Raw genomic sequence first — 115,343 nt, 5'->3', positions numbered from 1 at the left:
CTGCAACGGCGCGAGGAACTGCCGGGCGTAGCTCGACAGGCTCTCGACGTACCGCCTTTGGCCTTCGGCGTACAGCGTGTCGATCGCCAGCGAGCTCTTGCCCGAGCCGCTCGGGCCGGTGCAGACGGTCATCTTGTGGCGCGGGACGTCGACGTCGATCCCCTTCAAATTGTGCTGCCGCGCGCCCCGCACGGCGATCGCGTCGAGCCCTTCTTCCGACGACTTCGACTTCTTCGATTTCGACTTCTTCGTCTTCGTCTCGATCTGGCCGACGCGCCGCGAGGGGTCGGGGTGAAGCACGCGCTGGAGGGCGGCGCCGGTGTGGCTTCCGGCGACGGCGGCAACGGTTTCGGGCGTCCCCTCGGCGACGATCCGGCCCCCTCCGGCGCCCCCTTCGGGGCCGAGGTCGATGAGCCAGTCGGCGGTCTTGACGACGTCGAGGTTGTGCTCGACGACGACGACCGTGTTGCCCTGCCGCTTGAAGCCGTGGAGCACGTCGAGCAGCTTGCGGACGTCGTCGAAGTGCAGGCCGGTCGTCGGTTCGTCGAGGATGTAAAGGGTCTTGCCGGTCCCCCTGCGGACGAGTTCGCGGGCGAGCTTGATACGCTGGGCCTCGCCGCCGGAGAGGGTCGGCGACGCCTGGCCGAGCTTGAGGTAGTCGAGCCCGACGTCGTGCAAGGTCTGGAGCATCAGGGCGATCTTGGGGACGTTGGCGAAGTGCTCGAGCGCCTCTTGCACGTCCATGTCGAGGACGTCGCTGATGCTCTTTCCTTTATAGCGCACGTGCAGCGTTTCGCGGCTGAACCGCTTGCCGTCGCAGACCGGGCAGACGACCCAGACGTCGGCGAGGAAGTCCATCTCCAGCTTGTTCGAGCCGTTCCCCTCGCAGGCCTCGCACCGGCCGCCGGGGACGTTGAAGCTGAACCGCCCCGGCTGGTAGCCGCGCGCCCGCGAGTCCGGCAGCTTGGCGTAAAGGTCGCGGACCAGATCCCATAATTTGATGTACGTCGCTGGATTCGACCTCGGAGTTCGACCGATCGGCGACTGATCGATGTCGATGACCTTGTCGAGCTGGTCGACGCCGTCGATCCGATCGTGCGCGCCGGGGACGCTCTGCGCTCCGTTCAGATCGCGGGCGAGGGCGTCGCGGAGGATGTCGCTGACGAGCGAGCTTTTGCCCGAGCCCGACACGCCGGTGACGACCGTCAAGAGCCCCAGCGGGATCGAGACGTCGATACCTTTCAAATTGTGATGCCAGGCGCCCCGGACGACCACGGCGCGGCCGTCGGGGGCTTTGCGGTCGACGGGGACCTCGATCCGGGCCGCGCCCGAGAGGTAGGCGCCGGTGAGGCTGGCCTTCGATTTCGAGACGGTTTCGAGGTCGCCCTGCGCGACAACCTCGCCCCCTTTGACCCCGGGTCCGGGGCCGAAGTCGACGAGCCAGTCAGCGGCGCGCATGGTGTCTTCGTCGTGCTCGACGACGATGACCGTGTTGCCGACGTCGCGGAGCCGCTGCAAGGTGGCGATCAGCCGGTCGTTGTCGCGCGGGTGGAGGCCGATCGAGGGCTCGTCGAGGATGTAGAGCACCCCCACGAGCCCCGCGCCGACCTGGCTGGCCAGCCGGATGCGCTGGGCCTCGCCGCCGGAGAGGGTCGGCGCCGAGCGGTCGAGCGCGAGGTAGTGCAGGCCGACGTCGTTGAGGAACCCGAGCCGACCGCGAATCTCCTTGAGCAGCTCGTCGGCGATCGTCCGCGAAACGGCGTCGAGGGGCGAGAAGCCCTCGGGCGCTCCGGCCGCGGCGGGCGAGCCCGCGAGGGCGTCGAAGAAGCCCTTGACCTGGCCGATCGGCTGGCCGCCGAGGTCGACGAGCGTCTTGCCGCCGACCCGGACGGCCCGGGCGCGCGGGTTCAGCCGGGTCCCCTTGCAGTCGGGGCAGGGCATGCTGCGCATGTACGGCTCAAGCTGGGCCTTGGCGATTCCGCCGGTCGCCTTCTTGTAGCGGTCGAGCATGTCGACGCCCACGCCGGCCCATTTCTCGACGTGCGACGACACCTTCCCGCGACTCCTCCAACGGCAGACGATCGGCCGGTCTCCCGCGCCGTGGAGCCAGACGTCGCGCCACCGGGGGTCGAGCTTGGCCCACGGCCCCTTGAGCATCGCGCCCTTGGGCGGGCCGTCGGCGTCGGCCTCGAAGTTCGCGGCGACGCCTTCAAATATGTGCCGACGCCACTTACCGATCCCCTTGACCGCGCCCAGCGGGACGATCGCGCCGTCCCAGACCGACAACGACGGGTCGGGGACGAGCAGGTCGGGGTCGAAATCGTGCCGCACGCCCAGGCCGTCGCACGACGGGCACATCCCCTGCGGGCTGTTGAAGCTGAACAACTGCGGGCTCGGCGGGTCGAAGCCGATCCCGCAATGCGCGCAGGCGTGGTGGGCCGAAAGCATCAGGTCGGGCCGCCCCTCGATCGCCACGACGAGCGTGCCGTCGCCGAGCTTCAAGGCCTGCTCGACGGCCTCGGCCAGCCGCGCCCGGGCCGTCTCGACGGCCGTCGCCTTGAGACGGTCGATCACGACCTCGATGTCGTGCTTGATCTGGCGGTCGAGCGCCAGGTTGGACGAAAGCTCGTGAACCACGCCGTCGACCCGCGCCCGCACGTAGCCGGCCTTGGCGAGGTCGACGAACAGGTCCTTATATTCGCCCTTCTGACCGCGCACGACCGGGGCGAGGACGCTGAAGGCCGTGCCCGCCGGGAGGTCGAGGATCCGCGCGATGATCTGCTCGCGGGTCTGCGCGGCGACGGGGCGGTCGCAGTTCGGGCAGTGCCCCTGGCCGACCCGGGCGAACAGAACGCGGAGATAGTCGTTGATCTCGGTGATGGTGCCGACCGTCGAGCGGGGGTTCCGGCCGCCGGTCTTCTGCTGGATCGAGATCGACGGCGACAGCCCCTCGATCCGGTCGACCTGCGGCTTGGGCATCTGCCCCAGGAACTGCCGCGCGTAGCTCGAAAGGCTCTCGACGTACCGCCGCTGCCCCTCGGCATACAGCGTGTCGAAGGCCAAGGAACTCTTCCCCGAGCCCGACACCCCCGTCAGGCAGATCAACCTTCCGCGCGGCAGCGTGAGCGACACGTCCCGCAAATTATGCTCGCGCGCGCCCCGGATCACCACGTCCGATGCAGCCATCCCTGGAAAGCCCCCCCGACCGCCCTCATCGATAAAGACCACCCCGAGGTAGTATACACGCGTCCGCCATCGGTTGTCCATCGGTAGCGAGAACTCGGTGCGCGCGGCTGCCGTCGCCGTCGTCGACGCGTTCGGCGGCGGCCGAAATTCGGCCGAATCTCCCCGGATCGCGAGCTAGACTCCGATCAGACGAGATGCCTCTGAGATTGCTTGTGCGAGGGCGAAGTCGTCGGCATAATCGTTCCTTCTATTGTCGGCCGGACGAGCCCGACTCTCCGTCAACCGGGCGTCGCCGCCGGAATTCCCTCACTCGGACGTCTGAAAAACACCATGGCGAACACACGACGTTGGATCACCGGGGCGGCCCTGTCGGCCGCCGGCGGGCTGGCGCTCGCGCTACCCACTTCGGCCGTCGCGAACGAGGCGGACTTGGTTCTGCCCGACCTGAGCAGTCGCGTCTACCTCGGCGGCTCCGTCGACGGCTGGACGCTGCTGCTGGGAGGGCTGGTGGTCTGCGCGCTGGGCCTGGCCTTCGGCCTGATCTTCTATCGGCAGTTGGAGAGGCTCCCCGTCCACCGCACGATGCGCGAAGTCAGCGAGCTGATCTACGCCACCTGCAAGACATACTTGCTCGATCAGGGCAAGTTCATCCTTGTGCTCTGGGCGTTCATCGCGGCGGTGATCGTCGCCTACTTCGGCTTTCTGTCGGAGGGTCACGCCGCGGCCGCCGCCGAGGGCGTGCGCGACTTCCCGCGCATCGTGAAAGTGCCCGTGATCCTGGCGTTCAGCCTCCTGGGCATCGCCGGCAGTTATCTGGTCGCCTGGTTCGGCATCCGGATCAACACGTTCGCCAACAGCCGCACGAGCATGGCCAGCCTGAAAGGCCTGCCGTTCCCGTGCTATTCGATCCCGCTGAAGGCCGGGATGTCGATCGGCATGGTCCTGATCAGTGTCGAGCTGCTGATCATGCTCTGCATCCTGCTGTTCGTTCCGAGGGAGTTGGCCGGGCCGTGCTTCATCGGGTTCGCCATCGGCGAGTCGTTGGGCGCGGCGGCCTTGCGGGTGGCGGGCGGCATCTTCACCAAGATCGCCGACATCGGCGCCGACCTGATGAAGATCGTCTTCGGGATCAAGGAGGACGACGCGCGCAACCCCGGCGTCATCGCCGACTGCACGGGCGACAACGCCGGCGACTCGGTCGGCCCGACGGCCGACGGCTTCGAGACCTACGGCGTCACCGGCGTGGCGCTGATCACCTTCATCATGCTGGCCGTCCCCCGACCGGAGGTGCAGGTCGACCTGCTGGTCTGGATCTTCGCGATGCGGGTGCTGATGGTGGTGGTCAGCGGCCTCTCCTACTTCATCAACGAGGCGATCGCCCGGTCGCGGTTCGCCGAGGCTCGGCATTTCGACTTCGAGAAGCCGTTGACGTCGCTCGTCTGGATCACCAGCCTACTGTCGATCGCCGTCACCTACGCGGCCAGCTTCGCCCTGATCCCGAACGTCGGCGGCGACCCCAACCTCTGGTGGGAGCTGGCGACGATCATCACCTGCGGCACGTTCGCCGGGGCGATCGTTCCCGAAGTGACCAAGATCTTCACGTCGACCGGATCGACGCACGTCAAGGAGGTGGTGACGGCCAGTCGCGAAGGGGGCGCGTCGTTGAACGTGCTCTCGGGCCTGACGGCCGGCAACTTCTCGGCCTTCTGGGTCGGCGGCGTCGTGATCAACGGGTTGATGGCGATCGCTTACGCGGTCAGCCTGCTCTTCCCCGGCGATCTGATGCTGGCGCCGGCGGTCTTCGCGTTCGGCCTGGTCGCGTTCGGCTTCCTGGGCATGGGCCCGGTGACGATCGCCGTCGACAGCTACGGCCCGGTCACCGACAACGCGCAGAGCGTCTACGAGCTGTCGCTGATCGAGCAAGAGCCGGACATCGTCGACGAGATCAAGCGCGAGTACGGCTACGAGCCCGACTTCGAACACGCCAAGTTTCTGCTGGAAGAGAACGACGGCGCGGGCAACACGTTCAAGGCCACCGCCAAGCCCGTGCTGATCGGCACGGCCGTGGTGGGGGCCACCACGATGATCTTCTCGATCGTCGTCCAGCTCGCCGGCGGAGTCGACCCGGCCACGGGCCTGCTGACGCTGCTCCCCGAGCAGGTCGAGAAGCTGTCGATCCTCCACCCGCCGTTCCTGCTGGGGATGATCTTCGGAATGTCGGTGATCTACTGGTTCACCGGCGCGAGCACCCAGGCGGTGATCACCGGCGCCTACCGCGCCGTGGCGTTCATCAAGCGGCACATGAACCTCGACGGCTCGTCGAAGGCGAGCGTCGAGGACTCGAAGCGGGTGGTGGCGATCTGCACGCGGTACGCGCAGCTCGGCATGTTCAACATCTTCCTCACGATCTTCTTCACGACGCTGGCGGCGTCGTTCGTGGAGCCGTTCTTCTTCGTTGGCTACCTGATCGGCCTGGCGCTCAGCGGGCTGTTCCAGGCGATCTTCATGGCCAACGCCGGCGGCGCCTGGGACAACGCCAAGAAGATCGTCGAGACCGACCTCCGCGAGAAGGGGACCGAGCTGCACGCGGCCACGGTCGTGGGCGACACCGTCGGCGACCCGTTCAAGGACACCAGCAGCGTGGCCATGAACCCGATCATCAAGTTCGCCACGCTGTTCGGCCTACTCGCCGTGGAGCTGGCGCAGAGCATCCCCACCACCACGCGGATCGTGCTGGCGGCGCTGCTGCTCGGGGCGGCCCTGGTGTTCGTCCACCGCAGCTTCTACGGCATGCGGATCGACGCCAGCCAGTCGGGAGGCTCGTCGGACGACAACGCCGACGAACTGGTCGGCGCGGCCGCCCTGGGCGACTGATACCGTATCACGTGGATCCGTTGCTCTCTCGAAGCGCCGGCAAGTGAATCTCCCGAGGCTCGCGGATTCACTCGCTGGCGCTTCGACGTTCCAGCCGAACGCTATCGCGTGCGACTGCGACCCGCTCGTCAAACGACGGGCGTGAGCGTCACCTTGAACACCCGATTCGAGGCCGTGGTTTGTCCGGCCGGCGTGGTGGTGTTGGGAACGCTCGACACGATCCCTCCGTAGATGTAGCCGAGCGTCGTCGGGCCGCTCAACTGGTCGAGCTTGATCACGCCGTTGGAATACGTGGGGAGGCCCGGCGATTGGAAGTACGCCGCCTCGGCGCCGAGCAGGCCGGGCAATTGGCTCGGCATGATGAATTCCTGGAACGACCCGTCGGCGCTTTTGACGAGCGAGGTCACGTCGTCTACGAACGGGAGTTCGGGATCGGACGTCAACTTCCCCGTGCTGAAGTTGTAGTCGTACAGGCTGATCCCGCCCAGGAAAATGGTGGTCATCGAGCCGTCGCGGCCGTCGAACAGCGGGATGTTCGGCGCAGTGTATTGGGAGAAGAACTGGTCGTATTGCGTGTCGACCCGGGCCGTGCCGCCGGTGCCGATCGTGATCGGATTGAGGTAACCGCCCCCCGCGCGGGTGAAAACGCCGCCGTAGGAGGCGAGCCCCGGACGGCCGTTCGGGAAGACGACGGCGCCGAGGTTGCCGTCGCGACGGCGGAAGTTCACGGGATCGCGCTGGGCCTGGTAATAGGCGATCGACAGCGAACGGCCCTTGTCGACGATCCGGAAGCTGCGGACCTCGTCGGTGTAGACCTGGCTGAGCTCGGCGCCCCCTCCGTTGTAGCCCCCCTGGAAGTCATGGCCGAAGACGAGAAACGTCCGGCCGTTGATCGCGTTCATGTCGCCGCCGGTCACCGCGAGCCGGGGGTCGCTGATCTGCTTCACCTGGGCCGCGACGTCGCCGTTGTTGACCACCGCGTCGATCAGGCCGGAGACGCTGATCGCGGACAGCGTATCGTAGGTGACGAACTGGCCGGTGGAGGAATCGTACGAGTAGCCGCCGACGGTGTAAAGGCGGTCGCCGCTCTGGTAGAACTCCTGGTTCGACGAGGCCAGGGACGCGGTCGCCGACGCGGGCAGCCCGGTCGCGCTCCAGTCCTTCGACCAGACCTGTCCGGTCGCGGGATTGATCACGTAGATGGTGTTGTTCTGATAGATGGGCGGGAAGCTGACGAGTCCGCTCGGGTCGAACGAGTGCATGCCGTTGGTCCGGCCGCCGAAGATGAGCCAGAGCCCGTTCGACTCGGCGTGGACGGCCGCCTGGATCGTCGGCGCGTCCGGCATCGCGACCGCCTGGATCTGGAGCGTATACGGTAGGTTCTGCGGAGTCGCCACGACGGGCGTGGGCGACTGGATCGGCGTCGCCTGCGTCACGAACGAGGCCGGGAGCAAGTTGTCGACCCCGTCGAGCCCCTGGATCGAGGGGATGACCACCTGGCCGTCGCTCCCCTTGGCAGGCCGGATCGAGCCGGTGAGCGTGGTCGAATTCGCCGTCGCGCCGACGATGGTCAACTGGTTGACGTTCCCGTTGAGCCCACGCCAGAGCTCGACGAGCCCGCCGCCCGAGACCGCGACCGTGGCCCGGTTGCCGTTCATGTCGTTGAACGTGAGCCGCTTGCCCGCGGCGACGAGGCCGTAGAAATCGCCGGCGGCCGTGTCGTCGGCGTCGCCGTCGATCGTCGTTCCGCTCGCGTCGGTCAGGCCCGTCGTGGGGTTGCCGTCGACCCAGACGCGGTAGCACTGCCCCGTGGCCAGCGGATGAGCGAGGTTGAGCGTGACCTGTTGCGTGGCGGCGTCGTAGCGAACCGAACGGATCGGGTCGACCGCGCCCGGCTTCGTCACGACCTCGATGTTGCCCGGGGCCAGCGCGTTGACCCGGTAATAGGACGGGTCCACGGCTTGCGTCGGATTCAAGGGCCCGTCGAAGCTGATGACGATCGACGACCGCCCGCGATCGATCGGCTCGACCAGGCCCGTCACCACGGCGCCGTTTCCGTCCGCGAAGGAGAGCAAGATCCGGCTCTCCATCCGTTCCGCCAATGGGCGAAATCGGCTCCGACTTGTTGGCTTCTCCCGACGGCGAGCACGCGACGACTCATGAGCGAGCATACGGCTGAACCCCTTATCGCAAGATTCGACGGCTGACGATTCGTCAGACGAGGAATGGCGCCGCGAATGCGATCAGCCATCCTCCCCGCCACGGGATTCAGTTTAATTCATGCGAACCGGCGCAGTCGACTCATTTTGCCCAAACTTCCTAATTTGGCGCAGCTTGCTCTCGGGCTGCACACGGAGGGAAGGCTTGATCTGAAAATAGCCTTGCGGAGGCCTGCCTCGATACAAGCTCGAAGCGCCAGCGAGTGGATGTTCCCAATGGCCCGACGGAGATTCACTTGCTGGCGCTTCGAGCTTGTATTCGGAGGCCGCCCGCATGACTTCTCGTCAGCTCATTTTCATGAGGCCTGGTGTCCCGACGGCACCATGATGATGTGCTCTGAAAACAACCCGTGGGATGATCAGGGGGCGAAATGGAAGCTCGAAGCGCCAGCGAGTGGATGTTCCCAATGGCCCGACGGAGATTCACTCGCTGGCGCTTCGAGCTTGTATTCGGAGGGTACCCGCGGAACGACCCAGCGTCCATTTTCATGAGGTCGGGTACCCCAAACTGGGGCATGACGATTCGGCGAAGGCCTGGTCGAAGAGGCGGCCGGCGGGGGGGGAAGCACATGTTCTTCTTGATGAACTGGACGGCTTCGGCCGCGCCGAATTCGCGGTCCATGCCGGGGTCTTCCCATTCGACCGACAGGGGGCCCGTGTAGCCGGCCAGGCCGACGGCGCCAGTGGAACCGATTAGCATCTAAATTGCAACGTGTGGTTTCTTATAAGCTTGCGTCGAGCTGTGGGTTTGCGTCTAAATGGAGAATGCGTCTGGGTGGATTTGCATCTGGGTGATTCCGAGCCTATGCACGCCGATGCGGAACGGCGATTTTCACCAGTATTCAGGCCCAATGAGGAACGTACTTCGCGTGCCGCTTTGAGGTGCTGGTGAGGCCGAGTGCAATCTCGCCGGGGCTGATCGCGTCAAAGAAATCCGCGCAAACCTCGTCGGTGTTGATGCAAGAGCGGAGCGAGACGCGGTCGGGCTCGCGCGTCAGATCCCAGAACCAGGTCTCTCGAGTGGCCATCTCAAGCATTCACTCCGCCATTCGGGCGAGTTGGTCGACCTGGCCCCGGTCGGAACGGCCTTCAGCCGGTGGCGAGCGGCTTCCGCTTGGGAGACCTCTTGGGCGGCGGAGCCGATCCGAAGACGTCGGCCGCGTTGCCGCCGAGTGCGAAGAGGCTGCGGAACATCAGGTCCAGCGACACTTCGGCGGCCGCCGACTCGATCTTGGAGACCTTGGGCTGACTCGTGTTGAGAATCTTAGCCGCTTGGGCCTGCGTCGGGTTCCGGGCCAATCGGGCGTTGCGGACCGCCCGGCTGACGGCGAGCCGGATGTCGACAAGGCGGCTTTCCTCTTCGGTAAGTTCCAGAAAGTCCTCGGCGTCTCCGAAGACGTAGCCGGCCGCTTCGAGAGCCGCCTGCTTCTTGGGGTCCATTTTCGCCCGCTCTGCTTCTTGAACGCCAGGCGCCGCGAGTTCCAAAGGCCGGAACCCGCGGTGCTCGAGTCATCGAAAGCCCTCAATTTCGCGCATCACTTCCGCGCAGCGTCATTTAGGTGGTCGCCGAGATTAGACCGCGACGCAATCGTGCTCTGGCAAGTACTGCTGGACCACCGCGCGAGCACGCTCCACGTATTCCTGCTTCTGGCCGACGGGGGCGATGTAATGAACGACGCTTTCCGCGGCGCTCCAGCCCCCGAGGCGAGCGATCACCCACGCCGCGAGATAGTGAGAGGCGAGGCAGCCTCCGGCTGTAGCGACGTTCCCTTGAGCGAAAAACGGCTGTTCCAGGACTTGGATTCCGGCTTCTTCGACCCACGGCTTTGTCTTGGAATCGGTGCACGCCGGGACATTCGCGAGAAGTCCGAGCTTCGCGAGTACGAGCGCCCCGGAGCATTGGGCGCCGATGATCTGGCGCGACGGGTCCAGCCCGAGCTCTCCCATCAGGCCGGAGTCGCGCACCAGGTCTCGCGTGTCCCTTCCACTGCCGACGATGACCGCCTCGGCCTCGCGGGCAAAGCTCAGGGGAGCTTGGGAATGGACGACAACCCCATTCATCGATGTGACCCGTTGGGCGGGACACACGATAAGGGCCTGTAGTTCTGGTCTCTTGACCCGATTGAGCATGGCCGCGGCGACAAACGAATCGAGCTCGTTAAATCCTTCGAATGTAAGCACCGCGATTCGCATACGGCCTCCAAGAGCCAACGACACCGTTCAGCTGCCAGCGGGGCATCGGTTATGTACGTGGTCCAGACACAAACGACGCCCTGATGGTTCGCTGCAAAGGATGGCTTGGCGTTCAGCCGGCGAGCGACGCCCATCCCACGGAACAGGGCGTCGCTCGCTGCAACCCTTGCGAGGCAGTGCTCAGTTCTTCGCCTGGCCTTCGGCGAAGGCCTGGTCGAAGAGGCGGCCGGCGGGGGGGAAGCTCATGTTCGTCTTGATGAACTGGACGGCTTCGGCCGCGCCGAATTCGCGATCCATGCCGGGGTCTTCCCATTCGACCGACAGGGGGCCGGTGTAGCCGATCTCGTTGAGGGCGCGGGCGATGGCCTGGAAGTCGACCTGGCCGCGGCCCGGCGAGCGGAAGTCCCAGCCGCGGCGGGGGTCGCCGAAGTTGATGTGCGAGCCGAGGATGCCCGACTTGCCGTCGAGCGTCCGGGCGGCGTCCTTGACGTGCATGTGGTAGATCCGGTCCGGGAACGCCCGGATGAACGCGACCGGGTCGACGAACTGCCAGATCAGGTGGCTGGGGTCGAAGTTGAACCCGAACTCGGGGCGGCGGCCCACGGCCTCAAGCGCCGCTTCGGCCGAGTAGATGTCGAACGCGATCTCGGTCGGGTGGACCTCCAGGCCGAACTTCAGGCCGAGCTTCTTGAAGACGTCGAGGATCGGGTTGAACCGGTCGGCGAAGTCCTTGTAGCCGGCGGCGATCATGGCGTCGGAGACCGGCGGGAACGAGTACAGCAGGTGCCAGATCGACGACCCGGTGAACCCGTTGACCACCTTCACGCCGAGCTTGGCGGCGGCGTGCGCGGTGTCGATCATCTCCTTCGCCGCGCGGTCCTTGACCCCCTTCGGGTCGCCGTCGCCCCAGACATGGTCGGGCAGGATCAGCTTGTGCCGCTCGTCGATCACGTCGCAAACCGCCTGGCCGACCAGGTGGTTCGAGATCGCCCAGACCTTCAGGCCGTACTTGGCCAGCAGGTCGTGGCGGCCCTGGCAGTACTTGTCGTCCTTGAGCGCCTGCTGGACGTTGAAATGGTCGCCCCAGCACGGCAGCTCGATGCCGTCGTAGCCCCACTTGCTGGCCTTCTCGCAGATCGACTCGATGGGCAGGTCGGCCCACTGGCCGGTGAAAAGCGTCACGGGACGCGACATATTGCAGTCTCCCAAAAGCAAAGGGCGGGGCGAGGACGGAAACAAGAACGGGGCACGAGTGTTGAGCGCGACGAGGACGCAGTTGGGTGGCCTAGGTTCGGCTTCCGAACCCAGGGGGGCAAGCCAAGGCTTTTCCGCACGGGTTCGGAGACCGAACCCGTGGCCCCCACGCGATTCGAGCCGGACAGGGCCGGATGACAACGACCAAGGCCAGATTGCACCGGCGGCCGGCCGTTGTCAACGATTTGACGGGACGGGCGGATATCATGATAATGAAGGATCTTGCTCAGCCCTCGTTTCTCCAGACAACTCGCGTGCGACCCTCCATGCCTCCATCCGCCGTCCTGATCGCTTTCGACGGCGTCCTCGCCGACACCGAGAATTACCACGTGGCCGCCTGGCAGCGGACGCTGGCGAGGCTTGGCTGGGACGTCCCCGACGATGTCGCCGCGCGGTCGGCCGAGATCGACGATTCCCTGTTCGCGGCCGAGATTTTCGCCCATCGCGGGATCGTCCAGGCTGACATCGACGGCTGGGTCCGCCGCAAGCAGGCCTTGACCCTGGAGATGATCCGCTCCGCCCCCCGGCTCTTTCCGGGCGCCGCCGACCTCGTCAAGAGCCTCGCCGGCCACGCCCGGCTGGTGGTGGTCGCCGACTCGCTTCGCGACCACGTCGAGGCGCTGCTGGAGCGATCGGGCCTGGCCGACCGGATCGAGCTGATCGTCGCGGCCGACGACGTCAAGGCGGTCCGGCCCGAGCCCGACGGCCTCCGCCTGGCGATCAAGCGGCTGAAGGTCGCCGCCGGCCACGTCCTGGCCATCGAGGGGACCCCCGCCGGCCTCCGCGCCGCCCGCGCCGCGGGGATTTCGTGCATGGCCGTCGGCCATCGCCGGCCGTTCGGCGAATGGGTCGGCGACGCCCCCTACGTCTCCGGCTTCGAACCCGTCTCCGGCATCCTCGCCCAGCTCGGCTTTTCGAGAGAACCATGAACCAGCCCAACGGACGACACGACCCTTCCGGCCCCGACAAACCCGGCCAGGGCAAGCCCGCCAAGCCGCGACGAGGGAACGTCCGCGACAAAGGCCTCAGCGCGCGCCTGGGGCCGATCGGCCTGCGGCGGATCGACGGCAACGTCTTCGAGCTGATCCATCCGAAATGCGTCGAGGAGACCGAGCTCGACTATCAAGAGGGCCTCGAACTCTGGAAGGCCGGCGACCCCGAAGAGGCCCGCGACGCCCTCCGGTTCGCCCTCGAAGCCTGCCACGACAACCTGTGGGTGCACGTCGCGCTCGGCGACCTGGCCGTCCGCGAGTTCCGCGACCACCGCCTGGCGCGCGGCCACTACGGCTACGCCGTCGAACTCGTCCAGCGCTCCTTGCCCCCCGACTTCAACGGCCGCCTCCCCAAAAACCGCGTCGCCAACCGCCCGTTCCACGACGCCCTCGCCGGCCTGATCGCCGCCCTCCGCGCCACCGACGCCACCGCCGAAGCCGACACGCTCCAGGCCCTGGCCAACCGCATAAGCTGAACCCACATTTCTTCGCGTGCTTATTCCTTCACGCATCGAGAGAAGGATATACGAGCCCGAAGCGCCAGCGAGTGAATCGGCATCCGACCGTAGGAGCCGTTCACTCGCCGGCGCTTCGGGCTTGTTTTTTTGAGAGCGCGTGACGACGCGCACCAAACACATCGCCCCGTCGCGCGATCTTGCGCAGGCCGGAGATTTTTCCAAACCCGCAACGTCTTCCATGCCAACGCCTTGCGACGAATTCCCGTAATCATCGGACCGTTTGCTTTTTCGCAATACCGCTTTATGTAGCATTATCCCCTTAGTTAGTCGATCGATCGATGGCGGGGGATCGAAGCGATGAGCATCATGGGCGGGGCGAAGGCGAAGTCGAAGCTGAGCAAGACCAAGGCGCGGGGCAAGGTCCGCGAGGCGCTCGATCACGAATGGATGCGCAAGCACCGTCAGGGAAAGACGGTTGCGGACATTGCGACGGCCGAGGGGGTGAGCAAGCGGACCGTCCAGCTCGCCCTGGCCCGAGCCCGCGACGCGGAGCAATCGGCCGGTGCGGGATGCGACGACGACGCCAGTTTGCCGATCCGGGATGACGCTTCGGCACCCGCCCCGCGGCAGCCGTGGTGGTTGGAGCTGGTTCCGCTGTTCCCGATCGGGGCGTTCACGCCGACGTCCAAGTGCCCGCACCACGGGCCGATCCGGGCGGGTTCGTTGTTCTGCTGCATGGTCTGCTCGACCTCCGGCATCGACGACCACCCGGCCCTCCAGCTCGATCCGCTGACCGCCCCCCAGCCCGAGCCCGTTCCGACGGCTTCGAAAGCGACGACGAAGTCGCCGGCGGGCTCGCGATCTTCGTCCCCCCTCGACCCGACCGCCGACCGCGAGACGCGAAAAGAGCGTCGGCGGCGTCAATATCGTGCGGTCGCGGGCGAGCAGGGGGCGTAAGGCCGCAAGCCACTGGGAATCGTGCGTCGTATCCTCTTTGTCAATCAGGGTGTTGCAACCATGTCGCTGATCGAAATCCAACGTGCGGCGGCTTCGGCGGTCCAGGCGTTCAAGAAGGCCTCCCCGACGATCGTCCTGATCGCGACCCTGGCCGCGGCGGCCTTCGCGTGGAAAACCCGCGAGGGGGCCAAAGCGCCAGCCGTCGACCCGCTCACGACCATCGGACGAACCTACGTGGCGAGCCTGGGCGACGTCTACGCCGGCGCCTGGATCGAAGGGGCCTCGGCCCTCGAATCGGGCAAGAGCGTCGCCGACGCGCTCGGCGTCGTCGCCGGCTCGTGGCAGGCCGGCCGGGTCGCCCTCTTCGACAAGACCGCGGCGCCGGCGTTCTCCAAGATCGTCGCCGAGAACACGGCCGACGCCGACGTCACGGCCCAGAACAAAACCGCGCTCGCCGCCGCCTGGCGGAGCTTCGCCGCCGGCCTCAAATCCCCCGCAACCGGGAAGTAACCGCCGGCCCGCCCACCCCATCGATCGCATCCGCACAACACGACCCATCCCACGAGGCCCGCGATGAGCGAATCGAACCCACCGTTCTTCACGGCCGGCTGGCTCGGCGCCGACGAAGTTCAACAGACCTTCGCCGCCCAGTACCCGGCGCTCGCCGCCGCCGCCCCCGGCCTGTTCCGAGACGTCCCCGCCGACGGCTCGCCGATCCTGCTTTACAAGGCGTTCAAGGACGTCCTCGGCGATTTCCCCGCCTATCCCGCACAAGAGATCGGCGATTGCGTCGGTTTCGGACACGGGCACGGCGTCGACCTGCTTCAGTGCGTCGAGATCGCGCTCGGGGCGCCCGCGGAGTACCGTGAGACCGACACCGAGTTCATATACGCGTCGTCTCGCGAGGCGGCCGGCATCCTCGGCCGTCAGGACGGGTCGTACGGTTCGGCGGCGGTCACGGCGATGACGTCGATCGGCCTGGTGAGCCGCGACATGCTCGGCGCCGACGGCCCCTACAGCGGCCAGCGCGCCAAGCAGTGGGGCTACAGCGGCGTCCCGCCGGCGATCAAGGCGGAGGCCGCGGCGTTCAAGCTCGGCTCGGCGGCCCGGGTCGGAACCTGGGACGAGCTGACGACGGCGGTCCGCAACGGCTACCCGGTGTCGATCTGTTCCGGCCAGGGTTTCACGCTTCAGCGCGACAAGGACGGCTTCTGCCAGGCGAAGGGGAGCTGGGGCCACTGCATGGTGATCGCCGGGGTCCGGTTCGACCGCCCCGGGGCGTGCATCCTCCAGAGCTGGGGCCCCGACCAGCCGGTGGGGCCGACGGCCCTCGGCCAGCCGAGCTACAGCTTCTGGGCCGACAGGGCGGTCGTCGAGCGGATTCTCGCCCAGGGCGACTCCTGGGCGCTGGCGAAGGCTCCGCAATTCGTCGCCCGGGCCTTGCCGCCGAGCTGGAGCTACCATCAGGCCGCCTGACCGCATCTCGACCCGGTCACGGCCCGGAGCGTACGCCAGCCGCCCCGGACCCCAGCCTCCCTCCCGCCCCCGACGCCGACGCCTCGCCAGCCTCGAAGACCGCCTCACCCTCGCCCTCCTCATCGTCGTCGCCGCCGGCCTCCTCTATTCGGAACAGGTGTGGAACCTCACGCCGTTCTGACCGGCGCAGTCGTGTTGACAATCGTGTTTTCACTCCAAGGCGCATTCTCATGAGCACAGTCGCACTTGTCATTCAGTTTCTCAACGCCTCCAAGCAGTACGCGCCGGTGATTGCGGCGGTGGCTTCGGGGGTCGGGATGATCCTGTCGAAGAACTACAGCGGGGGGATCAACACGATCTTCCAGGCGCTCACGCTGGTCTTCAGCGGCGCCACCGTGGTGAGTCTTCAGAACGCGGTCGCGAAGTCGAGCCCGAAGTGACGCGGACCGGCGACGCGGTTCCGACGCGTCGCCGGCTCAGTCGGTTCGATCAAGGAATGGACACTCAACACGGGAACGGACGTTGAACGCCATGAGCTACATCCCCGACGTCTCCCGGACGCTCACGCTGACCGGAGGAATCTTGGCCGCGGGCGCGGTGGTGGTCGCCGAGACGGTCTCGACCGATCCGACGATGGGCGCCGGATCGTTCCTTCTGGGGGGCGCCGGGCTGGTCGCCGCGCTATCGGCGTTCACCAAGGATTTCTGGCTCGACCGCCAGAAGCAGCGCGATCACGAGCTGGACAAGCTGCGGCTTCAGAGCCGGAACGACAAGTCGATCCAGGCGATCGAAGCCCTGCTCGCCTGGACGAAAGCGGCCCGCGCGGCGGTTTCGACCCTGCCCCCCGTACCGGAAATCAGCCTACAGGCGGACGACGACCATGACGTTTAGACATCTGGCGACAACCTACTGCGCCTGGGTCTGGCACCAGTGGAGCCGGCTCTCGGCCTTCTTCTTTACAACCTGCGTCGTCGTGGCGCTCACCATTGGGCTGGCCCAGACGACGCGACAGTACAACCTTCTGTATTCACGCGTGCAAGCGTCGTTTCATCGACAGGAGCAAGCCGGACGACTCCAGTCGGCGCGGTCGCCCGACATCGCCGGAGACCGGGTCGAAGCCCGCAGGCAGGCCGAAGTCGTTCAGTTGCTGGAACGGATTCTGGCCCGGCTCCCCGAAGGCCAGGCGACGTCGGTCTCGACTCCCGGTCCGCTCTCCTCCTCCCATTGAACGAGGCCGCGAACATGGGCCATTCCACTCGCAAGCCGCCGACCGGCGACGCCGAGCCGGCGCCCCTCGACGACGGCCTCGGCTCCGACGCCCAGGTCGGTCTCGACGACCGGCTCCGCGCGTTCGTGATCCGGTCGAGCGACGACCCGGGTCGATCGTGGGCCGAGCGCATCCTCTCCTCGCTCGTGGCCGGGGCCGTCCGCGGCGACGTCCGGTCGCAGCACGAGGTGTTCCGACGAATCGGCGGGCCGCCGGCATCGCATCGAGCCGTCGAGACGTTTTCCATCGACGACGCGACCGCCCGCAAGGTACTGGAGGCCGTTCGTGGACCTGTCAAGGATCGCTCCGTTGCTTAATGCCGTCCGCGGCCGACGCCCCCAAGGGCGAGGCGAATTAAGCGACTGGGTTCGCGGGTTCACCGGCATCCGCATCCCGTCGCGGGCCGTCTGTCAGGGGCACTCGTCCCCATTCGACATGTTCGCCCGCCAGGTGCTCGACCGCCCCTCGCTGGCGCTCTGGCACGGACCGCGCGGCAGCGGCAAGTCGTTCCTCTCGGCCCTCGACACCCACCTGAACAGCCGGTTCAACCCCCGGCACGAGACCCACATCCTGGGGGGCTCGAAGGCTCAGTCCGAACAGATCTACCGGGCGCTCAAGGCGCTCGTGATCGAGGGCAGGGGGGTTTACGGCGGCGACGACGACACGCTCGACCGCCTGCTGAAAACCGAGGCGCTTTACACCAACGGCTCGCGGGTCTCGATTCTCGCCGCCAGCCCCACGAGCGTCCGCGGCCCGCACGTCGCCAGCTTGAAGCTCGACGAGGTCGACGAGATCGCCACCGACATCCGCGAAGCGGCGCTCGGCATGGCGATGGACCTGCGCGGCGTTAAGGCGAGCGTCCTCATGACCTCGACCTGGCACAAGCTGACCGGCCCTATGGCCGAATTGGTCGAACAAGGACGCTCCGGTGCGTTTCCCGTGCACACGTACTGCGTCTTTGAAGTCCTTGAGCGTTGCCCGACGTCGCGGAGCGGCCGGAAGCTGGAAAAATGCCCCGAATGCCCGTTGATGGCCTGGTGCCATGAAGACCGCCACCTCGACCCGAAGCTTCGGCCGAAGGCGAAACGCAGCAACGGTCACTATGGTATTGAAACCTTGATCCAGAAGGTCAAGGGGGTGTCGGCCCGGGTCTTCGCCAGCGACTACCTGTGTCGCGGCCCGCAGGCCGAGGGCGTCTGGTTCACTCAGTTCGACCTGGCCGACAACGTGTGCGAGGCGGCCGAGTTCGACCCGGCGTTGCCGGTTCATATCGCGGTCGACAGCGGCGTTTTCACGGGCGCCGTGTTCTTCCAGGTGAACCCGGGCTCGCAATGGGCGACGGTTCGCGAACCGCTGCGGGTGAACGTGTTCGCCGAGTTCCTGGCCGAGGGGCGAACGGCCGAGGCCTGCGCCCTGGCCCTGCGTGCTCTGGCCGATCAGATGTGCGGGATCGCCACGCGGTACGTCTCGACCGACTCGGCCGGCGGCGCCCGCAACCCGGTCGGCCCCACGGTCATCTCCGAATACCAGCGATGCGGCCTCGTCGGCGAGACGGGCATCCAGCAGTGGCCGAAGTATCCCGGATGCGTGACCGAGGGCCTGGTCCTGATCGAGAGCCTGGTGCGATCGGCCGACGGCACGGTCCGCCTCAAGATCCACCCACGTTGCAAGCACCTCGCCAGCGCCTTCCTCAGCTACGCCCGGGCTCGACGCGCGGGCCAGTGGATGGACTATCCCGCCGACCCGCAACACCCGCAGGAAGACCTGATCGACGCCCTCCGCGGCGGCCTCCGCGTCGCCTTGCCCGATGGCGCCAGCCCCGCCGAACCCCTCCGCCGCGCCAAGGCGGGGCGGGTGTTCTGAGCGTCCGTATCACGACATGATTCCTTCCTCATCGAGCACGAAGACTACCATGCCATTTTCGACCACGACAGGCGCGTTGGTTCCTTCGTCGCCGGCGGCGGGCATGCCGCGGATCGCGCTGCCGGACGGCCGCCGGCTCGACCATCCTCACCCCGAGTGGCTTTCGCACCAGCTTCGGTGGCGATGGCTGCTCGATTCGTGGGAGGGGGGCGAGGCGTACCGCACGGCCGTTTACGGTTACGACATGCACGGCATGCCGGTGCGGAATCTCGTGCGGCACAAGCGCGAGTATCCGTCGTCGTTCGACCCCGGTTATTCGCCCCAGACGGGACGGCCGGCGGGGTCCGACCAGGCAAACCAGGCGACCGACGACGACTACGAGCTGCGGCGGGCGCGCACGCCTGTGCCGACGTTCGTCGCCGAGGCCGCCGAGACGCACCTCGCCCGGATTTACAGCCGCGAGGTCAAGCGCGAGGGCCCGTCGAAGCTGGTCGCCTGGTGGCGCGACGTCGACGGCCGGGGCACATCGATCGACCAGTGGATGGCCAGCTCGATCGCGCCGTTGCTGCTGGTCCTCGGTCAGCTCGACCTGATCGTCGACCACCCGGCGACGCCCGACGGCGAGGAGATCCGCACGCGGGCCGACGAGATCCGGTTGGGGCTCGACGGTTGCGTCGCCTCGTACATCCTCCCCGAAAACATGGTGTGGTGGCGGCTCGACCGCCTCGGCCGCTACGTCGAGTGCCTCGTCCGTGAAGTCACCGACGACGGATCGGCCCTCTGGCGGTTCTGGGACGAGTCGTCGTGGACGCTTTACGACGGCTCGGGCGAGGTCGTCAAGGGCCCGATCGCCCACAGTTACGGCCGCGTGCCGATCGTCCGCGTCTTCGACCGCCGCCGGCCGCGTTGCCGCAATATCGGCGTGCCCAGATATGAAAGCATCGCCGAAATTCAACGCGAGTATTACAACCGGGACAGCGAGTTGATCCTGTCCGACACGACGCAGGCGCACCCGCTGCTGCAAGGTCCGGAAGACTTCGTCAAGGCCGACGGCACGGTGCCGATCGGTCCCAACTGGCTCCTGCCCAAGAAGAAGAATACACACGGCGGCGCGGCGACGTACGAGGGGTTCGACGTGGTGCCGTTCCCGAAGGACGGGGCCGAGTCGATCCGCTTGAACAAGGCCGACCTCCGCGACGCCGCCGACCGCGCCGCCTTGCTGACAAAGCCCGCCGGCGCTTCGGGAACGGGGGGATCGACGGTCGGCCAGAGCGGCGTGTCGAAGCGAATCGACCAGGCGGCGGGCAACGACCTGCTGAGCAAGATCGCCGCGGTGCTCGGCCACGCCGAGAAGCAGCTCGCCGAGCTGGTCCTGACGGTCCTCGGCGACGGCGCGGTTTCGACCGATGACCGCGAGGCCGTCCGCGTGCAGTATCCCACCGCGTTCGACCTGTCGACCGGCGAGGAGCTGGCCCGGACCGTCGGCCAGTTCCAGGCGATCCTCGCCGCGGCCGGCAACGCCCCCGAGACCGAGAGTGAGCTGCTGAGCCGGCTGATCCGGCTGATGCTCCCCGGTCTGGACGATCAGGATTACACCCGGTTCGACGCCGAGATCGACGCCTACCTCGAAGTCGAATCGAACGAGTAAGGATGAGGCCGGCTCGCGCGACGGGCATCGTCCCGAGCAAGAGCTATCGACATGTCCTTGAGTGAGGATCATCCGTGAACGACCCAATCGACGGCCATCCGAACACGAGTCCCCCGACGGCCCCGGGCCCGGCGGCGCTGACGGCCGAGGAGCAGCAGCGGCTGCGGACCTTGGAGAGTCAGTTGAAGGAATACCAGCGGTTGCAGGAGGCGACGCTGGAGCAGAAGGAGTCCGAGCGGCTGCGGGCCCTGGCGGAGAAGGGGCAGATCGAAGAGGCCCTGAGCCAGCAGCGGCAGGCGTGGGAGCAGAAGCACGCCGAGGCGCTGTCGCGGTATTCCAGCCTGGAGCGGCAGGTTTACGAGGAGCGGAAGACGGCGGCGATCGCCGAGGCGTTCCACGGCCGGTCGTTCGTCGGCGACTCGCCCGAGCAGAAGACGGCCGCCGCCGCGATGGTCCGCCGACTGCTTCAGGACGAGTTCGAGACGGTCCGCGACGCCTCGGGCGCGCTTCTGGTCCGCGACAAGGTCAGCGGTCGCCCGGCGGCCGAGGCGATCCGGGAGCGGCTCGATTCGGCGCAGTTCGCGATCTTCTTCGCTCCGTCCTCGCGAGGAGGTTCCGGCAGCGACGGCACCCGCGCGCCCGCCCTGCCGCACTCGGTCCAGCCGGGCTCGCTGGAGTCCATCGCCAGTCAGTTCAGGGATCGCCAGAACCAGTACCAGTCGTTCGGCCTGCACCCGCTGAGCTGATCGCAACACCCGAGCCCCCCCGTCGTGCGGCCCCTGTCGCGATGTGCCGCGACCGCCGCCTCCCGCATCACTTCCTCACCGACCGGAGCATGCTTCCATGCCTTCCTACGAAAACGGCCCCTTGTCGCAGTTCTCCGCCTTCAACGCCGGGGTCCTTCCGAACGACGTGTTCGGCGTGGCGATCAACTGGTTCGTGAACCGCAACCCGCTGGTCTCGCGGCTGCCGAAGCTGCCCACCGGCGCTCCGCAGTTCTTGATCACTAACGACAACTACCGGCCGCGATCGATCGCCCTGGCCAACGGCGGCCCCCTCACCGCCGCGGCGACCACGGCGATCGTCGCCGACGCATCGATCTTCGACACCGGCGACGTCGTCCAGATCGAGCAGGAGTATCTGCTGATCACGGCCGTCAGCAGCGCCACGAACACGGTGACGCTGACTCGCGGCTACGCCGGCACCACGGCCGCCGCCCACAACGACTTGCTTTCAGTCTACCTGATCAGCAACTCGCGGACGGGCTCCGAGACGAACATCGCCAGCGTCAGCCGGATTCCCCAGGCGACCACCCAGTACTGCCAGACCGTGCAGCACGCCTACCAGGTCGGCGGTGCGTTGCAGGCTGACTCGAACTACGGCAGCGCCTACGCTACGCCGCTCGACCGCGACCGGATGCTGGCCGTCCAGCATGTGATGGACGACTTCGAGAGCGCCTGTTACTACGGCAAGGGGGTCGGCTTGACCTCCGCCTCCAGCCGGCCGCTGATGAAGGGCGTGCAGAGCATTCTGGCGACCAACAACACGACCGCCCCGACGAACGCCGCGGCCTACAAGCCCAGCGACCTCATCCGCGACACGCTTCAGGCTTGCTTCAACGGCGGCGGCAACCCCAGCCTGCTGGTCGTCAGCACCGACTTCCTCAGCGCGTTCGCCGTGTGGGGCCACGCGGCCATGCGGATCAACGCCGGGTCGAATGTGTTCGGCGTGCCGATCGACCTGTTCGAGGCGCCGTTCCTTTCGGGCATTTCGATCATCCCCGCCCCGCTGCTGCGGCCGGGCACCGCGATCTGCCTGTCGGCTCACGAGGCCCGCGTCCGGCTCAAGCGGTCGATGATCGACAAGCCCCGCGGCTCGCGCGGCGACGCCTTCGAGGGCGACATCATCATGGAAGGCGCCATCGAGATCGACAACGAGGCGCACCACGCGTGGGTCTCGGGCATCACCGCCTTCTCCGCGACCTGATCGTTCCGGATTCCCGATCCCTTCCGCCTCCTCCCGCCCCGGGGTCCGTCCGCCGCGCGTCGCCGCGAGCGGGCGGACCCTCGCCCCTCGACCGATCAGGACTATCACAACCATGTATACGTTCCCCGGTCTCTGGCCGTTCATCGAGCGCGCCGCCGAGGGCCGAACGCTGTACCAGCTCGGCCGGGCTCGCGAACTGTGGCACTCGAAGCAGGTTCAAGACGCGCTCGGCCAGCTCCCCCGGCTCGACCCCGAGAGCCGCAAGGCGCTGCTCGCCCACGTCGTCCAGGTGCGCGATTCGCTGGCGGCGGTCGTCGAGGGCGTCGACCTGGCGATCGCCGAGGCCGCCAAGGCCACGGACACGCCGCTGGAACCACGCCGCAAGCGCGACCGCTGAGCCGAACGCATCCATTTCCGCTTCCGCCACCCTCCTCCACGAGTCTTCCATGAGCGAGCCAGACAGCCTCTCGACGGTTTACGCCAGCGACGAGAACGTCGCGGTGCGGAGCAGCGGCGACTTCCCGGTTCTCGCGCCCGACTGGCAGAAAGCGGCGTACGGGGTCGACGGCGCGTTTGCGCCGGGGGCCCCCTGGACGCTGACCTCGGCCACGGTGGATTTCGAGGCGGCGGGAGTTCGGAGCGGTCACGTCGTTTCGCTCCGCAAGCCGGCCTCGGCGTTCAAGGGGGCGGGCGAGCTGCTGGCCGTCGAATCGGCCTCGGGCGCCGCGCTTTCGCTCCGACGGATCGGCGCGAAGGCCGGTGCCGGGGCGCCCCCCGCCCCCGCCTCGGGCCTGACCGGGGTCGAATTCCTGATCGCCACCCTCGACCCCCAGATCGAGGAAGCGAGCTTTGATTTGAACCGGCGGTTCAACATCGATCCCAACATCGCCGGCCGGACGCCCGCCGATCTGTACGACCTCCGCGACCTTCGCCAGGCGTGCGTGCTGAGCGTGCTCGTCCGCCGATACGCCGCCGAAACTCGCGGCGACCAGGGCGACTTCGCCCTCAAGCTTCAGCAGGTCCAGAGCGAGCTTTCCGAGACCTTGGCGCGGCTCGAGCTTCGCTGGGGCGCGAGCGGCTCCGACGGGCAATCGACTTCTTTCTTCTCGACCCGCATTGTGAGGTGAATCCCATGCCTTTCCTGGTTCCCCGCGAAGGCGACGTTCAATTACTCGTCGATCTGCTGGGCGGCGGTCCGCTCGAGGACTGGTCGCTCGGTTTATACAACACCGCGATCACCCCCACCGAGACCGACACGGCGGCGACCTACACAGCCCACGAGGCGGCCTTCGCCGGCTACGGGCGGAAGACGCTCAGTCGGACGGTGTCGCCGGCCACCTGGAACACCCCGGTCTCGCAGGCCCCGTCGGGCTCGCCCGCCTGGTCGGGCCGCACCCAGGTCGGCCACGCGCAGTACGGTTCGGCCCCGCAAAGCTGGACATGTTCGGGCGCGGGCGACTCCGTGTTCGGCTACTTCATCGTCGGGGCGACCAGCGGCAAGTTGATCTGCGCCGAGCTGTTCGCAACCCCCCGGACGCTCGCCAACGGCGATTCGCTGTCGATGACCCCCGTCTTCGAGGCCGCCTGACCACGACGTCGTTCCGCATCCGGCGCGGCTTGCGGGCCGCGGCCGACGTACCCGTACCGCGACGGCCGCGGTCCGACGATCCACCAAGGCTGAGGTGAAGACATGGCGAAATATTACGTCTCGGCGAATCGCGGCAGCGACTCGACCGGCGTCGGCACGGCGGCGAATCCGTGGAAAACCATCGGCAAGGCCATCGGACCAACGCCCGCGATCACCCTCTCGGGGACGGGCGACGTCCTCTATATCGAGCCGGGAATCTACCGCGAGGTCGTCACGCTCGGCCTCGCGCCGACGTCCGCCGGCCCGCTCTCGATCATCGGCGACGGCGACGGGGCGGGGTATCTGGCGGGCGGCTACGGCACGCCAGCGACCGGGACCGTGGACTGGCGAGGTTGGACGAACGACACGACGCCGATCACCACGTCGGCTTGCCTCGTCATCTCGGGCAAATCGTTCGTTACGCTTCAAGGCGTCAAGATGCTCGGGTCGCACGGCTCCAGCGGCGGCGCGTCATGCCTCGATCTGAACGGCGCGTGGTCGGACCTCACATTGCTGGACTGCATCTTTCTTGGGTCGATCCTCAAGCCTTACATCATCTACGCCGTCGGCACACCGGGCGCCGCGATGAATTTGACCGTCAAGCGGTGTGACTTCCTGACGGGGCAAGGCTACTGCATCGACGTCAGGGCCGGCCTGTACAGCGCCGAGTACAACGTCAACGTGCTCGTCCAAAACTGTCGGTTCCTGGGCGGCACGGGAGGCGTCCGCGTCGCCAACGCGAGCGGCACGGGCTCGTACTTCGCGACCGGCGTGACGGTCCAGAGCTGCTCGTTCTTCCTGACCAACACCCCCATCAGCGTCACGGCGCCGGCCGGCGTCAATCTGGCCGCGCCGTGCGTCATCAGCGGCTGTTACATCCACCAGGCCGTCACAGGGCTGTCAGGCGGCAACACGACCCATATCGCCGAAGACTACAACATCATTTACGCGACGACGCCCCGGACGTTGGTGAACGTCGGGCCGAATTCGATCACCAACGCCGCCCCCGCGTTCGACCTCAACGACGGCCGGCTTTCGGGCGTCCCGCTCCGCCCGTTCGGCGAGCCGTCGGCCGTCGGAGCGATCGGCGGCTTCGGCAGCTCGGGGACGGTTCCCGCGATCGATCTCTGGAACCGGGCCCGGCCCGAAGGGTTCGGCGCGATCAAAGCGGCGGCCGGCGCGTTGGAGCGGCACGACACCGGCGCGAAGGACGTGACGCACCAGGACGCGGGCTCGCCCGCCTGCCTGGCGCTCGTCGGTCCGTCGTCGCAGGAGCGGCCGATCCTCGTCAACCCGCAATCGACGACGCTGTCGATCAAGGTCCGCTGGGACGGCAACCACGGCGACGCGGCGAAGCCCCAGGCGATTCTGCTGTCGAACCCGGAGATCGGCGTCGCGGCCCAGACGATCACGGCGGCGTCGACCGGCGGAGTCGGCGCGACGCCGAACGGGTATGAAACCCTGACCTTCGCCCCGATCACCCCCACGGCCGCCGGGGTCGTGATGCTGCGGATGGCGTCGCGGGCGGCGGCCGGCAACGGAGCGGCGTATTTCGATACCATCACACTTTCCTGATGGGTGCCATGGCGTCTTCCTTCGCATTCTGGTTCCGCGGAACGCCGACCTCGAACACCGCCGTCGTCTCGACCGGCCACTTCGCCAACAGCTACCGCGGGGTCGCCCGAACGCCGGTCGTCCGCGTCGGCACGGCGCAGACGGCCTCGGCCTCAGGAGGGGCGCGGGCGGGCGGGTCGGTCGCCGTTCGCAAGGCGACGACGGTCGCGACGGCCTCTGCCCTCGGGCTGGGGGGCGGATCAGCGGCCTTCGTCGCGCACGTCGTCCTGGTCGGCGGCGGCCTCTCGGCCGGCGGCTCGCGTAGCGCGGGCCTCTCGCGCGCCGCGATGCCCTCCGGCGGCGCCCGCTTCGGCGGGTCGAGCCGCTCGCTCCTGCCGACGACCACGACCGCCTCGTTTCGCTACTGGCGCCGCGGCGTATCGGTTTCAAGCACCGCGAAGACCGCGACGGGCCACTTCGATTATGCCTACCGAGGCCGGCTCGGGGTTCCGGTCGTCAACCCCTCGCTGGTCACCTCGTTTACGGCGACGGCCTCGGGCGGCTCGCGACTCGGCGGCGCGGCCGGCATCCACCGTTCGTCCTCGGCCCACGCCTCGGGCGGCCTGGGCGCGGGTGGGTCGTCCACCGTCTCGTTGCATACGACCCCGACGCACGCGGTCGGCGTCGTCGTGACGTTCGGCGGCTTCTCGAAGACCTCCGTCGCCTGGTCGCCGAGCGCGACCGGCGGCCTCTCCGCACACGGAATCGCGACGGCCAAGGCCACGTACCGGGCAGTCGCCGCGGGCGGCTTCACAGCCGGCGGTCGAGTCGTCGCTGGTCTGTCAAGGACTCTCAAGACCTCTGGGGGCTGGGGCCTCGGCGGCCGGTCCGTCGCGAGTCTGTCGGCGGGACTCGCAACCTCCGGCGGCGCGACGTTCGGCGGCCGAGTGATCATGATCGAACTCGGCTACAACATCTACGTCAACGACGGGCACGGCGGCCCCATCAACTACGCGACGCCCGCGGCGACGGTCTACGACCCTTCCTGGACCAGCCCGGCGCTCGCGGCTCCTTCGTCGTACAAGTTCGGCGTGAGGGCCTTCGGCGCCGACTCCGGCCTCGAAGAGTGCAATCTCGACGCGTCGGTGCAATTGGATCTCGACGCCGGCGGCGCCGACGTCACCTGGGTTCCGCATCCTCCCCTCGGGGTCCGCGCTCTGCCGCTCGCGGGCGGGCGGGTCCGCATTGAGTGGACCAGTCAGGCGACTGATCCTCGCCGCCGTCCGACGGGATTCCACGTGTACGCCCAGGCGGGCGTCTTGACGGATTTCACGACCCCCGCGGCCGTCGCGCCGTATGCGACCGATCTCTCCGGGACGTTCGCCGTGGAGATCGGCCCGCTGGTCGACGGCGTCACGTACGCCGTCGGCGTCCGGGCGTACAACACGTCCGGCGAAGAACACAACATCACATCAGTTCAGGTCCGCGCCGACGGACTCCCTCCGTCGCCGCTCGACTTCCTCCAAGCGACGCCCCTGTCTCGCGTGCGTTGATCCGTCGACCGCCCGCGCCCATCGCACGAGGCCGTCGACCCCACCCGGCCGGACCACTTCCGGCCGCACTCGCCGTCCCCCCCTCGGCGAGGGGGTCGACGGCCCTCGCGATTACGGAGCTACTTGAACATGTCGGTGACTTTCAACAACGCATCGCGGATCATCGTCGCGACGAACAACTCCATCTTCGCGAATCAGACCAAGGCGGCCGTCGCGTTCTCGATCCGTTTCAACGACGCGACGCCGACGAAGGCCAACTGGTTGAACTTCAGCTTCATCCAGCGCGGCGGCCAGAGCGGCTTCGCCGGCATGGTGTACGACATCGACGAGGTGAACCGCAAGTACATCCTGCGGTTCTTCTGGAAGCTGACGAACGGCACGTCGTGCTCGACGACCGCGACGATCCTGCCGAACATCACGTACTTCATCCTGGTCGGCTACGACGCCAGCAACCCGAGCAACCAGGCGGTCTACGTCAACGGCGCCCCCACCCTGCTGGCGCCGGCCGGGACCGCCCCGACGCTGGCCGTCGCGACGACGTTCGAGATCGGCAGCAGCGGCGCGACGACGACCCAGAAGAACTGGTCGCTCGGCCCCTTGTCGATCTGGAACGGCTACGTTCCGACGGCGTCCGAAACCATCAATTTAATGAATGGGACCGCCGACGCGACCAACATCGGCCTGACGGCGACGTGGCGCGGCTACTACCCTCTGAACGGCGCGATCGGCGCGACGCCGACGCTGGGCGACGCGGCCCTGGCCAACACAGTCGACGGGTCGTTGCCGCTGGTCCCGGCCGTCAACGGGGCCGTCGCCGGAAGCTCACTGTTGTACGACGCAGCGATGCCGTTCGTCTCGCAGTCGGGATTCAATACGCCCGTCGTCCGCTCCAGCGGCAAGTCGATTCAGGTCACCGCCAACATCATCGGGTCGGGCGCCTCGACCACCGTGACGGCCGGCTCCGCGACGATCATGCCGACGATCACGATCAACGGCGGCCCGCCGATCACCTTGGTGCGGCCGTTCTACACGAGTTCGCACGAGGGCATCCTTTACTTCCTGCCCCGTGGATCGAAGATCAACTCCGGCGACGTGGTCGTGTTTTCGGCGGCGGCGGGATGGTTCGCCACCGCGCTCGGCGTGGCGGCGGCGGCCGTCAACGTGACGTGCGTCAACAAGGCCGACAAGCCGACGTACGGCGATCTTCCCAAAACGTCGCGGGTCGGGTTCAACTACACCTACCCCGCGATGACGGACTGGAGCTTCGAGCGGGGGCCGCGCAACATGGCGCTGATGATCCCCGTGATCAACTACGGCGCGAACCCGCCCGCCGTGAGGGCCGACGGCACCCTCATGCGGAACTTCAGCGCCGCGCTGCTCGCGTCGCCCGCCGACAGCAAGATCGACAGGACCACGTACCCCATCGAGCGCGGCAAATACGTCGTCTCGTGGGACAACAACGACGTGACCAAGCCGACCTCCATCGTGTTGACCACGTCCAGCGAGGCGGGCGTGGCCACGGAACTCCCCGCCTACCGCAACACCGGCGACGCGAACGGCGTCGGCGTCGCCTACGTCTACGACTTCCAGATGACGACGTGGCCCTTCACGCTCGCGGCGCCCTGCGCCGCCGGCGACACAGTCCTGACCTTGACCTCGGTCTCGCACATCGCCGCCGGCAAGATGTGGGTGCTGTTCGACGGCGAGTACATGGACGTGACTGCAGTCAACGCCGGCTTGAACCAGATCACGGTGACGCGCGGATACCTCGGCTCGACCGCCGCATCGCACGCGTCCGGCACGGCGGGCACGGGGCAATGGTATCGGCACAATTTCGGAGTCACCGTCAGCATCACGGGGACCGGCGGGGTGCCGAACTACTCGAACCTCGTCATCTACGGGCCGAGCGACTGGACGCCCCCCAGTCCCGCCGCGCCCGTGGTGCTCGACCGTTCGTTCTTGAACAAGGTAGGGCCGACCAAGTTCATCCGCGACTCCCTGGTGGGCGGCCTCGGGGTCGTCCGCCACATGGACTCGTGCGGCGTCTTCTTCCCGCTGTCCGAGCCGGAGGACGCGCGGCAGGACGCCGACCTGTACTGGGGCCAGCTCAACAAGTACATCAACACGTACAAGGTCGCGTCATTCGTCCCGATGGACTATGCGACTACGCCGTGGACCTACACGCACGTCCCCACCGGCGCTCAGACCTACAGCGTCGCGCTCGCGGCCGACATCACCACCGCACCGGCGGCCGGAACGACCGAGACGATCCAAATCACGCCCGACACGAACAACCCGGTCATGGCGGGGACGCGGCTGCTGGCGGGCTCCGAATGGATGCGCGTGACGGCGGTCTCGGGCTCGAACGTCACGGTGGTCCGGGGGGCCAAGGACACGACGCCGGCGACCCATGCGGCGGGGACCATCACGGCGGGCTGGCGAATCCCCATCACGTCCACGGCGCAGTACCGCTACACGTCGGGGGTGGCCGTCGTCGCCACGACCGACAGGCCGCACAACATGCGGTCGGGGGCGTGGACCGTCGCGCCGACGTCGACCGACCTCAATCCGATGGCCCGGTTCCCCGTGACGCTCACGGCGCCGGTGGTCGCGGGGAGCCAGTCGATCACCATCTCCGCCGACCCCGCCTCGTGGACTTACATCGTCCGCGACCTGCGGTTGACGTTCGACGGCGAGGTCATGCTGGTCGTCACGGCGGACAAGACCACGGGGATCGTCACGACCAAGAGCCCGATCGCGGCCAACCACGCGAACGGGACCGTGGGCGCCGCGAGTTCGATGGGCGTCTACTGCATCTCCGAGGACGGCCTGAGCTACGCCTGGAGCCTCGGGTGGGGAGGCCCCTGCCACGTGGTCGGGCCGAACAAGCTGCTGATCTGGCTGTACGCCTACACGGACGCGGGCAAGACCCCGCTGATGGTCGGGCCGTCCCAGACGTGGGACACGACCACGTTACTCGACGGAGCCGGCAACGACACGCGGGCGAGCCTGACCCACATCCCGTACTCGGTCAATTCGATGGAGTACTCCGCGCGGGTCACGGCCCTGGCGCCGGGGGCCTACCACTGGCTCAACATCAACATCACCGCCTCGGACGATCTGGTCGACGCCTACGCCCGCAAGATTCGCGACGGGCTGCCGGCCGGGCAGCACAAGGTCGTCGTCGAACTGGCCAACGAAGTTTGGAACTACTACTTCCCGTTCACCAGCTCGATCCAGGGGGCCAGTCGGCTGCTTGGATACGCGAACTGGCTCGACTGGTGGGTGCTCCGCTCGAAGGCGGTGACGGATCGGGTCCGGGCGATCTTCGACGACCAGGGGCGGGGGGGCGAAGTCCTGCACTGCATCGCCTACCAGGCGTCCAACCTCGGCGACGCCCTGGCGCGATGCCGGGCTCTCGGCGTGGACGTGGACGTGGCGTCGACCGCCTGCTACGTCGACCCCGGTCAGACCCAGGCACACATCGACGCCTTCAACCTTTCCGACAACGAGCAATGCGGCGACGCCTGGATCTTCGACCTGGAGTTCTATCGCGGCGGCGCGGGAGGGCGGCTGCGGGCCGACGCCGCCGCGCTGGCGACCCACCGCAGCCTCACGGGTAATCGCCCTATCGAGCTGATCTGCTACGAGGGGGGCCTGACCACAGTCATGCCCGGCACGGCCAACGGGATCACCGACCCCGCCGTGTACTACTACGGACGAGAGAAGCAGCGGGACGTCGCCTACAACCCCAACTGGTGGAACGTCGACCAGGACTTCTATCCGGTGATGAAGAAGATCGGCGACGTGGACGGAGCCGCCCTCTTCAACCACTGCCAGATCCCGTACCCCGCCAACGTGGGGACGGGCGGCACGGAGGCCTTGTGGGGCGTCACGACCTGGCACGGCCAGCCGGCGGGACGGGGCGACGGCAGCGACGGCAAGGCCGACAACCGACTCTGCCTCGCCCAGCCCGGCAACACGTACTCGAAAGGCCCGCTCGTCAACCAGGACGAGACGAACGTCTCCGTCCGGCTCCAGTCGGTCATCGACCAAAACATCGGGTTTTACGCCCAACTCAACGGAAGCAACCCGGGCACAGGTCCGGGCACAGGTACCGGCAATCCCTCGAACCCCACGACCACGCAACAACCAGCCCGGAAGCTTCCGACGCGAACCAGATACGCACCTTCTTCAAACCGCGGTTAGGGGTGAACGATCATGGCGAGTCATCGCGAGCGCGACGTCCGCAATGCGATCCACGAACTGCTCGACGTCTCCGGGGCGTTCGACGGCGTCTATCTCTCGGGCCTTCCCGAAGACCGGGGCGAACGCAGCGGCGACCGCCGCGCTGCGGTGGTCGAGCCCGAAGCGACGACCGCCGCGGACCATTGGGACGACACGACCGGCGCGATGGTGATGACCGCCACCGCGGCCCTGACCTTCCTCGCTCGCGACGACGACCCCCAGCTCCGCGACGAGGCGGTCGAGCTGCTGCTGAACACCGCGGCGGCCGTCCTGAACGGTCGTTCGCTGGCGGACGTGACGCTCCCCGGCTCGACCCGCATCCGCTCGTGGACCTGGCTGAAGCCGAACGCTCCCGAGCGGCGGATCGTCGCCAAGCTCGCTTTCCAGTACCTCGTCGAAGGCTGGAGCGGCCTCGACCTCTCGGAATGACGTCGACGACGACTGCTCACGTTTTCTTTTGATCCCTTGCAAAGGAGTTGATTCATGGCTGCAACCAAGCTCCAGGCGAACTGGACGGCCGTGTCGTTCGGGTCGACGCCGATCTCACGCGTCTCCCAGGTGAGCTTCACCCAGGGGGGCTCGCTGGCGGCCTATTCCGCCGACGGCGACCACTTCCCCACCGTCGTCGTCAACCTGATGAACAAGCCCCGGGCCGCCGTCACCAGCGCCGACACCGCCGCGCTGATGGCCGTCGCGCCGGGCACCACGGCCTCGTTCAGCGCGACCCACAAGGACGCCAAGGGCGAGACCGGCGGCGACATCCTTTACGTCCTGGCCAACGCGGTGGCCGAGAACGCCGAGACCAGCGGAGCCCACGGCCAGTTCGGCTCGGCCACGCTCAGTCTGCTGGCGTTCTCGACCGACGGCACGACCAACCCATTGAGCTTCACCCGGGCCTGAGCCGCGTCCTCCTCACCCGGCGGACCGGTCGAGCCACGGAACCTCACAGGTGAATACGACGATGGATCACACGTTCGACGCCTTGATCCTGCCCGAGTCGCTCAAGAGCGGCGAAACCCAACTCGACCGGATCGACTCGATCCTCCGCTCGGCCGAGCCGCTCCTGGGCGTGGACCGGTCGCGCGGGGAGCGGGCGTACATCCGCCGCCAGCCCGGCGGACGGCTGTTCGTCACCGCCGACCCGCGCGACACCCTCTTGTTCCCCGTCGGCCACCCCCGGGAAGGCCAGACGCGCTACCAGTGGACGTCCCGCCCCGACGGATCGGAGCGGGGCCTCCTCGTCGCGGGAGCCCACGATGCCTGACGAAGCCTCGACGCGCCGGCCCGACTTTTCCGACGGCCCCAAGGTCGCCCTCGGCGACGGCCAGATCTGGACCCTTCCGCGCCCCTGGCTGCGGCTCTATCCGACGCGCGACGGCGACGGCCGCATAGGCGTCGGCGGCGGGCCCAGCTTCGGCGTCGAGTTCGAAGACCTGATCGACGAGTTGACCGACTGCGACCCCGACGACCACGCCGGCCGTCTGGCCGTCCAGTTCCGCATGACCGCAGCGCTACTCCTCCGCAACTACGATCTGACCGACCGCGACCTCCGCCGCCTGCTGGTCGTCGACGCCGAAGACCCAGACTGCCGCGACCGCTGGGCGAAGATCAACTTGGTGTTGACCGGCCGCTCCCCAAAACCTTCAGCCGATGGCTCCGCTGCACGTTGATCGCCAACGGAGTGAACCAGGACCTTCCCTGGGAGGACGCCATCGGCGTTTCCGAAATGCTCGTCGCCCTCGGCCGCGCCGTCCCCCCCTCGCGGTGGATCGACAACCTCGACCTCCGCGCCCAGGACGCAGCCCGCGAGTCGCTGTTTTGAATAAACAAAAGCCGCGGCGAGAGCCAGGAGGTAGTCAATCGTCATGAACTTGCATGAAAATCCATCCGCATCGTCCAGGCCGCTCGATCCCTTCCTGATCGCCGCTTCACCGGCCGCCGCGTTTCCGTCCGTCGCCGGCCTGGACGACTTCCTGGCCGTCCCGCCGATCCCGGCCGAACCGGCGGCTCCGGAATCCGAAGCCGCGGTACAACCCGCTCCCGCGCCGCACCAACTTCCGACGGTCGCCGCACTCACATCAACCACGCCGAACTTCGTCCCGAGCGAAGCGATCCGGGCGGCCGATCTGCCGATCCTCACGAGCTTCCCGCCGCAGACAGCCGCCCCCCCGGCCGTCGTGGACAGCCTCGGCGGCGACGACTCCTCGCTCATCGCGCCGCCCGACGTCGTGTTCCCGAACGACGCCGATCCGGGCGCGTCGCTTGCCTCGCTGGTCACGGCCGGGATCGACGAGGGCGGGGGGGGCGACGTCCTCTCGGCCCTGGCCGCGAACCCGCTCGCCGACGGCCTGCTCGCAGATCCTTCGGCCCTGCTCTCGGCCGTTCCTCTCGCCACCCCGGCCGTCGATGACGGCGGCTCGGCGGATCGGTTCGCCCCCTGGTCGGCGGATTCGTCCTGGTCGAACCGGGCGGCGGCCGTGTCGCGGTTCAGACCAGACGGACTCAACGCTGGTCCGTCGGGGTCCGGCTCGCTCGACGACTGGGCGCGGGGCGACGACCGGTCGTCAGCCGGCTCCGAGGCGCTCGAGCGGATCGAGGGCCGGCTGTCGCAGGCCGTCGCGAAGCTGGAAGAGACCGTCGCGGCGCTGTCGGCTCCGGGGCCTTCCCCGCTCGGCTCGCGTCCACGCGGGTTCCGGGGCCGCATCGACGCTTGACCGTCAAGAGGATTCACATCAATGATGACATACAACGGCGTCAATATTTTCGGATCGGCGGTGCAGTTTCAGCACGTCGTCCACCCCCGGGCGCAGCAGGTCAACGCGTTCTTCGGCGTCAGCGGCACGCAGGTGCTCGACGGCGGCGGCCGGGGCCGATCGTTCTTCATCCGGGGAATGCTCACCGCCCCGACGTTCGCCGGCCTGAACGCCGCCGAGGCCCAGTTCGCGTTCTACGCCGACGGCGTCGCCCGGACGCTGATCGACCCGCGCGGGCGAGCGTGGTCGAACGTCGTTTTCAAGGGCGAATTCGTCCCCGATTCGCGCGGTCCACAACCTTGCGGCGGCGGCTGGGCGATGCCCTACCGCGCCGTGTTCCACGGCCTGACGTGACGTGAGTTGAAATCTCCGCCCTCGACGACGACAAGGCGACGCTCATCATGCCCTTCGATCAAAGCACGATCACCGAGGTCCGGCCGCCGGTCTGGGACGGCTCGACGCTCCAGCTTGAGTGGACCTCGACCGCGCCCCTGGGGACGGTCTTCCAGGTGTACGTCGGCCGGGTGCTCGCCTGGTACGGCACGAGCCGCTGGGCCGCGATCACGATGCCGCGCTCGCGGGTTCGGATCGACGTCGGCGCCGTCGGGCCGGGCGAAGCCGCGCAAGACTTCTCGACCATGCTCCCGGCGGCCCCTAGCGACCGCGTCGAACTGGACTGGCTGGGCGGGACGTACCTCGACCCGTCGGGCCGCGACGACGTCCAGGGGTTCCGGGTCTATGGCTCGCCCTTGCCCGGCGCCGGCGTCGATTACTCCAGCCCGCTGGCCGAGATCCAGGCGTACCCCTCCGGCGTGCTCACCGACGGCTACGGCCTCGGCGGCTTCGGCCAGGGAAGCTTCGGCCGCGCCTCGTCGTCGTACCGCTGGACCAGTCCGGCCCTCTCGCGAGGCGCATGGACGTTCGCCGTCGCCTCGTTCGACGCCGCCGGCAACGAGTCCGCCCCGTTCATCGCCTCGGCCGTGATCCAGTCGCCCCCACGCCCCCCCGGCGCCGGCCCCGACGGCTCGCGGCTGTCGTGCACGTACGATCCGGCCACCCGCCGCGCGACCCTTTCGTGGACCCCCAGCCCCGCGTGACGAGCCTTCCCCGACGCTTCCACCCCGTCATCCGGAAACGAATTCACTCATGTCGACGATCTACACGAACAACGCGAAACTCGGCAAGCCGGCCGTGGCCGACCGCAACTGGAACCTGCCGCTGAACGCCAACGCCGACGCGATCGACGCTCTGGCGCCGGTCGGCGGCTTGTGCGTCACCACGGCCGAGATCCCCAGCGCCAGCCTGAACGTCCAGGCGGCGGCCGGACGGTTCCAGAAGCGCGACGGGACCGTCGGCGCGTTCGCCGGTTCGGCCTTGACGACCTTGCCGCAAAATCAGACGTGCTCGCTCTACCTGACCGACGCCGGCACGCTTACGATCTCGACGACCGGCTACCCGACGACCGCCCACGTCCGACTGGCGACGGTCGTCACCAGCGCGACGACCATCCTCGGCCTGACCGATGACCGCGTCGTCTGCGGCGTCGTCGGAACCGACGCCCTCCCGTACATGCCGCTGGCCGGCGGGACGCTCGTCGACGGCGCCAACGTCGCGTTCGGAACGACCGCCGGCACGAAGATCGGCACCGCGACCACGCAGAAGCTCGGTTTCTGGAACGCCACGCCCGTCGTCCGCCCCGGCACGTACGTCCAGGGGTACGCGACCAATACGCGGACCCTCGGCGCCTACACGTCCACCCCGGCGTCGACGGCCTATACCGGCGTCGCCAGCGGTCAGACCGGCACACCCTACGCCCAAGCCGCCGACCTCAACAGCCTTCGGGCCGCGTATGAGAATCTGCGGGTCTTCTCCGAGAACACGACCCAGCTTCTCAACGCCCTCGTCAACGATCTCAGGGCGATGGGACTGCTCGGATGATCGCCGGCGCGGCTGGCGTTCTCGGTCTTGCGAAATACGACACGCTCCAAGGGGATCGGCATGGCTGGATCTTTTGATTTCGATCCGTACGACGCGCCGCTGTCGAGTCCGGCGGCGGCCGTCTGCGTTTGCCGGTACGACGCCTCGCAGGCCGGCGACGCCCAGTACCAGACGCTGCCCAACGTGCGGTGCGACCAGATCCAGTACCGCGAAGGCCCCGAGCCCCCCGCGGCCCGGTTCTCGTACGTGCTCGACGACGCGACCGCCGACGCTCCGGCCCCGGCCGACTTCGGCGGTCTCTGGCCGATCGACGCATCCGGCCCGTATGTCGTCCGCAACGACGACCGCCTGGTCGTCCTTGTGACCAGCCCGTCAGGCGCCCAGCGAATCCTCTTCGACGGGTTTGCGCAGTCGCCGCAGGTCGACCTCACCTCGCGCTCGCAGCGCGTCAGCTTCCTCGCCCTCGGCGCGGCGGTCCGCTGCTGGGACGTCCCGATCGGCGGCCGTCGCCAGCGCAACGCCGACGATCCCCGGAACGGCAACGTCGTCGACGTCGAGCTCCCCTCGCGGTTCAACCCCGACGGCCGTCCCAACTGCACGCCCGACGGCGCCGACGTCAACCAGGGCGACGCCTCGGCAAGCTACCCGGTCTTCCTCGACCCGCACATCGACCGCGTCCCCGACCCGCGCACCTTCTGGACCCTCGGCAAGTTCGTCCGCTACGTCCTCAGCGTTTATAACGATCAGACTTATGTCAACAACCCCGATTTCGAGCGGCTCGACGCCCTGCTTCAATCGCGACCCCCGATCAATGGATCGGCGTTCGTTGATATGAATGCGGGCGACGCCAAGGGCTATTCGGCCGCCGATGTCGTCGTCCGCGACTTCGACGCGACCAACACCCCGTGGCCCGAGGCGCTGGCCGCGCAGCTCGACCACGCGGGCTTCGGCCTCCGGTTCGTCACCGGCGAGGACGGAGTCGGAGCGCCCCGCAACGAGATTGAGATCTACCGCAAGGACGCCGACGACGCCGGCCTGATCCGCGAGCTTTTGCTGCCCGACGCCGGCGACGATCTGAACCCCGCCCGCTGCAACGTCGCCGCCATGCACCTTCACCGCGACACCCGCCCGATCGTCAACGCCGTGACCGTCGAGACCAACCAGAGGCGGGTCGAGCTTTCGGTCGTGCTCGCGCCGGGCTTCATTCCCACGGCCGGCGACGAGACGGCGACCAACCGCATTCAGTTCCTCCGCGCCAACCTTGCCGCAGCCGCCGGCGACTCCCAGCGCAAGTATCGCTACTACGTCGCCGACGAGGCGGGCGACGGCCACTGGAACCCGGCCGCCGCGTCGTGGTCGAACGCCGCGCTCGACCTCTCGCCCGTCTTCCCTAACGACGACGAAGGGGGCTCGACGTACGTCAAGCGGCTGCGGCCCGGCTCGACCTCGCTGGTCACGCGCGACGCCCAGGGCCGGCGGTTGCGGGCGCAACTCGCGCTCTCGCGGAACTACAACGGCGCCGCGCCGGCGGTCTGGGACGGCACCGGCGACTGGCAGCCGATCTCCGGCGGCTGGGAGCTGCTGGAGGACCGGCTCGGCGTGTTCGTCGTCGTCGAAGACCCCGAGGCGTGGCCGATCGGCGACTTCACCGGCTTGACCGCGCAAGAGCCCAGCCGAACGCTTCGCGGCGTCACCAGCCAGGCGAATCCTTCGGCGCCCAACACCCGCTTCTTCCTACGGCTCACCACGGTCGTCGACGACGACCTGATGCTCCCCGCCGCCGTCGACGCGCGGCCCGCCTCGCCGACCAAGTTCACCCGCCGCCGCCGCGTCGACGCACGTGACCACTTCGGCATGGAGACCGTCGCCGCCCATTCGGCCTTCAACGCCGCCGCCATCCCCGTGACCCTGCGTGACGACACTCCGCGCGCCCTGGCCTGGGCCGAGCAGCTTCGGTCGGCCCACGAGCTGCCCCCGATGGCCGGCAGTGTCACCGTCCCCAGCCTGATCACGTCGTACCGCGTCGGCGACCGGGTCGCCCGGATCAACGGCCGCGACGTCGGCTTGCAGACCAACGTCGGCGCCGATCAGGGCGAGTCGCCCGTCTACCCCGTGATCTCGGCCCTCACGTGGGAGTTCACCGCCGACCGCCAGGCCACCGTCATCGAGCTGGCCGACGCCCGCGTCTGACCGCGCCGATTCGACCGACTCAACCCAGCAACGAGGAATCGCATCATCATGTTCGATGCTCGCATCCTTCGCGACCGCCAGGAGGACGCCCTCGCCGCGACCAGCCGGGCGGCGAGGTTCGCCGAGGACGGCTCGGTCGCCATGCTCGTGCAGACCAAGGTCGCCATCGTTTATCCGTCGTCGGCCAACGCATTCTTCGCGTGCTCGCCGGTGCGGCTCGACGGCCCCGAGTCCGAGGGCGCCGCCGCGGTCTACGTCACCGACCTCTCACGCACCTACTTCGTCTACAACCTGGGGACGCACGTCCCGCCAATCGGAACCAAGGTCATCGCCCAATCGTGCTCGGGACGCTGGACGTTCCGCTTCGACGGCTGACCGATCGACCGGACGAAGAAGACAAACTATGACGCATGATCCGCTCCGACCACTGCGGCTGAAATGGGACGTCACGCGCGATCCCGGTCGCGACCGCAACCGGCTCCGCTCCCCCGGGCGCGACGCCCAGAATCCCCGTGGAACCCCCCGATTCATCGGCCAGGTCGCCTCCGGCGGAGCCATGCCGAACAGCCTCGACCACGTTTTCCTCGTCCATCCCGTCCGGATCGAGGGGGGCGAATCCGAGGGCGCGGCGAGCGCCACGCTCGTCGACTCCGGCCGCACGATCCCGGTCGTGATCGTCGGTACACTCTTACCGAATATCGGCGATTTCGTCGTCGCACAGTCAATCGGCGGACGATGGGTCGCCGAGTTGAACGGCACGCCCGCGAGCCCCGTCGCTTGCTCCCCCTGCGCCGTTCCGCGACGGAACCTTACCGTCTCGTGGACCAACGTGCTGACCAGCGGCGGCTCAGCCTTGATGACATTCAACGGGTCGAATCAGTGGCAAAGCGGCTGCGCCAACCAGCTTGTCCTCACGCTGGCCTGCCAGGGAGGCTCGCTGGTGTTCTCGGCGACCTATTTCCCGACCGGCGGGTGCCCCAACGGCGCGTCGCAGAGCTGCGCGACCTCCGCCGCCGGGCCGTACGGGCTGGCTGTCGTCCAGCAGGTTTGCAATCCGTTCCTTCTGTCGTATTCGGCGTCCGCGTCGACCTGCCCGTTCCTCGCGACCCAGGGCTTCAGGCAGTTCACCATCACCCAATGACGGACCGGGCTGAAACGCAAGGGATTCCCCTTGCCGCGTCGCGGTGGAGCGTCCAAGATGAGGCGTCGCCGCGTTCATGTGAACGACGCTCCCGATTCCGACTCCGACTGACGCAGACGCCCGCCCCATGTGCGATCCGCCTCGACCGACCGACCCCCGACCGACCCTGAGCGTGGTCGCTCCGCTCTACAACGAGCATGAGAACGTTGATGAGCTGTACCGGCGGACGTCGGCCGCCCTGGCGGCGATCGGCCTCGATTACGAGATGCTCTTGGTCGACGACGGCAGCCGGGACGCGACGCCCGACCTGATCGACGACCTCCGCCGCCGCGACCCGCGCGTCGTCGTCTTGCGACTGAGCCGCAACTTCGGACACCAGGCGGCCGTCTCCGCCGGCCTCGACCACGCGCGCGGCGCGGCCGTCGTCGTCATCGACGGCGACCTTCAAGATCCGCCCGAGCTGATCGCCGCGTTCGTCGACAAATGGCGCGAGGGCTACGAAGTCGTCTACGCTGTTCGCCGGGGCCGCAAGGAAGGCTGGGTCAAGCGCCTCGGCTACCACGCCTTCTACCGGTTGTTGAGCGCGATCAGCGACCTCGACATCCCGCTCGACAGCGGCGATTTCTGCCTGATGGATCGTAAGGTCGTCGACGTGCTCCGCCACCTTCCCGAACGGATGCGGTTCGTCCGCGGCCTGCGATCGTTCGTCGGCTTCCGCCAGGTCGGCCTGGCCTACGACCGATCGGCCCGCGAGGAAGGCGACCCCAAGTACTCGATGCGCGGGCTGATGGCTTTGGCCGTCGACGGCCTGATCAGTTTCAGCGGCTACCCGCTGCGGCTGGTTACGTATCTTGGCATGATCACGATCTCGATCGCCATCGCGCTGCTCGTCTGGGTCTTCACTGACGCGATCACCAACGGGAAGGCGCCACGAGGCTGGGCCAGCATGGTCGTCACCGTGCTGTTCATGGGCTCGATCCAGCTTTTCAGCCTGGGGATCATCGGCGAGTACATCCGGCTCATCTTCCTCGAAACCAAGGGCCGGCCGTCGTACATCGTCCGCGATTATTCCGGGCCTCGATCCGAACGCCCGAAGGACGACGACGAACCAGGGGCCGAACGGCGATGATCGAGCACTGGTCGGAGGGAATCGCCGACGACAACATGGCCGAGGACATCCTCGTCGAGCTCGGCGACGTGGTCCGCCGCCATCCGTGGTGGCGCGCCCGCGCCGCGTTGACGCTCCGGCTCCTCTCCGACCTGGGAATTGAGCCGCCCGCGCACGTGCTAGACGCTGGCTGCGGCTGGGGAGTGACGCTCGACGCCCTCGAAGCTCAGGGCTACCGGGCCGTCGGCATGGACGTCTCGCGGCGCACGCTCGAACACCTCGACCGCCCCGGCCGCACACTCATCGAAGCCGACCTGACGCAGCCGCTTCGGGCCGACGCGCCACGGTATGACGCCGTACTGGCCCTGGACGTGATCGAACATCTCGACGACGATCGCGAGGCTGTTCGACGGCTCGGCGCGCTGCTCGAACCGGGAGGCGCGCTGGTTGTGAGCGTCCCCGCCTTGCCCGCGATGTTCTCCGAGTTCGACGCGGTTCAAGGCCACCGCCGCCGCTACCTTCCCGATACGCTGGCCGCCGCGTTCGACGACTCGGGCCTCCGCCTCGATCGTACGTTCTGGTGGGGCCGCTGGCTGGTCCCGTTGCTCCGTCGCCAGCGAGCCCGCACGCTGTCCCGACCGGGCGAAACGCCCGCACAGATCTACCAACGCCACCTGACTCTGCCGCCGAAGGCCGCGTCGTGGCTCCTGTCGCTCGCCTTCCGCCTCGAAGAAAAGTCCGCCCTCCGCGGCTCGCTCGGCTCCGGCACATCACTGTTCGCCGTCGCCCGTCGCTCATAGCGCGACGCCCCGCACCGTCACCTCCCTGACTCTCAGGCGGTCAATACCATGATCGGCCCAAGCCCGGCCTCGCCGCGCTGCCGGCACTGCCCGGTCGCGTCTGGATCGTCGTGCGCCGGGGTCTCGGTCGTCCGGCTCTGCGAGCTGGTCGACCCGGCTCACCCCGATTACAACCCCGCCTATCTCGATGTGCTCCGACCAGTCCCCGAGCGGCCCCCGGGGATCGCCGACGACCACGCGCCGGGACGACGACGGCGCGGGTTGGCCGAGACCCTGGCCCTACTGAGCGCCATGAAAGCCTGCCCGCATCGGATCGAGCGGACCGACTGCGGCTGTGGCGGACTGGCTTCTTGCACATCAGGGAAGGGCCGCGCCGGCGTCGTTCACTCCGGCGACTGCTTCGATTGCCTTGATGCAAACGTCCCGCGAAACCTCCCGCACCGAACTCCAGGAGAAGGGAACCCGCCATGACCACCGACAACCCGCCCGACGATGATCAGATCACCGACGAGACGGAAAACGCCGACGACGATTTCGTCCAGTACGAGGCGTTCGAGGCCCAGAACCGGCTCTGGATCAAGGCGATCGTCCCTGTCTTGCAGGTTCGAATGCACGACGCCCAGCACAACGGCCGCCTCCAGTACGCCCTCGACCGGCTTCAAATCGCGGCCTGCGAACGGCTGACGCGCATCCTCTCATCCGACCTCCCGCCCGTCGACGCCTGACCGAAGCACCCCCTCAGCCCGGAAGGGACGCCTCTCCCCTCCCGCCGCCCCACCTCGCGGACCGGTTCCACGCCGGGCCCGCATGCAGAGGCATCCCGATCGTGCAACCCTCCGAGATCGAAGAAGTTTGCGAATTTGGGACAACTTTCCCATTTTCCCGAAACTTCCTCCTCGCACTTGCGGATCATCTCTTTGAAGCGTGGACGACGGCAGCGGACACCAACGGTGCGACGCGGTCGCTCCAGCGGTATCGGCCGGTTCGTCCACACGAACCATCGACTCAAGAACGAGGAACTACCAATGCAAAGCTTCTCCGAATTCCGCTTCCGAACCTGGGGTGAGTCGCTCGAAGAGCGTCTGAGCCCGGGCGCCATGCTTTCCAGTCCGCTCATCGCATCGGATCCGACGATCCCCCGTCCTCCGGCGACCCCGCCGAGCGACCCCGTGCCGGCTCCCGAGCCCAGCCCGGGGCCGTTCCCCGGCTCCAACCCGCCGATCGTCTACCCGCCGCCGCCGCTGGGCGGCCCCGTCGGCCCCGCCTGACGCCAGGCTTCGGCCGCCCGGTCGTGGCTCGATCGGGCGGCCCATCGCTCTTGCTCACGGACATGAATTCCTCCTTCTTTGTCGCGGGACGATCAGGCATGTCGATCCATCCGATGTACCGACGCTGGAAGACGAAGCCCTTTGCATTCGTCGAGGCCGAGAGCCCCGCCCAGGCTCTCGAGCTGGCCTCACGAGGCGGAGTCGACCTGACTTACGCCGACCTGCGAGGGCTTGTCGCCCCGCGCTCTTTCCTGCCCGGAGCCGATCTGCGAGGCGTCGATCTGGCCGCCTCGGATCTGCCCGGCGCCTACCTTCGCAAGGCCGACCTCCGTTCCGCGAACCTCGTCGGCGCGAACCTCGCGAACTCATCGATTCGCGAAGCCGACTTGCGTAAGGCCGACCTCTGCGACGCCGACCTGCGGCGAGCCGATCTGCGCGACGCCCGGTTCAACGGGGCTGATCTGCGAGGCGTCCAGTTGACCGGGGCGCGGCTGGACGGCGCGGTGATCGACTGGCGATGGTCCGCGTTCGCCGTCGAGCTGCTCAGACGTGATGTCGATTGTCGCGGCGACGCCTTCCACGTCGTCGTGGAGCTGGCCTTTGAAGACGACGACCGGCCGTTCGGCTGGCTCCGGACTCTGGTCCGCAAGGCCGGCGTGATCGAATGGGCCTTCCCCTTGCTGGGCCGGGCGATCGTCCCCGGCGACAACGCCCCCGAACTGCTCCGTCGGCTGGCGGCCGACACCCTGATCGACGCCGCCACCGCCGCCGGGCCGCCGGCTTCGCAACACTTGTGGACCCGTCGAAAGAGCCTGACCTGAGCGACGTTGCACGCCTCTCCGCATCTCGTTTTGTTCTTATCTTGAATTTCATCGTCGTTTTCAACCGAAATCGAGGAGTCTTGTTCATGTCCAACGCGACCCCCAAGTTCGTGAGGCGTCCCACGGCCCCGTCCTCGGCGCGGGACATGGCGATGCTCAGGCTGGCGCCGATCGACGCCTTCGCCGTCCCTCGTTTGCACGTCGAGCCGCGTCAGGCCGACGGCGGCCTGCGAGTCCTGGATCGACCGACGGGGACGTACGTGCTGGTCTACACGCCGAGCTACACCAGCCAGTTCCGCGCCGGCCACCGCTCCGGGCGATGGTACGTGCGGTCGCTGACGCACGTCGGCAGCCAGCCGCAGAGCCTCGACTTCGCCAACGCCCGCGCGGCGGTCGACGCCGTGGGGCGAGGCGCCTGGGGACTCCAGGCCGCGCGGCCCGCCCCGACCTCGCCGACGCACAAGCTCCTCGTGATCTGGCCCGAGCCCGGCGCCCTCGCGTCGGCCGGCTGACGACCGCTCCGCTCTGCTCTGCTTCGCTCTGAACCTTCGCCGTCGCGGCGAGTCGCCGCGGCGTACATCTTGATTAAGCGAGACTGATGCGATGATCTATACATCCAATGATCTCTCACGGGTGGGTCGAAATCAGGACGGATGCGAGGCCGACGGACCGGAGGCCGAACGCGACGAATCGGCCTTCTTCGCCCAGTCCGTCCCGTTGCTGTCGGCCGAGGCCGAGTTGGACCTGGCCGCCCGGATCAAGACCGGGGACCGCGCCGCCCGCGAGGAGTTGACTCTGGCCAACATGCGGCTGGTCGTGAACATCGCCAGCCAGTTCAAGGTCCGCGGCATGGAGCTCGACGACCTGATCCAGGAAGGGAACCTCGGCCTGATGCGGGCCACGGAAGACTTCGACCCGGAGACGCACGGGACGCGGTTCTCAACCTACGCGGCGTGCTGGATCCGCAACTACATCATGCGAGCCACGTCCGGCGGCGGATCGATGATTCACTTCCCGTACTACCTGGTGATCCTCCGCAAACGGTTCGACCGCGTGAAAGCCGAGATGGTGAGCCGTCGTCGTTCAAACCCCGGCGGCGACCAGAGCGAGCCGACCATGGAGGACGTCGCCGAGCAGATGGGAATCGAGGCCCGACGCCTCCGGTTCCTGCGAAACGCGCAGGCCGATTGCTCGTCGTACTCCGCGTCGACGCTCGACGCCGAAGAAGCCGGCGCGTCGGAAGACCTGCTCTCCGAGGAACGGCCGCCCGAAAAGCCGCTGGAAACCGCCGAGGAGATGGAACGATTGTACGCCGCGTTCAACCAGCTCACTCCGTTCGAGGCCTGGCTCGTCAAGCGTCGCTTCCGGCTCGACGACCGCGCCGAAGACGTCAAGGCCGACAGACGCCCTCGCTCCCAATCCCGCTCTCGCCCCGCATCGCGCCGGGATGATGATCGCGAGGCGAAGCGGATCAAGCGGGCGAACGATCTGGCCGACGAACCTCGCCCATACCGCGAGCTTGAGCGCGAATGCGGTCTGGCCGTCTACCGCCTGAAACAGATCGAGCGCAAGGCCCTCGACAAGCTGCAAGAAACCCTCGTCGAATCACCTGCGCCGACGTTCCTGCTCCCGGCGGCTCGGTCCCCTCGGCCCGTCGCACGGCGGGCGTCGGCCTGAGGCGGAGGAGGAGCGTTCGCACGAACGGGAGGCCGTCATGAGCACAATGCAGATCCGGGAACCTACCCTTCGCCGCGCTCCCTACGAGCCGCCGATCCCGACGAATGATCCGACTGTGGCCCGTCGGTTCTTGTCGTCGCTGGCGGCGCCCTGTGTGGGTTGCGTCGAGCTTCGAGTGCTGCGAGGAGCGTTCGACCGGCGGGGCGACGTCCACCGGGCCGATCGGCTGGGGACTAGCTTCGGCGGTTCGACGCTCGCCGGCTGGTACGACGACCTCGACCGGCTCGCCGCCCAGTCCGAGCGGCTGCGGACCGTCTCGGGCTACGTCACCATTAATCCTGTCCGCCTCGACTTGCTGGCGAGGTCCGACAACCGGCTCGGCCGGACTCGACACACGACCCGCGACGAGGACGTCGTTTGCCTGCGATGGCTCTATCTCGACATCGACCCCAAGCGGCCGCCCGACGTCAGCAGCACCGACGCCGAGCTGGCCGCGGCGGTCGCGCGGCGCAACGCATTGCTCGCTGGCCAGCCCGAGCTGGCGGCCTCGGCCCTATGGGGGCGCTCGGGCAACGGCGCCTGGATTCTGGTCCGGCTGCCCGACTATCCGAACGACGCCGAACACCGAGGCCTGATCGCCGATACGGTCCGCACCCTCGCCCGTGAGTACGACGACGACGCGGTGGTGATCGATACGGCCACCGTCAACCCGTCGCGGCTCATCGGCTTGCCGGGCACGCTCAAGGCCAAGGGATCGCCTCGACCCGACCGCCCCTGGCGGCTGGCGACCTTCGACGGTGCCGGCCCCACCCTCGGCGGCTGAAGACGACGCACGGCTCATCACCCCTCCGATCGCCACGACGGATAATAAAGTGATCGTTGCATGATCAGGAACCAAGACGGCTCGCATCCCTGGCCCCCTTCCGCCGCCGATCCCGCACCGGGGGCGGCCGGGGCCGTCGACCTGGCGCGATGGCTGGCCCGAAGGCGGGGACGCGAGACGGCCTCGCGCCCCGATTCGCCGCATCCGAACTCACGGCCCGCGAGCGGCCCGACGCCGGTCGCGACCCGCGCATCGTCTTATGTGGCCAAGCTGCCGCCGGCGATCTCGGGGCAGGGGGGGCACGGTCGGGCGTTCCATGCAGCCTGCGTGCTCGTCAAGGGGTTCGGGCTCAGCATCGATCAGGCCCGGCCGCTGCTCGAAGACTGGAACCGGTCGTGCGTCCCGCCCTGGTCCGCCGCCGAGCTTGAGCACAAGCTCCAAAGCGCCGATAAGGCCCCCGACGAACGACCGCGCGGATACCTGGCGGAGCGCGGGCGCGCGCCTCGTCGCGAGGCGCGCGCGGCTCGACGGCCCGAGCCTCCGGCCCCCGCGCCAGCGCTGCATTGCGAGACCGCAAGCGAGGTTCCGGCAATTGCGATTGAGGGATCAGAGTCGAATCCGCACCGGTTGGCGGTCGTGTTCTTGCTGCAGCGGTTCGCCCATGCGGGAGGCGTAGGCTTGCGGTTCTGGCGGGAACGATTTCATAGATGGGATGACGGCGTCTACCGCGTCGTTTCCGCACCCGAGCTTCGCGCCCAGCTTTCGCAATGCCTGGCCGACGAGTTCCGGCGGCTTCATCACCTGGAGCTGGCGAGAGCCGAGCCCGACGACCGAGGCCGAGGGCGGCGGCCGGCGGGGCCGATCCCGGTTACGAGCCGGCTGGTGGGCGACGTCGTCCAGGCGCTCACGGGCCTGGTCCTCGTCCGCGGCGACGAGTGCGGGTCGCAGCCGTCGTGGATCGACGCGGTTCCCGAGACCCTCGCCCGCGATCCCAACTGGCGTCCGCCCGAGCCGGACGGCGATGAGGCGGCGACGTTCGTGGACTCGGAGTGCGACCTCTCGGAATGGCCGGCCGACGAGCTGATTCCGGCGCGGAACGCACTCGTGCATCCGCCTTCGTTCGTGACCGGGGCCCGGTGCATGATGGCGCCGACGCCCCGGTATTTCAATGCGCACGCACTTGACTACGATTTCGACCCCTGGGCGCCGACCCCGCGCGCCTGGCTCGATCTGCTGGAACAGATCTGGCCCGACGATCCGGCGAGCATCGACAGCCTGCAAGAGTGGTTCGGCTATTTGCTGACGACCGACACAAGGCTTCAGAAGATCCTCATGATGATCGGTCCGAAGCGGTCGGGCCGGGGGACGATCGGCCGGGTGCTGAAGGCGCTCGCGGGGCCGAACAACGTCGTCAATCCGACGCTCTCGACGCTGGCGCGGCCGTTCGGCCTGTCGGTGTTGATCGACAAGCCGGTGGCGATTTTCCCCGACGCGCGGCTGTCAAGCCGGCCCGACAACGCGGCGATCGTCGAATCGCTGCTGTCGATCAGCGGCGAGGACGATCAGTCGATCGACCGCAAGCACCTGCCCTCGTGGACCGGGCGGCTGCCGACGCGGTTCGTACTCATCTCGAACGAACTACCGAGGCTGAAGGATTCGAGCCGGGCGCTGTCGAGCCGGCTGGTCATCCTCCGGTTCACACGTTCGTTCTACGACCGCGAGGACGTGACGCTGTTTCAGCGGCTCAACGGAGAGCTACCGGGGATCTTGCTCTGGGCGTTCGAGGGCTGGCGACGGCTCCGGCTCCGCGGCCGGTTCCTGCAGCCCGACTCGGCCCGCGACCTGATGGAATCGATGGATGAGATGGCCAGCCCGATCGCGACGTTCCTCGACGATCGTTGCATGCTCGAACCCGGCGCGACGATCTCGTCGGGCGCGCTCTACGAGGCGTGGCGGACCTGGTGCCGCGAGCACGGTCGCGACGCCGTCGGAGAGGAGCAATCGCTCGGCCGCGACCTCCACGCCGCGATCCCCGGCCTGACCAAGAGCCGCCACCGCGACGGCGCCGTCCGCACCGTCCACTACAACGGCCTCCGGCTCCGAACAATCCTCGACATGGACGCCCCGTAGCCCGACGCGGTCGATTCGCGCCAGAACGCCGGCCTGGGGTGTCGCCTTCCCCTTAAAGAATTGGTATTCTCGAAAATCGCCGGTCTCCGTCTTCGGCTTAATTCTGAGCGGGGCTCGCGCAAACAGTGTGTCGGCTCGCAATTCGACCCAAGCATTGTGGCGTGCAGTAGCCTTTGGAAAAGCCTCGTTCTTTATTGTTGACTATCGAGATTGGCTTGGTCAAAATCAAAGCCGCCTAAGCTCGCGCTGTTCCGACCGTTCGGGGTCGGGGGTTGGCGAGGTGATGGGCCGTCGACCATGAGCGTCGACGAGGGGTTTCATGATGGCGGCCGTCGGTTGCCCACGAGCGAATCCACCGTGCCGGAAAACGGCGAGTAATTCGCGATTTGTGAACTTTCGGGACGATTTGGCATGGAGGCTGCATCGATTTCTACGTTCAAGGCGATGATCCTGCGGCAATCGACGAATTTCTTCGATGACTCGCGTGAACTTCATCGCAACTCAGGAATGTTTTCGTATAAATCGACTGATGTCATGGAATACGTGATCGTCCAGCCGGCTGATCTTGGACTGTTCGAGACATCAGGAGGAAAGCATCCATGAAACGATCCAGGGCCAAGCTCTTGGCCGTCTCCGCTTCCACGATCCTGGCCATCGCCGCGGCGACGAGCCAGGCGGGTTCGCCTCTTCCGTCCGACCTCGCCTCCAGCCAGATCGTCATCGGGGCCGATCAACCGGCCGCCGTCGTGCAGGACGATCCGACGCCCGTTCCCGAGCCGACATCACTGGCTCTCTTCGGGATTGGAATCAGCAGCTTCATTACGCTTCGCCGCTTCCGCAAATTGTTCTACTGATTAAGTTTACTTCATACGATTGCCCCCGGCGCGGGTTGCCGGACGGACCGAGTTTCGCTCCAGCCGACGGCCCTGAAAATCCCCTGACGACCCTCTCGGCCTGGACCCACGTCCAGGCCGTTTGTATTTTCGAAGCGTCCCCGGGGCCGGCGTCCTTCTGGATTCGCGTCGAGCGGTCCGCGCGCTCGGGACGCTTCCCGAAGAAGATCGCGAGCCGGGTCCATGCCGACGTCCACGTCGAAAGCCGCCAAGGAAACCGCCCTCTACGACGAACTGATCGGGAGATCGCGCGAGCTGACCGTGCTCGGCTCGTGCTCTGCGGTTCTGGGCTGGGACGAGCAGACGTACATGCCCGCCGGCGCCGCCGCCCATCGCGGCGAGCAGCTCGCCTTGCTCGCCGGCCTGCAACACGACCGAGCCACCGAGTCGCGGCTCGGCGAGCTGCTGTCGGTTCTCGAAAACTCGTCGATCGCCGCCGACCGCGACTCGATCGAGGCGGCCAACATCCGCCAGCTTCGGCGCGACTACGACCGTCGCACCAAGCTTCCTCGCGGCCTGGTCGAAGCGCTCGCCCGCACGACTTCGCTCGCTCAGCAAGAGTGGATCACCGCGCGCAAGAATTCGGATTTCGCCAGCTTCCGCCCCTGGCTCGAACAGGTGCTGGAACTCAAGCGGCAAGAATCTCAATGTCTTCATGAAACCCTGGTGAAGGAACGCCGCGCCGCCGCCAAACCGGCGCATCCGGAGGACGAGCCCAAGCCGGACGCCGGGGCCACGATCTACGACCCGCTGCTCGACCAGTACGAGCCGGGAGCGGAGACGTCACGGCTGCGAATCTTGTTCAAGGCGCTTCGCGAGGAGCTGGCGCCGTTCGTCCGGGACATCGCCGAGGCATCCCGCAAACGGGAAGCGCGGGGCGAGGGGGTTAAGACGTCGATCCTGGAGCGGTCGTATCCGGTTGAGCGGCAGAAGATGTTCGGCGAAGCGGCGGCGGCGGCTTTGGGCTTCGACTTCCAGCGCGGGCGGCTCGACGTCTCGGCGCACCCGTTTTGCACCGGGATCGGGCCGGGCGACGTGCGGGCGACCACGCGGTTCGACGCGCGGCAGTTCAGCGACGCGTTTTTCGGCGTCCTTCACGAGGTCGGCCACGGCCTCTACGAGCAGGGTCTGCCGGTCGAGCAGTACGGCGCGCCGGGGGGCGAAGCGGTCTCATTGGGGGTTCACGAGTCGCAGTCGCGGCTCTGGGAGAACGCCGTCGGCCGCAGTCGGCCGTTCTGGAACTACTGGTTCCCGATCGCCCGCCGCGTGTTCCAGGACGCGCTGCACGACGTGCCGCTCGACGCTTTCCTGGCGGCGGTCAACCATGTCGAGCCGACTCTGATCCGGGTCCAGGCCGACGAAGTGACGTACAACCTGCACATCCTGATCCGGTTCGAGCTGGAGCAGGCCCTTTTGACTGGCGATTTGCCGGTCGCCGACCTCCCTTCGGCCTGGAACGCGAAGTACGCCGAAATGCTGGGCGTGACGCCGACGAACGACGCCGAGGGCTGCCTGCAAGACATCCACTGGAGCGCGGGGCTGTTCGGGTATTTCCCGACGTACACGCTCGGCAACCTGTACGCAGCCCAGCTTTTCCACAAGGCGAACGCCGATCTGCCGGGCCTCGACGACGCCTTCACCCGGGGCGAGTTCTCCGAGCTGCTGGCCTGGCTCCGCGACAAGATCCATCGCCACGGCCGACGATACACGCCGACCGAGTTGATCGAACGCGCGGTGGGAGAGCCCATCGATCATCGTCCGCTCATGGCTTCACTTCGTCACAAGTACGGCGCGTTGTACGGAGTCTGATCCCGGGCCGCGACCAGCGCGCGAACGAAGTCAGGCCCCGCGCCGCAGCAGCCGCCGACGAAGTCAGCCCCGGCGGCGGTCAGGGCGGGGAGAAACGCGGCGAACGCCTCGGGGCCGAGCGGGTAGACCGCCCGGCCCTGTTCGGTCGTCGGCAGGCCGGCGTTGGGCTTGATCCAGACGGGCAAGCCCGACGCGGCTTTGAGGCGGCGGCAGAGGTCTGGAAACCGCTCAGGGCCGGCGCCGCAGTTGGCCCCGACGGCGTCAGCGCCGGCGTCACACATGGCGTTCGCGACCTCCTCGGGAGTCGCGCCGGCGAGGGTAAGGGGCTCGCCGGTTCGGTCGTCGAAATGGAACGAGACGATGATCGGCAGGCCGGTCGGCCGGGCGGCGGCGACGGCCAGGCGGGCCTCGTCGAGATCGCTGAACGTCTCGAAAAGCAGGGCGTCGACGCCCCCTTCGGCGAGCGCTCCGGCCTGGAGGGCGAAGGCGTCGGTCGCGAGGCGACCCGCGCCGATCGGACCGATCGAGCCGAAAACACGGACGACGCGATCGGCGGCCGATGCGGCGGCGCGGCGGGAGATCTCGGCGCCCCGGCGATTGACGGCCTCGGTCGCCTTTCCGAGCCGCCCGAGGGCGATCGGGTTGGCCTGGAAGGTGTTGGTCAGGACGACGTCGGCGCCGGCCTCGACGTACGACCGCGCAACGGCCTCGACGACGTCGAGGTGGGACTGGTTCCAGAGGTCGGCCGACTCGCCGAGTACGAGTCCGCGGCGGAGCAGTTCGGAGCCCCAGCCGCCGTCGGCGACGACGACCCGCCCGGCGGGGAAGAGGTGTTGCAGGCGGTTCATGGCGAGGTACTCCGGTCGGCGTCGTGGAATCGTGCAGCCTTGGCTGATTGCCGAGCGGCTCGCCAGGGGGTACGCTGGGCGTCGGTTCGAGCATCGACACGTCGAGACTCAGGCTGGGGGCCGGCACGACCATGAAGAACCCAACGGATCGTCGGACCTTTCTGGGCGCGGCCGCGACGGCCGGGGCCTTTTTCGCGGGCCGCGCGGCGAGGGCGGGCGAAGCCGGCAAGCCGGCCTTGTTGGGGGGCGAGCCGGTCCGCCGCGCGTCGTTTTCGAGCTGGCCCCGGACCGACGCCCGCGACGAGAACAACCTGCTCGAAGTCTTGCGGAGCGGGCGCTGGTTCCGCGGCGGCGGCGACAAGGTGAATCAGTTCGAGACGGCCTTCGCCGAGCTGACCGGCGCCAAGCATTGCGTGGCCGTCGCCAACGGCACCAGCGCGCTGACGACGACGCTGTCGGCGATCGGAGTCGGGCCGGGCGACGAGGTGATCGTCCCGCCCTATACGTTCATCGCCACGGTCAACGCCGTGATGCTTCAGTACGCCTTGCCGGTCTTCGTGGACGTCGACCCCGAGACGTTCCAGATCGACCACGCGAAGATCGAAGCCGCCGTCACCGACCGCACCACGGCCGTCGTTCCGGTCCACCTCGGGGGCTCGCCGGCGAACCTCGACGCGATCCTCGAAACCGCCTCGAAACGCAAACTTTCGGTCGTAGAAGACGCCTGTCAGGCGCATCTGGCCGAGTGGCGCGGGCGGAAGGTCGGCACGCTGGGGACGGCCGGGTGCTTCAGCTTCCAGGTCTCGAAGAACCTCAGCTCGGGCGAGGGGGGCGCGATCCTCACCAACGACGGCGACCTCGCCGAACGCTGCTACGCGTTCCAGAACAACAACCGAGGCCGAGCCGTCGACTCCTACAACTTCCGGTACGTCGGCGGCCGGGCGACCAACCTCCGGCTCACCGAGTTCCAGGGCGCGCTCTTGCTCGGGCAGCTCACCCGGCTCGAACAGCAGTCGGCGACCCGCGAGCAAAACGCGGCGCATCTCACGAGCCTGCTTCGCGAAATCCCCGGGATCGCCCCCGCGAAGATGCACGAGGGCGTCACCCGGAACGCCTATCACCTTTATATGTTCCGATACCATCCCGACGCCTTCGCGAGTCTGCCGCGCGCCCGGTTCCTCGAAGCGTTGAAGGCCGAGGGAATCCCGGCGTCGGGCGGCTATTCGCCGCTGAACCGCGAATCGTTCCTGCAAGCGGCCCTCGATTCCAAGGGCTTCCGGCGGGTCTTCTCCAAGGAAGTCCTCGACGGCTACCGCGACCGCAACCAATGCCCGGCCAACGACCGGCTCTGCGAAGAGGCCGTCTGGTTCACGCAGAACATGCTGCTGGGGACGCGCGGCGACATGGAGCAGATCGCCGCCGCCGTCCGCAAGATCCAGGCGCACGGGGCCGATCTGGCGAAGGCGTGAACCTTCGCCGCGCGGCTCCCAGAACGCTCAGACGATGCTCAGTTCGACGGCCTCGTTCAGGCTGGTCAAGGGGTCGCGGACCGGGATGAACTCGTGGGCGTAATAGCCCTGGAAGCCGACGTCGGCGACGGCCTTGGCGATGGCCTTGTAGTTCAGCTCCTGGGTCTCGTCCAGCTCGTGCCGGCCGGGGTTGCCGCCGGTGTGATAGTGGCCGAAGGCGTCGTGGTCCTTCTCGATCGTGCGGATCACGTCGCCTTCCATGATCTGCATGTGATAGATGTCGTACAGCAGCTTGAAGTTGCCGGAGCCGACGCGCTTGACCAGCTCGACGCCCCACTTGGTGTTGTCGCACATGTAGTCGTGGTGGTCGACCTTGCTGTTGAGCAGCTCCATGCTGAGGATGACGTTCGCCTTTTCTGCGACCGGGACGATCTGCTTGAGCGCCTTGACGCAGTTGTCCATGCCGACGCGTTCATCGATGCCGCGACGGTTGCCCGAGAAGCAGATGACGTTCCGCCAGCCTTCCTTGGCGGTGGCCTCGATCGCCTCGTTGATCTTCTTGAGCGCCATCTCGTGGAACTTCGGCTCGCAGAGGCCGTCGGAAAGCGGGTGCGAGCTGGTCATGGTGCAGACCAGGCCGTACTTCTTGACGGTCTCGAACTCGGGGGCGTGAGCAGGTCGATGCCGACCAGGCCCATCCGCTTGCCGGCCGAGCACAGCTCGTCGAGCGGAATCTTGCCGTAACACCATCGGCAGACCGACTGCTTCAGCCGGCCTTCCGCCGCGTTCTTCCTGACCGCCTTCGCGTCGGCCGCGAGAGCCGTTGAGCCGCCGGCCAGCACGCCGACGGCCGCGACGGTCGTCGCGCCGCGGAGGAGGTCGCGACGGGTCGACGGGAAACCGATCGGATTGGATTCATAAGATCGCGTCATGACGTGTTCCTTGGAGAATAAAAGGAGTCAGGCCGACGGTGGTTCGGGATGGACCCAGGGTTGACGGTAGGGGCGGCGGAGCCGCTGGTTGGCCTCGTCGTCGCCGACGACGCGCTGGTGCTCGGCGTCCCAGGTAAGCGACCGGCCGAGCTGCTGCGACATGTTGGCGAGGATGCAGGTGGCCGTCGAGATGTGGCCCTGCTCGATGTCGGCGACGGGCTTGCCGCGGTCGGCGATGGCCTTCAGGAAGTCGAGCATGTGGTAGCGGATCGCCGGCGCGACGTGCTTTTCGAGATCCTTCTCGGTCTTGTCGACGGGGTACTGCTCCAACTCGTAGGTCACGTCGCGGTGGACCGGAGCACCGGTGTTGGGGATGAAGTCGTAGCCCATGACGCTGAGCTTGAGCGTCCCGTTTTCGCCGTAGATCGTCGCCCCCCAGGGATAGGCCGGGTCGGGCGTCGAGCCCCAGGTGCGGTGCTCCCAGAGGACGTTCAGGTCGCCGTAGTCGAAAGCCGCGGTCTGGGTGTCGGTGATGTTCGCCTTGCCCCCCTTGGACATCAAGATCCCGCCGGTGGACGAGACCCGCTTGGGCCATCCCAGGTCGAGCATCCAGCGCACCATGTCGAGCATATGAATGCACATATCGCCGACGATACCGTTGCCGTACTCCATGAACGCCCGCCAGCCGCGCGGGTGGACGATGGAGTTGTACGGCCGCATCGGGGCCGGGCCGGTCCACATCTCGTAGTCGAGGTTCTCGGGCGGAGCCGTGTCGGGCGGATTGCTCTGATTCCGCATGTGATAATAGCAGTAAGTTTCGACGAATCCGATCTTGCCGAGCTTGCCTGGCTTGATGATCGTGTCGCGGGCCTCGATCAGGTGCGGCGTGCTCCGGCGCTGGGTGCCGACCTGGACGACCCGGCCGTGCCTGCGAGCAGCGGCGAGCATCGCCTGGCCCTCGGCGACGTCGACGCTGATCGGCTTCTGGACGTAGACGTCGGCACCGGCCTCGACGGCGGCGATCATCGGCAGCGCGTGCCAGTGGTCGGGCGTGGCGATCAGGACGACGTCGAGGTCTTTCTCCTTGAGCATCTCGCGGTAGTCGCCGTAGGTCCTCGGCCGCTTCTTCGACGCCTGCCGGACGGCGGTCGTGTCGGCGGCGTCGGCGAGCATGTTCTTGTCGACGTCGCAGAGCGAAACCACCTCGACGGGCGCGACCTGGATCAGACGGAACAGGTCGGCCTTGCCGTACCAGCCGCAGCCGATCAGCCCCACTCGCTTCGCCGGCTGGTCGGCGGCCATCGCCGCGACTTCCCGCCACGCCGGCCATGCCAGACCCAACGCACCAGCGCCGACGCCGGCCTTGAGAAAATCTCGACGATCCATGACGCGACCTCGTTCTCGACCAAGGGACAGCCGACCTCGCACGCCTCCCAGTCTATTGCGTGCGCGAGCCCTCCGCGAGAGGTTAGCCCGCCGGCTGGTGCTCGCTTCGCTAGCCCGGGCGCGGTAAGGTGTTGCGAGCGTCGGTCGGGCTTTTGAACGTCTCCGTCGAGCTGAGAATCCACGATGAGCGCCAGCGTCCCGCTTCCAGAAGAGGTCTCGCAGGCATCCGGCCCGGCGGTCGGGGTTCCGGCTCCCGTTCCGGCTCGCCTCGACTCGATCGACGCGTACCGCGGGCTGGTGATGTTCCTGATGATGGCCGAGGTCCTGCGGTTGGGCCGGATGGCCGAGCTGCACCCGGACAATCCGATCTGGAAATTCCTGGCCATGCACCAGGACCACGTCGAGTGGGTCGGCTGCGTGCTTCACGACATGATCCAGCCGTCGTTCTCGTTTCTGGTCGGCGTCGCGCTGCCGTTCTCGCTGGCGAGCCGGACGGCCAAGGGGCAGACCCGCGGGATGATGACGCTTCACGCGCTCTGGCGGGGGCTGGTGCTCGTGCTGCTCGGCGTCTTCCTCCGGTCGGTCGGCCGTTCGCAAACGAACTGGACGTTCGAGGACACGCTCTCGCAGATCGGCCTCGGGTATCCGTTGCTCTTCCTCCTCGGCTGGCAATCCACCCGCGTAAAATGGGCTGCGCTGGCGGCGATCCTCGTCGGCTACTGGGGGCTGTTCGCGGCCTATCCGCTGCCCGACGCATCATTCGATTTCCCCGCGCACGGCGTTCCGGCCGACTGGCCGCACCTGCTGAACGGGTTCGCGGCCCATTGGAACAAGAACACGAATCCCGCCTGGGCGTTCGACGTCTGGTTCCTCAACCTGCTCCCTCGCGAGAACCCGTTCCGGTACAACGGCGGCGGCTACGCGACGCTGAGCTTCATTCCGACCCTCGCCACCATGATCCTCGGCCTGATCGCCGGCGACGTGCTGCGGAGCGACCGCTCTCGATGGTCCAAGACGCGCTGGCTGACCATCGCCGGAGTCATCACCGTGGGCCTGGGCTGGGGTCTCGGCGAGCTGGGCGTCTGCCCGGTGGTCAAGCGGATCTGGACGCCGAGCTGGGTGCTTTACTCCGGCGGGATCAGCTTCCTGTTCCTCGCCGCGTTTTATCTCGTGCTCGACGTCTTCAACCTGAAAGCCTGGGCGTTCCCGCTGCGGGTGATCGGCATGAACTCGATCGCCGCCTACTGCCTCAGCCACCTGATCGAAGGCTTCATCAACTCCAGCTTCAAAACCCACCTCGGCAAAGACGTCTTCAACCTCTTCGGAGCCGGCTGGCAACCGTTCGTTCAAGGTGTAGCGGTCTTGTCGGTTCTCTGGTTGATCCTATTCTGGATGTATCGTCGCAGGCTGTTCCTGCGCGTTTGACCTCATCGGGCGTCGTTGCCCGATCCATGGCGTTTGGTCCGCGTTTTGCTTTGGCTATGGCACCAGTGCGCCCACGACCCCTAACCGTTAAAGATTTTCTATTTGTCTCTTCTTTCCCATGTTGTAGAATTCTCGGGAAGCCTCTCAGCGAGCACCGAGACGAGCAGCCTGGGGCGGGAGAGGCGCCAGACTGACAACCGGAGGAGAACAGAGATGCGGATTCGTGCGAGTTTGGCGGTGGCGGCTGGCCTGTTGATGGCGGTCGAAACGGCGTCGGCGTGTTCGACGTGCCATCGCAACCCCTGCGTGGCGGTTGCGCCTCAGCCCGCCTACCAGTGCGTGACGGAAATGGTTCCGTACACGGTCTATAAGAAGCAGTGGCGGACCGAGTACGAGACGGTCAGCAAGACGGTGATGACGCGGGTTCCGGTGACGAACTACGTCGAGCGTCAGCGCGTGGTTTGCAAGACGGTCTGCGACACGGTCGACGTCCCCCGTCAGCGCGTGGTCTGCAAGCCGATCCACGAAACCGACTACGTCACGCAGAACTTCACGGTCTGCAAGCCGGTCCAGACGACCCAGCAGGTGACGCAGTACTGCATGCAGCCGTCGACCCAGCTCGTGACGGTCCCCGTCACTCAGAAGAAGTGCCTCTTCCACCACAAGCCGGCCTGCGGCGAGTGCAAGACGGTCGTTCAGACGACCTTCACGCCGGTCCCGGTGGTGAAGGACGTGGTCGTGACCCAGATGGTCCAGGAAACCCAGACCCGCCAGGTTCCTGTGACCCGCACCCGTTACGTCCAGGAAGTGGTCAACGAGGTCCAGAAGGTCACGCAACGCCGCCAGGTTCAGGAAGTGGTCACCGAGCGCGTTCCGGTCGTGACGTGGACGTGCGAGCCCCGCACCGTGACCAAGCAGGTCCCCCACAAGGTCTGCGAGCAGGTCGCCGTCACCTGCTACAAGCCGGTCAAGCGGGTCGTCCCGGTGACCTACGCCGCCCCGGTCGAGTACGCCGCCCCGCAGGCCGTCGCCCCGTCGATCCAGGCCGCTCCGACCAGCCAGATCGCCCCCTCGAAACAGATCTGAACTGATGATCGAGTCGACTCGACTCCGACTCGATCCTGACCGCAAAAAGAAACGGGACAGGAACTCTCGGCGACGGCCCTGGGTTCCATCCCGTTTCGTTTTTTCGAAGAGCGGATTTCCGCCTTGCAGCCGGTCCCACGACGAGTCAAGGGCTCGTCGCGTCGTCGGCCTTCCGGTTGCGGTAGAGCGAGGGATCGACGGCGGCGGCCATCTTGTCGACGTCGAGCCGGCCGCCGAAGAACGCGTTGACCTGCTCGGCCTGTTCGCGAGGGTTGGCGACGAGGTCTTGATAGCGGACGAACAGCACGTTCATGTTCGGCTGCTCCTTGAGCCAGGCGAACAGCCGGTCGAGATGCGCGGTGAACGCGCGCTGGATCTCGTCGCGGGGAGCGGCGGGCCGGCCCAGGCGTTCGAGCATCTTCTCCTGGGAAGCCAGCATCTCCTCGAACTCGCGGCGCATGAAAACGATGCGGTACGTCTCGGACGGCGGCAGCTCGTACAGGAGCTGCGAGACCATCTTGAAGCCCTTGCCCCGGGTGTCGGGCAGCCAGGAGGCGTCTTCCTTGATCTTCTTGACCTGCTCGAACTCGTAATACCCGCGCGGGTTGTCGATGTCGGACGTCCGGAGGTTGTCGGTGACGACCTCGACGCCCCCCTGCGCGAGCATCTGCATCATGAGCGACGTGCCCGAGCGCGGCAGGCCCGAGACGATGGTGATTTCCGAATTCATGAACCGACAGCCTCCCTGAAAACGTCAAGTCAGGCTGGATTCTAGCGTCCTCACCCCGCCGATGCGAGCCGAGACCGGCGGGGCCCGCGATCTGCATGAGTGGATCGGCGGGTTGGCTTTTGATACGGTGTTCTCGGACTCACGTCGAGGGTGACGAGGATCGCAGAGATGACCGGATCGATTGACGTCGCGCTTGGCCGTTTCATGGTCGTCTTGATTCGCGGCTATCAGCGTCACTTGTCGCCGCGCAAGGGTTATTCCTGCGCCCACCGGGTGAAGCATGGGGGCGAATCCTGCTCGGAGTTCGCTCGGAACATCTTCGCCCACGAGGGTTGGCGGGCCGGACTGGGAAGCCTTCAAGCCCGCTTCGTCGCGTGCCACGCCGCAAGTCGGTCCCTCAATGCCGACCGACTCAACCAACGGCTCTACGATGAAGATTTTGACATCCCGCTTGGCGTCGAGTCGAAGGATCCAGCCAAAAGCGGTCCAGAGCAGGAGGAATCGGCTTGCCGCGGCGACCAAGAGACGGCGGAGTGCTGTTGCTGGTGCGGAGCCGAGTTCTGCGCCAAGATCACCGTCTGACGGCGTCTCGGGAATCGGCTCCTTGTCGACTCAGTCGCGGAGCAGCCGCTTGATCGCGTCCATCAGGACCGGCTCGACCTCGGGGGCGACGAGCGAGGCGTGAGGGCTGGTCTCATAGCCCCCTTGGGGATAGGCTTCGGCGGTGCCGATGTAGCCGGGCCCGTAGTCGCCGTAAGCGGCCGTCGCCACGAACAGGTCGGGCCGAAGCTCCTGGGCCGCGAGCTGGTACTCGACGAACAGCTCGCCGGGCAGGTGCAGGAGCCGAGCCTTCTTGCCCAGCTTCAGGCAAGAAACGTCGATCGTGGCGCCGTCGTGGCAGCGTCGCAGCCAGACCAGTTCGCTGGCGGCCGTCCCACGTTCGCGGATCGGCTTCGACTTGTCGGCGACGATCGCCAGCAGCGTTTTCTCGTCGAGGTGCGGGGCAGGGGGGAGCGCCACGCGGACGGTCTCCCACCCCAGGTCGGCGGCGGCGATCGGCGTCTTGACCGTCGCCTCCCACGCCTTCGACATGCCGTCGGCCACGCGGTCGGCGAGCACCTGACGGTTCTCGGGCGCGCCGTCGTTGTACTTGCCCGCCCCGATGTTACCCCCCGCGCCGTTGAAGTGGATGTGCGGCACGCCCGTCGCCTGCTGGCGCTGGTCGCGGGCCATGCCGGGGAAGTCGGGGTTCGCCAGCCCGGTGCGGTAATAGCTCTGCGGGTGCGTGGCGTAGTACGAGATCGCGACGATCGGCTTGTCGCCCGCCCAGAAGCTGACCATCCGGAGCGACGGATCGATCACGCCGACCGGCCGATCGCGGACCTCGGGGTCTTTGCAGGCCGTGTAGCGGACGTGCTCGACCTTGCCGTCGGGGCCGAGGATGCGGCGGTTGGACGCGACTTTCTCGATCTCCGCCCGGCCCAGACCCAGATGCGTCACCGGCTTCGCCTCGGCGACCGCCTTCTTCACCGCAGCGGCCGTCCTCGCGATCACGTCGCGGGCCAGGTCCGAATCATAGAATTCGCGATTGATCCCGTATTCGGCGAGCAGCCGGTCGGTCGAGAAGTCGCACACCGGCGCGTCGTGCTGATGCAGCGTGTGAACCTCGATCCGCTCGACGGTCGTCCCCGCCGCCTCGGCCAGCTTCGCGCGGAACTCGCGCTGGCCGTCGTTGCCGACGCCGATCCAGTCGAGCGCGCAGAGCACGATCGGCGTCCCCTCGCCGATCAGCACGACCCCCTTGCAGCTCAGCGGGTGCACGGTCCCCTTGGTCGGGTCGTAGGCCAACGGACTGCCGACCGGCGGCGAGGCGTCGACCGCGAAGACCCCCGCCCGCAACGGCGGAGCCTCGTCGCCGAAGGCCGCCCCCGAGAAGACGAACGCCGCGCACAACGCCGGAACCGCCACGATCACGGGCAACCATCGCGACATATCAGATCGTCCTTACTCTATTACATCAAGCGTTGAGGATCTCATTGACGACGCGGGCCTTGCGGCCGTCGGCGAGGTGTTGCAGGCGGCCGTTGGCCTGATACGCGAGCTTGGCGTGATCGAGGCCGAACAGGTGGAGCACCGTGGCCTGGAAGTCGTTCGGCGTGACGACGTTCTCGACCGCCTTGTGGCCCACCTCGTCGGTCGCTCCGAAGGTCATCCCGCCTTTGACGCCGCCGCCGGCCATCCAGATGCTGAACCCCTGGCCGTTGTGGTCGCGGCCCGCGTTGGCGTCGAGCGCGCCTTCGACGACCGGCAGACGGCCGATCTCGCCCCCCCAGTGGACGAGAGTCGTGTCGAGCAACCCGCGCTGCTTGAGGTCCTTCACGAGCGCCGCGGAGGGCTTGTCGGTGCGCCGGCAGATGTCGGCGAGCCCACTGCGGATCGCGGTGTGGTTGTCCCACGGCTGACCGCCGAGGAAAAGCTGGACGAACCGGACGCCGCGCTCGACCAGCCGGCGGGCGATCAGGCAGCGGGCGCCGTAGTCGCGGGTCGCGTCCTCGTCGAGTCCGTACATGCGCTGGATGTACGCGGGCTCGTTCGAGACGTCGAGCGCCTCTTTGGCGGCGGTCTGCATGCCGGCGGCCAGCTCGTAGCTCTGGATGCGCGACTCCAGATCGGCCTCGCCGGGGTGCATCGCCAGGTGCCGCCGGTTGAGGCGGTCGAGCAGCGCGAGGTTCTGCTGCTGGACGGTCCCCTTGATCTGCGGCGGCGGGTCGAGGTTGAGGATGCGCGGCTCCTGCGGGCGCAGGACGGTCCCCTGGTAGAGCGCCGGCATGAACCCGCTCGACCAGTTGATCGTGCCGTCGACGGGGTGTCCGCCGGGGTCGGAAAGGACCATGTAGGCGGGCAGTTCGCGGGCCTCGCTCCCCAGGCCGTAGACCAGCCAGCTCCCCATCGTCGGCCGCCCCGCCACCGCCGGTATGCCGCCGTGGAAGTAGCGGATCGAGACCTCGTGGCCGTTGTGCCCGGTGTGCATCGACCGGATCACGCAGAGGTCGTCGACGCACTTCGCCGTCTCGGGCAGAAGCTCGGAGATCGGGGTGCCGCTCTGGCCGTGCTTGGCGAACTTCCAGGGACTGCCGAACAGCTTCTTGCTCGCCCGGTTGACGAAGCTGAAGCCGACCTCGCCGGCGTAGTCGGTCCCGTTCATCCGCCACAGGTCGGGCTTGGGGTCGAATAGGTCGACGTGCGACGGCCCGCCGTGCATGAACAGCGAGATCATCGCCTTCGCCTTGGGCGCGAAGTGCGGCTTTCGCGCGTTCAGGTTCAGCGGTAGGTTCTCGGCGATGGTGTTGCCCGGATTGGCCAGCAACCCGTCTTCCATCAGGAGATGGGCCAGGGCCGCCGAGCCGACGCCAAACGCCGTCTGCGACAAGAACGACCGCCGGGTCGCGTAACGTTCGTCAATCCACATAGAGAAACTCGTTGGAATTGAGGAGTTGCTGACACAAGTGCGCCAGCACGGTCTGGTCGCGATCCCCCTTTGCGTTCTCGCGGTCGAGCAATCCCCGCTGCTCGGCGGCGAACCCACGCGCCCACTCCATCTCCTCGGCGCTGATCGGCCGCTCGTAGATCAGCCGCCAGGCGTAGGCGATCCGTCGCTCCTGCATCGGCTTCGAGGCGTCGTAGAAGCCCTCGGGCGTCTCGGCCTGAGCCCGCGCGGCGATCTTCGCCGAATGGTTCAGAAGAAAGTCGCTGTTCATGAGCATGAGCGACTGCGGCGCCGAGGTGCTGTCGGTCCTCCGGTCGCAGTTCACGCTCATCACCGGCGCATCGAAGGCCGACAGGAACGACACCGGCCGCGTCCGCCTCATCTGAAGATACACGCTCCGCCTCGGCGCGTCGTCGGCCGGCGACACCAGGCCGACGGCGTCCTCGGCCACCGCCACCGCCGGGCCGTGGAGCCGCGCGTCGAGACGGCCGCTGACCGCCAGGATCGCGTCACGCAGCGACTCGGCGTCGAGCCGACGCACCGGGTAGCGGCCCAGCAGCAGGTTCTCGGAATCGACCTGGTCCTTCGCCGGATCGCGGCGGGACGATTGCCGATAAACGGTCGACGTCATGATCAACCGATGCATCGTCTTGAGGCTCCAGCCCGAGTCGACCAGCTCGGCGGCCAGCCAGTCGAGCAGCTCGGGATGGCTCGGCGGGATGCTGAGCGCCCCGAAGTCGCCCGGCGTGTCGACGAGTCCCCGGCCGAAGTGGTGCGACCAAACCCGGTTGACCAGCACCCGGCCGACCAGCGGGTGCGTCCCGCTCGTCAGGTGCCGGGCGTAAGCCAGCCGCCGGCCGCTGCTGGGAGCCTTGGGGTCGGCGTCGGCGATGTCGAACCGCGACCCCTCGGGCGCCGCGATGGTCAGGTCGCCGGGAGCGACCGCCTTGGTCGGCTGGCGGTAGTCGCCGCGATGGAAGAGGTGCGTCTCGGGCCGCACGCCGGCCGCCTCGTCGAGCACGCTGACGAAGTCCTCGACCGGCTTCTCGCCCCGCTTGGCGGTGACGCGTTCTTGCTCCTTCTTCAGCTCGTCGGCCGCCTTCTGATTGTACTGGTAGAGCACCCCCGCCGAGATGTTCAGGCTGGGATTATGGGCCATGAGCGTCTTCTGCTCCTCGGTCCGCTTGGCTTCCGGCGTGTCGCGGGCCTCGCGGAGCTTGCCGCGTAGCGGCTCGGGGAACTTCTGAAGCTCGACCTCGACCGCCGCCGCGATATACGTGTTCGTCTTGGCGTCGATCTCCTTCTGAATCGCCTGCGCCTCGGCCTCGAGCGCGGCGGCCTTGGCCCGCTCGGCGTCCGACTGAAGCGAGACCAGCCGCTGCCCCGGCCGTCGCCAATGCGACGGATCGAGAGCCGGCTCGAACACGGCGCGGAGGCGGTAGTAATCGTCCTGCGGGATCGGGTCGTAGCGGTGGTCGTGGCACTGGGCGCATCCGACCGACAGGCCCAGAAACGTCGAGCCGACGACCTTCAGCGTGTCGGCCACCATCTGGTTCGACTCGAGCGCGAGGTCGCCGCCGCCGTTCGACGTGCCGTCGGCGACCATGCGGAGGTATCCCGTCGCCGCCAGCGCCTCGACCTGCTCGGGCTTCAGATCCTTCCACGGCCGGGGCGTCAGCTCGTCGCCCGCGAGCTGCTCGACGATAAACCGATCGAGCGGCTTGTCGGCGTTCAGCGATCGGATGACGTAATCGCGATATTTATACGCGTAGGGCCGCGTCGTGTCGTCGGCCCCGTCGCCGTCCGAATCGGCGTAACCCGCGACGTCCAACCAGTGCCGCCCCCAGCGCTCTCCGTAGTGCGGCGAGGCCAGCAGTCGATCGATCAATCGCTCGTAGGCGTCTTCACGCGAGTCGGCGAGAAAGCCCTCGATCTCATCATGCGAAGGAGGCAGCCCGGTCAGATCGACGCTCGCGCGGCGGATCAAGGTCCGCCGGTCGGCCTCGGGGGCGAACGCCAGCCCGCGCTCGCGGAGCTTCGCCACCACGAACCCGTCGATCGCCGTCCGCGCGCGATCGCCGTTCGCGGCGGCCGGAGGCGCGGGCTTGCGAACCGGCTGGAAAGCCCAGTACGCGCGATCCTCGGTCGTGACGCCGATCCCCGGCGAGAGCTTCTCCGGCTCGTCGTGGAGCGTCGCCGCGCCGGACGCGATCCAGCGTTCGACGATCGCGATCTGCTCGGCCGGCACCTTCTTGTCGCCCGGCGGCATCTCGCCCTCGCGCAGCCGCGTCAGCAGGTAGCTCTCGTCGAGGTTCCCCGCCACGATCGCCGGGCCGCTCTCTCCGCCCTTCTCGGCGAACCGTTTGAGCCGCAGGTCGAGCTTGCCCTTGGTCGCTTCGCCACCGTGGCAATCGAGGCAATACGCCTTGAAGATCGGTCGCACGTCCTTCTCGAACGTGAGCCGCTCCTCCCCCCGCGCCCCGTGCGTCCCGAACGCCGACGCCATCGTCAGCGCGCCGAGAACCACCGCCGAACGGACCTGAGCCATGTCCGTTGAACTCCGTAAATCCACCCGAACTCACGACCGCACTCTCCGCGCGGCCCGCGACGTCGATGTTAAATCATTGTTACACCCGCCGTCAAAAGCAAGCCCATCCCCCCCTCTAGGCGGTTGCCCTGGCCGTCGCGAGTCGCTAAGATGACTTTCGTGCATGGCGACTCGCCATCTCACCGCGGGCGTAATTCAGTGGTAGAATGCCAGCTTCCCAAGCTGGACGTCAGGAGTTCGAATCTCCTCGCCCGCTTTAATTTACGACGAATCACTTCCTTGGCTGCCCAACCACTGGTCCACCCGTCGCCGCCAGCACGGGATGGGAACCATTTTCAAGCCTCTGCTTCTTCGACGCCTCCGGCTTGGCCTGCGGCTCTTGTCGATTCACCACACCATGGGCCGGCCGACCGGCGCGACGGTCAACTTCGTCGACGCCTCGCCTTCCTGTCCCCAACCGCACGGATCGCACCGCCACGGCCGGATGGGGACTTGGTATTATACCAGTCTCCTCCAAAGCGCCCACGAGACGTGGAGGAAGGTCCGTCCTCGGGCAAGGCTCCGGTAGAATGACAAGGTACGGTTGGTCATGAGAGTGACAATGCGTGAGGTGGCGAAACGGTCTGGAGTTTCGCTCCAGAGCGTCTCGAACGTCCTGAACGGTCGGACCTCGCAGATGCGGGAAGAGACGCGTCTACGCATTTTGCAATCGATTCGCGACCTGAACTATCAGCCCAATGTGCAGGCGCGGGGCTTGCGGCTGCAATGCACCAAGACCATGGCCTTTCTCACCATCGACCCGGCGGTCCGGTTCCTCTCCGACCCGTTCCACGTCGCCATCCTGAGCGGCATGGTCGACACTCTTCGACAGCAGGATTATGGGCTCCTGGTCCAGGGGTTCCATCCCGACCAGGCCGGCGGGGGGTTCCGACGTCTGGTGCATCAGCGCCGCTTTGACGGCGCGGTCGTCCACCTCTCCGGTTCGCCGGATCGGCGGTCGGAGCACATTGAGGAACTGAAGAGCACCGGTTGCCCTTTCGTCCTGATCGAGGATCGCGCGGAGGCTTCCACCGCCGCTTGCGTTCTGGCCGACAACCGAGGGGGGGCCGCCGCCGCTGTCGCATTGCTCCAGGCCGAGGGACATCAGCAGATCGGGTTCCTCGCGACCGACCGCCTCTGGCCCGCCGTCGAGAAGCGGATCACCGGTTACGAAGAGGCGATCCGCACGAGCGGAGGCCGTTGGAGCCAGGTCTGGGGAGTCGACCGCGAGACCGTCGAGGGGGCGCGCAGCAGGGTCGAAGCCATCCTCCGCGACGACCCCGCCGTCACCGCCATCCTCTGCGCCAACGACGTACTCGCCGTCGGTGCGATCCAGGCGGCCAAGCAGCTTGGACGCAAAGTCCCAACGAGCCTGTCCATCATCGGCTTCGGCGACAACGACATCGCCCAGCACCTCGATCCCCCCCTGACGACCGTGGCCTTGCCCGGCGTCGAGATGGGAGGACGCGCCGCCGAACTCCTCCTCGCCTACATCCAAAACGGCAAGTTCGACGCCCCAGAAGTCGTCTTCCCAACCAAGTTGATCCGTCGCGGCAGTGCTTGACGCGACGACACCCCCATAACACGCTCAGCTTCTTAACCCCGTCGAGCATGAGGCTTCGAGATCGACCTCGCGACGAGAAGATCAGATAATTTTCCAACACGAAGCTTGACGGACAAGGATTTGCCTTATAGCTTCTCTTTAACGATAAAGCTCAGCAAGAAACCGGTCAGCGGCCGGACTCCCCCGCAGTGATTCACGATTAACGGCGTCCTGGCGCCCCTGCCTGCCGATCCAGGATTCTGAATACGGCTGTCATCCGACGGAGATTTTCCACTCCCCGACCGCTCGCCCCTCCGCTCATCGCATTCGGTTGGCGGGAAACGTTGGAGCTTCACCAGAATGCGTTCCGCTCTTCTTCTGATCACCGGCCTCTGTTGCGCATTCGCCCCACGCACGGCGCCGGCGGGCGAGACGATCGACTATGTCAAGCAGATCAAGCCGATCCTCTCGGCTCGGTGTTACGCCTGTCACGGAGCGCTCACGCAGAAAGGCAAGCTTCGCACCGACTCGGTGAAATCCCTGATCGCGGGGAGCGCCGGCGGGCCGGTGATCGAGCCGGGCAAGAGCGACGAAAGCCGGCTGGTGGACCTCATCTCCGAGGAAGGAGAAGGGCGGATGCCTCCGCCAGGCGACGGAGAGGCGTTGAGCGCCGATCAAATCACATTGATCAAGACCTGGATCGACCAGGGAGCCGTCGCTCCTCCCGGCGACGCTCCCGAGCCCGACCCGCGCGACCACTGGGCCTTTCGCCCTCCGGTTCGTCCGTCCGTCCCCCCGACCGACGCCGCGCGGCCCGGCAATCCGATCGACGCCTTCCTCGCCGCCGGCTGGAAGGCGAAGGGACTGACGCCGCAATCCTCGGCCCCGAAAAGCCTGCTACAGCGTCGGGTCTACCTCGACCTGGTCGGCGTCCCCCCAACGGCCGAGGAGCAGGCCGCGTTCCTGAACGACGACTCGCCCGCCGCTTACGAGGCGATGGTCGATCGTCTCCTCGCCAGCAAGCACCACGCCGAGCGCTGGGGACGACATTGGATGGACGTCTGGCGCTACAGCGATTGGTGGGGCCTGGGCGCCGAGGTTCGCAACAGCCAGAAGCACATCTGGCACTGGCGGGACTGGATCATCGAGTCGCTGAACGCCGACAAGGGCTACGACCAGATGATCCGCGAGATGATCGCCGCCGACGAAACGCATCCCGACGACCCCGATCGGCTCCGCGCCACCGGGTTCCTCGCCCGCGGCTACTTCAAGTTCAATCGCAACACCTGGCTTGAAGAGGTCGTCGAGCATACGAGCAAGGCCTTCCTGGGCTTGACGTTCAACTGCGCGAAATGCCACGACCACAAATTCGACCCGATCAGCCACAACGAGTACTACCAATTCCGCGCCTTCTTCGAGCCCTATCAGGTGCGGACGGACCAGGTTCCCGGCCAACTGGATTTCGAGAAAGAGGGCATCCCCCGCGCCTTCGACTCCAACCTCGACGCCCCGACGTACCGTTTCGAGCGTGGAAACGAGGCCCGCCCGTTGAAGAATCAGCCGCTCAAGCCAGGGGTGCCGTCGTTGCTCGCCTGGGCTGACCTCGCCATCAAGCCGGTGACGCTTCCGCTGGAGGCGTCGCGGCCGGGGTTGCGGCCGTTCGTCCTCGAAGACCATCTCAAGGCGGCGAACGCTCGGCTTGAGACGGCCCAGAAGTCCCTGGCGAAGGCGCGAGAGCATCTGGCCGCGGTCGAGGCGGACGAGACCTCAGCGCCTGCCGGCGGGGCCGCAAGCGCGGCACGTTCCAACTTCCGCGACGATTTCTCCGTGGCGCGCCCTGGCGACTGGGAGTCGACGGGGGGACGTTGGGTCTACGAGAACGGCAAGCTCTTGCAGAACGATCCCGGAGAGATCCGGTCCGTACACCGGACCAAGGCGAATCATCCGGTCGACTTCCGCGCGTCCCTCCGGTTCACCATCACCGGCGGCGAACCCTGGCGATCGGTGGGATTGAGCTTCGACTCCGCTGAAGGGCGCGAGGTCCTCGTCTATCTGAGCGCCCATGCGGGCGGCCCCAAGCTCCAGATCTCCTATCAGAAGGGGGGGGCCAGCTCCTATCCGGCGGAAGGGAGCCAGGCCCGGCCGATCAAGGTCGGCGAACCGTATGAGCTGGCCGTCAGCGTTCGAGGGACGTTGGTGAACGTCGCCGTCAACGGCGAACACGCACTCGCCTACCGCCTGCCCGTCGAACGGGGCCCCGGGGCGATCTCGCTCGTCACCTACGCGGCGAAGGCTGAGTTCACCTCGATGGAGCTGGTCTCGCTCGCTCCCGGAACGCAATTCGTCGAGGTCGGTTCGCCGACGTACAAGGGAGCGAAGCCCATCGATCGAGCCAAGGCCCAGGTGACGGTCGCCGAGAAGGCGCTCGCGACGGCCCTGGCCCAGCCGAAAGCGCTCCAGGCGCGGGTCGCCGCCGATCGAGCTCGCTTTCAACAACCCCCGGCCGAGAACGCGAAGTCGCTGGCCATCGCAGCGGCTCTTGCCGAGCGCCAGGAAGCCCTGGCCAAGGCCGAGGAAGCACTCGCCCGCCTCGAATTGCAGGTCGACGCCAAGGCGAAAGATGCGAAGGACGACCAGAAGCAGCATCAGGCCGCGACCACCGCTCTGGCCGCGGCCCGTAAGGCGGTCGAGGAGAAGAGCGAGGCTTACACTCCGCTCCGCGGCGCGCTGAAGGCGGTCGAGTCGCCCACCGACACCGACGGCCCGAACGTCTTGACCTTCCCCGCCACGAGCACGGGTCGTCGCACCGCGCTGGCGAACTGGTTGACCGACCGGAGGAACCCGCTGACGGCCCGCGTCGCGGTCAACCACATCTGGGCTCGCCACTTCGGCAAGCCGCTGGTCACGACCGTCTTCGACTTCGGCCGCAAGGGAGCCCAGCCGACTCATCCCGAGCTGCTCGACTGGCTGGCCGTCGATTTCATGGAGAACGGCTGGAGCATGAAACGGCTCCATAAGCTGATGGTCCTCTCCGATGCCTATCGCCGCAGTTCGTCAAGCGCCGGCGCGGCGGCCGCCACCCTCGCGGCCGATCCGGAAAACCGCCTCTACTGGCGCATGAACCCGGTCCGGATGGAGGCGCAGGTCGTCCGCGACAGCCTTTTCCACATGGCCGGCGAGCTGTCCGATCAGTCCGGCGGGCCGTCGGTCCCGCAGTCCGAAGCGATGTCTCCCAGGCGGAGCGTTTACTTTGTGCATTCGCACAACGACCACAACAAGTTCCTCTCCACCTTCGACGACGCCAGCGTGCTGGACTGCTACCGGCGAGACGAGAGCGTCGTCCCCGTGCAGGCGCTGGCGCTTTGGAACAGCAGCCTCTCGCAGACCATGGCGGCGAAAATCGCGGACCGTCTGAACAAACGGCTCGGCGAGACGTCCGACGCGAAGTTCGCCGTCGAGGCGTTCCAGACGATCCTCTGCGCCCCGCCGACCGCCGACGAACGCTCGGCGTGTGAACAGGCCCTTACTGACCTGAAGACGCTGTTGGAGAAGCGAGGCGCGACCGAGCCGAACCGGCGAGCCCGCGAGATCCTTGTGCAGTCGTTGCTTAACCACAACGATTTCATCACCATCCGCTGACCACGGACGAGGGAACCATGCCCACCCCGATTCACCAAGGCAGTGGCTGTTGCCCCGGCGGTCACCGACGCCGCTTTCTGGCCGATATGGGAATGGGCTTCACCGGCCTCGCTCTGGGGGCCATGCTCCATCGCGACGGCGTCGCCCGAGCCTCCGACGGGATCTGGACGCCTCCCAACGGTCGTCCCCATTTCGCGCCCAAGGCCAAGTCGGTCATCTGGCTCTTCATGAACGGCGGCGTCAGCCACATGGAGACCTTCGACCCGAAGCCCGAACTGACCAAGTACGCGGGAAAGACCATCGCCGAGACCCCTTACCAGGGGACCCAGGACCCGAAGAAGCTCGCCCTGGCCCGCGTCGTCGTCGTGAACGACGCCAACGGCCAGGCGCGCACGCAGCTTTATCCGCTTCAGATCGGTTTCAAGAAGTACGGCCAGAGCGGGATCGAGGTCAGCGACTGGCTGCCGCATATCGGCGGATGCATCGACGACGTCGCCGTTGTTCGTTCGATGTACACGACGGACAACAACCACGGCGCGCAGACGCAGTTTCACTCGGGCCGCCACATGCTCGACGGCGAGTATCCCAACATCGGGGCGTGGGCGCACTACGGCCTCGGCTCGCTCAACGACAATTTACCTCAGTACATCTCGATGGGCGTCCGGGAGTACTGGAACAAGACCGACGGCCATTACCTCGGGCCGGCGCACGACGCGATCCCGATCCGGATCGATCCGGCGAACCCACTCGATTACGGCCGCCCCGAGATGGAGCTCGGCGACGCCGAGCAGAAGCTCGGCTTCGGCCTGGTCGATCGCCTGAATCGTCTCCGCGCCGTCGAGTATCCCGACGACCCGACTCTGACGGCTCGGATCAAGGCCTATGAGCTGGCCTACCGGATGCAGGGATCGCTTCCCGAGGTGATCGACTTCCGCGACGAGACCGAGGAGTCCCAACGGCTCTACGGCCTCGACGACCCGGCGACGAAGGACTTCGGCGCGCAGATGCTGGCCTGCCGGCGGCTGGTCGAGCGAGGGGTCCGGTTCGTCCAGGTGCAGGACGGCGGCGGCGGGGCAGGGGCCTGGGACGCTCACGGCGGCCTGAGGGCCAACCATGCCGGAAACTGTCGGCGGATCGACAAACCGATCGCCGGGCTCCTGACCGACCTGAAACGCCGCGGATTGCTCGACGAGACCCTCGTGGTCTTCGGGACCGAATTCGGCAGAACCCCCGGCTCGCAGGGGAGCGACGGTCGCGACCACCACATCTACGGCTTCTCGGTCTGGATGGCCGGCGGCGGGATCAAGGGGGGCGTGGTCCACGGCGCGACCGACGAGATCGGCTTCCACGCCGAAGAGAATCGCCACTACGTCACCGACGTCCACGCGACCATCCTCCACCTTCTGGGCCTGGACAGCCGCAAGCTGGAGATCCCCGGACGCAAGCGTCTGGAGATCGACCACGGAACGCCCATTCGCGAAATCATGGCGTGATCAGGACGTCGACACGGGGGCTGGTTTGAAGCAAGACGTAAACATCAATCTGGCGATGGATGCCGCGAGCCTCGCAACGGACGAGTCGTTCCCCCTCCTCGATCGGCCCGCCTACGCCGGCGCGTCGCGGGTTCGACATACCGTCCTGGTCTGGCTCTGCATCGCCACGACCATCGCCTACATCGATCGCGGCTGTCTGAGCGTCGCCGAGAAGTTGATCCGCGCCGATCTCGGGCTGACCGAGTCGCAGATGGGCCTGGTGATGAGCGCCTTTTTCCTGGCCTATGCGCTCTTCCAGATGCCCGCCGCCTGGTTGGACCATGTTTGGGGTTCCAGGCGCGCACTCCCTTTCTTTTCCGCCTCCTGGTCAGTGGCCACCGGGATCTGCGGCGCCACGAACGGAGTCGCTCTCCTGCTCCTGGCTCGCTTCTCGATGGGCGCGGCGGAAGCGGGCATCTTCCCCGCTTCAACGGGCGTCCTGAGCCGCTGGTATCCGGTGTCGCGACGCGCCTGGGTCAGCGGGGTCCTGACCAGTTTCATGGGCGTCGGAGGGGCCGTCGGCGCGGCCTTGACGGGGACCATCCTCGTCTATGTTTCTTGGCGTTGGATGTTCATGCTTTACGCCGTTCCAGGGTTGATCTGGGCGCTGGGTTTCGCGTTCTGGTTCCGCAACACGCCCCGCCAACATGCCTCGGTCAACGCGGCGGAACTTGCGCTCATCTCCGAAGGGGCGAAACCAGTGGATCACCAGGCGCCGGGTCCGATCGCCTGGCGCGCCCTCGCGACCAATCGGGCGGTTCTCGGCCTGGCCTTGCAGCAGTTCTTCCGCGCGGCGGCGGCGATCTTCTACCTGAGTTGGTTCCCGACCTACTTGCACGAGACCAGAGGCGTCGGAGTCTGGGAAGCGGGGCTGCTCACGAGCCTGCCGCACTGGACGACCATGCTCGGCTGCCTGGCCGGAGGCTGGCTCTCGGATCGCGTCCTGGCGACGACGGGGAAGCTCCGGCTTGCTCGCCAGGGGGTCGCCGTGGCGAGCATGCTGGCGGCGACCGTCTCGATCGGCCTGGCCTACCCAATTTCCGACGCCCGATTGGCCGTATTCATCCTGAGCATCGGAGCGTTCTGCGCGGCGTTGGCCGGCCCCTGCGCCTATGCACTGACGATGGACCTGGGGGGACGCAACACCCCGCAGGTCTTCGGGATCATGAACACGGCCGGAGCCGTTGGATCGATCCTCTTCCCCATCCTCGTCCCCAAACTCGTCGCACTGACGGGGTCCTGGGACGCCGTGCTTGCTTTCTTCGCTGCAATCCATATCGTGGCTGGCGCGTGCTGGCTCCTCTTCGACGCCGACCGCGACGCCATCTGATTTCAACGGACCGATCATGCCGACTCCCCTGGAAACACCGCAAAGCCTCTGTTCGTTCGGCGTGGCCCGTGGCGACGTCACTCCGCCGGTGGGGATTTATCACCGGATGTGGGGCGCCGCCTCCCATGAGCGCTCCACCGGGGTCCATCGGCCTCTCACGGCCACCGCGGCCTTCATCGCCCCTCCGGGCCGTCCGTCGGAGGGCCTTGTGCTGTTGGCCCTCGATCACTGCCTCTTCTGGGACCTTGAAACCCAGCAGCTCCTGGACTCCGTGGCGGCGAAATCCGGCGTCGCGCGGGAGCAACTGCTCGTCGCATTCTCGCACACGCACGCGGCCGGCCTGATGGACTCTCGACGCGCCGACCGTCCCGGGGGCGATCTCATCGCCCCTTACATGGCGGATCTCGCCGAGCGGCTGGCCGGCCTCGTCGCCGAGGCCAGGGCCCATGCGGAACCGGCCACGCTCTGCTACGCGAAAGGTCGGTGCGATCTCGCGGCGCATCGCGACCTCTTCGATGAGGCCTGCGGTCGATTCGTCTGCGGGTTCAATCCCGGCGGCCCCGCCGACGATACCGCCATGATCGTCCGCGCCACCGGCGCCGACGGCCGCACGCTCGCCACGATGGTCAATTACGCGTGCCACCCGACCACCCTCGCCTGGGAGAACACGCTCATCAGCCCCGACTTCCCGGGGGCGATGCGCGAGGTCGTCGAGCAAGCCACCGGCGTTCCCTGCCTCTTTTTGCAGGGGGCTTCGGGGGAACTCGGCCCGCGTGAGGGTTTCGTCGGCGACCCGGCCGTCGCCGACCGCAACGGCCGACAACTCGGTTACGCCGCGCTCTCGGCCCTCGAAGGGATGCCGCCGCCGAAGACCCGGTTCGAGTACGCCGGCCCCGTCGAGTCGGGGGCGGTTCTCGGCCCCTGGCGTCACACCCCGCTTGACGCCGATCGGCTTCGCGACCTGGAAGCCTGGGAGTTGAAGCGATGGACCGTCGAGCTTCCCTACCGCTCCGACCTCCCCACCGCCGAAGCCACAAGGCAAGACCGCGCTCGCTGGGAGCGCGAGGAGCAAGCCGCCTTGAAGCGCGACGACCGAGCCCGCGCCGCCGAGTGCCGGGCGTTTGTTGAACGCATGGACCGACAACTCGTCCGGATCGGCGACATCCCTCCCGGGCCTGACTTTCCGTTCGACGTCTTGCTCTGGAAGACCGGCGGCGCCGCCTGGCTGGCCGTGAAGGGCGAACATTACCAGCACCTCCAGGTCGAACTCCGACGCCGCGCCCCCGACGTGCCGATCGTGGTGCTGACTCTCGTCAACGGTTGGCAACCCGGCTATTTGCCGACCGCGTCCTCCTATGGTCGCGGGATCTATCAAGCCGACGTGGCCGTTCTGGCCGCCGGCTCGTTGGAGTCGCTGACCGACGACGTCGCCGCCCGGATCGCCGAGTGGTTCCCCGCTTGAGGGGCGACCGCCTACACCTGCTTCATACTTAATCATGATTCGCCGTTCCCTCCGGCGATCACGTCCATTTCGAGAGATTCCATGGAATTCGCGCAATCCAAGGCCTTGTTCGCCCGCAACCGTCGCCTGATCCCTGGCGGCGTGGTCTCGCTCAACCGGCTGGTCGATCCCGAAATCGCCTTCGTGCGCGGGTGCGGCCCCCGGGTCTGGGACGCCGACGGCAACGCGTACCTCGACTACCACGCCGGGTTCGCCCCCTACCTCCTCGGCCACAGCCATCCCGAGGTCCAGGCGGCCGTCGTTCGGTCGGTCGAGGAGGGCTGGACCTTGATGGGTTCGGGGACCACGCCCTGGGAAGGGCGGGCGGCCGAACTACTTTGCGAATCCGTCGCGTCGCTCGACCGCGTGCAGCTCACCACGACCGGCTCCGAGGCCACATACCACGCCCTCAGGCTCTCTCGGGCGCACACCGGGCGCGATCACATCGTCGTGATGCAGGGAGGCTACAACGGCTGGCACGACGAGGTCGCCTGCAACGTCATGACCCCGCTGGAGAAGCTGGGGCCGCGTTCCGAGGGGAGAGAGAATCCGTTCGTCCCCCTCTCCGCCGGAATGCCGTCGAACGTCGCGTCACGGGTTCATGTGATCGAGTTCAACGACCTGGAAGCCGTCGAATGGTGCTTCCGGAACTACGAGGTCGCTTGCCTCGTCACCGAGCCGATCCTCCAGAACATCGGCATCGTGAAACCCCGCGCCGGCTATTTGCAAGGGTTGCGCGACCTCTGCGACCGATACGGCGTCGTCCTGGTTTTCGACGAGGTGAAGACCGGCTTCCGGCACGCCCTCGGTGGATATCAATCGCTGGTCGGCGTCCGGCCGGATCTCTCCACCTTCGGCAAGGCGATCGCCAACGGCTACCCGCTGGGAGCGATCGGCGGCAAGGCCGAGATCATGGACCTCTTCAGCCACCCCGACGCCGACCGCCGCGTGCTGATCGCCGGCACGTTCAACGGCCACCCGGCCCCGGTCGCCGCCGCCATCGCCACGATGGAGATCCTCAAACGCGACCAGGCGGCCATTTATCCCAAGCTGGAGGCGCTCGGCGCCCGGATGCAGCAAGGGCTTGAAGCCCTCTTCGACCGTCACGGCGTCACGGTCACCGTCGCTCGCCAGGGATCGGCCTTCTGCGTCTACTTCATGGACCACGCCCCCAAGAACTGGCACGACCTGGCCTCGAACAACGACATGGCGCGCGACGTCCGCTATCGCAAAGCCCTGATCGCCCGCGGCGTCTATCACTTCCCCTTGCCCACCAAGCAGGGGAGCATCTCCACCGCGCACACCGAAGCCGATATCGACGCCACCCTGGAGGCGACCGACGCCGTTCTCCGCGACGGGATCTGAGTCGACTGATCAGGGCGATACGAATCAAAGAGGCATGCCATGAAGATTACCAAGATCGAAACATTCGTCTGCAATGCGCGGATGCGGAACTGGATCTTCGTCAAGGTCCATACCGACCAGGCTGGACTCTACGGCTGGGGCGAGGCCACCCTGGAGTGGCACACCCGCGCCGTGGTGGGGGCGATCGAGGACATCTCGCAACTGCTGATCGGCGAAGACCCAACGCGGGTTGAACATCTCTGGCAGATGATGTATCGCCAGCATTTCTGGCACGGCAACGGCATCGTGCGCGGGACGGCCATCAGCGGCATCGACCTGGCCCTCTGGGACATCGTCGGCAAGATCCACGGGGTTCCCTGCCACAAGCTCTGGGGAGGGGCCGTCCGAGACCACATCCGGCTCTACTGCCACCTTGGCGGAGGCCGGATGGAGGACTTCTATCAGACCGACCCCACCGACGCCCGCCGCTTCGGCGACCTAGCCCAACGCGCGGTCGCGCAGGGCTTCACCGCATTCAAGTCGATGGCCGTCCCCGAAACCATGCCGCTCGAAGGGCTGCGCCCTCTGAAATACGCCGAAGCCTGCGTCAAGGCGATGCGCGACGCGGTCGGCGACGACATCGACATCATGGTCGACTGCCACGCCCGCCCCTCACCCCGGATGGGGCTGCGGTTCGCCAAGGTCCTTGAGCCTTACGGCCTCTACTTCTTCGAGGAACCCTGCTGGCCCGAGACGATCGAGGACATCGCCCTCATCCAGCGTTCCGTCTCGACGCCGATCGCGACCGGCGAACGCCTCGTCTCGCAGCACGCCTTCCGCGAACTCCTGGAACGTCGAGCCTGCAGCGTCCTCCAACCCGACATCACCCACTGCGGCGGCCTCTCCGAGGCCCGGCGGATCGCCGCGATGGCCGAGGCGTACCGCGTGGCCCTCGCCCCGCATAACCCTCAGGGGCCCGTCAGCACGGCCGCCTCGCTCGAATTCGGCTTCGCCACGCCTTCCTACATCATCTGCGAAGCCGTCCTCGACGACGTCCCCTGGCGCTCGGAAGTCGTCCGCGAAGGCTTCACCATCGTGCCCGAGGGGCGCATCGTCCTTCCCAACACGCTCCCTGGCCTGGGGATCGAAATCGACGAAGAAGCCATCAAGAAACACCCTTTCGAACAGGAAGTCCTGCTCCGGAGCTTCTACCGAGACGGCAGCGTCGGCGACTGGTGAAAAATACCGGCGCGGCCAATTCACGGTCGCAGCCAGCGCTCGAACCAGGCAAGCATCTCGGCCCGCATCTCCGGCGTGTAGACGTGGCCGACCTCCGGATAGAGGATGCTGCGGAAGCGATCACCCATCCCCAGCGCCTTATAGGCGCCCCCGACGGACCGCTCGAGAGCGCGGACCCCGTCGGCGGGCGAGCCGGCGTCCAGATCCCCGGTCAGCGCCAGGAACGGCCGGGGCGCGATCAGCGCGAGGACACCTTCGCTATCGAAGTGCCTGAGCAGGCCATTCGCGAAGTAGTAGACGCCGTGAGCGCGGAGTTCGCCGTGGGCGATGAGGTTCTGGTAGCGGGTGAGGCAGGCCACGGCCACCACGGCCGCGACCCGCTCGTCGACCGCCGCGAGCCACCAGGCTCGCGTGCTCCCCATGCTTATGCCGGTGGCGCCGATCCGAGACACGTCCACTTCCGGGCGGCTGCAAAGATAGTCGAGCGCGACCTGATCGTCGCGCACGAACATGCCCCAGAGGGTGCGGCCGAGCCACAGGTTGAGCTTGAACAGGTCCTCCTGCTCGGTCCGGCCCGATTCCGCCGTGCCCGACGGCCCGGTCCCGGCGCGGTCGCCGTGCCAGTAGGCGTCGGGTGAGAGCACGGCGTAGCCCGCCCGCACGAAGGTCTCGCCCAGCGACTCGGCGCCGCCGTTGGTCCCGGGGATGATCACCTGCGTCTTGTCGGGGGTCGAGGAATGGAGCCAGAGGATGGCGGGCATCGACGCTTTTCGGCCCTCCGGGACGAGCATCAGGGCCGACACCTCGCCGTCGACGCCGTTGCTGAGTGCGATTTTTTCGAGCGTGTAGCCCGGGCGGAGTTCTCGGGAGATGATCCGGGCTCGCGGGGGCGAGGGACGGGGTGGCAGGTCGCCGAGCGAATCGACGACGGTTTGAAGGATCTTCGGCCGCTGCTCCTTCCAGGCGCCGGCGTCCGCCGGGATGCGGAACTCGCCGAACTTGAGCCGACGATAGGCCTCGGGCACCAGCGCATCGCGTTGGGCTTCCGTCTTGCGGTATTCCACGGCGGCCTCGGGCCCGGACGCCGGACGGGGCAGGGGCCGATAGCGGTGAACCGTCACCTGCCGAAGCACGCAGTCAGCGACCGCCTCGGAGAGCCGATCGGAGCCGGCGGGCGTGTAATGGGTCCCATCGGGTCCGAGCATCGTCTCCGGGGCTCCCTGCTCGACCACCCAGTGCAGGTCGTGGACGGGCACGCCGAGGTCACGCATCGCCGTGATCGCCGCGGAGTTGTACCGCTTTACGTCGGCCTCGATCCGGTCGAAGTCTCCACCCCTCCGCGCGTGCCGCTCGTCAAGGATCGGAGTCGTGTCGGCGAAGACCAGCGCCGCGTCCGTCGCTTCGCGGATGCGAGCGACGATCTTGCGGAGATTGTCTATGTATCCATTGATCTCCACCTGATGACGTCCGTCCTGCTTGGCCCGCTTCAGGTCGTGCAAGCCGCAGTTCAGATGCACGACGTCGGGCTTTTGGCGAACGACCCACTCGTCGAGATGGGCGAGCACGTTCGCGCTGTCGCCGCCATTCTCCGGAGAACTGACGACGACGGCCTTGCCCGAGAGCCGCTCGGCGACGCGGGGGGCGTAGCCCAGTCGGATCGAGTCGCCGACGAGCACGACTCTGGGAAGCCGTGGCCCGGGAGAGGCGTCCGCTTGCCCCCGGGTCGGCGCGTTCGCCGTGAACAGACCCACGACAATGAGAAGCACCGCCACGATCGACCGCATTGCTCGTCTCCTGATGCGTCGCCTGGATTCATCTCACGGGAGCGGCCCACGCTTCGTCGAAGAAACCGCCCCGGACGACGGATTCAGCCTCCGGCCGGGACGGGTCGTCGGGCGTCTTGACGACGGCCCAGTCGCCCAGACGTGGAAAGAGCAGGTAGTTCAATGAGGCGAGTTCCTTCTCATGGAAGGTGTGCCCACTGTTGAAGACCACGTAGCGGCCGTCGGCCAGGGGATTCGGCTGGATGAGCATCAGCGCGTGGCCGGCGGCGGGGACCTTCGCGTCTCCGATCGCGCACTCTTCCCGCGTCCAGCGCACCGGCAGGCGGGGGAGCACCCGGGCGATCCACGAGTTGCTCCCGGGGTCGCCGAAGAGGATCAAGTTGTAGCGGCGGGCGTCTTCCGCCGTGACCGCCGTGTCGTCCTTGATCGGCAGCGCGCCGCGGAAATAGCGGCTCCACTCGTGGGAAAACCGCTTCAGGCTCGCCTCCGCCCATGTCTGCACGGCGGGGTCCCAGGCCGTTCCCGTGCCGCGCACACAGAGGAATGGAGTCGTGAACGCGTCGTCGATCGGTCCCTGCAACCCCGGCTGCTTGCCGTCCAACTTCAGGATGTCGAGATCGCCCAGGAAGGCCCACCGTCCAGCCCGCTTGCCGACGACGATGGCGGAGCGATCCCGTTCCACCGGTCGCCCCGGCAAGGAGACGACCTCATCCTCAATCCGGACGGTCCTCACCGTCGCGGCCACCGGAGAACGGATGGCGAACCGCGTGACGTTCTTCGGCTCGACCACCACGACCGCGCCTTCCATCTCAACCCGCGCCTCCAGCTCGGCGCGGGCGTAATGCTCCTCCATCCCCAGGACCTGGACCCAGTGGCAACGGCTGTACTTGAGCGTCCACGTGACGAACCGGATCCGCCCTGGAGCGTGATCCAGCCCCTTCGTGGCGAACTCGCCGATCCGCCGCATCTGCTCCTTGTGCGTGACGGGGTCGATGACGTGGCCCGTGCCTGGGGAAATGAGATTGACCATCGCGAGGCCTTCCTTCGCCATCGCCCGGCTCATGATCTCATGAGCTTGAAAGAAGACGTCCTTATCGCCAATGCAAGCGACAGTGGGGACCACGCCGGCATTCGCCGCGTAGTCGACCGAGTCGAGCATGTGAAGCATCTTTTCCTGGTCCGGCGGGAGCGGGCCGACCTTCACGAAGTTCGACAGCGGCGTCTTCGAGAACTCGTACGTGTCGACGTAGCCGCAGTACGGGCCGAGGGCCACGAAGCGGTCCGGGTGCTTGAGCCCCAGGTGCCAGGTCCCGGAGGCCCCCATCGACATCCCGCGCAGCACGATCCGGTCGCGGTCGACGTTGTAGTTCCGGCAGACGGCCTCGATCGCCTCGAAGACGTCGGTTTCGCCAGCCCAGCGATAGCCGTTTTCGACCCGCCCGAGCGGGTGAAGCTCGATGTAATCACGCTCCAGGGCGCCCGAGGCGGGACCGTCGCCTTCGTCGAAGCGAGCAATGAAATGGAGTTCGCTCATCCCCACGGGCTTGCTGCTGCCGTGGAGCACGACGTCGAGCCGCGCGGGCCTGGTCCGGTCGTACCGGGTCGGAACGACCACGGCGTAAGGCTGGACCGAGCCGTCCACCGCCGAAACGAAGCCACGGACGACCTTGCCCTTTCTCCCCGCCCATGGCGATTCACCCGCCTCGAGCGCATTCACCCGGCTCCGGAACCGATCGACGGCCGATTTCAGGATCCCGCGATCGGCCGTTGAAAAGCTCGCGTCGTACTTGAGCGCCCAGGCGACCCCCTTGGCGAAGAGCTCCGCGTCGGCGATGCGGTCGGGCTCCCCTTTCGAGTGATCGGCCGCGTCACGCTTCAGCGTCGCGAGCCGGGCCGACGCGTCGCGCAAGCCGCTCTCGATCTGCTGTCGCTCCTCGGCCCCAAGAGGCCCTTCGGCGTCGGCTGCAACCGCCGGGCCGGCCGTCAGGGCGGCGAAGATCGTGACAAGAATTCGGCAGCGGCCTGCGATGTCCACGAGCCCGTCCCCTTTCCGTTTGGCGAACCGTCGATATCAGATCGACCGGATTGTCAGGGGAAGGCCGCCCTTCCGCAAGGGGGAGCACCGTCACCGCGGCCCGTGCGACTCCGAACTCCTCCTCGGCTGTCATGAAAATAATCCCGCGAAAGCATGCCCGAATCCCCTTTTTATGCTGAGAGGCGTTGTCACTTCGGGGGCTTCTGCTTCTTGCCGGTCCGCGACGGGTCCACAACGCGTCGAGGCGTCAGGACGTCGAAGTAGGGATCGGCGGCGCTGATCGTGTGCGGGGGGTCTTTGCTCGGGGACGTCCAGACGTCTTGAAGGCCGATCTTGAGAGCGACTTCGGCATGGGAGAGGGGCGCGGCGGCGAACGACCATCTGGCGGGGCCGGCGCCGCTCTTGCGGGCTTCGACCATCATCAGAACTTCGGGGTTCGTGCCGTGAGCGAAGATGAAAAGGCCCCCGTCGACGACGCCCGATCCGGGGTCGGAGTAACGGTCGACCGGATGAGGAAGAAGCCGGAGCGCGTAATGCTGGCCGTTGCCGCCGACCCAGTACTCGCGCGCGGCGAACCGCTTGGCCAACTGGTGCATCTGTCGCAGCCGTCCCGACTCATCGGCGGCGGGAGCCGGCGCATCGGGGATCTCCTTGAACTCGACGCCGCCCGTTCGAGGCGCCCAACGGACCCCGCTCTCCTCCGCCTTGACCAACCCGGTCGACAACGAGACGAATTCGAGCGACCATTGGAAGTAAAGCTCGATCCCGACGACGGCGACCGGTCGGCCCGACACCCTCCAGACCCACAGCCCGCCGTCGCTGAATTCCCGGGTCGGATCGGTCCAGCGGAGCAACGGCTGCTCCGACATCACGGCCGGCGTCTCCGACCCGTCGCCGTCGATCGATGCGAGGCGGATCGACGCGGCGATCTGATCCATCTCTTCGAGACGCTCCGCCCGCTTCGCTTTCTCCGCCGCGCTATCGGGAGAGGCCGCCTCCTGACCGTTCGCCCGACGGCCGAGCGCGGCGGCCGTGACGATCAACGCCCCACTCACTGAAATCAACAGGATCACGCAATGGAGATATGACCGCATGGTGAAGACTCCTCGCGTTCCGGGCAAGACGCGGCCCGACATGCGAGGGCGAAACCGAATCGGCGAGGCGCCGAATCAATCCGCCCCCATTTCGGCTACAAGCGTAGTCGGCATCAGTAGCGGCGTCAAGTGGGTCGGTTCGATCGCCGACGCCTCGCACATCGGCCTAGTGTCCGCCTCGACCGCGACGACGCCTGTAGACGGAAGACGACAAAACTAAAAACGAAAATCGGTGCTTCCTTTCGTCTGGGAGGGCGAGTATAAGCGAAGCAGTCCGACGGATGTCGGTTTTCGGCCTCGATTCAGGAGGAGAGCTCGCCATGCGTCGAAACGTCGTGTTATTGCTGGTTGGCTTATGCGCTTCGGCCTCGGCTCAAACGGGGGAGTCGCCCTCGGCGACGACGGAATCGGATCGTGCGATCGAGGCGTCGAAAATCGCCGCCGCCGCGGTCGCCGAGTACCGCTTCAGCCGTGAAGGCGAACAGCCCGCGCTGCTGGTCCTCGAACCGAAGTCGTTGCTTCAGTGGTCGAATCCCGTCGCCGGCTCGATCCACGGTTCGGTCTTCATCTGGACCGAAAAAGGACGGCCCGAGATGGTCGCGACGCCCTACAAGCTATTCGGACCGAGGTTCTTCCACCTCGGCCTCGAATTCCATTCGCTTTCGACTTCGCCGATTCGCGCTGAACGAGGCGAAGCGGTCGTCTGGACCCCAACGAAACCCGGCCTCTCGTTCGCCCCGGTCCCGGGTGCGCCGGCGCCCGCCGAGTCTCCTTCCGCCCGCCTGCGGCAGATGCGCGATCTTGCACAGCAGTTCAGCGCCCGCGGGGTGAAGGAGAGCGGAATTCCGCTCCACTTTCGGCTGCTGACACAACCGATCCACCGATACGCAAGCACCGATCCCTCGGTCCGGGACGGCGGCCTGTTCGCCTTCGTCGAGGGGACCGACCCCGAGGTCCTCCTGCTCATCGAGGCCCGGCGCCGCGAAGGCGGGGCCTTCGGCTGGGACTACGCGATCGCGCGGCTGAACAGCATGGCCCTGCACGTCGAACATCGCGGCCGAGAAGTCTGGTCGACGCCGAGCATGCCCTGGGAAATCGTGTTCGGCCACGCCGAGCCCTATACCTTGTTCCTGTTCGAGAACCACGACGCAAATTCCCCGGGGTTCTCCGCCTTGGCTGAGAAACCCTGAATCACGCGCCTCGAAGCCGCGGCGAGCGACCGAGGAAAGAAAGCATCAAGGACTCCGAGAATAACCGTTGACACGACCGCCGCACCGACTATATTTGTAGCCAGTCGACTGAATTCGTAATCCGCCTGCTTGGCGGCCTGGGTCGATCGGCGAAAGGTGCGAGTCGGGACGGGGGGCACGCTGCAATGAGCCGCTGGAAACCGTCGCTGCTGTACTTCGTGGTGGTTCTGTCGCTCGCCGGCGCCGCTTCGGTGTTCTCGGCCGAGTCCCCGAAGCGCCCGGGAACGAAGCGAGCCCTGGTCATCTGTGGAATTCCCGGCGACGACGAGCATCGGGCGCTCTTCGCGGGAGCCGTCGAGAAGATCGTGAGCGCGTTGACGACCCGTTGCGGGTTCGAGGCGGCCGACGTCTTCGTGCGCTTCGGCGATCCGGTCACGGCCGGCGACGGCCCCGCGTTGCAGAAGGCCCGGGGGCTCTCGGACCGCGCCGGGATCGAGGCCGACGCGGCCGAACTACGGAACCGCGCCCAGCCCCACGACTCCGTTTTCGTGATCGCGATCGGACACGGGCACTTCGATGATCGCCACGCGCACCTCAACCTGCCCGGCCCCGATCTCGACGAGCAAGAGTTCGGCAAGCTGTTCGAGGGGCTCAAAACCCGTGATCAAGTGTTCATGATCGGCACTCCCGCGAGCGGATTCTTCATGAAGCCGCTCGCCGCGCCCGGACGAATCGTCATCACCGCGACGGAGGCCGATCACGAGGTGAACGAGACGCTCTTCCCGCTCGCCCTGGTCGACGTCCTGACGACGCCGCCGGAAGGAATCGATCGCGACAAGGACGGCTCGATCTCAGTGTTCGAGCTTTACCTCGCCGTCGTCGCCAACGTCATGAAGCGGTACGCCGACGACATGTTCCTGCCGACCGAGCACGCTCGGCTCGACGACAACGGCGACGGCCGGGGCAGCGAGTTGCAACAGGCCTATCTTCCCGCCGAACTGGGAGGCTCCGCGAAGCCTCGCCCTCCCCGCGCGTTCGGCCCGAAAGACGACGGCTCGCTCGCCTCGCGTACTCCGTTCGCCGCCGCGCCAGGCCCGAAGCCCGAAGCGGCGAAGACCAAGTAACCGCGGATCGGTCGAAACACGCTCCGCAAGGTTGAGCCCAGAACTCCGATCCGATCCAATCCAGACATGAAGGGACCGTTGACTGATGGACGACTCGAAAACCGTCGACAGCCGCCGGCCGGACGGGCTGTCGAATGAAGACGCTGCGATCGTCGGTCGGCTTCGCGACGCGAGGATCCGCGTGCGCGAGGAAATGGCGAAGGTCGTCGTCGGCCAGGAGTCGATCATCGACAACCTGCTCGTCGCCTTGCTTTGCCGCGGCCACGTCTTGCTGCTGGGCGTCCCCGGGGTCGGCAAGACGCTCATGTCGCGCACCCTGGCGCGAACCCTCGACATGGAGTTCCGCCGGATTCAATTCACCCCCGACCTGATGCCGTCGGACATCACCGGCGTCGACATCATCGAGGAAGACGCGCAGACCGGCCGTCGCAAACTGGAGTTCCTCCCCGGCCCGGTCTTCACCAACTTCCTGCTCGCCGACGAGATCAACCGCACCCCGCCGAAAACCCAGGCCGGAATCCTCCAGGCCATGCAGGAGCGCGAGGTCTCGATCGGTCGCAAGACCTACCCGCTCAATCCTCCGTTCTTCGTCGTCGCGACCCAGAACCCGATCGAGATGGAGGGAACGTATCCACTTCCCGAAGCGCAACTCGATCGTTTCATGTTCAACCTGATCGTGAAATATCCGACGCCCGCGGACGAGTTGCAGATCGTGAAGGGGACCACCGGCACCAAGACCGGCGAGGCTCGACCGGTCTTGAAGGCGGACGAGGTCATCCGGCTTCAGGACCTCGTCCGCGGCGTTCCCGTCGCCGACGCCGTCGCGATGTACGCCGTCCGGCTGGCCGCCTCCACGCGCCCCGGCGAGTCGAAGGAGATCGACGGCGTCCATAAGTATCTTCTGTACGGAGCCAGCCCGAGGGCCTCGCAGTACCTCGTCCTGGGCGCGAAGGCGCGAGCGATCCTGGCCGGCAAGTACCACGTCGACTTCGACGACGTGAAAGCGATCGCGGGCGCCGTGCTCCGGCACCGGCTCGTGCTCAACTTTCACGCCCGCGCCGACGGCGTCGACGCCGACGCGGTGATCCGCCGTCTGATCGAGTCGGTGAAGTTCGAAGCCTGAGTGCAGCCGGCCGGCCTCCTTTCGTCCTTTTGCGAGACGCGATCCGATGCCCTTCGACCCCCGCGCCCTGATCGACCCGGCGTTCTTCTCGCGACTCGAATCGATGGAGCTGCGCGCCCGGGCGATCGTCGAGGGATCGATGCACGGGATGCATCGCAGCCCGTTCCTGGGAATGAGCGTCGAATTCGCGACCCACCGCGAGTACGCCCCCGGCGACGACCTCCGGCATTTGAACTGGTTGCTCTACGCCCGACACGACCGGCTCTACGTCAAGGAGTACGACGCCGAGACGAACCTCAACCTTCACCTGCTGGTCGATACGAGCGCCTCGATGTCCTGCGCGAATTCGGGCCGGAGCAAGCTGCACTACGCGGCCTCGCTCGCCGCCGCGATCGCGTATCTGGCGCTGAAGCAGGGGGACGCGGTCGGCCTGACCCTGTTCGCCGACCGGGTCGTCTCGCACATCGCCCCGCGTGCGAAGCCGAACCAGCTTGACGCGGTGCTCGCGGCCATCGCCCGAGCCGAGACGAGGCCGGCGACCGACAACGATCGCGCGCTGCACGAGGCCGCCGCGTTGACCGGGCGCCGGGGAATGGTCGTTCTCCTCGGCGACCTGTTCGGCGATCTCACGGCGATCGTCGGCGGACTCGACCACCTTCGGTTCCTGAACCACGAGGTGGTCGTGCTTCAAATTCTCGATCCCTATGAACGCGATCTCTCCGTCGACGGACATATCCGGTTCCGAGACCTCGAAACCGGCGACGACCTGACGACCCAGGCCGAAGGGGTTCGCGAAGCGTACCTGGAGGCGGTCGCCGACTGGCGTCGGAAACTGGAGACCGAATGCCGCAAACGGGCCGTCGACCGAGTCGAGTTGATCACGACGGAGCCGCCCGACCGCGCGCTCCTTCAATATCTCGTCAAGCGCTCGAAGACCTTCTGAACTCGGGGAGATCGAACCATGACGGCGCTGTTCGCACTGACGCTGATATCGGGATTCCTCGATGAGCCTGGGCCCCTGAACCCGACCGATCCAGCCTCTCGACTGGAATTCATGAAACGAATCGTGGCGGAGCACCCTCTGCGCCGGGCCGACACTCCCGACGTCGCCTATCGGCTGGCGCCCGAGCCCTTGCTGAGGTTCAACAACAAGGTCGGGACGGTCGAGGACGGCACGCTGTTCAGTTGGTTCGACGCCGACGACCGGCCGGTGGCCGTCGTGCAGGTCTATCGTACGACCGACACCGGCTGGCGGCAGGCGTTTACGTCGCTGTCGACCGCGCCTTTGACGAACGGAAACGTCTGGAATCCCGACAAGCCGGGGATCGAGTTCCAGCCCGTCCCCAAAGCGCCCAGGCCGGCCGAAACGCGCGAGGCGCGACTGCGGCAGATGCACGACCTGCTCAAGGGTTTCGAAGCGGAGATGGACCTCGAAGGCACCCGGCATCGTCTCCGCCCGCTCGCCAGGCCGCTAATCCGCTACGGCAAAGCCGGTACCGAAGCCGTCGACGGCGCGCTCTTCGGCTTCGTGCTGACGACCGATCCTGAAGTTCTCTTGCTGCTCGAAGCGCGGCAAGGAAAGAACGGACTCGAATGGCAGTACGCCTTCGCTCCCGAGGCGAGCGCCCCGCTGATCGGCTCGTTCAAGGGCAAGATGGTCTGGGTGTTTTCGCGGACGATTCACGGGTTCAGCCACGAACCCTACTTCGACTGGGGTTATCACGCAACGCCCTGACCGCCCTCGCCCAGGTCCCTGTAACCGAGAATCCCCGAGAGACTCGAAGACGATGATCGCATCCTTCACTCTGAACATGATCCTCTGCCTGATCGCCCAGGGCCCCGCGAAGGACACTCCGGACGGCCGGCTCGATTTCATGAGAGGCTCGCTCGAAGTCGAATCCCTGCGAGCGACCGACGATCCGAAAGCGACCTTCACGCTCCGCGCGGAACCGGTGATGAGGTTCACCAATCCGGTCGGGACCGTGCAGGACGGCGCGATCTTCGTCTGGCTCGGAGAATCGGGGCGGCCGGCGGCGGCCGTGCAGGTGTTCCATCACAACAAGAACGGCAACTGGTATCAGGAATTCTGCTCGCTCTCCGACGTTCCGCTTTCGGCCGGTCGGCTCTGGGGGCCCACCCCCGCGGGGGTCGAGTTCCGGCCGTTCCCAGGCGCGCCGAAACCGGCGGACACTCCGGAGCTGCGGCTTCGACAGATCAACGACCTCGCTCGCGAATGCGCGGCGGAGAACGCGCCCGAAGGCGCGGGCAAGGAGGCGGGCAAGACGCCCGAGAGCTTCCACAAGCTGCGACGACTGACGAAGCCGTACGCCCGCTACGGCAAGGCCGAGACCGGCGTGCTCGACGGCGCCCTCCTCGCCTTCGTCGACGGGACCGATCCCGAGGTCTACCTGCTCGTGGAGGCGAGGCGGACAAAGGACGGCTACGCCTGGCACTACGCCTTCGCCCCCGCGGCCATCGCCCCCATCAAGGGCTACGTGCGCGGGAAAGAGGTCTGGAGCCTCCCCTACCGCGAAGCCTGGCTGGATCGCAACGCGCCCTTCTACGTCGGATGGTTCGCCCGCTCGTAGCCGCGAGAGCCCGAAGACGAAGGCATTAACCCTGGGCCGTACCCGATCGAAGGGAGAGTTGCGTTATGAGAGACGCCCGTTCCGTTGTGACCGCCGCTCTTGGCATCGTGTGGAATATGGGGATCGTGGTGATCGTCCTGGCGGTGCTTGTGGCGATGTCTTCCAAGAACTGGAACGACTCGTTCGTCGACGCGCCTGAGAATACTCCTCAGTCGATCGTCTCGGTTTCGGGAGCCGACAGGGCCCGGATCGCGCTCGAAGTGGGCGAGGGGAAAGCCTACTCGCATTACATCCTGGAGGACAAGGAGGGGAAAGAGCTGCTCCTCGTGACGTACAGCCGGTCGGGCAGTCTCATCGTCACCCTGGGCGAAGCCTTCCCGATTCGGCCAGGCTATTCGGCCACGATCGACGGGTTTTACAATTTCGTGGTGGCGAACGGTGGATTGGATTATCGACTCAAGCTTCGACCCGGCGGCTCCTCCGGTTTCACGGTCTCGAACCGCTCCGAGGGTCTCCGCGACGGCCTCGGCGTCAACGTGGCGGGAAAGCTCGTTCACGACCCCTCGGTCATCGATTGAACACGAAAAGTAAAAAGGTTGAATTCCAGATAGCGGAGCCGCACCGAATGTCCAACCGGGCACGCTGCAACTTGAATCCTCAGGGCCGGTCGACCGTGAGGCGAACGTCCCGCCTGCCGCTCTCGCTCTCGCGATCCGTCGCGGCGCTCGCGGTTCTCGTCGCCTGCGCCGCCGCCGCCGAGGCGCGGTCGCCCCAGGCGAAGACCCCGACCGACGCCGAGGCGCGGCTGGCGTACATGAACAAGATGATCGCGGCCTACGAGGTCCGACCGGCCGACGGCTCGAACGCTCTCTATACGGTGAAGCCCGAGCCGGCCCTGCGGTTCGTGAACACGGTGGGCGCGTCTCGCGACGGCGCGGTGTTTCTTTGGGTCGACGCCAGAGGTCGGCCCGAGGCCGCGGCCCAGGTCATGGTCCTTCGCGGCGGGACCTGGGTCCACGAGCTGACGTCGCTGTCGACGGGGACGCTGGTTGCGAAGTCCGCAGGGCTTCCCGACTGGAAACCGACGGAAGGCGGCGTCCAATTCCGACCGGTCCCCGGCGCTCCGAAACCGGCGGGGACCGCCGAACAGAGGCTCGTTCAAATGCGGGCGCTCACGCGGCTTTTCGTCGTCGAGGATGAGTTTCGCGGCCAGGGATGGCAACGGCTGCGGATGTTGGCGAAGCCGTTCGCCCGGTACGGCGAGAGCAACGGCGCCGTCGTCGACGGCGCGCTGTTCTGCTTCGTGCTGACGACCGACCCGGAGGCTTATCTCCTGATCGAGGCCCGCAAAGGCTCGAACGGCCTCGAATGGCAGTACGCCCTGACGCGGATGACCATCTACCCGCTTCGCGCCTCGCTCCAGGGGAAAACCGTCTGGAACGAGGGCTTCCGGTTCGGCGACAGCCCGACCGCGACGTTCGTCAATCGGGTGCTGACGCCAGACCCCGAAGCCCCTCGCGAGCCGCAAGCCGATCGATGAGGGTTTTGCACAACGGAATGGTTCGTCTTACCTTAGAGACGACGAACGGGGAGCGATCGAGCGATGCAATTCGTCCAGTTCGGAATGCTTGGAGCCCTGGCCGCGCTGGCGATTCCGATCGTCATCCATCTTCTCTTCCGCAACCGCCCGAGAACGATCGAACTCGGAACGCTCCAGTTCCTTCACGTCGTGCTCCGCGAGAACGCCCGGAAGCGGAAGGTCAAGCGCTGGCTCCTTCTCGCCCTGCGGCTCGCGTGCGTCGCGCTGGCCGCGTTGATGTTCGCTCGGCCCTTCTTGCCGGCGCTCGAACCGAAAATCGGCGATCGACTTGTGATCGTGCTGATCGACCGATCCGCGAGCATGGGCCTGACGCCAGGCCCGTCTCCCCTCGGGAAAGCCGTGGAGCTGGCGCGGCGGATCGTCGATCGGCTCGGTCCGAACACGAAGCTCGAAGCCGCCGTCTTCGATCGCGAAGTCGTCCCGATGAAAGATCCCGCCAGTGAACTTCGAGCCGGGCTTGAGCCGGCTTCGGGAACGGGCACGGATTACGCGGCGGCCCTGGCCTGGGCTCGCGACCTCTGCGTTCGCTCGCGAGAAACGCGGAAGGAGATTCATCTCTTCACCGACCTGCAACGCTCGGGGCTCGATCGAGGCGAACGGGTCGAGTTGCCGGCCGACGTGGACGTTCAGATCATCGACGTCGGCCGGCCGTTTCCGAAGAACGTCGCGGTGACGGCCGTGGCCGCATCCCCCTCGGCCCCGAGACCGGGGGGTTCGACCACGGTGACGGCGGCGGTTCGGAACGCGTCGCCGTTGCCTCTGGCCGGCGTACCGGTTCGCCTCCACCTTGAATTCGACGGCGACGAACGCGACCAGGAAAAGACGATCGACCTGGACGGCGGAGCGGAGTCGGCGGTCGTCTTCGATCTCAAGAAGCTTCCCGCCGGAGTCTGGCGCGGCGCCGTGAGAGTCGAGGTCGAAGGCGACCAACTGGCGATCGACGATCGCCGCTACCTCGCCGTCTCCGTCGCTCCTCCGGCGGCGATCCGGATACTGGACGGCGATCCGGGGCGAAACGGAATCGGCGGCGAGACTTACTATCTGCGGGCCGCGCTTCAACTCGCACCGAACGGAAAGACGTACGCGAAGTCGCCGTTCGAGTTGACGACGACCGATGCGTCGGGCGAGGGGGGAACCGCCGTTCCGCCGCTGGAAGGCGTCTCAGTAGTCGTGCTCGCGAACATCGGCTTGCTGGAAGTCGCCGACGCGACTCGACTCGCCGCGTTCGTCGAGGCGGGAGGCGGGTTGATCGTCTTCACCGGCGATCGGTTCGGGCCCAAGGCGGCGAAAGCGCTCGCCGACGTCGGCCTCGGCGTCGGCGCGGTCGGCGACGCATCGCGATCGACCGACCTGCCGTGGCGGCTCGATCGCTGGGAGACGTCGCACACCGTCTTTCAACCGTTCGCGAACCCTGAACACGGCGATCTCCACCGCCCGGCCTTCACGACGATCACGCCGATCCAACCGTCGCCCTCGGCCCGCGTTCTGGCTTCGTTCCGCGGAGGAACCCCCGCGCTGCTGGAGACGAGCCACGGCAAGGGGAAGGTCCTCTGGTTCGCATCGGCCTGCGACCGCGATTGGGGCGACTGGCCTCGCGGCCGGCTCTACGTCCCGCTCGTCCACCAGATGGCCTCTTACGTCTCGGGCCATGCCGACGGCGGCCCCGTCCGCCGCCTCCTGGCCGCCGACGGCCAGGCGCCCGGCGTCAGTGAACAGGATGGGATCGTCCGCATCGTCAACGCCGACCCGTTCGAGTCCGACTCGGCCCGGACGACTCCTCGCGAGTTCGCCGGGCGATTCGGGTTTCGAATCCCCGACGCGCCCGCGATGAGTTCAACCGACGAGGCCGACGCCGCCGTCGCGTCCGCCAAACCCGACGAGCGGCTGCGACGAGACGAGGTCTGGCCTCAACTCGCCGCGGCCTTGCTCGGGTTCTTGCTCCTCGAACAATTTCTCGCCAACCGAACGGCTGCCTGATCCGTCGAAAGGAACGACCGTGAGCCTCACCATCAACGACCCCACGGCAGCACCGTTTCTCGAACGCTTCGAGGACCTTCGCGCCTCGCTCCGGCGATCGCAAATCGGCCTCGGCCTCGGCCTTTCGGCGCTCGTCGCCGGAACCTGTCTGATCGCACTGACGGCGGCCGACTTCTGGTTCGAGTGGACCGGCGCGGCCCGGACGGCCGGATTGGCCTGCGCGGTTCTGATCACGCTGGCCACGGTGGTCCGGCGCGTGATCGCGCCGGCTCGGTGGTGGAGCCGACCGAGAACCGCGGCCGAGATCGAACGCCGGTTTCCGCAGCTCGGCCAGCGCATCCGCACGGTCATCCAGTACGGCAGACTCGACGACGACGCGATCGCCGACGCCGGCGTCGCGCCGGGGCTCGTCGAAGCCCTCGGCGAAGAGATCGAGGGGCATATTCAGCCGTTGTCGCTCAACCGCGTCGTCCCTCGCGAGAAGGTCTGGCTTGTCGCCGCGGCGTCGGTGGTTCCCGTCGCCGTCCTGCTCGTCGCGGCGGCCGCCGCCCCGGAATGGCGAACGGCCCTCAAGCGAGCCCTACTGGGTAATGCGGTCTACACAAGCCTGGCGATCCTGCCGGGCGATACGCGGATCGAGCAGGGGGAATCGGTCGATTTCACGGTCGAACTGAAAGGTAGACCGCGTCGTCATGTCACCCTGCGGACGCGTCCCGCCAACCGGCCGACCGATCCCTGGACCACGACGCCGATGCATCCGTCTGACCGCTCGAGTGCGAAAGGGGGCGCGGTCCCTCGCGTTGCGACGGTCGACGCGATCCAGGAGCCGCTGGTCTACTGGGTCGACGCCGGCCCGGAATCGAGTTCGACCTACGAGATCGACGTTCGATACCCTCTGGCCGTCCAGACCCTGGAAATCGGGCTGAACGCTCCAGCGTACACGCGCCTCGCCCCGTCGATCGCGAAAGGGGGAGACCTCCAGGCGATCGCGGGGACGATCGCGACGTTTCGGCTCTCGTTCGACGCCGCGCCAGCCGAAGCGTCACTGGTATTCACTGATCCTTCGATCCGACCGAAGAAAGGCGACCCCGAACCGAAGCCCCTGGTTCTGCCGTTGCGCGCCGAGAGCGGAACGTACGTCGCCAGCACAACACTGGCGAAGAGCGGGCATTATCGAATCGAGGCGCGAACGGCCGACGGCCGAGCCGTCGCCAAGAACCGCTATCGGATCGACGTTCATGAAGACCGCGCCCCACGCGTCAGTTTTGATGAACCCAATGAGGCGCTCGAGGTCCATCCCGTGGCCGAGGTCCGTAATCGGATCCGGCTCAGCGACGATTTCGGCCTCTCCCGCGCCGGGATCGTGGTTCGGATGAACGACGGCGAGGAACGAACCTTGCTGCTGAAGGAGTTCGCGACCGGCTCCGCCGACGCGTTGACCGCGACGGCGACGTTGGAAGAAATGCTCATGCTCGAGACATTCAAGGCGACGTCGACCGACAGCATCGTCTATTACGCCTTCGCCGAGGATAATCATCCCGACGGGGCGCGCCGGACCGAGACCGACCTGAGATTCCTCGACATCCGCCCGTTCAAACGCGAGTACCAGTTCAGCGAGGGCGGCGGCGGAGGCGGAGGCGACGGTGAATCGACGTCGCTCGACGAATTGATCGCCCGCCAGCGGTTCAACCTCAGCCGCGCCTCGCGACATGCTCGGCGACGTCCCAACGACCGGACTCCGGCCGAGGACCCGATCCGGATCGCAACGTTCGAGGAAACGCTCGTGGGCCTCGTCCGCGAATTCACGGAGGGCCTCGAAGGCGTGGTCGGCGAACGGATCGAACCGCTGCACCAGGCCGAGGAAGCGATGCTGGCTTCGGTCGAGACCCTCGACAGGGGCCGCACCGAGGAAGCTTCGACCCGCATGACCGAGGCCCTTCACCACCTCATCGAAGTACGGCGGACGTTCCGGCTCGTGATCGGCGGCGGCGGCGGCCGGGCAGGCGCCGCAAGGGCCTTCGATCGGCGGATGAACCAGAAGCTCCGCCCCCCGAGAAGCAAGAGCGCCGAGGCCGACAGCATCGCCCTCGAACTCGAACAGCTCGCCCTGGCCGAAGACTCCGTCCACGCGACCTTGAAGAACCTGAACCCTGAGAACGAGGCGAAGGAGGACGAGACCAAAGCCCGCGCCGACGCGCTGGGCCGTCAGGAGACGATCGCCGACGAGGCGAGAGCCCTCGAAGAGCGGCTCAAGCGTCTCGAACAAGCCTCCGACCTGGCCAAGGAACGCATGACGAGCGCCGCCGAGGTCACCGAAAAAGCCGCCGCCGCCCTGACGCGGGGGAACACCAAGGAAGGAACCGCGGCCGCTCGCGCCGGAGCCCTCCTCCTGCACGAGGTCGCCCGTCAGGTCAAAGGGGACGTCAGCACCGAGATCGCCGACGAGCTGGCTCAGGCCCGCGACCTCGCCGACGAACTCGCGCGCCAGGAGGCCGAATTCGCCGAGTACCTCGCTCGTCGTTCATCAACCTCCTCCCCCACAGGCGACGACCGCGACCAGAACGGCGAACCCGGGAACGAGAAAGCTCCCGAGACGGATGCGGAGCCCGGCTCGAACGCGGGCTCGACCACTCGATCCGAATGGAAGGCGATGACCGACGCCGAGAAGCTCGAACAGATGAAGGAGGCGGCCAGAACCCTGGAGGAGTGGCTCAAGGGCGCCGCTCAGAACGCCGAAGGCGACGCCGCCTCGCAGGTTCGCGAGTTGCTGGAGCAAGGCGAGACCGCCGCAATCGTCGAGAAGGCCGACCGCGTGGGCGCCTTGTATCTCGACGACCGAAAAAAGGAAGCCGCGGACGAAGCCCGAGACCTGGCGCGCACGCTCGAAGGGCTCGCCCGCCGCATCGATGGAATTCACCGGGGGATGATCGCCCCGGAACTCGCCAGGCTCACCGAGCTTGACCAACGCGTCGCCCGGCTGGCGTCCCGCCTGGACAAGCTGGAGACCGAAGCTCAGCGCGACGAGTGGCTTGGGCAATCCGAGGCCCTCCTTCGCGATCTCGAAAAAGCGGGACTGACCGCCGCCGCCGAGGCCCTTGAACGCGTCCTCAAGGAAGACCGGTCGGGGGTCAAGCCCTGGAACGCGGGGCCTGACGGATACCTCGTCCCTCCGGCCGATTACGCGGGGGCCTTCTCGAAGGTCTCGGCGAAGCTCCGCGAGCGGGTCCAGGAGTTGATTCTCCGGGATCTCGCCGCCTCCCGAGACGAGTCGACGCCTCCTGAATATCGCGAATTGGTCGAGCGCTATTACGAAGTCCTTTCGACCGACGGGGCGAAGGCGACTCCTTGATCGTCGGGTCGGCCGTCGCCGCCCTGGTCCTTCCCCGATTCGAGCCTTTCATCCGAGCCGAGGTCCGATGAGCGTTGAATCGACCCTGCAATGGGCGCCTCCTTTTTCGATCGCCCTCGTCACGGCGGCGGTTGTGGGAATCGCGGCGACGGCCCTGCTGCTGCGCAAGACCGCCGGCCGCCCCATCGCGCCGGCGAGACGGCGGTCGCTCCTGGTCCTTCGGCTGCTCACCTTGGCGGTCCTCGGCTTGATCCTCCTCAATCCCATTCGGGTCGACGAGACGGCCGGGCCGATCGAGCGGCCGAAGGTGGTTTATCTGCTGGATTCGTCCCAGAGCATGGCCCTGGGCAAAGCGGGGACGCGATTTGATCAGGTCGTCGGAGTCATCCGAGACCGAGGCTTGTCGAACGACCCGAAGGCGGGCGCGCAGGTGAGCGTCTTTCGCTTCGGCGACCGCCTCGCCGCCGTCGATCCGGCGTCGCTGAATCCCCATCCCACAACCGACGACTCGACGCCTCGATCGGCCCCCGGAGAAGCGCTCGCCGCCGCGCCGGGGGCTTCACAGGAACCGCCCGAGCCGACCGACTCCGACACGCGGCTCGCCGCCTCGCTTGAAGGACTCGCGGGGCGGTTCGACTCGACTCCTCCGCAAGCCGTCGTGGTTTTCTCGGACGGCCGCGCGCGCGATCCGGAACGGGCCGACGCGATCGCTCGCGCCTATCGCAAGCTGAACGTTCCCGTCCATGTCTTCCCCGTCGGCGAGGAAGACGTCGGAGGCGACGTGGCGATCGTCAGCATGGTCGCGCCGACTCAGGCGCGCAAGTTTTCCGAGATCGCCAGCCAGGTGTTCGTCCGGAGCTTCGGCTACGCGGGACGTGGAGCGGAGTTGAAGATCGTCGCTCTCGATCCGTCCGGTCAACCCAGCGCCGTGCTGGCCCGGACTCCGATCTCGCTCCAGGACGGCCTTGCCACGTATACGCTTAGCTTCTCATCGGGCGACGAGGACCGGAAAATCGCCGCCGTGATCGATCCCCAGCCGGGCGAGGTTTCAGCCGAGAACAACCAATTCACGACCGAGTTGTCGATCGATCATACGAAGATCCGCGTCCTCTACCTGGAAGGGGCGACCGAGAGCTTCGTCGCCAATCGGGCGACGGGCGGGCGCGGCGCCAATTCGTCGACCGCGGGCGAAGTGAAGGGGGCTTATTCGCCGCTGCTGGAAGCGCTGACCGAAGACCCGGACATTGAATGCGCGGCCGTGACGCTGTTGACCGGGGCCTCCGGAAACGTGTCGTTCTTCACCCGAGCCGACGCACGGCTGCGAGGATTGCCGTCGACGGCTTCGGAGTTTTTCGCCTTCGACGCGCTCATCCTCAGCAACGTTCCTCGCGAAGCGCTCGGCGACGAGCAACTCGCCTGGCTCGAAGACTGGATCGGCCATCGCGGGGGAGGGCTCTGCATGGCGGGGGGGCCGAACTCGTTCGCCTCGGGCCGGTGGAACGAATCCTCGGTGGCGAAGATGCTTCCCGTCGAGTTGTCTGCCGTCGGCCGCGACTGGCTCGACGACCCGGTGACTCTGCGACCGTCCAACGCCGGACGCCTGCATCCGATCTGGCACATTTCCACCGACGAAGTGAAGAACCGCGACCTGCTCAAAACGCTGCCGGCGTTCCAGGGCCACAACCGGCTCGGCCGGCTGAAGCCGGGGGCCGAGGCCGTGGCGACCGACGGCGACGCCTCGCCGTCCCCCTTGATCGCCGCTCAGCCGTTCGGCCGAGGACGCACGATGGCGATGCTGACGGGCGTCACCCGGCGGTACGCCAACGACTTCAGCCTTCGCTGGGGCGAGGGCGACGCGCGCTATTACAACAAATTCTGGCGCAACGTGGTTTACTGGCTGACCGAGAATTCGTCGATCGCTCGGCGACGGCTGCTCGCCGAAACCGATAAACGACTCTATCGACCCGGCGAGCCGATCATGGTGCGGGCGCACGCGTTCGACGAGAACGCCGCGGCGACGCTCGGCTATCGAGTCGCCGTGTCGATCGAGCCCAGAAGCGCCTCCGACGCCGCCTCCGATCTCTCTCCCTTGCGACGCCCCTCGGGCCTGCCCAGCGAATCGGCCGAGGCGACCGCCGCCGGGGGGCCGCTCCTCCCCTGGGGCGACGAGTTCGAGCTGACGCGGTCGGCCGCCGATACCGCGTACAACGCCAAGCTCGATATCGCGACCGCGAAGTCTCTGCCGCCCGGCGTGACCTTGACTCAGGGCCTGCGCATCGAGCTGACCGCCTACGAGGACAACACGCAGGTCGACAGCACGGCGATCGAAGTGCAGGTGCTCGACGACCCGACCGAACAACAAAATCCGTTGCCCGATCACGCCCTGCTGCGACGGATCGCCGAGCAGTCGGGCGGGACCGTGCTCAAAACCGCCGACGACCTCTCCTCGATGCTCGCCGGGCTGCCGCGAATCGTCGGTCCTTCCGAGATCAAGACGGTTCCCGCCTGGAGCACGTGGCCGCTGCTGCTCGCGCTCCTGGCCCTGCTGACGATCGAGTGGGTCTGGCGGCGGCGGCTCGGGCTCGCCTGATCCGCAACGGCCGCGCCGCGATCTCGCCCTACCCCTACGACTTCGCGGCGGCGGCTTCGTCGGGATTCAGGAGTCCGTCGCGATCGACGTCGAGCCGGTCGAAGTCGGCGCGCGGGCCGAGGAATTCACGACGGGAGACGTCGCCGTCGTGGTTGCGATCCATCCTGCGGAACCACTCCGGGCCGGAGGCGGCCGGCTTCGCGACAGGAGCGGGGACGTGGTGGCCGATCGCCAGGTTCGCGTGGAAGGGATTGAACCGACCTCGGCCGATCGTCATCTGGAAGTGATGAGGGATCTCATCGGCGCTCACCTGACCGTCACCGTTGCGGTCCCAGGACGACACCCGGTCGACGGCGCTGCGAACCTCGCGCTCGCCTAGCTTGCGGTCGCGGTTCAGATCCACGATCGCGAAGATCGCGCGGCCCTGGTCGGCCGCCGAGAGAACCAACTGGCTGCGCGCGACGCGCGACTGGCGTTCGGAGAAGGCGTCGACCTCCTTGAGATCCACCTTGCCGTCGCCGTCGCGATCCAGGAGATCGAACAAAGAGGACAGAGGCGCCTGGTCCTTCACCTCCGACTTTTCCAGATACATGTTCTTGTCGACGTCGGCGGCGCGGAACAGGTTCTGATAGTAGGACTTCGCGGCCTCGTCGCCGCGGGCGCCGGCGTCGGCGTGGAATTCGAGATTCACCTCGCCGACGGCCACCTCGATGTCGGAGCTGGAGATCCGCTGAACCCGCACCCCCGGCGGGACCGCTTTGGAGCCCGAGCTGCCGACCTCGATCGAGGCGGGCGTCTTGCCGTCGTCGGGCAGCTTGACGGTCAGTTCGACGTCCGGGGCGGCCTTGGCCAGATAGCGACGTAGTTCCTCGGAGTCGAGAGCCGAGTCGGCGTCGGCGTCGGCGGCCTCGAAGTCACGGGGATCGATGCCGAACTCGCCGTGCGAAAGCCGGTTGTCGCCCCCGACCGCGCCTTCGCCGGCGCCCGTGTCGTACCGCCGCAAGAGCATCCGGACGGGGCGGACCGAAGGGGCCTCGGCGGACAGCTCGATCACGGGAGGGACGGCCGTGAACCGGCCGCGCCGGGTGTCGTCGACCTCGAACTGCGCGGCCGTCGGGTTGCGGAACGGATCGAGTTCGTCGGGGCTGATCTGTTCGTCGTCGTCGAGGTCGAATCGACGAAGCGAAGCGACCGCCGACCGCAGCTCGGCTTGCGAGAGGCGGCCGTTCTTGTCACGGTCGAGTTGATTGAACAAGGCGTCGGTCTTCTCGACCGCGAGGCGGTCGACCTGAACCCGAAACGGTCCCAGCGCGGGACGAAGCACGGCGGCCAGCTCGTCCAGCGAGACCTTGCCGTCGCGCGGATCGGCGTCGAGGTCGGCGGTCGGCAGAGCGGCGTTGTTGCCGGTCGCGGCGCGAACCATCGTGGGCAGGCCGCCGCGGTCGGCCTCCTGGCGGGTCAGCGTGCCGTCGCCGTCGCGGTCGAGATAGCCGTGCAACTCTTTCACGGCGTCGAGCCACGCCGAGCGGAACCCTCGGCCGCCGGTGTCGAACTTCAACCGAATGAACACCGGGCGGCCGTCGGCGAGAAACATGAGGTCCTGGGGCCCCTCGCGATCACTCGCAGGCGCGGGGTCGGGACGGTCGTCGGCCTCCGAGCGGGAGGGAGCCGAGCCCAGGATCGCGGCCAGAAACGCCGGAGCCGTCGCCGAGAGCAGGCGGAACGCGCCAGAGCGAATCATGCGAGCACCTCTTGAATCGGCTTCGCTTTCGGGTCGACGAGTCGAATCGGCCGCCCGGCCTCGGCCAGGTTCTGGGCCATCGGGTCGACGCCGAGCGCCTTGCAGATCGTGGCCAGAAAGTCGGGCACGGCCACGGGCCTGTCCGTGACCTTCATGCCGTCCACGCCCGTATCGCCGACGAACTGGCCTCCCTTGATTCCGCCGCCGCCGAGAACCGCGGTCCAGGCGTCGGGGAAGTGGTCCCGGCCGGCGTTGGAGTTGATCTTGGGGGTTCGGCCGAACTCGCCCATCCAGACGATCAAGGTCGAGTCGAGCAATCCTCGGGTGCGAAGGTCGTCGATCAAGGTCGACCAGGCCGGGTCGAGGACTCCGCTCAACTGCTTCACGGCGTCGAAGTTCCCGGCGTGGGTGTCCCATCCGAGCCCTCCCGACGATTGGGCCGACGACAAGGTCACCTCCACGAACGGCACTCCGCGCTCGACGAGCCGGCGGGCGAGCAAGCACCCCTGACCGAACGGCGTCCGCCCGTAGGCGTCGCGGAGCGTCGCCGGTTCCTCGTCAAGCTCGAACGCTTTCCCCGCCGACGACCTCATCAGCCGTACGGCGCGCTGATAGGCGTCGTCGTGGCTCTCCGGAGAGACCCCCGGATGACGTCCGCCGAAGTCGCGGCGCATCGCATCGAGCAGGGCCAGGCGAGAGTCGGATCGATGCGGATCGATGCCGGCGGGAAGGTTCAAATCCTCCACCGCGAACGACAAGTTCCGCGCGTCGCGGCCGCCTCCCGGCGTCGTCACGGCGCGCTCGCCGACAACCAGCGGCGCGAACTGCGGCCCGAGAAAGCCCGAGCTGAAGGCCGCCGGATTCAACGCCCGCACCGGCGCGACGCTGACGAAGTTGGGCAGCTCCGCAGCGTCATCGCCGAGTTCCTTCGAGAGCAGCGAGCCGAGCGTCGGGTAGCGGATGGGACCGGCGGGAAGGTAGCCTGTCCGCATCGTGAACGTGGCCCGGCCGTGGTCCCCTTCTTTCGTGCTCATCGAGCGGATGAGGGCCAGGTCGTTCATCCGCTTCGCCAGCCCCGGCAGGTGCTCGCTGATCTTGACGCCCGCCACGGCGGTGTCGATCGCCTTGAATTCGCCGCCGTTGGCGTGCCCCGGTTTGGGATCAAAGGTGTCGGTCTGGGTCGGGCCTCCCGACATCCAAAGCAGAATGCACGCCTTCCGGCGCTTCGGGTCGGCGGCGGCGTTCGCCGCCAGGGCCTCGATCCAGCCCGAGACCGAACAACCGACCGCGCCCGCGGCGGCGAGCCTCATCAGGGCGCGACGGGAGAGCCCCCCGGCGTTACGCGTCGATCGAAAGGAGGTCATGGCGTCTCGTCTCCTCGTCTCCGGCGCGACGCCGGCTCACAATCTGTCAGCGCGATACTCGGCCTCCCCACGAAGCCGGACGAACGCACGGAGCAGCCAGGCTCCAACTCAGTGATTGAACCGAAACTCAGGACTGTTCAGCAGCGCCCAAAAGACGTCGCCGAGAGCTTTCGCGCGATCGCTCTCGCTCTTTCCCTGCTGCACGAAGGCGGTCATCGCGGCCGACTCGTCGGCTCGGGGGCGACGACTGAGGGCCGAGAGGTAGAGCGATTCGATTTTTCCCGCCGTGTCGAGGAACGGCGAGTCGACGACGGCGGCCAGCGTATTCCCGGTCTCGGGACTCGTCGCCGAAGTGATCAACGGGCCGTTCATCAACGAAAGCGCCTGAAGGATGGAGACTTGCCCCTCCGTCGATTTTTCATCGCGGTTGGCGAACAGCTCGCTGAACCGAGACCGGGCGTCGCCGCCGATCATGTCCTGGCCCGTCGTTCCAAGCCCCGTGGCCTGGGAGAGCGAGTCGAAAAGCTGGTCGGGAGAGAGGCTCCGCAATGGCATCGCTGCGAACAACTGGGGGGGGGCCAGCTCGGAACGGCCGACCGCGCTGGTCAACCCGTACGGCTTGCTGGCGGTGATCGCGCGGATCAGGTACTTGAGATCGTAGCCGTGCTCGCGAAACTCACGAGCCAGGCGGTCGTGAAGCTCGGGATGGGCCGAGGGGTTCTCGTCGCGCAAGTCGTCGACCGGCTCGACGAGTCCGACGCCGAAGAATCGGGCCCAGACGCGATTGACGGCCGCTCGGGCGAAATACGGATTGTCGGGAGCCGTGATCCAGTCGGCCAGAACCTCGCGGCCCGACGCGCCCCGACGCCACTTCGTTTCCGCCTCGCCGGGCAAGGCCGCGCGGGCGACCCTCGTCGTGCCGGGGATCACCATCTCGCGCGGCGACTCGTTCTCGCGGATCTGGCCGAAGGCCTGATTCCCTCCCTGTCGAGTCACCCCGCCGAAGAAAACCGCGAGGCCCCAGAACTCCTCCCGCTTCCAGTGCGAGAACGGGTGGTTGTGGCACTGGGCGCACTCCATGCGCACGCCGAGAAACAGCCGCGAGGCGCTGGCGGCCAGGTTCTCGGGCTTGGCGTCCTTGGCGATGTAGAAGGCCAACGGAGACGGCGAAGCTCTCGGGTCGAGCGCATTCCCCGCGCGCCGGCCCCGACCTCCGAGGCTGACCGTGAGAACCTCGCGGACGATCTTGTCGTAACCGGCGTTGTCGACGACCTTCTTCCGCAGCCAGGCCTCGAAGGTCGGCAGGACGTTGCGAACCTGGGCGTCGGTCTCGGCTTCGGGAAGCAGCATCGCGCGGTACGTTTCCGTCGCTCGGGAGAGATACGCCGGACTTTCGAGGAGCATCTCCACAAGCTTCGCCCGCTTCTCGGCAGTCGGCGCCGGATCGTCGAGAAAGGCGAGAGTCTCATAGACTCGGGGAATCTTGCCGACGAGATCGAGGTAGACGCGGCGGACGAACTCAGCGTCGTCGGCCGACGGGGCAGGGCGGACGTTCGCCTTGGCCCAGGCGTCCTCGAACGTTTTATCGATCACCGCGGTCAGTTCGCTTGACGCCGTGGCTTTGGTCTTGGCGGCCGCCGGCTTCGGATCGGCCCCCGGAACTTCGCGAAGCGACGCGAAGCAGGCCACGGCGAAGGTCGACCACACTGCGATCGTCACAAGTCTCGGGCCGTGCCGCATGGTGCCTCCCGGAGTGGCTTGATCCAAGCCCCTCGACTCCATCAATTCCTCGGTTTAGGAACATCCCAGAACTTCACGGAACGGTCGGCGCCGGCGGTCGCGAGGGTTGAGCCGTCGGGCGAGAACGCCAGGTCGCGAACCGTCGCGGAGTGGCCGACCAGGCGAGCGATCTCGGCGCCGGTCGAAGTCTCGTGAACGGCGACGAGGCCGTCGTTCCGTCCCGACCACCCGAAGGATCGGCCGTCGGGAGCGAACGCCAGTGAAAGGACGCGCCCGGGAAGTCCCGACAAGGTCAGCCGCGAACGGCCGTCGCCGACCTTCCAGAGACGCAGGGTTTCATCAAGGCCGCCCGTGGCGAGCGTCGCTCCGTCCGGCGAGAACTCGACCGCGACGACCGGGCGGGTGTGGCCGGTGAAGCCGTCGAGGGCCTTCCCGTCAGCGATCGTCCAGACCTTGACCTCTCCCCGGGCGTTCGGGCCTGCGTCGCCGACGCCCCCGCCCGCCGCGACGAGGCGGCCGTCGGGAGAGAAACCGACCGACTGCACCCGCCCCCGAAAGCCGTCGAGTCGGACCGATTCCTCGCCCGATTCGGTGGCCCAGAGCGTGACCCAGCCCGACTCGCCGGCGGTGGCCAGCAGCGACCCGTCGGGCGAGAACGCAAGCTCGGTCACGACGCCGTCCAGGCCGTCGATCACATAACGAATCGCCCCCGTTCGGGCGTCCCAGAGCCGGACGGTCTGATCGAACGAGCCCGAGGCGACGGTGGCGCCGTCGGGAGAAAGCGCCACGGCGACGACGCCTCGCGCGTGGCCTTCGAGAGTCAACCGGGGGCGACGCGCGTCAACGTCCCAGAGCGTCACGACGCCGGGGACGTCGGCGCGTCCCTCGGCCACCGCCAGCGTGGAGCCGTCGGCCGAATAGACGACGGCCCACGGGCACGCGGGCTCGGGCTTGAGCGATTCCCGCGCCGTGAGTCGTCGTGCGTTGAGGTTCCAGATCTTCACCGCGCCGTCGACCCCGGCCGATGCGATCGAGCGGCCGTCGGGGGCGTAGGCCAACTCGGCGACCGCCCCCTGATGACCGCGGAGGACGCCGATTTCTCGGCCGGAGCGAACGTCCCGCAAGGCGATCTCACCGTTGTTCAGGGCCGATGCGAGCGTCCGGCCGTCGGGAGAGAACGCCAGGGTTTCGCAGACGCCGTTCTTGTAAGATCGACGGCCGTCGATCGGGAAATCGATCAGGCGCAGTTCGCCGTCGGTTCCGGCGATGGCGAGCGTCTTGCCGTCGGGCGCGAAAGCGAGCGCCGAGGCGCGCGTCGTCGCGACGTCGGGCGGGAGAGTCATGCGGCCCTCGGCCCCCCAGACGATCACGCCGCGATCGGTGCCGGCGGCGAGTCGGACGCCGTCGGGCGAGAAGTCGAGCGACGAGACCACCCCCTCGACCCGGTCGAGTTCGCGTAGCCCGCGCCCGGCCTTGCAATCCCAGAGCAGCACCCGGCCGTCGCTTCCCACCGAGGCGAGCCCGCGCTCGTCGCCGGCGAAGGAAACCGCCACGACCGCGCCCTTGTGCCCCTTGAGTTCGGTCGTCGACCGGCCGGAATCGATCTCGACGAGCCGGATCGTGCCGTCGAGCGCGCCGAAAGCGCCGAGTCGACCGCTGAGTGAGACGGCGAACGGACCGTTCGGGTGATCGAGCACCGCCTTGGAGACGGTCGACGAAGCTCGCGCCAGGCCGGTGACGACGTCCCAATGTTCGATCCCGCCGGAACCCAGGGTGGACAGCGCGCGGCCGTCGGCGGAGAAGCCGAGACCGCGAGTCGGACCGGCGACGTTCCAGCAGGCGGCCGGCGAGAAAGCCGGCGGCGACGGCTCCCAGAGCCGAACGACGCCGTCGAATCCGGCGGTTGCCAACTGCCGGGCTCCGGGGGCGAACGCCAGAGCCGAAACGCCGTCGTGGTGGCCCCGCAGCGTGGCCCGCTCGCGGCCGTCGGTCGGATTCCAGAGTTTGACGGTCGCGTCGAGCCCCCCGGTCGCCAGCATCGAGCCGCCGGGCGAGAACGCGAGGCAGACGACCATGTCGGGATGACCCGCCAGCGTCGCGATCGGTCCCACTCGCCCCGCCTCGGCCTCCCAGAAGCGAACCTCGCCGTCCTCACCGGCCGAGGCGAGCCTCAAGCCCGACCCGGAACCGCCCGGCGCGAAGGCGAGGGCGCGAATCGTCCCGCGATGACCTTCCAGGCGACCGCGAGGGGTCTCCTCGGCCACGTCCCAGAGCGTCACGATTCGGTCGGCGCCCCCCGAGGCGATCGTCCGGCCGTCGGCGGAAAAGGCGAGGGCGCGAACCGATCCGGTGGAACCCAGAAGCACCGCGCGTTCGCGGCCGTCAGGCACGCTCCAGAGCCGAATCGACTTGTCATGCCCCGCCGAGGCGACCGTCTCCCCGTCGGGCGCGAACGCCAGGCCGAAGATCCAGTTGGCGTGCCCCTTCAGAACGGCGAGCGAGCGACCGCCGGCGACGTCCCAGAGGCGGACGGTCGCATCGTAACCGCCCGAGGCGAGCGTCTTGCCGTCGGCTGAAAACGCGAGGCACGAGACCGCGTCGGCGTGACCGCTGAGCCGGCTGACGACCTGGCCCGAGCGGACGTCGCGAAGCACGATCAGAGATCCTTCGCCCGCCGTGGCCAGCAAGGAGCCGTCGGCCGAGTACGCCATCGCCAGCACCGACGACCTCGCGGCGGCCGGAGCAGCCTCGCGGTGCCAGATCTCGCCGGGGCGGTACGCCGCGGGCTCGGGCTCGATCGTCGCGCCCGGCCGGTTCGACGCCAGGTCGAGCCGATCTCTCGGCCGCGCCGAGGCTTCCGGAGTTCGCCCGAAGGCGACGACCACCGCGGCGGCCGCGAACAGAGCGATCGAAGACCGGATCGACAGCCGCGCATGGACCTCGCGATCCGGATCGAGAATCCGCACCAGCCGGCGACGGATCACCATCCGCGACTCGAACAGCCCGAGCACCGACGCGGATGCCGGCTCGGACTCGACCGATCGGCCGGCGACCGTCAGAAACCCTTCGCCGCAGTCGCGGCGCGGCGCCTGGCTCGCCGCCAGGGCCTCGTCGTCGCACGCGTACTCGCGAAGCTGGTCGATCACCCAGTTGGCCACGTGAACGGCCGGATGAAAGAAGAAAACCGATTGCACGAGGCGCTGGGCCATCACCACCCAAAGGTCGCCGCGTCGAACATGCGCGAGTTCGTGGAGCAAGACCCAACGTAACTGTTGCTGGGTCAGGCCGTCCTCAAGATCCGGCGGGAGCACGACCGTCGGCCGGAACAAACCGCCGACGGCCGGCGTGCGGAGACGGGGACTGACCGCCCACTGCACCGGCCTGCGAACGCCCACCGCCGCTTCGAGCGCCCCGACGTCCACCGGCATCCACTCAGGATCGACCGGCAGCGCATCCCGAATCAGAGCCCGGGTCGCCAGCGCCGACCTGCCGAAACGACCGAGCAGCACCAGCGAAATCGCTCCCCAGGCGATCATCAGCCAGGCGCGCGGCGAGAGGGTCGACGACGACGCTCGGACCGGCGGCGAAGCGTCTCGAACCGCCCCCGCCACGGCGGTCGGCGGCGCTTCGGTGGGGCTCGCGACCAGGTCGCCCGTCGTCGGCAACTCGAAGTCCGTCGGCTCGACCGGCGGCGGGATCAGCGCCGTGGCCACGGGCGGCTCGACGACCTTGTCGCCCGGCTGCCACGCCCAGGCCGCGGTCCGTTCGACCACGCGACGGACCGAAGGCGCCGGCAGCCAGGACGGCCAGGGCAACGCTTGCGGCACCGCCAGACGGAGCAGAACCAGGCAGAACATCCCATGAGCGAGCTGCGCCGAGATCCGCCGACGCAAGGGGAGCCAGACCACCAGCACGACCACCAGCAGCCCCGAGGAATCGAGGAGCGCCCGGCCCATCGCCCCGGTCCAGGCCTCGCCCCAGGCGTTCAGGATCTCGATCGAAATCATGGCGCCTCCTCGGGACCGGTCTCCGATGTCGCCGCCGATTCCACCTTCGACGCGGCGTCGCCCCCGGCGGGATGCTGTTCGAGCAACGACCGAAGCTGCGCCAGGTCGTCGGACGTCAAACGACTCCGCTGCACCATGTAGGCCAGCAGCTTGCCGTCGAGCCCTTCGAGGGTCTTGTCCAGCAGGCTGTCGGCCGCCCCGGCGAGCGACTTCCAGGCCGGCCGAGACGGGCGGTACAGATAGCTCGTGCCGACCGCCGTCGCCGTCAAATGCCCCTTGTCGATCAACCGACGCAACAGCGTCTTCGTCGTGCTCGGCGCCCAGCCGTGCTCTACCCCGGCCTCTTCGTATACGTCCCTCGCGGCGCAGCTCTTTCGCCGCCAGACGATCTTCATTACCTTCCACTCGGCCGCCGTCAGCGGCTCGGGGGCTTCATGAGACATTGCCGGATTTCCCCCGGAGAGTTACGATTCCCGTCGTCCGACTACAAATATCGCCGACAGGGCTCCGGTGTCAACTCGAATTCGACCGCTTCGATAAAATCATCGACGCATCGATTTCAGGCCTTGGGCCGACCGGAGTCGTCGACGACGCCGGGATCTTCAAAGTGTGGACCGAAGCTCGAACTGGCGGCGCGGCCGTCTTGAGCGGCGTGTCAATGACGGAAAGGAACTCTCCCATGAACCATCACGACTCCCTCCGGACCACGACGCCCCCCCGATGGGTCGTCGCCCTGCTGTTCGCCGCCCTGTCGTGCACGGTCGCCGACCGGAACCTCTTCGCCCAGGACGATCGTTCCGCCGCGGACAAAGAGCGGAACGACCGGTCCAACGAGATGAAACAGATCGCCGAATCCTTGTCGGCCTATCGCGGCGTGGGCGCCGAAAAACAGCCGATCAAGCTGCGAGGGGAACCCTTGCTCCGGTTCAGCGACCCGGCCCGCCGAGCCAGCGACGCCTCGCTGTGGGCTTTCGGCGAGACCGGGAGGCCGCTCGCGGTCGTCGCGCTCGAACTCTATCCCGTAACGGAGAGCGGCGCGCCCGTCTCGTCGTGGGCGTTCGAGTTCATCTCGCTCACGACGGACCCTCTGGAGTTCGAGGCGGGCGTCGGGGCCGATCCCGACAACGCCGCCAAGTTCGCGAAGCTCCTGAACGGCGATCTTCACTGGGCCCCCAGAAAGGCCGCCGCCACGTTCCAGGAACTGCCCGGCGGGCCGACGCCCGACAAGAAGCCGCTCGGTCGCCTCCGCCAGCTCAGGTCCATCGCGGATCGGTTCGCTTGCACGGAGCAACACGACAGCAATGAAACCGTCGTCCTCCGGCTCATGCCGCATCCGATCGCCCGCTACGCCGACGAGAAGAACGATCTGGTGGACGGGGCGATCTTCGTGTTCGCCACCGGCACGAACCCGGAGGCCATGCTCCTGATCGAGGCGAGAGGGCCGTCGCCCGAAAAGGCGACGTGGCACTACGCGACCGCCCGGATCACAGCGGCCCCCTACGACGTGACCCTCGACAAGAAGAAGGTCTGGTCGGAGAGCTATGCGAGCGGCCAACGCGACCCGAGCGAGGGCTATTACACGGGGCGGCGGGCGCGAACGAACCGCGATAAGTGAAGCTCGCCAAGACGCCCACGGCCTTGAAAACGAATCGCCCCGCGCGACGCGCCGCAGAACGGCGCGGACACGCGGGGCGATCTTCGACGCTTCACCCCGAACCGGTCGGGTTGCTCGTGGATTCGAAGCCGGCCGGGCGGATAAGATGAGCGGGCGCAACCTTCCGCACCTTGTTTCCCGAGGCGGCCTGCCATGCCGAAGAAATTCGTCCTGACCCTGACCGGCCCCGACCGGATCGGGATCGTTGAGAATGTGACCGGGCTGCTGCTCGATCGAGGCGGGAACGTCGAGACCAGCCGCATGGCGCGGCTCGGCGGCGAGTTCGCCGTCTTGATGCTCGTCTCGATGCCGGAGGAGCGATTCGCCGACCTGGAAGGGGCCTTCGACGAGCTGAAGACCCAGGGTTACAAGGTGGGGACCACCCCCGCCGACCGAACCCACGCCGAGTCGCACGTCGGCTGGCTGCCCTACGTCATCGAGGTCCACGGCGCCGACCACGAGGGGATCATCCACGAGGTCGCCCGCCATCTCGCCCAGCACGGCATCAGCATCGAGGAGATGGACTCGGAATCGGCCCCCGCGTCCACCAGCGGCGTCCCCGTGTTCGCCATGTCGGCCCGGGTGCTCGTCCCTCCGGACGAGTCCGTCCGGGGCTGGGAGACGGGACTCGAAGAGATCGGCTGGCGGTTGAACCTGGAGATCGACGTCATCGCAATGGAAACCTGACTCCGGCGGGAGGACCCGAAATGAAGCGGTCGATTCGGACGTGCGTCGTGACGCTCGGCCTCGCCGGCTCGGCGATGCTGATGGTCGGACTCGAACCGGCCGCGGGGTCGAGCGGCGAGTCGAAGGCCGATCGGCCGCCGCGGAAGGTGGTCGTCGCCACCGTCGTCCTCAGCCGGCACGGCGCGTACCCCGGCCTCGACGCGCGGCTGAAGGCGCTGGGCGGGGTGATCGACGAGATGGCCCGCCAGGCGTCCGAGAAACACCCCGGTCGCGGGCTCGACCTGGCGATCCTGCCCGAGACGATCGTGACATCCCCCCATGGGTCCGCCGCCGAGCGGGCGATTCCGCTCGACGGACCGGTCCGGGAGACCTTCTCCACCCTGGCCCGGAAGCACGCGACCTACATCGTCGCCCCGATGGACCTCGCCGAGAGCGGGCCGAAGGGGACGATCTACTCCAACGCCGCCGTGCTCTTCGATCGCCGGGGCGAGGTGGCGGGGATCTATCGCAAGGTCCGTCCGGTGGCCGTGCTCGGCACCGATGCGCTCGAGGCCGGCGTCACGCCGGGCAAGACGTACCCGGTCTTCGACTGCGATTTCGGCAAGTTGGGAATCCAGATCTGCTGGGATGTTCAATTCGAGGACGGCTGGGCGGCCCTGGCCGAGAAGGGCGCCGAGATCGTCGCCTGGCCCACCGCCTCGCCGTCGACGGCCCAGCCGGCGTCGCGAGCCGCCCGACACCGCTATTTCGTCGTGTCGAGCACTCCTCGCGAAGACGCCACGGTCTTCGAGCCGACCGGCCTCGTCGCCGCCCAGGTCGAGAAACCAGGCGAGATCCTGATCCACCAGCTCGACCTCAGCTACGCCGTGCTCGGGTGGTCGGAGCCGCTCGAAAACGGCAAGGCGCTGACCGACAAGTTCGGCGAGCGGGCGGGGGGCCATTACGAGCCCCGGGAAGACCTCGGCATGTTCTGGTCGAACGACCCCAAGACGACCATCGGCGAGATGATCCGGTCGCTCGGACTTGAGGAACTCGACGCCCAGGTCCGCCGCAACCGGCGGCTGCAAGACGCCGCCCGAGGCGAGCCCGCGAGGTGAACCGGACGACGAAGCTCGGCGCTCCTCGGCCCACCAGAAAAGGAAAAGATAATTCCCTGGATTACCCCTATCATTGCTCTTCAAGTCTTGCTATACTTCGATTCGGTGGGTCAGACGATCGTTAGGCACCGTCGGGTTTTTCGACCCGACTGTTTCCTCTCCTTCGTCTCTCTTACTCGACGGGCTCGCCCTGAGTCCACCTTTCTTCTCGACCCGGAAAGCACCAAGCGGGTCGCTCTTTCGCCGCGGAGTTCGATCTTGGCCAAGAAGCTGTACGTCGGTAACCTCACCTACAATGTCAACGAATCCGACCTGGAGGCGTTGTTCACGCCGTTCGGGACGGTGCAGAGCGCCCAGATCATTGTTGATCGGGACACCAATCGCTCGAAGGGTTTCGCCTTCGTGGAAATGAGCTCGGACGCCGAAGCGCAGGCGGCCATCCAAGGGCTTGACGGTCGTGACCACGACGGCCGGAACCTCACTGTCAACGAAGCCAAGCCCCGCGAGCCCCGTTCGGGTGGCGGCGGTGGTGGTGGCGGCCGTAGCGGTGGTTACGGCGGCGGCGGCGGCCGGTATTGATCATCCGCCCATCGATGGGATCCGGAGGGCTCGCCTCGGCAGGCCCTCCGTCCTACTCATAAGCTACCGTCCCGGGAGGCTGCGTCGGCGTTACCGCCGACATGGCCCTTCGCCTGCGGGAACTCCCAACCGGCGGGTCGGTCGACTTTGCCCGGACCGGAACCTGCTCAACATGGTGAGCCCCCCTGGATGAATACCTATCCCGCTGACGAACAAAGGATCTCCGAGGTCGAACGTGGCCGGAGTTGCGAGGCAGTCGTCCCGCTGGCTCCCGGTGGTTCGCTCTCCGTCGGAGACACCGTCCTCTTCGCGCTCTCCCGCTCTCGCGCGGGTCAGGAGCCGAGTTACGTCAAGGGGGGCGATTCGGTCCTCGTGACGCTGACTGATGTCTCCGATCTCGACAAGATCGATCCTGCCACCGGCCATGCGCTCCTTCACCTTCGTTGGGAGCCGCTCGGTCAGGACAAGTCAACCGGATCCAAGGCCAAGCGCTAACAAAGCCAGCCCTTGCCGGTTGCCGAGCGCATCACGAGTCGTCAAGACGGTCTCGTTGCGTGGTTTCCCTCGCTTTGCGAGTGAGTTTGATTATCTCCCGCTCGATCCGGTCTCGGCCGGTGCCAGGTAGCGTTCGAACCAATCGCGCGCCAGCCGGGCGACTTCCTCCAGCGCGCCTCGCTCCTCGAACAGGTGCGAAGCCCCCGGGATGATCTCCAGCGAAACCGCCGCCGACATCCGGGCCATCGCCTGGCGGTTCAAGGCGATGACCGTCGTGTCGTCGCCGCCGACGATCAAGAGCGTGGGAGCGCGGACGCGGGCTAACGCGTCTTCGCCGGCCAGATCGGGTCGGCCGCCGCGAGAGACGACGGCGGCGACGGCTTCGGGCCGCTCGGCCGCCGCCGCCAGTGCAGCGCCTCCGCCCGTGCTGGCCCCGAAATAGCCGACCTTCAGACCGCCCGCGACTGGCTGACCTGCCAGCCAATCGGTGGCGTCGAGGAGCCGCCCGGCCAGCAGGCCGATGTCGAACCGCAGGTGGCGTGTGAACCGCTCCTGACGCTCTTCATCTTCGGTGAGCAAGTCGAACAGGAGAGTCGCCAGCCCCCCCTCGTGCAGGGTCTCGGCCACGAATCGGTTGCGCGGGCTGCGCCGGCCGCTGCCACTGCCGTGGGCGAACACGACGATCCCCCGCGCGCCCTCTGGGACGGCCAGATCGCCGTCAAGCGTAACCGGTCCCGTCGTGATCCGGACCGGCTTCACAACGTCCTCGAATGCCGATGTCTTGCCCATTGTGATATTCTCCGAATCGATTATCCGGTATACGTGTGCGAGAGATCGGGTCGGTAATCCGACCAATCCGCGGAGTCGGAGGATCGGCTCGCGCCGAGGACCTGGATCGCCAGCGGGACGGTCGTCAGGACGCCCACGAGCAGGAGCGTCCAACCGACGGCCTTGCGCGGGCCGTCGGACATGCGGTCCGCCAGCAGCAGGCCAAGGCCGGCGCCAGCCATTCCACGCGTGCCCGCGATCAAGGCGAGTTCCGGCAGACTCAGATGGGTTTCTCTCATGGCTGGGATCTCCATCAAATGGGCCGGCGCCGCAAGCGCCGACGGTCTCTTCTCGTTGATCGAAATCGACTAGGATTCCCGACGCTTCCGGGCGATTAGGTCCAGCAGCGCTTCCTGAGGGTCGGCGAACTTCTTGAGGCCCTCGGCCATCAGGACGGCCTCAAGGCGGACCATGTCGACCTTGGCGTCGATCTCCGCCGACACGTCGTCGGGGAGCGGCCGATCCACCGCGCGGGGGAACGTGCGGCCGCTGGCTTGAACCTTGGCGTTCGTGGCCGGCGGATTCGTTTCGATGTCCGAGCCCGCGAACGCCTCGACGTACTTCCAGGGCGGATCGTCGGGCTTCTTCACGCCTGTGCTGGCGAAGACGATCTCCTGCTTCAGCGGCAGTCCCTTGTCGGCCCAGAACTCCTGGTTCATGCGCCAGATCCGCTTGGCATTGGCGATGCCCACCTGGCCCTGCGCCGGCGGCGACAGGTCAGGCACGTGCTTATCCGTATACACGTCGACCCGGCTGACGAAGATGCTGTAGACCGACTTGAACGCGTCCAGCGACCGCCGCCGCCGCGCGCCCCGCCAGAGGGCGTCTCGGGCCGCGACGTACTGTCGGGGCGTGAAGGTCAAGGTGACATTGACCGTCACGCCGGCCGCCGCCAGCTCCTCCAGCGCCGCCAGGCCGCTCGGCGTGGCGGGAACCTTGATCATGCGATTGCGACGGCCTTCGCTCCAGCGCTTGCCGAGGTCGATGTAGTGCTGCGTCCGCTGTTCCGCATCAAGGCGATCTGGCGGCCGACCTCCCGCCGAAACGCGCGGCTCGGAATCTTCCAGGAGCGGGTCGAGTTCAAAGCTGACGTAGCCGTCGTCGCCGCGCGTCGCTTCCCAGACGTGCAGGAACGCTTCCTGGGCCTGGCTGACGAGCACGTCGGTCGTTCGCCAGGCCGTTTCGTAGTCGTCGAGCCCTTCGCGGAAAAACCGTTCAAGATCCTTGTCGAGCCGCCCCGTCTCGACCAGATCGGTGACGATGATCGGGTTGGACGTGGCCCCCGTGATCCCCCAAACGCGATTGCGGGCCACCTCGTCCGGGTCGATGGAATCAAGCCACACCTTGCCGCCCGAGGCGATCAAGGACTGGATCGGCATCGTCATCGCTGCACCTGCTTCCGGCCGTTCGGAATCCGGATGCAAATCGGCTCGTCCGGATCGTCGAACGCCCGCCCTCTGAATAAAGCTCCATCGTCTTACCGAAAGACATGAAGATGCAATTTCAATGCCGATCCGCTTCGGCGTCGCCAAGACCCCCATCCGCCGCCTCACCTCGATCGACAACCTCTTTCAATTGTCGTAGGATGACGCATGGGAGTTTGGTCCTCGACCTCGAGGAGGGGGAAACATGAAGGGGCCGATCGACGACGCGCCGGCTGGGCGGCTGTCCGGGGTCTTGCTGGGCACGGCGCTGGGCGACGCGCTGGGGTTGGCTTGCGAGGGGATGTCGGCCGAGGCGATCGCGCGGCGGTTCGGGGTGGTGGATCGGTTTCGGATGCTGGGACGGACGGGATTCGTCTCCGACGACACGGAGCAGTCGGCCTTGATCGCCCAGAGTCTCGCCAAATTCCCGGACGACGTCGACGCGTGCGTTCGGAGCTTTCAGCGTTCGCTTCTGGGGTGGTTTTGCCGGCTCCCGTGGGGCGTGGGGATGGCGACGATCCGCTCGTGCCTCCGCATGGGTCTGGGACTCTCTCCGAGCGGCGTGATGTCGGCCGGCAACGGAGCGGCGATGCGGGCGGCGGTGATCGGCGTGTTTTTTCAGGACCGGCCGAACGAGCGAAGTACCTTCGGGCGGGCCCTGGCGGAGGTGACGCACCGCGACCCTCGCGCGGTCGAGGGCGCCCTGTTCGTCGCCGAGGCGGCCTCGTGCTGCGCCGGGAGTTCTCCAGGGGCGCATCGTACGGCGTTGCTCGTCCAGGCCCGGAGTGTGGTGGACGACCTCGAACTGGGCATGGCGATCGATCGCGGGTTGAGCCTTGCGGAGAAGGGGGCGGACACGCACGACGCCGCGCAGGTTTGCGGGACGTCGGGCTTCGTTGTGCACACCGTCGCGTTCGCCGCCTACTGTTTCGCGAGTCACGGCGCCGAGCCGATGCGAGCCTTGACCGAAGCGATCGGCGCGGGGGGCGACGCCGATTCGATCGCGGCGATCCTCGGGGCGTGGCTGGGGGCGCTCCACGGCGAGTCGAACTTGCCAGAGTCGCTTATCGACCGGATCCACGACGGCGCGTTCGGTCCGACCCACCTGCGATCGCTCGCGGCCTGCCTGGCGGAACGTCGCGAGGGGAGGTCGAGCCGCGTCCCTCGGTATTTCGCCGGCGGCGGCCCTGGCCCGCAACCTGGCGTTGTATCCCGTCGTCCTGGGACACGGATTTCGTCGACTCGCGCCGTTCTGACCGGCAGGGCAATCGGTCAGGAAGGAGGAAGAGGCCAGGCCCACATCCTGGACCATGCTCTCGGGCCGTGCCAGCCCCGTCGGATTGCATCGCAGCTTGCGCCGGCGCACAATCTGCGTGGATTTCGACACGCCCCAAACCCCCGCCCGGAGCCCTCCTCGTGGAATTGACGCCGCTGCAACGGAAGTTCTTGACGCGCTATCGCGATCTTCGGGAAGGGCGGGAGACACTCCGCTTCCGCCTCAAACCGCTCTTACCCCGCCTGGCGATCCTCGTCGCCCTGATCGGCTATTCGGCCTTCATGCTTCCGGCCGTGGTGACCGCATTCGCCACGGGCATGCTCGTCGGCGCGGCGCTCCGCCAAGTCCCCCTGACCAGGGGAGCCAAGCAAATCATGCCAGTCCTGCTCGACGTGATTGATTGGGACAAGGTCGATGAACGACTCGGAGACGCCGGCAGGCCGGTCGAGGCCCGTTGAACGGAGAACTCCCTCGTCAGAGCCTCACGCCCGGGTCGTACTTGTGCGCCGCGCCGATGACGCAGAGGCGGTGGAGCAGGGCGGAGAAGACGGCGAAGCAGCCCTTGAGCTGGTCAAGGTCCTTGAGCACGCCGCGGGTTGTAAAGTAAAGCTCGTCGGCGTCCGGTGGGAAGCTCGGGCCGAACCAGCCCTCGCTGTCCTTGACTTCCACGCGCATCCGTGGGAGCGACGCGAGCAGCTCGCGGAGCTTCGGGTCGGCGAACAGATCGACGAGGCGCGATTCGTCGTTCCCCTTCACGACGAACGCGTCGTCGAACTCCGGGTCGCCGATCTCGACGTCCTGCATCCCGAGGTATTTGCCCAGGCCGCTGAGGAAGCCCGCTCGATAAACGGTGAACCGGAAGCCGTCGGGATTGACGAACGGCGCGCGCAGGCGGGTGTAGACGACGTGGTGGTGCTGACCGTGCTGGCGGGTGAACGTGTCGAGGAGGATCGTCCACTGGTCGACCCGCTTCTGAACCTTGGCTCGCTTCCAGAAACCTCCAGGCATGAACTGAGCGCCGATCTCCTCGCTGAGTCGTCCCCAAACCTCGTCTTGACTCGGCCCGAACCAGCCCATCGTAGGACCCTCCACTTGTTGGAAAGGCGTTCGCTCCTCGTCCGGGAATATTCCGCCGGCACGGTGACCATGGCATGCCACAGGAAGGACGCCGTAGCCACGCACACGCGCTCTCTCATTCTCAGGAGGGCGGGCG

Annotated in this window: 96 protein-coding genes, 1 tRNA gene and 1 pseudogene (1 of these 98 running past the window's edge); 73 read left to right on the top strand and 25 right to left on the bottom strand. The window is 67.2% G+C overall.

All coding sequences use genetic code 11. The features are described 5' to 3' along the window. Positions 1-3,186: the 5' portion of an excinuclease ABC subunit UvrA gene (gene uvrA / locus BSF38_RS03350; protein ID WP_076343454.1), read on the bottom strand. The gene continues 3,345 nt to the left of window position 1, outside the view; only the first 3,186 of its 6,531 coding nucleotides appear in the window; its start codon is at positions 3,184-3,186; the stop codon falls past the left edge of the window. Between the two features lie 330 nt (positions 3,187-3,516). Between uvrA and BSF38_RS03345 the strand changes: the two genes are divergently transcribed. Beyond that, a complete protein-coding gene (locus BSF38_RS03345; protein WP_083712663.1) occupies positions 3,517-6,060 on the top strand; it encodes a sodium-translocating pyrophosphatase in 2,544 nt (847 codons plus the stop codon). Between the two features lie 128 nt (positions 6,061-6,188). Here the strand turns inward: BSF38_RS03345 and BSF38_RS03340 are convergent, their stop codons facing one another. From BSF38_RS03340 to BSF38_RS03315, 5 genes are all read right to left on the bottom strand, one after another. After that, positions 6,189-8,135 carry a hypothetical protein gene (locus BSF38_RS03340; protein WP_145951954.1) on the bottom strand — a complete coding sequence of 649 codons (1,947 nt, stop codon included), beginning with the start codon at positions 8,133-8,135 and terminating at the stop codon, positions 6,189-6,191. Between the two features lie 986 nt (positions 8,136-9,121). Further along, positions 9,122-9,307, bottom strand: coding sequence for a hypothetical protein (locus BSF38_RS03330; protein WP_145951953.1), 186 nt, complete (start codon positions 9,305-9,307; stop codon positions 9,122-9,124). Positions 9,308-9,368: 61 nt separating this feature from the next. After that, entirely contained in the window at positions 9,369-9,719 is a 351-nt protein-coding gene (locus tag BSF38_RS03325; protein ID WP_076343451.1) for an XRE family transcriptional regulator, read from the bottom strand. Positions 9,720-9,851: 132 nt separating this feature from the next. Beyond that, positions 9,852-10,472, bottom strand: coding sequence for a DJ-1/PfpI family protein (locus BSF38_RS03320; protein ID WP_076343450.1), 621 nt, complete (start codon positions 10,470-10,472; stop codon positions 9,852-9,854). 180 nt (positions 10,473-10,652) lie between these two features. Next, entirely contained in the window at positions 10,653-11,666 is a 1,014-nt protein-coding gene (locus BSF38_RS03315) for a sugar phosphate isomerase/epimerase family protein (protein WP_076343449.1), read from the bottom strand. Positions 11,667-11,992: 326 nt separating this feature from the next. Here BSF38_RS03315 and BSF38_RS03310 point away from each other — a divergent pair, with 326 nt between their 5' ends. From BSF38_RS03310 to BSF38_RS03110, 43 genes are all read left to right on the top strand, one after another. Continuing rightward, entirely contained in the window at positions 11,993-12,655 is a 663-nt protein-coding gene (locus tag BSF38_RS03310; protein WP_076343448.1) for an HAD family hydrolase, read from the top strand. Beyond that, positions 12,652-13,194 carry a tetratricopeptide repeat protein gene (locus BSF38_RS03305; RefSeq protein WP_076343447.1) on the top strand — a complete coding sequence of 181 codons (543 nt, stop codon included), beginning with the start codon at positions 12,652-12,654 and terminating at the stop codon, positions 13,192-13,194. The genes BSF38_RS03310 and BSF38_RS03305 overlap by 4 nt, the downstream gene beginning before the upstream one ends. Before the next feature lie 339 nt (positions 13,195-13,533). Further along, entirely contained in the window at positions 13,534-14,133 is a 600-nt protein-coding gene (locus tag BSF38_RS03300; RefSeq protein ID WP_076343446.1) for an RNA polymerase sigma factor sigma-70 region 4 domain-containing protein, read from the top strand. A 60-nt stretch (positions 14,134-14,193) separates the two neighbouring features. Beyond that, positions 14,194-14,643: a hypothetical protein gene (locus BSF38_RS03295; protein WP_076343445.1), complete on the top strand. Its 450-nt coding sequence runs from the start codon at positions 14,194-14,196 to the stop codon at positions 14,641-14,643. Positions 14,644-14,706: 63 nt separating this feature from the next. Continuing rightward, a complete protein-coding gene (locus BSF38_RS03290; protein ID WP_076343444.1) occupies positions 14,707-15,609 on the top strand; it encodes a hypothetical protein in 903 nt (300 codons plus the stop codon). A 230-nt stretch (positions 15,610-15,839) separates the two neighbouring features. Beyond that, positions 15,840-16,049, top strand: coding sequence for a hypothetical protein (locus BSF38_RS03285; RefSeq protein WP_076343443.1), 210 nt, complete (start codon positions 15,840-15,842; stop codon positions 16,047-16,049). 91 nt (positions 16,050-16,140) lie between these two features. Next, positions 16,141-16,500: a hypothetical protein gene (locus BSF38_RS03280; protein ID WP_076343442.1), complete on the top strand. Its 360-nt coding sequence runs from the start codon at positions 16,141-16,143 to the stop codon at positions 16,498-16,500. Further along, positions 16,490-16,837 (top strand): hypothetical protein, encoded by a 348-nt coding sequence (locus tag BSF38_RS03275; protein ID WP_076343441.1) that lies wholly within the window; start codon positions 16,490-16,492, stop codon positions 16,835-16,837. Before BSF38_RS03280 ends, BSF38_RS03275 begins: the two co-directional genes overlap by 11 nt. 14 nt (positions 16,838-16,851) lie before the next feature. Further along, a complete protein-coding gene (locus BSF38_RS03270; RefSeq protein ID WP_145951952.1) occupies positions 16,852-17,193 on the top strand; it encodes a hypothetical protein in 342 nt (113 codons plus the stop codon). After that, entirely contained in the window at positions 17,186-18,739 is a 1,554-nt protein-coding gene (locus BSF38_RS03265; RefSeq protein WP_145951951.1) for a hypothetical protein, read from the top strand. The genes BSF38_RS03270 and BSF38_RS03265 overlap by 8 nt, the downstream gene beginning before the upstream one ends. A gap of 49 nt (positions 18,740-18,788) precedes the next feature. After that, positions 18,789-20,387, top strand: a complete 1,599-nt coding sequence (locus BSF38_RS03260; protein WP_145951950.1) for a hypothetical protein — start codon at positions 18,789-18,791, stop codon at positions 20,385-20,387. A 74-nt stretch (positions 20,388-20,461) separates the two neighbouring features. Next, positions 20,462-21,133, top strand: coding sequence for a hypothetical protein (locus BSF38_RS03255; RefSeq protein ID WP_076343437.1), 672 nt, complete (start codon positions 20,462-20,464; stop codon positions 21,131-21,133). A gap of 97 nt (positions 21,134-21,230) precedes the next feature. Next, entirely contained in the window at positions 21,231-22,373 is a 1,143-nt protein-coding gene (locus BSF38_RS03250; RefSeq protein WP_145951949.1) for an SU10 major capsid protein, read from the top strand. A gap of 112 nt (positions 22,374-22,485) precedes the next feature. Next, entirely contained in the window at positions 22,486-22,770 is a 285-nt protein-coding gene (locus BSF38_RS03245; protein WP_076343435.1) for a hypothetical protein, read from the top strand. Positions 22,771-22,819: 49 nt separating this feature from the next. Beyond that, entirely contained in the window at positions 22,820-23,500 is a 681-nt protein-coding gene (locus BSF38_RS03240) for a hypothetical protein (protein WP_076343434.1), read from the top strand. A gap of 5 nt (positions 23,501-23,505) precedes the next feature. Continuing rightward, positions 23,506-23,961, top strand: coding sequence for a hypothetical protein (locus BSF38_RS03235; RefSeq protein WP_076343433.1), 456 nt, complete (start codon positions 23,506-23,508; stop codon positions 23,959-23,961). Positions 23,962-24,063: 102 nt separating this feature from the next. After that, positions 24,064-25,575, top strand: coding sequence for a hypothetical protein (locus BSF38_RS03230; protein ID WP_076343432.1), 1,512 nt, complete (start codon positions 24,064-24,066; stop codon positions 25,573-25,575). A gap of 8 nt (positions 25,576-25,583) precedes the next feature. Further along, positions 25,584-27,107 (top strand): hypothetical protein, encoded by a 1,524-nt coding sequence (locus tag BSF38_RS03225; RefSeq protein ID WP_076343431.1) that lies wholly within the window; start codon positions 25,584-25,586, stop codon positions 27,105-27,107. Between the two features lie 129 nt (positions 27,108-27,236). Further along, on the top strand, positions 27,237-31,316 hold the full coding sequence (locus BSF38_RS03220; protein ID WP_076343430.1) for a hypothetical protein: 4,080 nt from the start codon (positions 27,237-27,239) through the stop codon (positions 31,314-31,316). Between the two features lie 12 nt (positions 31,317-31,328). After that, positions 31,329-31,784 carry a hypothetical protein gene (locus tag BSF38_RS03215; RefSeq protein ID WP_076343429.1) on the top strand — a complete coding sequence of 152 codons (456 nt, stop codon included), beginning with the start codon at positions 31,329-31,331 and terminating at the stop codon, positions 31,782-31,784. 54 nt (positions 31,785-31,838) lie between these two features. Then, complete coding sequence (locus BSF38_RS03210) at positions 31,839-32,255, top strand: hypothetical protein (protein WP_076343428.1); 417 nt, start codon at positions 31,839-31,841, stop codon at positions 32,253-32,255. A 49-nt stretch (positions 32,256-32,304) separates the two neighbouring features. Next, positions 32,305-32,619: a hypothetical protein gene (locus BSF38_RS03205; RefSeq protein WP_145951948.1), complete on the top strand. Its 315-nt coding sequence runs from the start codon at positions 32,305-32,307 to the stop codon at positions 32,617-32,619. Beyond that, positions 32,612-33,025 (top strand): hypothetical protein, encoded by a 414-nt coding sequence (locus tag BSF38_RS03200; protein WP_076343426.1) that lies wholly within the window; start codon positions 32,612-32,614, stop codon positions 33,023-33,025. The genes BSF38_RS03205 and BSF38_RS03200 overlap by 8 nt, the downstream gene beginning before the upstream one ends. An 11-nt stretch (positions 33,026-33,036) precedes the next feature. Then, the gene (locus BSF38_RS31180; RefSeq protein WP_168189299.1) at positions 33,037-33,177 is read left to right on the top strand and encodes a hypothetical protein; all 141 of its coding nucleotides are present in this window, start codon (positions 33,037-33,039) and stop codon (positions 33,175-33,177) included. 43 nt (positions 33,178-33,220) lie between these two features. Beyond that, entirely contained in the window at positions 33,221-34,069 is an 849-nt protein-coding gene (locus tag BSF38_RS03195; protein ID WP_076343425.1) for a hypothetical protein, read from the top strand. A 21-nt stretch (positions 34,070-34,090) separates the two neighbouring features. Next, on the top strand, positions 34,091-34,462 hold the full coding sequence (locus BSF38_RS03190) for a hypothetical protein (protein WP_076343424.1): 372 nt from the start codon (positions 34,091-34,093) through the stop codon (positions 34,460-34,462). Between the two features lie 47 nt (positions 34,463-34,509). Continuing rightward, the gene (locus BSF38_RS03185) at positions 34,510-35,205 is read left to right on the top strand and encodes a hypothetical protein (protein WP_076343423.1); all 696 of its coding nucleotides are present in this window, start codon (positions 34,510-34,512) and stop codon (positions 35,203-35,205) included. Positions 35,206-35,254: 49 nt separating this feature from the next. Further along, positions 35,255-36,046, top strand: coding sequence for a hypothetical protein (locus tag BSF38_RS03180; RefSeq protein WP_076343422.1), 792 nt, complete (start codon positions 35,255-35,257; stop codon positions 36,044-36,046). 60 nt (positions 36,047-36,106) lie between these two features. Further along, a complete protein-coding gene (locus BSF38_RS03175) occupies positions 36,107-38,236 on the top strand; it encodes a hypothetical protein (protein WP_076343421.1) in 2,130 nt (709 codons plus the stop codon). Positions 38,237-38,284: 48 nt separating this feature from the next. Next, positions 38,285-38,611: a hypothetical protein gene (locus BSF38_RS03170; protein ID WP_076343420.1), complete on the top strand. Its 327-nt coding sequence runs from the start codon at positions 38,285-38,287 to the stop codon at positions 38,609-38,611. 28 nt (positions 38,612-38,639) lie between these two features. Then, a complete protein-coding gene (locus BSF38_RS03165) occupies positions 38,640-39,377 on the top strand; it encodes a hypothetical protein (protein WP_076343419.1) in 738 nt (245 codons plus the stop codon). Positions 39,378-39,504: 127 nt separating this feature from the next. Beyond that, the gene (locus BSF38_RS03160) at positions 39,505-40,506 is read left to right on the top strand and encodes a glycosyltransferase family 2 protein (RefSeq protein WP_076343418.1); all 1,002 of its coding nucleotides are present in this window, start codon (positions 39,505-39,507) and stop codon (positions 40,504-40,506) included. Next, the gene (locus BSF38_RS03155) at positions 40,503-41,285 is read left to right on the top strand and encodes a class I SAM-dependent methyltransferase (RefSeq protein WP_076343417.1); all 783 of its coding nucleotides are present in this window, start codon (positions 40,503-40,505) and stop codon (positions 41,283-41,285) included. Before BSF38_RS03160 ends, BSF38_RS03155 begins: the two co-directional genes overlap by 4 nt. 48 nt (positions 41,286-41,333) lie before the next feature. Further along, complete coding sequence (locus BSF38_RS30530) at positions 41,334-41,756, top strand: hypothetical protein (RefSeq protein WP_145951947.1); 423 nt, start codon at positions 41,334-41,336, stop codon at positions 41,754-41,756. After that, positions 41,753-42,010, top strand: coding sequence for a hypothetical protein (locus BSF38_RS03150; protein WP_076343416.1), 258 nt, complete (start codon positions 41,753-41,755; stop codon positions 42,008-42,010). Before BSF38_RS30530 ends, BSF38_RS03150 begins: the two co-directional genes overlap by 4 nt. 300 nt (positions 42,011-42,310) lie before the next feature. Then, positions 42,311-42,553, top strand: coding sequence for a hypothetical protein (locus BSF38_RS03145; RefSeq protein WP_076343415.1), 243 nt, complete (start codon positions 42,311-42,313; stop codon positions 42,551-42,553). Positions 42,554-42,651: 98 nt separating this feature from the next. After that, entirely contained in the window at positions 42,652-43,374 is a 723-nt protein-coding gene (locus tag BSF38_RS03140; RefSeq protein WP_076343414.1) for a pentapeptide repeat-containing protein, read from the top strand. Between the two features lie 86 nt (positions 43,375-43,460). Continuing rightward, positions 43,461-43,886, top strand: coding sequence for a hypothetical protein (locus tag BSF38_RS03135; protein ID WP_076343413.1), 426 nt, complete (start codon positions 43,461-43,463; stop codon positions 43,884-43,886). A 91-nt stretch (positions 43,887-43,977) separates the two neighbouring features. Then, positions 43,978-45,051, top strand: coding sequence for a sigma-70 family RNA polymerase sigma factor (locus BSF38_RS03130; protein ID WP_083712661.1), 1,074 nt, complete (start codon positions 43,978-43,980; stop codon positions 45,049-45,051). Positions 45,052-45,088: 37 nt separating this feature from the next. Beyond that, a complete protein-coding gene (locus BSF38_RS03125) occupies positions 45,089-45,874 on the top strand; it encodes a hypothetical protein (protein ID WP_145951946.1) in 786 nt (261 codons plus the stop codon). Positions 45,875-45,934: 60 nt separating this feature from the next. After that, positions 45,935-48,004, top strand: coding sequence for a DNA primase family protein (locus BSF38_RS03120; RefSeq protein WP_076343410.1), 2,070 nt, complete (start codon positions 45,935-45,937; stop codon positions 48,002-48,004). A 599-nt stretch (positions 48,005-48,603) separates the two neighbouring features. After that, positions 48,604-48,858 carry a PEP-CTERM sorting domain-containing protein gene (locus BSF38_RS03115; RefSeq protein ID WP_076343409.1) on the top strand — a complete coding sequence of 85 codons (255 nt, stop codon included), beginning with the start codon at positions 48,604-48,606 and terminating at the stop codon, positions 48,856-48,858. 222 nt (positions 48,859-49,080) lie between these two features. Then, a complete protein-coding gene (locus BSF38_RS03110) occupies positions 49,081-50,706 on the top strand; it encodes a carboxypeptidase M32 (RefSeq protein WP_076343408.1) in 1,626 nt (541 codons plus the stop codon). On the opposite strand, the gene BSF38_RS03105 is transcribed toward BSF38_RS03110, so the two are convergent. After that, entirely contained in the window at positions 50,676-51,554 is an 879-nt protein-coding gene (locus BSF38_RS03105; RefSeq protein WP_076343407.1) for a homocysteine S-methyltransferase family protein, read from the bottom strand. The two genes, BSF38_RS03110 and BSF38_RS03105, sit on opposite strands and share 31 nt — an antisense overlap. A gap of 131 nt (positions 51,555-51,685) precedes the next feature. Between BSF38_RS03105 and BSF38_RS03100 the strand changes: the two genes are divergently transcribed. Then, positions 51,686-53,023 carry a DegT/DnrJ/EryC1/StrS family aminotransferase gene (locus BSF38_RS03100; RefSeq protein ID WP_076343406.1) on the top strand — a complete coding sequence of 446 codons (1,338 nt, stop codon included), beginning with the start codon at positions 51,686-51,688 and terminating at the stop codon, positions 53,021-53,023. A 27-nt stretch (positions 53,024-53,050) separates the two neighbouring features. Here BSF38_RS03100 and BSF38_RS03095 read toward each other — a convergent pair. Beyond that, positions 53,051-53,955, bottom strand: a pseudogene (locus BSF38_RS03095) (hydroxypyruvate isomerase family protein). Between the two features lie 27 nt (positions 53,956-53,982). Further along, entirely contained in the window at positions 53,983-55,341 is a 1,359-nt protein-coding gene (locus BSF38_RS03090; protein WP_076343405.1) for a Gfo/Idh/MocA family protein, read from the bottom strand. Positions 55,342-55,524: 183 nt separating this feature from the next. Here BSF38_RS03090 and BSF38_RS03085 point away from each other — a divergent pair, with 183 nt between their 5' ends. Both BSF38_RS03085 and BSF38_RS03080 read left to right on the top strand, forming a co-directional pair. After that, the gene (locus BSF38_RS03085; RefSeq protein ID WP_076343404.1) at positions 55,525-56,766 is read left to right on the top strand and encodes an acyltransferase family protein; all 1,242 of its coding nucleotides are present in this window, start codon (positions 55,525-55,527) and stop codon (positions 56,764-56,766) included. 213 nt (positions 56,767-56,979) lie between these two features. Next, positions 56,980-57,852, top strand: a complete 873-nt coding sequence (locus tag BSF38_RS03080) for a hypothetical protein (protein WP_076343403.1) — start codon at positions 56,980-56,982, stop codon at positions 57,850-57,852. Between the two features lie 145 nt (positions 57,853-57,997). Here BSF38_RS03080 and BSF38_RS03075 read toward each other — a convergent pair whose 3' ends face one another. After that, positions 57,998-58,582, bottom strand: a complete 585-nt coding sequence (locus tag BSF38_RS03075; RefSeq protein ID WP_076343402.1) for a sulfotransferase family protein — start codon at positions 58,580-58,582, stop codon at positions 57,998-58,000. Positions 58,583-58,750: 168 nt separating this feature from the next. Between BSF38_RS03075 and yidD the strand changes: the two genes are divergently transcribed. Beyond that, positions 58,751-59,164, top strand: coding sequence for a membrane protein insertion efficiency factor YidD (yidD, locus tag BSF38_RS32560; protein WP_076343401.1), 414 nt, complete (start codon positions 58,751-58,753; stop codon positions 59,162-59,164). Between the two features lie 30 nt (positions 59,165-59,194). On the opposite strand, the gene BSF38_RS03065 is transcribed toward yidD, so the two are convergent. Genes BSF38_RS03065 through BSF38_RS03055 form a run of 3 tightly spaced genes read right to left on the bottom strand, consistent with a single transcriptional unit; the run spans position 59,195 to position 64,617 of the window. Further along, positions 59,195-60,574 (bottom strand): hypothetical protein, encoded by a 1,380-nt coding sequence (locus BSF38_RS03065; protein ID WP_076343400.1) that lies wholly within the window; start codon positions 60,572-60,574, stop codon positions 59,195-59,197. A gap of 25 nt (positions 60,575-60,599) precedes the next feature. After that, on the bottom strand, positions 60,600-62,051 hold the full coding sequence (locus tag BSF38_RS03060; RefSeq protein WP_076343399.1) for a DUF1501 domain-containing protein: 1,452 nt from the start codon (positions 62,049-62,051) through the stop codon (positions 60,600-60,602). Continuing rightward, positions 62,041-64,617, bottom strand: a complete 2,577-nt coding sequence (locus BSF38_RS03055; protein WP_076343398.1) for a PSD1 and planctomycete cytochrome C domain-containing protein — start codon at positions 64,615-64,617, stop codon at positions 62,041-62,043. Before BSF38_RS03055 ends, BSF38_RS03060 begins: the two co-directional genes overlap by 11 nt. Positions 64,618-64,801: 184 nt before the next feature. On the opposite strand from BSF38_RS03055, the gene BSF38_RS03050 reads away from it, so the two are divergent. The 8 genes from BSF38_RS03050 to dgoD all read left to right on the top strand — a co-directional run bounded on the left by BSF38_RS03050 (position 64,802) and on the right by dgoD (position 76,784). Further along, positions 64,802-64,873 (top strand) — tRNA-Gly (locus BSF38_RS03050). Positions 64,874-65,206: 333 nt separating this feature from the next. After that, positions 65,207-66,220 carry a LacI family DNA-binding transcriptional regulator gene (locus BSF38_RS03045; RefSeq protein ID WP_237170721.1) on the top strand — a complete coding sequence of 338 codons (1,014 nt, stop codon included), beginning with the start codon at positions 65,207-65,209 and terminating at the stop codon, positions 66,218-66,220. A 339-nt stretch (positions 66,221-66,559) separates the two neighbouring features. Then, a complete protein-coding gene (locus tag BSF38_RS03040) occupies positions 66,560-69,838 on the top strand; it encodes a PSD1 and planctomycete cytochrome C domain-containing protein (RefSeq protein ID WP_076343396.1) in 3,279 nt (1,092 codons plus the stop codon). A 17-nt stretch (positions 69,839-69,855) separates the two neighbouring features. Continuing rightward, on the top strand, positions 69,856-71,331 hold the full coding sequence (locus BSF38_RS03035; RefSeq protein ID WP_076343395.1) for a DUF1501 domain-containing protein: 1,476 nt from the start codon (positions 69,856-69,858) through the stop codon (positions 71,329-71,331). 25 nt (positions 71,332-71,356) lie between these two features. Further along, the gene (locus BSF38_RS03030) at positions 71,357-72,700 is read left to right on the top strand and encodes an MFS transporter (protein WP_237170720.1); all 1,344 of its coding nucleotides are present in this window, start codon (positions 71,357-71,359) and stop codon (positions 72,698-72,700) included. Positions 72,701-72,716: 16 nt separating this feature from the next. Further along, complete coding sequence (locus BSF38_RS03025; protein ID WP_076343394.1) at positions 72,717-74,162, top strand: hypothetical protein; 1,446 nt, start codon at positions 72,717-72,719, stop codon at positions 74,160-74,162. Positions 74,163-74,243: 81 nt separating this feature from the next. Beyond that, positions 74,244-75,566: an aspartate aminotransferase family protein gene (locus tag BSF38_RS03020; RefSeq protein WP_076343393.1), complete on the top strand. Its 1,323-nt coding sequence runs from the start codon at positions 74,244-74,246 to the stop codon at positions 75,564-75,566. A gap of 39 nt (positions 75,567-75,605) precedes the next feature. Further along, entirely contained in the window at positions 75,606-76,784 is a 1,179-nt protein-coding gene (gene dgoD, locus BSF38_RS03015) for a galactonate dehydratase (protein WP_076343392.1), read from the top strand. Positions 76,785-76,804: 20 nt separating this feature from the next. Here dgoD and BSF38_RS29780 read toward each other — a convergent pair whose 3' ends face one another. The 3 genes from BSF38_RS29780 to BSF38_RS02995 form a co-directional block, all read right to left on the bottom strand. After that, the gene (locus tag BSF38_RS29780; RefSeq protein ID WP_083712660.1) at positions 76,805-78,568 is read right to left on the bottom strand and encodes a GDSL-type esterase/lipase family protein; all 1,764 of its coding nucleotides are present in this window, start codon (positions 78,566-78,568) and stop codon (positions 76,805-76,807) included. Between the two features lie 28 nt (positions 78,569-78,596). Next, complete coding sequence (locus BSF38_RS03000; RefSeq protein WP_076343391.1) at positions 78,597-80,603, bottom strand: prolyl oligopeptidase family serine peptidase; 2,007 nt, start codon at positions 80,601-80,603, stop codon at positions 78,597-78,599. A 188-nt stretch (positions 80,604-80,791) separates the two neighbouring features. Then, the gene (locus tag BSF38_RS02995; RefSeq protein WP_145951945.1) at positions 80,792-81,697 is read right to left on the bottom strand and encodes a hypothetical protein; all 906 of its coding nucleotides are present in this window, start codon (positions 81,695-81,697) and stop codon (positions 80,792-80,794) included. A gap of 320 nt (positions 81,698-82,017) precedes the next feature. Here BSF38_RS02995 and BSF38_RS02990 point away from each other — a divergent pair, with 320 nt between their 5' ends. From BSF38_RS02990 to BSF38_RS02940, 11 genes are all read left to right on the top strand, one after another. Beyond that, positions 82,018-82,887 carry a hypothetical protein gene (locus BSF38_RS02990; RefSeq protein WP_145951944.1) on the top strand — a complete coding sequence of 290 codons (870 nt, stop codon included), beginning with the start codon at positions 82,018-82,020 and terminating at the stop codon, positions 82,885-82,887. A gap of 185 nt (positions 82,888-83,072) precedes the next feature. Beyond that, positions 83,073-84,011, top strand: a complete 939-nt coding sequence (locus tag BSF38_RS02985; RefSeq protein WP_076343388.1) for a hypothetical protein — start codon at positions 83,073-83,075, stop codon at positions 84,009-84,011. Positions 84,012-84,096: 85 nt separating this feature from the next. After that, positions 84,097-85,134 (top strand): AAA family ATPase, encoded by a 1,038-nt coding sequence (locus BSF38_RS02980; RefSeq protein ID WP_076343387.1) that lies wholly within the window; start codon positions 84,097-84,099, stop codon positions 85,132-85,134. Positions 85,135-85,180: 46 nt separating this feature from the next. Beyond that, complete coding sequence (locus BSF38_RS02975) at positions 85,181-86,077, top strand: DUF58 domain-containing protein (RefSeq protein WP_076343386.1); 897 nt, start codon at positions 85,181-85,183, stop codon at positions 86,075-86,077. A gap of 111 nt (positions 86,078-86,188) precedes the next feature. Beyond that, positions 86,189-86,869 (top strand): hypothetical protein, encoded by a 681-nt coding sequence (locus tag BSF38_RS02970; protein WP_145951943.1) that lies wholly within the window; start codon positions 86,189-86,191, stop codon positions 86,867-86,869. A gap of 52 nt (positions 86,870-86,921) precedes the next feature. Continuing rightward, positions 86,922-87,722 carry a hypothetical protein gene (locus tag BSF38_RS02965; protein ID WP_076343384.1) on the top strand — a complete coding sequence of 267 codons (801 nt, stop codon included), beginning with the start codon at positions 86,922-86,924 and terminating at the stop codon, positions 87,720-87,722. 65 nt (positions 87,723-87,787) lie between these two features. Next, positions 87,788-88,300 (top strand): hypothetical protein, encoded by a 513-nt coding sequence (locus BSF38_RS02960; protein ID WP_145951942.1) that lies wholly within the window; start codon positions 87,788-87,790, stop codon positions 88,298-88,300. Between the two features lie 47 nt (positions 88,301-88,347). Then, entirely contained in the window at positions 88,348-89,262 is a 915-nt protein-coding gene (locus tag BSF38_RS02955) for a hypothetical protein (protein ID WP_076343382.1), read from the top strand. A gap of 63 nt (positions 89,263-89,325) precedes the next feature. Next, positions 89,326-91,299, top strand: a complete 1,974-nt coding sequence (locus BSF38_RS02950) for a BatA domain-containing protein (RefSeq protein ID WP_076343381.1) — start codon at positions 89,326-89,328, stop codon at positions 91,297-91,299. Positions 91,300-91,318: 19 nt separating this feature from the next. After that, on the top strand, positions 91,319-94,648 hold the full coding sequence (locus BSF38_RS02945; RefSeq protein WP_076343380.1) for a hypothetical protein: 3,330 nt from the start codon (positions 91,319-91,321) through the stop codon (positions 94,646-94,648). A gap of 67 nt (positions 94,649-94,715) precedes the next feature. Next, positions 94,716-97,238, top strand: coding sequence for a glutamine amidotransferase (locus BSF38_RS02940; protein ID WP_076343379.1), 2,523 nt, complete (start codon positions 94,716-94,718; stop codon positions 97,236-97,238). 34 nt (positions 97,239-97,272) lie between these two features. Here the strand turns inward: BSF38_RS02940 and BSF38_RS31615 are convergent, their stop codons facing one another. The 5 genes from BSF38_RS31615 to BSF38_RS02915 form a co-directional block, all read right to left on the bottom strand. Next, positions 97,273-98,979: an EF-hand domain-containing protein gene (locus BSF38_RS31615; RefSeq protein ID WP_076343378.1), complete on the bottom strand. Its 1,707-nt coding sequence runs from the start codon at positions 98,977-98,979 to the stop codon at positions 97,273-97,275. After that, positions 98,976-100,343, bottom strand: coding sequence for a DUF1501 domain-containing protein (locus tag BSF38_RS02930; protein ID WP_076343377.1), 1,368 nt, complete (start codon positions 100,341-100,343; stop codon positions 98,976-98,978). Before BSF38_RS02930 ends, BSF38_RS31615 begins: the two co-directional genes overlap by 4 nt. A gap of 108 nt (positions 100,344-100,451) precedes the next feature. Then, positions 100,452-102,110 (bottom strand): DUF1553 domain-containing protein, encoded by a 1,659-nt coding sequence (locus BSF38_RS02925; protein ID WP_168189296.1) that lies wholly within the window; start codon positions 102,108-102,110, stop codon positions 100,452-100,454. Positions 102,111-102,124: 14 nt separating this feature from the next. Next, entirely contained in the window at positions 102,125-106,090 is a 3,966-nt protein-coding gene (locus BSF38_RS02920) for a WD40 domain-containing protein (RefSeq protein WP_076343376.1), read from the bottom strand. Further along, positions 106,087-106,533, bottom strand: coding sequence for a BlaI/MecI/CopY family transcriptional regulator (locus tag BSF38_RS02915; RefSeq protein ID WP_076343375.1), 447 nt, complete (start codon positions 106,531-106,533; stop codon positions 106,087-106,089). Before BSF38_RS02915 ends, BSF38_RS02920 begins: the two co-directional genes overlap by 4 nt. Before the next feature lie 236 nt (positions 106,534-106,769). Between BSF38_RS02915 and BSF38_RS02910 the strand changes: the two genes are divergently transcribed. From BSF38_RS02910 to BSF38_RS02895, 4 genes are all read left to right on the top strand, one after another. Then, complete coding sequence (locus tag BSF38_RS02910; RefSeq protein WP_076343374.1) at positions 106,770-107,705, top strand: hypothetical protein; 936 nt, start codon at positions 106,770-106,772, stop codon at positions 107,703-107,705. A 192-nt stretch (positions 107,706-107,897) separates the two neighbouring features. Next, positions 107,898-108,431, top strand: coding sequence for a glycine cleavage system transcriptional repressor (locus tag BSF38_RS02905; RefSeq protein WP_076343373.1), 534 nt, complete (start codon positions 107,898-107,900; stop codon positions 108,429-108,431). 20 nt (positions 108,432-108,451) lie between these two features. Next, positions 108,452-109,528, top strand: a complete 1,077-nt coding sequence (locus BSF38_RS02900) for a carbon-nitrogen hydrolase family protein (protein WP_076343372.1) — start codon at positions 108,452-108,454, stop codon at positions 109,526-109,528. Between the two features lie 258 nt (positions 109,529-109,786). Beyond that, on the top strand, positions 109,787-110,107 hold the full coding sequence (locus BSF38_RS02895; RefSeq protein ID WP_076343371.1) for an RNA recognition motif domain-containing protein: 321 nt from the start codon (positions 109,787-109,789) through the stop codon (positions 110,105-110,107). A gap of 585 nt (positions 110,108-110,692) precedes the next feature. On the opposite strand, the gene BSF38_RS02885 is transcribed toward BSF38_RS02895, so the two are convergent. The 3 genes from BSF38_RS02885 to BSF38_RS02875 form a co-directional block, all read right to left on the bottom strand. Continuing rightward, a complete protein-coding gene (locus BSF38_RS02885) occupies positions 110,693-111,391 on the bottom strand; it encodes a dienelactone hydrolase family protein (RefSeq protein WP_076343369.1) in 699 nt (232 codons plus the stop codon). 20 nt (positions 111,392-111,411) lie between these two features. Beyond that, positions 111,412-111,669, bottom strand: a complete 258-nt coding sequence (locus BSF38_RS02880; protein WP_076343368.1) for a hypothetical protein — start codon at positions 111,667-111,669, stop codon at positions 111,412-111,414. Between the two features lie 69 nt (positions 111,670-111,738). After that, positions 111,739-112,815, bottom strand: a complete 1,077-nt coding sequence (locus BSF38_RS02875; protein WP_076343367.1) for a transaldolase family protein — start codon at positions 112,813-112,815, stop codon at positions 111,739-111,741. A 244-nt stretch (positions 112,816-113,059) separates the two neighbouring features. Between BSF38_RS02875 and BSF38_RS02870 the strand changes: the two genes are divergently transcribed. Together BSF38_RS02870 and BSF38_RS02865 are read left to right on the top strand one after the other, a co-directional pair. Then, the gene (locus BSF38_RS02870; protein WP_237170719.1) at positions 113,060-114,280 is read left to right on the top strand and encodes an ADP-ribosylglycohydrolase family protein; all 1,221 of its coding nucleotides are present in this window, start codon (positions 113,060-113,062) and stop codon (positions 114,278-114,280) included. Continuing rightward, on the top strand, positions 114,271-114,588 hold the full coding sequence (locus BSF38_RS02865; RefSeq protein ID WP_076343366.1) for a hypothetical protein: 318 nt from the start codon (positions 114,271-114,273) through the stop codon (positions 114,586-114,588). Before BSF38_RS02870 ends, BSF38_RS02865 begins: the two co-directional genes overlap by 10 nt. A 16-nt stretch (positions 114,589-114,604) precedes the next feature. Here BSF38_RS02865 and BSF38_RS02860 read toward each other — a convergent pair whose 3' ends face one another. Next, complete coding sequence (locus BSF38_RS02860; protein WP_076343365.1) at positions 114,605-115,207, bottom strand: DUF3137 domain-containing protein; 603 nt, start codon at positions 115,205-115,207, stop codon at positions 114,605-114,607. Positions 115,208-115,343 lie beyond the last annotated feature (136 nt).

This window comes from Paludisphaera borealis (assembly GCF_001956985.1).
In the GTDB taxonomy this organism is placed as follows: Bacteria; Planctomycetota; Planctomycetia; order Isosphaerales; family Isosphaeraceae; genus Paludisphaera; species Paludisphaera borealis.
This window is presented reverse-complemented; position numbering and strand designations above follow the sequence as displayed.

Coding starts and splice junctions, on each gene's coding strand:
- BSF38_RS03345 (WP_083712663.1), top strand. CDS start 3,517: ATGGCGAACACACGACGTTGGATCACCGGGGCGGCCCTGTCGGCCGCC.
- BSF38_RS03330 (WP_145951953.1), bottom strand. CDS start 9,307: ATGGCCACTCGAGAGACCTGGTTCTGGGATCTGACGCGCGAGCCCGAC.
- BSF38_RS03325 (WP_076343451.1), bottom strand. CDS start 9,719: ATGGACCCCAAGAAGCAGGCGGCTCTCGAAGCGGCCGGCTACGTCTTC.
- BSF38_RS03320 (WP_076343450.1), bottom strand. CDS start 10,472: ATGCGAATCGCGGTGCTTACATTCGAAGGATTTAACGAGCTCGATTCG.
- BSF38_RS03315 (WP_076343449.1), bottom strand. CDS start 11,666: ATGTCGCGTCCCGTGACGCTTTTCACCGGCCAGTGGGCCGACCTGCCC.
- BSF38_RS03310 (WP_076343448.1), top strand. CDS start 11,993: ATGCCTCCATCCGCCGTCCTGATCGCTTTCGACGGCGTCCTCGCCGAC.
- BSF38_RS03305 (WP_076343447.1), top strand. CDS start 12,652: ATGAACCAGCCCAACGGACGACACGACCCTTCCGGCCCCGACAAACCC.
- BSF38_RS03300 (WP_076343446.1), top strand. CDS start 13,534: ATGAGCATCATGGGCGGGGCGAAGGCGAAGTCGAAGCTGAGCAAGACC.
- BSF38_RS03295 (WP_076343445.1), top strand. CDS start 14,194: ATGTCGCTGATCGAAATCCAACGTGCGGCGGCTTCGGCGGTCCAGGCG.
- BSF38_RS03290 (WP_076343444.1), top strand. CDS start 14,707: ATGAGCGAATCGAACCCACCGTTCTTCACGGCCGGCTGGCTCGGCGCC.
- BSF38_RS03285 (WP_076343443.1), top strand. CDS start 15,840: ATGAGCACAGTCGCACTTGTCATTCAGTTTCTCAACGCCTCCAAGCAG.
- BSF38_RS03280 (WP_076343442.1), top strand. CDS start 16,141: ATGAGCTACATCCCCGACGTCTCCCGGACGCTCACGCTGACCGGAGGA.
- BSF38_RS03275 (WP_076343441.1), top strand. CDS start 16,490: ATGACGTTTAGACATCTGGCGACAACCTACTGCGCCTGGGTCTGGCAC.
- BSF38_RS03270 (WP_145951952.1), top strand. CDS start 16,852: ATGGGCCATTCCACTCGCAAGCCGCCGACCGGCGACGCCGAGCCGGCG.
- BSF38_RS03260 (WP_145951950.1), top strand. CDS start 18,789: ATGCCATTTTCGACCACGACAGGCGCGTTGGTTCCTTCGTCGCCGGCG.
- BSF38_RS03250 (WP_145951949.1), top strand. CDS start 21,231: ATGCCTTCCTACGAAAACGGCCCCTTGTCGCAGTTCTCCGCCTTCAAC.
- BSF38_RS03245 (WP_076343435.1), top strand. CDS start 22,486: ATGTATACGTTCCCCGGTCTCTGGCCGTTCATCGAGCGCGCCGCCGAG.
- BSF38_RS03240 (WP_076343434.1), top strand. CDS start 22,820: ATGAGCGAGCCAGACAGCCTCTCGACGGTTTACGCCAGCGACGAGAAC.
- BSF38_RS03235 (WP_076343433.1), top strand. CDS start 23,506: ATGCCTTTCCTGGTTCCCCGCGAAGGCGACGTTCAATTACTCGTCGAT.
- BSF38_RS03230 (WP_076343432.1), top strand. CDS start 24,064: ATGGCGAAATATTACGTCTCGGCGAATCGCGGCAGCGACTCGACCGGC.
- BSF38_RS03225 (WP_076343431.1), top strand. CDS start 25,584: ATGGCGTCTTCCTTCGCATTCTGGTTCCGCGGAACGCCGACCTCGAAC.
- BSF38_RS03220 (WP_076343430.1), top strand. CDS start 27,237: ATGTCGGTGACTTTCAACAACGCATCGCGGATCATCGTCGCGACGAAC.
- BSF38_RS03215 (WP_076343429.1), top strand. CDS start 31,329: ATGGCGAGTCATCGCGAGCGCGACGTCCGCAATGCGATCCACGAACTG.
- BSF38_RS03210 (WP_076343428.1), top strand. CDS start 31,839: ATGGCTGCAACCAAGCTCCAGGCGAACTGGACGGCCGTGTCGTTCGGG.
- BSF38_RS03200 (WP_076343426.1), top strand. CDS start 32,612: ATGCCTGACGAAGCCTCGACGCGCCGGCCCGACTTTTCCGACGGCCCC.
- BSF38_RS03195 (WP_076343425.1), top strand. CDS start 33,221: ATGAACTTGCATGAAAATCCATCCGCATCGTCCAGGCCGCTCGATCCC.
- BSF38_RS03190 (WP_076343424.1), top strand. CDS start 34,091: ATGATGACATACAACGGCGTCAATATTTTCGGATCGGCGGTGCAGTTT.
- BSF38_RS03185 (WP_076343423.1), top strand. CDS start 34,510: ATGCCCTTCGATCAAAGCACGATCACCGAGGTCCGGCCGCCGGTCTGG.
- BSF38_RS03180 (WP_076343422.1), top strand. CDS start 35,255: ATGTCGACGATCTACACGAACAACGCGAAACTCGGCAAGCCGGCCGTG.
- BSF38_RS03175 (WP_076343421.1), top strand. CDS start 36,107: ATGGCTGGATCTTTTGATTTCGATCCGTACGACGCGCCGCTGTCGAGT.
- BSF38_RS03170 (WP_076343420.1), top strand. CDS start 38,285: ATGTTCGATGCTCGCATCCTTCGCGACCGCCAGGAGGACGCCCTCGCC.
- BSF38_RS03165 (WP_076343419.1), top strand. CDS start 38,640: ATGACGCATGATCCGCTCCGACCACTGCGGCTGAAATGGGACGTCACG.
- BSF38_RS03160 (WP_076343418.1), top strand. CDS start 39,505: ATGTGCGATCCGCCTCGACCGACCGACCCCCGACCGACCCTGAGCGTG.
- BSF38_RS03155 (WP_076343417.1), top strand. CDS start 40,503: ATGATCGAGCACTGGTCGGAGGGAATCGCCGACGACAACATGGCCGAG.
- BSF38_RS30530 (WP_145951947.1), top strand. CDS start 41,334: ATGATCGGCCCAAGCCCGGCCTCGCCGCGCTGCCGGCACTGCCCGGTC.
- BSF38_RS03150 (WP_076343416.1), top strand. CDS start 41,753: ATGACCACCGACAACCCGCCCGACGATGATCAGATCACCGACGAGACG.
- BSF38_RS03145 (WP_076343415.1), top strand. CDS start 42,311: ATGCAAAGCTTCTCCGAATTCCGCTTCCGAACCTGGGGTGAGTCGCTC.
- BSF38_RS03140 (WP_076343414.1), top strand. CDS start 42,652: ATGTCGATCCATCCGATGTACCGACGCTGGAAGACGAAGCCCTTTGCA.
- BSF38_RS03135 (WP_076343413.1), top strand. CDS start 43,461: ATGTCCAACGCGACCCCCAAGTTCGTGAGGCGTCCCACGGCCCCGTCC.
- BSF38_RS03130 (WP_083712661.1), top strand. CDS start 43,978: ATGATCTATACATCCAATGATCTCTCACGGGTGGGTCGAAATCAGGAC.
- BSF38_RS03125 (WP_145951946.1), top strand. CDS start 45,089: ATGAGCACAATGCAGATCCGGGAACCTACCCTTCGCCGCGCTCCCTAC.
- BSF38_RS03120 (WP_076343410.1), top strand. CDS start 45,935: ATGATCAGGAACCAAGACGGCTCGCATCCCTGGCCCCCTTCCGCCGCC.
- BSF38_RS03115 (WP_076343409.1), top strand. CDS start 48,604: ATGAAACGATCCAGGGCCAAGCTCTTGGCCGTCTCCGCTTCCACGATC.
- BSF38_RS03110 (WP_076343408.1), top strand. CDS start 49,081: ATGCCGACGTCCACGTCGAAAGCCGCCAAGGAAACCGCCCTCTACGAC.
- BSF38_RS03105 (WP_076343407.1), bottom strand. CDS start 51,554: ATGAACCGCCTGCAACACCTCTTCCCCGCCGGGCGGGTCGTCGTCGCC.
- BSF38_RS03100 (WP_076343406.1), top strand. CDS start 51,686: ATGAAGAACCCAACGGATCGTCGGACCTTTCTGGGCGCGGCCGCGACG.
- BSF38_RS03090 (WP_076343405.1), bottom strand. CDS start 55,341: ATGGATCGTCGAGATTTTCTCAAGGCCGGCGTCGGCGCTGGTGCGTTG.
- BSF38_RS03085 (WP_076343404.1), top strand. CDS start 55,525: ATGAGCGCCAGCGTCCCGCTTCCAGAAGAGGTCTCGCAGGCATCCGGC.
- BSF38_RS03080 (WP_076343403.1), top strand. CDS start 56,980: ATGCGGATTCGTGCGAGTTTGGCGGTGGCGGCTGGCCTGTTGATGGCG.
- BSF38_RS03075 (WP_076343402.1), bottom strand. CDS start 58,582: ATGAATTCGGAAATCACCATCGTCTCGGGCCTGCCGCGCTCGGGCACG.
- yidD (WP_076343401.1), top strand. CDS start 58,751: ATGACCGGATCGATTGACGTCGCGCTTGGCCGTTTCATGGTCGTCTTG.
- BSF38_RS03065 (WP_076343400.1), bottom strand. CDS start 60,574: ATGTCGCGATGGTTGCCCGTGATCGTGGCGGTTCCGGCGTTGTGCGCG.
- BSF38_RS03060 (WP_076343399.1), bottom strand. CDS start 62,051: ATGTGGATTGACGAACGTTACGCGACCCGGCGGTCGTTCTTGTCGCAG.
- BSF38_RS03055 (WP_076343398.1), bottom strand. CDS start 64,617: ATGGCTCAGGTCCGTTCGGCGGTGGTTCTCGGCGCGCTGACGATGGCG.
- BSF38_RS03045 (WP_237170721.1), top strand. CDS start 65,207: ATGAGAGTGACAATGCGTGAGGTGGCGAAACGGTCTGGAGTTTCGCTC.
- BSF38_RS03040 (WP_076343396.1), top strand. CDS start 66,560: ATGCGTTCCGCTCTTCTTCTGATCACCGGCCTCTGTTGCGCATTCGCC.
- BSF38_RS03035 (WP_076343395.1), top strand. CDS start 69,856: ATGCCCACCCCGATTCACCAAGGCAGTGGCTGTTGCCCCGGCGGTCAC.
- BSF38_RS03025 (WP_076343394.1), top strand. CDS start 72,717: ATGCCGACTCCCCTGGAAACACCGCAAAGCCTCTGTTCGTTCGGCGTG.
- BSF38_RS03020 (WP_076343393.1), top strand. CDS start 74,244: ATGGAATTCGCGCAATCCAAGGCCTTGTTCGCCCGCAACCGTCGCCTG.
- dgoD (WP_076343392.1), top strand. CDS start 75,606: ATGAAGATTACCAAGATCGAAACATTCGTCTGCAATGCGCGGATGCGG.
- BSF38_RS29780 (WP_083712660.1), bottom strand. CDS start 78,568: ATGCGGTCGATCGTGGCGGTGCTTCTCATTGTCGTGGGTCTGTTCACG.
- BSF38_RS02995 (WP_145951945.1), bottom strand. CDS start 81,697: ATGCGGTCATATCTCCATTGCGTGATCCTGTTGATTTCAGTGAGTGGG.
- BSF38_RS02990 (WP_145951944.1), top strand. CDS start 82,018: ATGCGTCGAAACGTCGTGTTATTGCTGGTTGGCTTATGCGCTTCGGCC.
- BSF38_RS02985 (WP_076343388.1), top strand. CDS start 83,073: ATGAGCCGCTGGAAACCGTCGCTGCTGTACTTCGTGGTGGTTCTGTCG.
- BSF38_RS02980 (WP_076343387.1), top strand. CDS start 84,097: ATGGACGACTCGAAAACCGTCGACAGCCGCCGGCCGGACGGGCTGTCG.
- BSF38_RS02975 (WP_076343386.1), top strand. CDS start 85,181: ATGCCCTTCGACCCCCGCGCCCTGATCGACCCGGCGTTCTTCTCGCGA.
- BSF38_RS02970 (WP_145951943.1), top strand. CDS start 86,189: ATGAAACGAATCGTGGCGGAGCACCCTCTGCGCCGGGCCGACACTCCC.
- BSF38_RS02965 (WP_076343384.1), top strand. CDS start 86,922: ATGATCGCATCCTTCACTCTGAACATGATCCTCTGCCTGATCGCCCAG.
- BSF38_RS02960 (WP_145951942.1), top strand. CDS start 87,788: ATGAGAGACGCCCGTTCCGTTGTGACCGCCGCTCTTGGCATCGTGTGG.
- BSF38_RS02955 (WP_076343382.1), top strand. CDS start 88,348: ATGTCCAACCGGGCACGCTGCAACTTGAATCCTCAGGGCCGGTCGACC.
- BSF38_RS02950 (WP_076343381.1), top strand. CDS start 89,326: ATGCAATTCGTCCAGTTCGGAATGCTTGGAGCCCTGGCCGCGCTGGCG.
- BSF38_RS02940 (WP_076343379.1), top strand. CDS start 94,716: ATGAGCGTTGAATCGACCCTGCAATGGGCGCCTCCTTTTTCGATCGCC.
- BSF38_RS31615 (WP_076343378.1), bottom strand. CDS start 98,979: ATGATTCGCTCTGGCGCGTTCCGCCTGCTCTCGGCGACGGCTCCGGCG.
- BSF38_RS02930 (WP_076343377.1), bottom strand. CDS start 100,343: ATGACCTCCTTTCGATCGACGCGTAACGCCGGGGGGCTCTCCCGTCGC.
- BSF38_RS02920 (WP_076343376.1), bottom strand. CDS start 106,090: ATGATTTCGATCGAGATCCTGAACGCCTGGGGCGAGGCCTGGACCGGG.
- BSF38_RS02915 (WP_076343375.1), bottom strand. CDS start 106,533: ATGTCTCATGAAGCCCCCGAGCCGCTGACGGCGGCCGAGTGGAAGGTA.
- BSF38_RS02910 (WP_076343374.1), top strand. CDS start 106,770: ATGAACCATCACGACTCCCTCCGGACCACGACGCCCCCCCGATGGGTC.
- BSF38_RS02905 (WP_076343373.1), top strand. CDS start 107,898: ATGCCGAAGAAATTCGTCCTGACCCTGACCGGCCCCGACCGGATCGGG.
- BSF38_RS02900 (WP_076343372.1), top strand. CDS start 108,452: ATGAAGCGGTCGATTCGGACGTGCGTCGTGACGCTCGGCCTCGCCGGC.
- BSF38_RS02885 (WP_076343369.1), bottom strand. CDS start 111,391: ATGGGCAAGACATCGGCATTCGAGGACGTTGTGAAGCCGGTCCGGATC.
- BSF38_RS02880 (WP_076343368.1), bottom strand. CDS start 111,669: ATGAGAGAAACCCATCTGAGTCTGCCGGAACTCGCCTTGATCGCGGGC.
- BSF38_RS02875 (WP_076343367.1), bottom strand. CDS start 112,815: ATGACGATGCCGATCCAGTCCTTGATCGCCTCGGGCGGCAAGGTGTGG.
- BSF38_RS02870 (WP_237170719.1), top strand. CDS start 113,060: ATGAAGGGGCCGATCGACGACGCGCCGGCTGGGCGGCTGTCCGGGGTC.
- BSF38_RS02860 (WP_076343365.1), bottom strand. CDS start 115,207: ATGGGCTGGTTCGGGCCGAGTCAAGACGAGGTTTGGGGACGACTCAGC.